Source organism: Pectobacterium sp. HCp5_1 (genome assembly GCF_032905925.1).
Lineage (GTDB): Bacteria > Pseudomonadota > Gammaproteobacteria > Enterobacterales > Enterobacteriaceae > Pectobacterium > Pectobacterium brasiliense_A.
The window spans coordinates 1-98,807 of the sequence record NZ_JAUMIO010000018.1 but is presented as its reverse complement, the minus strand read 5'-3'; the positions used below and the strand labels follow the sequence as shown (position 1 = coordinate 98,807).

Sequence of the window (98,807 nt, the reverse complement as noted above, 5' to 3'; positions counted from 1 at the left end):
ATTGCTGCTATGATCGGCATCGCTCAGTCCGGTTGGTGATTTGTTTGGTTTGGCGATTGATCAGATCGCATAACTCGGACTGAGTTCCCTTCGAGTGATCTACTATTTGGCGAAGCTATTTAGGATGTGTCCCGTAACTGTTTTTTGTACAATCAGGAACATGATTTCACCATAAAAAGTGCTTCAATTTGGCTCGTTACGATTTTCCCGATGATGCATGGGCACTGATTTCTCCTATGCTGCCGCCTGAAAGAGGCTCTTCCCGAGGCGGGCGTCCTTACTTTGCTCACAGGCATGTCATGAATGGCATATTTTGGGTACTTTGCTCCGGCGCGCCGTGGCGGGATTTACCAGAGCGTTATGGTCAATGGAAAACCATTTACAACCGCTTTAACCGGTGGTCTAAAGCCGGAGTAATGAACAGTATTTTCAATAAATTACTCCAACTCTTGGATGAAAAAGCACTGATTGACTGGGATGTTATCGCGCTGGATGGCAGTAACATTCGCGCCCTGAAAGCGACGGCCGGTGCGAAAAAAAACATCCCGATGAACACGAGGACCATGGGCTGGGTCGCTCTCGCGGCGGCTTTGGCACCAAAATCCATCTGGCGACAGATGGCACAGGATTACCGCTGAGTTTTTGCCTGAGCGGTGGACAAGCCCACGAAAGCCGATATGCGGAAACCTTGCTTAACCGGGTCGGGGTTATCCGAAAAAACGGGAACCTGAAATCACGTCCGAAAGCAGTACTGGCGGATAAGGGTTACTCCAGTAGACGTATTCGCATTTATTTGAAAATAAAAGGAATAAAAGCGGTTATTCCGTTTAAATCAAATGAGAAGGCCAGTCAGGACGGACGTCGGCCCCTTAATACGGGTCTGTACAAAAAACGCAATGTCGTGGAGCGTTGCTTTGCGATATTGAAAGAAAATCGTCGTATCGCGACACGCTCGGAAAAAACAGCCAGAAACTACCTGAGTATGCTAAAACTGGGGGCGATCAGGCTATTTTTGAAACGGTTGTTAAGTTAAGGGACACAGCCTAGGTTCAAAATGGCAAATGAAATAGCCCTAATGGGATGGGTTCTTAGTTACGCCCCCACTATTGCTGGGTAAGATCAAAACCAAAATTATCGAATAAACGACATCCGTTTTACAAATAGCCTTATCCTCACGAACCCGATAAAATCATCCCAGTGATAACCGATAACAGTAGATCTTATGTTACAAACTCTCTACACCATCATCCTGTACCTCATCCAGCCGTTGATTTGGCTTCGCCTGTGGCTTCGTGGCCGTAAGGCTCCTGCCTATCGTCGGCGCTGGGGTGAACGTTACGGCTTTTGTGCAGAGAAGGTTAAACCAGACGGTATCATGCTGCATTCGGTGTCGGTGGGGGAAACGCTGGCCGCCATTCCTTTAGTGAGAGCGCTGCGCCATCGTTACCCCAATCTGCCGATCACAGTCACCACCATGACGCCAACCGGTTCGGAGCGCGTGCGTTCAGCGTTTGGCGACACGGTCTATCACGTTTATCTGCCTTATGATTTACCCTGTGCCCTGAAACGTTTTTTTGACCAGGTTCGTCCAAAAATCGTCATTATTATGGAAACCGAGCTGTGGCCAAATCTGATCGCGGAACTGCATAAACGCGACATTCCGTTGGTTATTGCCAATGCCCGACTGTCCGAACGCTCTGCGGCGGGTTACAAAAAGATCGGCAAACTGATGCGCCATATCTTGCAGCGCATTACCCTCGTCGCTGCACAGAATCAGGAAGATGGTAATCGATTTATCGATCTTGGTCTGAAGCGCTCCAGCCTGAAAGTGACTGGCAGCCTTAAATTTGATATTTCCGTGACGCCAGAACTGGCAGCACGAGCCATTACATTGCGTCGACAATGGGCGCCACACCGTCCGGTATGGATAGCCACCAGTACGCACGAAGGTGAAGAAGCGATCGTTCTGGCCGCTCACCGACAGCTGCTTGCCACCTACCCTGACCTACTCCTCATTCTTGTGCCTCGCCATCCAGAACGTTTCTCCACCACGCAGGCGTTAGCAGAAAATTTGGGATTCACCTACACGCTGCGCAGCAGTGGTGAACAGCCTCCTGCAAACACGCAGGTGGTTATCGGGGATACCATGGGCGAGCTGATGCTGTTGTACGGCATTGCCGATTTAGCGTTTGTTGGTGGAAGTTTGGTTGAACGGGGCGGACATAATCCGTTAGAAGCCGCAGCCCACGCGATTCCGGTATTGATGGGACCATATACTTTTAATTTTAAAGACATCTGCAACAAACTCGATCAAGCTGACGGTTTGATTACCGTGACCGATGCAGAGTCACTTGGAAGAGAAGTGGGAAAACTGCTCGCTGACGAAGACTATCGCCTCTACTATGGTCGACACGCCGTGGAAGTGTTACACCAAAATCAGGGTGCACTACAGATGCTGCTTACGCTACTGGAACCTTATTTACCCCAGCGGACACAGTAAAGCAGCCGCTACCGAGACAGTGAATGAAGGGCTGACGTGATGACAACTAAAGCGATTTATCCTGGAACGTTTGATCCACTAACCAATGGTCATTTGGATCTGTTGACGCGTGCATCACGACTGTTCGACCATGTGGTGCTGGCCATCGCTGCCAGCCCGAGCAAACATACACTTTTCACTTTGGATGAGCGCGTGGCGCTGGCAAAGGGTGCGACGCAGCATTTATCCAACGTCGACGTAGTCGGTTTCAGCGATCTTATGGTGCACTTCGCACAACAGCAAAAAGCCAATATTCTTGTGCGGGGTTTGCGAGCCGTTGCCGATTTCGAATATGAACTCCAGCTCGCAAAAATGAATCACCACCTGATGCCTACTCTCGAAAGCGTGTTCCTGATGCCATCAGAAGAGTGGTCGTTTATTTCATCTTCTCTGGTCAAAGAAGTGGCTCGTCACGGCGGTGACGTATCGCATTTTCTTCCAGATGCGATTGGCTCGGCGCTTAAGCAAAAACTGGAGCAGGGTAAGTAATCGATAATCCGGCGGATGGGTAACGTTCCTCCGCCGGAAAAAGCGGTGTGATTAACGCGCTAATGTACCGCATAGATAACGAAACCACCACAGGGGTTTCCACCATGGTTTCAATGGAGGTAATACATTTGGAATCAAATTATTTCGATATTTAATATGCCAAGTAAAATTAAGAAATATACGACTCTGGCCGTATTCACTACCAAATAATTCACATTCCTCTTTCTTCCGTAAATCTATTGGTGTATTTTCAGAAAGATCGCGATTCAAAGAATGGTAACTTCTATTCCGATTGACATTACGCTCATAACACAGAATTTTTTTAGGTAGGTAGTGTTGGCGAGACCCTTGATATTTTTGAAATTTAACAAAACGGAAATCTTCCGCACCATAGTTACCAGAAAATTCTTCATCATAACCAAAAAAACGCATGAATCGTGCTCGAGACATGAAAAATGTATTTGGGTGACCATAGTATCTGTCTCCAACATTACAGACTTTCCCTCGTTTTACGACACCATCTTCACGACTTTCGCGATAAATTTTATAAAAATTACGCCCCGGATTACGACAATTTATCATATAACGAAATGTTTCTTCTGGTAAATCATGATCTAGATCCGTAATAAATATTTTATCTGATTTAGCATATGTAACACCTAAATTACGAGCACCAGATTGATTCCAGCGAATATCTTCATTAATACATAACCAATTGATATTTAAATCATACTCACCGACGTCATAATCAATAGGGGAACCATCATCTACTATAACGAATTCAACGACCGACCTAATATCATCAGGCAATTTCTCATAATTCCGGAGCAATGAAAACACGGAATCCATATCATTTTGGTTACAATAGAAATGCGTAATATACGTTAATTTTATATGTTGCTTATCAAATGGATGTCGTACAGAAGCAGAGTATTTTTGGTTCATTTATTAGTCCTCGATCTCATTAATCTTGTTATGTTCTTAATACATTGCTATAGATAAAGTCATTTTCCAGATGCTATACTTGGCAGCGGCGACAGAAAAATGTGCTGCGCTGTCCATGCTTCGCGGTTTCGATCAATGTTCCGCATGTTCGACAAGGTTCGCCGTTGCGGCCATAGACTCGTAGCTCCTGCGCGAAATAACCGGGTTTGCCATCTGATTGCAAAAAGTCACGCAGCGTTGTGCCCCCCTGCTCAATCGAAAGCTGTAATACCTGTTTAATCACGCGAACCAATACGGCTGCATCGTTTTCATTTAACAATCCAGCGGCTCTATCAGGATGAATGCCAGCAGCAAACAGCGATTCGCTCGCGTAAATATTGCCTACGCCGACGACGACTTTGTTATCCATAATCCACTGTTTGATTGCCGTCTTTTTACCGCGTGAAGTCTGATAAAGATAATCGGCAGAGAATTCCGCCTCTAGTGGTTCCGGCCCGAGATGCGCCAACACCGAGCAGGTTTCTGGATTATCCGTCCACAGCCAGGCACCAAAACGCCGAGGATCGGTGTAACGCAGCACCTTACCGCTGTCCATCACCAAATCAACATGGTCGTGCTTCTCCGGCTCGCTATATTCCGGTAACACCCGCAGGCTGCCAGACATGCCAAGATGCACAATAAGCCAGCCACGCGTGAGTTCAATTAGCAGATATTTTGCCCGCCGACGCACACTGAGCACCGGCTCATCGCTCAGCGAGAGAATCTCAGCCGATACCGGCCAGCGCAGGCGCGTGTTCCTCACTTCAGCATAAAGGATGGTGTGATCGACGAGATACGGTGAAATCCCCCGACGACTGGTTTCAACCTCAGGTAATTCAGGCATATCTTATCTCCTTAGAAAGGACACACATTATTGCAAACGCTGCCAGAATGAATATTTCCGGCCATGTTGCTGCTTGAGCTGTGCCTGATAATCCGTCCACGCCAATAACGGCGCGTAATCCGCAACTTGCGAGTCTAGAGCATCCAATTCGCGATAATAATTTGCAGCATGATCGTAGGCCTTACTCCGGCCAGCAGATAAAATATCGTTGAGTAGCAGACGATAACAAATCACTTCAGCTAAAGGGCATTCCGCATCATGAAATTGATTTGCCCAACCCAACAATACACCGAAGAAGACATTGAGTGACTCCCAATGGGCAAGCAGTTGTGCTGATGCTTGCGCATAATCATTCAGTGCCAACAGCGTATCAATTCTGGACTGAACATCTCCCATCGCCAACGCATGGGTAGCCGCCTGATTCTGTAACGTTTCTCGTTCCGTCTCATCTTGCAAGACGGCAAGCAGTGCTTGTAGCCGAGTATAATCAGGACGTTGCTGATAAGCTTCACGCCGTAACGTCAAGAGCGCGTCTTGATCGCCAAGTTGAACATAGGCTTTATCCAGCAATGCCCTGCGCTTTTCTTCGGCATGCCCCTCAAAAGGCTTTGATAACCATTTCAGTGCCGACTGTGCGTCATTGATCGACAGACAGAACTCCACAATGTGGAGCTTTTGCAATTCATTCGGCTTTGGGGAACCCAAGAGGATAGATCGCTCAAATAGGGCAACATCTTGCAGAGCTTGCGCCACCCCAGAAATACCGAGAGTGGCATGCGCAGCACGAAAGTTATATTCCTTGTGCGGTGCAGAGGCCAAGGCAGCAGCATATTCACGTTCAAAGTCCTGCGCCAGTTGCCGCAACTCTGGCTCGGTAAGTAACGTGCCACTTTGTGCAATCAAATCATCCCATGCGGCATAATCGTTCTCATCATGCCGTTTTTTTACCTCATCAGGCCAATTCCACGTCTTTCCACCTTGTGCTCGCCACTGGCTTGCGGCCTTAACCCATACCGAAAGCGCCGCCACATACGCCTCGCCAATAGCCCCATCAGAATCATCCACGCGCTCATAAACACGAACATGGGTGGACATCAGTGCATCAATCAGTGCAAATGCTTTTTCCGGTGCGTCGTCGATCAGATAGGCGATATCACCCACCAGTGCCTCAAGCTCCATAGCAAAGCCATGACTCTGATAATAATCAATAAATCGTTTACCACGAGCAATAGATGCAATACGTTCTTTCAGCGATTTTCCCTGCTTCACCGTATCCTGCCGATACAACAGCGTTTCAATACGCTGGTCTACCTTTGGATCTAAACCATAAATCGCTTCGATCAAAAGTAAGAGCTGCGTCTGTGGTGTCGCTAACAAAAGCTGGTGTAATGTCGAATCCATATTTTCATTACCGGATGGTTGTAGAAGCCAGAGCCCAGAAAATTGGCATAATGCAAAAAGGGATACAAGGGGAAGAATTAGAAAATAAGCTCGAAAAAAAACCCGACCAAGGCCGGGTTTTTATCAAGAAGCAGAAATTACTTAATTTTAGCTTCTTTGTAGAGAACGTGCTGACGGACAACTGGATCGAATTTCTTCAATTCCAATTTTTCCGGCTTAGTACGTTTGTTCTTCGTAGTGGTATAGAAGTGACCAGTACCAGCAGAAGAAACCAGCTTGATCTTCTCGCGAACACCCTTAGCCATGATTCAGTTCCTTAATACTTTTCACCACGGGCACGCAGATCGGCCAGAACCGTCTCAATACCCTTCTTATCAATAACACGCATACCTTTAGCAGATACACGCAGTGTTACAAAGCGCTTCTCGCCTTCAACCCAAAAACGGTGTGAATGCAGGTTCGGCAGAAAACGGCGTTTGGTCGCATTCAGTGCGTGGGAACGGTTGTTCCCGGCCACCGGACGCTTGCCAGTAACTTGGCAGACTCGGGACATGTCTATTCTCCAAAAATCAAATCAGCTCGAGCTTCGTATAGGGTTTGGCCGCCTCGTCAGGCTTTAGAGCCCATCTCAGCAACTTCACTGAAAAGACTCTGTCATCAGGATAAACCTGCTGAGATAGGCTCTTAACGCCACACCCAAGATTCTCAAAGGTGGCGTAGTATACGCTCTGAAGCGTAAGTGCTCAAGTCCCGAACAGCTAAAGATCCCATTGGATCGCGGAAATATCTGTTAAATCCAGCCACGCTCGGCAAAAGAAACGTATTCGCCGTGCCCAATAACCAAATGATCGAGCACGCGGATCTCCATTAACAGACAGGCTTTAACAATCTGTTCGGTTATCGCACGGTCAGCCTGACTCGGCTCCGCTTTTCCCGACGGATGATTATGCGCCAGTATTAGCGCGGCAGCATTTGCTTTTAGCGCTTCACGCACGATCTCACGCGGGTGGACTTCCACGCTGTTAATCGTACCAACAAACATCTCCTGATGGCGAATAACGTGGTGCTGATTGTCCAAAAATAGAACTAAAAAAACTTCACGCTCACGCCGAGACAACAGCAGCTGCAAATATTGGCCGGTCGCTTCCGGGTTCAGCATAGCGTCCTCTTTCGCCAGGCGAGAGAAAAATAGCCGCCGCGACAGCTCTGCGATCGCCTTGAGCTGCGTATATTTTGATATCCCCACGCCTCTGGCATGATGAAACGCTGACTGGTCGGCCGCCATCAGTTGATAGAGCGAGCCAAACTGCGCCAGTAAATCCTCTGCCAACTGCATCACATGCACGCCCGGCAACCCCGTGCGCAAAAAAATCGCCAGCAATTCGACATCCGTTAGTGATTCCGCCCCTAAACGCACCAGTTTTTCACGCGGTGCCAATCCCTTTTCCCAGCCCATCACCTTCTCCCTATACCGCTCGACGGCATCATGTCACGCCCGTAAAAACCGGACGACACCGGTGATAAAAGGCTGCGAAGCGCTTCGCAATCTTCTTAGGGAAACCACGGTAACCACCTTAAGATTCCTATGTGGTTGCAAGGTTATGGTAAAATGACGCATCTTCTGACTTTCAATCGGACCATGATGATGACGGAATTTTCCAGCCTGAATGCACTCTCCGGCAAACGAATCGTGCTGGGTATCAGCGGCGGCATCGCCGCGTATAAGTGCCCGGAACTGGTGCGACGCCTGCGCGATGGCGGAGCCGACGTACGCGTTGTCATGACCTCTGCGGCTAAAGCGTTCATCACGCCACTAACGCTGCAAGCCGTCTCCGGCTACCCAGTATCAGACGACCTGCTTGACCCCGCGGCGGAAGCCTCAATGGGTCACATCGAGTTGGGAAAATGGGCTGATTTAGTCATTCTCGCCCCAGCGACTGCCGATCTGATCGCACGAGTCGCCGCCGGCATGGCGAATGACCTGCTAACCACCATTTGTCTGGCGACATCCGCCCCTATCGCCGTTGTCCCTGCGATGAATCAGCAGATGTATCGCGCAGAGCCCACGCAGGACAACCTGCGCACGCTGGCCGCGCGTGGTTTACCGATCTGGGGGCCGGACAGCGGCAGTCAGGCGTGTGGCGACGTTGGGCCAGGCCGCATGATCGACCCAATGGAGATTGTCGGGCTGGCGCAGCGTCATTTTTCTGCCATCAACGATCTGCAACATCTGAACATTCTGGTCACCGCCGGGCCGACGAGAGAAGCGCTGGATCCCGTTCGCTTTGTTACCAACCACAGCTCTGGGAAGATGGGCTTTGCTATCGCACAGGCCGCGGTTGCCCGTGGTGCGAATGTCACACTGGTAAGCGGCCCGGTTTCGCTCACCACACCACAGGGCGTCACACGCATTGACGTCGGCAGCGCGTTGGAGATGGAGCACGCGGTGATGGAACACGCGGCCCAGCAGCACATTGTTATTGGCTGTGCGGCGGTTGCCGACTACCGCGCCAAACACATCGCCGATGAGAAGATAAAAAAACAGAATCAGCAGGGCGATGAAATGACTCTCACTCTGGTCAAAAATCCAGATATCATCGCCGGTGTCGCCGCCATGACGAAAAATCGTCCTTATGTTGTCGGGTTTGCTGCCGAAACCCAGAATGTGGAAGAATACGCTCGGCAAAAACTGGCGCGTAAAAAGCTGGATCTGATTTGCGCGAACAACGTCTCTCTTTCCGGGCATGGTTTTAACAGTGAAACCAATGCGTTACACCTTTTTTGGCAAGGTGGAGACACGCCGTTGCCGCAGTGCGACAAGCGTCTTCTTGGCCAAAAATTAATCGACGAGATTATCAGCCGTTATGATGAAAAAAATCGACGTTAAGATTGTTGACCCACGCGTTGGGCAGCAATTCCCGTTACCAACCTATGCCACACCGGGTTCTGCCGGGCTCGATCTGCGTGCCTGTCTGGATCAGGCGATTGAACTCAAAGCAGGGGAAACCACGCTTATTCCAACCGGGCTGGCGATTCACATTGCCGATACCGGGCTGGCGGCGGTTATCCTGCCCCGCTCCGGACTGGGCCACAAGCACGGCGTGGTGCTGGGGAATCTGGTGGGGCTGATTGACTCGGACTACCAAGGACAGCTGATGGTTTCTGTCTGGAACCGTGGTCAACAAACGTTCACGGTTGAACCAGGCGAGCGCATCGCACAGATGGTTTTTGTGCCCGTCGTTCAGGCCGAATTTAATCTGGTCGAAGATTTCGTCGGCAGCGAACGTGGAGAAGGCGGCTTCGGCCACTCCGGCCGTAGCTAACGCGCTCCAGCCACCCATAGTGTAAAAAATTCCTATAAGCCACAGCGCCTATCTATGCAAAAGGAAATGGCTACTGTGGCGCTAACGGGTGCTTGTCAGTCAAATATTTAGCAAGGGTCTTTTCAGACATGGCAGAAAAAGAAAATACGAAAAGGAATCGCCGCGAGGAAATTTTGCAGGCGCTGGCGCAGATGCTGGAATCCAGCGACGGCAGCCAACGCATCACCACAGCAAAACTGGCTGCGAATGTTGGCGTGTCCGAAGCGGCGCTCTACCGGCATTTCCCCAGTAAAACGCGGATGTTTGATAGCCTGATTGAATTTATTGAGGACAGCCTGACCACCCGCATTAACCTGATTCTGCAAGACGAAAAAGAAACGTTTAATCGTCTGCGTCTGATTTTGCTGCTTATTTTAGGGTTTGCGGAACGTAATCCGGGGCTGACCCGCATCATGACCGGCCATGCGCTGATGTTTGAACAGGATCGCTTGCAGGGCCGCATCAACCAGCTGTTTGAGCGTATTGAATCGCAGCTGCGTCAGGTATTGCGCGAACATAAGCTACGTGATGGTAAAGGTTTCCAGCATGATGAAACGCTGCTAGCCAGCCAGCTGTTAGCGTTTTGCGAAGGGATGCTGTCGCGCTTCATTCGCTCTGAATTCCGCTATCGTCCGACGCAGGAATTCGACACCCGCTGGCCGCTGTTGGCCGCACAGTTGAACTAAACACCGCGATTAAAGCCCGCCAGACACCTCTGGCGGGCTCCTGACTCACAACGTTAAATCCCGAACTGCTCACGATAGGCTTTCACCGCATCCAGATGCGCCGCCATCTCTGGTTTTTCCGCCAGATAGGCGATCAAATCCTTCAGTGTAATAATCGAAATCACTTTGCACTGATAGTCGCGTTCCACTTCCTGAATCGCGGACAGGTCGGCGCGGCCGCGTTCCTGACGATCCAGTGCAATCATCACACCCGCCAGCGTCGCCCCATGTGCACCGATGATCTCCATCGATTCGCGAATCGCCGTCCCGGCCGTAATCACGTCATCCACTAGCATCACCCGGCCCTGTAACGGACTACCGACCAGGCTGCCGCCCTCACCGTGATCTTTGGCTTCTTTGCGGTTGAAGCAGTACGGCAGGTCACGATCGTGATGTTCTGCCAGCGCGACAGCAGCGGTAGTTGCAATCGGAATGCCTTTGTAAGCCGGCCCAAACAGCAGATCGAACGCCACGCCAGAATCAACCAAAGCTTCCGCATAAAAACGCCCCAGTAAGGCCAGGTCACGCCCGGTATTAAACAGCCCGGCGTTAAAGAAATAGGGACTTATACGCCCAGATTTCAGGGTAAACTCGCCAAACTTCAATACCTGCTTGCTGAGTGCAAACTCAATAAACTGGCGCTGGTAGGCTTTCATTACGGCATCTCCTCGTCTTCAAATATAAAAAAAGCGACCAATTGGTCGCTTATAAAATCAATCGATTAAGGCCGCTTTCTGCGCCTGAACGATGGTATCAATTCCCCCTCGGGCTAGTGCCAGCAGGGTGAGCAATTCTTCGTGGCTGAACGGCTCGCCTTCGGCCGTCCCTTGCACTTCAATCATGCGACCGTCTTCGGTCATGACCACATTCATGTCGGTTTCCGCAGCAGAATCTTCCACGTATTCCAGATCGCACAGCGCTTCGCCGTTCACGATGCCGACGGACACGGCGGCGATCATGCCTTTCATCGGGTTCTTTTTCAGCTTACCCTTGGCAACCATCTGGTTCAGCGCATCGGCCAGCGCCACGCAGGCACCGGTGATGGACGCCGTACGCGTGCCGCCGTCCGCCTGCAAGACATCACAGTCGAGCGTAATGGTGTATTCGCCGAGCACTTTCAGGTCGATTGCCGCACGCAGGGAACGCGCAATCAGGCGCTGAATCTCCAGCGTCCGGCCGCCCTGCTTACCTTTGGCGGCTTCACGCGAGTTACGGCTGTGCGTCGCACGCGGCAGCATGCCGTACTCGGCGGTGACCCATCCTTGTCCCTGGCCTTTCAGAAAGCGCGGAACACCCTCTTCTACCGTGGCATTGCATAACACTTTGGTATCGCCAAATTCGACTAAAACGGAACCTTCAGCGTGTTTCGTGTAATGACGGGTGAATGTAAGGGGGCGTACTTGCTGTGCACTTCGGCCTGTTGGGCGCATGGCTCATCTCCGGTGGGTCAATGAAAACTGCCGCGCATTATACACGAAATCACTCACGTTGCGGGAAAGCGGCATCAGAAAGCCATACCTTGAACTTATGGTATAACCTGAGGTTATACCCTACTGATGAACAAGTATTCGTCAGTGATGATGCATCATGAAATAGTCCGTTCATCCCCTGAGCGTTGATGAGAAAAAATCATGATGCGGCATATGCAAATTGAAACGGTCAATCTGCCACTAGCCCGTCCTATGGCGGCTGAAAACGGGACACGTCGTGCGGTTACCGTTATCCGCGTCGCGTTGGAAGAAAAAGGATTTATTGGACAAGGCGAATGTACGCCAGTTGCCCATTATGGCGAGTCCGCCGACAGCGTATGTCGCCAGCTCTCTGCGGTCCGTGAGGCAATAGAACACGGCCTGACCATCGAACAGCTTCAGAAAGATTTATCACCGGGTGCAGCCAGAAATGCGCTGGACTGCGCCCTGTGGCGGCTCAACACCGCATTGGAAAAACAGACGCTGTGGCAGCGCATCGGCATTCAACCCCCCACATCCGTGATCTGTGCGCAAACGTTGGCGCTCGACAGCGTGGAGAGAATGGCCGCTGCCGCCTCCAATGCCGTTTCCCACGGCGCTCTGCTGCTGAAAATCAAACTGGATCGCGAGCTGATTCTGGAAAAGGTCGCCGCCATTCGTGCCGCCGCGCCCAACGCCAGACTGATTATCGATGCGAGAGCGAGCTGGAGCGGGCTGGATTTACATAGCCTGTCTACCGCTCTGCTGCCTTATCAGGTCGCCATGATTGAGCAACCGCTTCCCGTCGGTAAGGACGAGGATTTACAGCGGTTCTCTCACCCGATTCCGATCTGCGCGGACGAAAGCTGTCGCCACAGTGGCGACATCGTCGGGCTGCGCCGTCGTTACGACATGATCAACATCAAGCTGGACAAGTGTGGCGGGCTAACCGAAGCGCTGGCGATGGTGCGCGAAGCCCACTTTCACGGCCTGCGCATTATGGTCGGCTGCACGCTGGGCTCGTCAATGGCGATGGAAGCCGCCCTGCCCGTCGCCGCCGATGCCGAGCACGTCGATCTCGACGGCCCTATCTGGCTGGCCGCCGACAGTTCGCCTTATCTGACCTACAACCTTGGCCGAATTTGGCTATGACGCTATTAACCGCAGTAACCCTAAATCATCAACCGGAGTGACCATGACGGATATCATGCACGCGGGTGCCGCCACAGCACCCGGTAACGCCCCCAGGCCTGTACTGGAAATCGACGATCTGAGCGTCAGCTTTAGCGGCCGTTCCGGCACGCATCAGGCGCTAAAAGGCATTTCCTTTACCGTGAATAAAGGGGAAGTGGTCGCCGTGGTCGGCGAAAGTGGTTCAGGCAAGTCCGTAACATCACTCGCCGTGATGGGGCTGCTGGCGGACTCTGCCAACATCGAACGTGGTGCGCTCCGTTTCACCGCACGCGACGGCAAGCAGCATGACCTGCTGAGCATGAAAGCAGAAGCGCGTCGTAAGCTGCGCGGCCGCGATCTCGCCATGATTTTTCAGGAGCCGATGACTTCGCTTAATCCGGTACTGAAAGTCGGCGATCAGCTCACCGAAGCGCTGCTTGACCACAAAATTTGCGATGCCGCGAGTGCGGACAAAAAAGCCCGTGAGCTACTGCACAAGGTGCGCATCGCAGACGTCGATCGCGTGATGAAAAGCTATCCACACTCGCTGTCCGGCGGGATGCGCCAGCGTGTGATGATTGCACAGGCGCTGGCCTGCGATCCGCAGCTGTTGATTGCCGATGAACCGACCACCGCGCTAGACGTCACCGTGCAGGCCCGCATTCTGCAAATCCTGCGTGACCTGCAACAGCAGAGCGACATGGCGGTGCTGTTTATCACCCACGACATGGGCGTGGTGGCGGAAATCGCTGACCGCGTAGTGGTGATGTACCGTGGCGAGATCGTCGAACAAGGCACCGTCGAACAGATTTTTGCCGCACCGCAACATCCTTATACCCAATCGCTGCTGGCTGCGGTACCGAAGCTGGGCGACATGCGCGATAGCCTCTGGCCGAAGCGCTTTCCTTTACTGGGGCAGGCTGCCGATCCGGAAAATAGTGAACAGGTTACCGCCCGTTATGACGCCGAGCCGCTGTTGGATATTCGCGGACTGAGCGTGTATTACCCCATGCGCAGCGGGATTTTATCCACCATCACTCACCACGTTCATGCGGTAGAGCAGATTGATTTCAACGTCTGGCCGGGCGAAACGCTGGCTATCGTCGGGGAAAGCGGCTGTGGCAAATCCACCACCGGACGCGCCCTGCTGCGTCTGGTACAGAGCCAAGCCGAAAGCATTCATTTTCAGGGCAACGAGATTTCCCAGATGAAAGAGCGGGATTTCCAGCCGCTGCGCCGGGAAATGCAGATGGTGTTTCAAGACCCGTACGCCTCGCTCAACCCACGTCTGACAGTTGGCTTCACCATCGCCGAACCGCTGCTGCTGCACGGGCTGGTGAAATCGCTGGAAGAAGCGACACCGCAGGTGCAGGCGCTGTTAAAAAGTGTCGGCCTGCTGCCAGAGCATGCACGTCGTTATCCGCACGAGTTTTCCGGCGGACAGCGTCAGCGTATCGCGATTGCCCGCGCGATGGCGCTACAGCCACAGGTCATCATTGCCGACGAAGCCGTTTCGGCGCTCGATGTGTCGATTCAGGCGCAGGTCGTCAACCTGATGATGGATCTCCAGAAGAAAACCGGCGTGTCGTGGATTTTCATCTCACACGATATGGCCGTCGTCGAGCGCATCGCCAACCGCGTCGCGGTGATGTACCTCGGCCAGATTGTGGAAATCGGCCCGCGCCAGTCGGTGTTTAACGATCCACAGCATCCGTATACCCGCCGCCTGTTGGCTTCGGTTCCGATTGCCGATCCAACCCGTCGCGGCGCACGCCAGTTTGACGACAGCGAAATCCCCTCACCCTTGCGTAAAGCAGGCGAGGCCGTCGCCAAAACGCGCTACCGAGAGGTCGCGCCGCAGCACTGGGTCGCCGACAACGAATCGGCCGCCTAAAACACGATGCCATGACAATAAAACAGTCATAAAAAACAACGTATTAACAAAACACAACACACGTTCATAGCTGACCAGGAGAGAAACCATGAAGCCATTCGTTCGCCGCTCTGCCGTTGCCCTCGGGCTCTCACTGTGTCTGGCGGCTGTCGCCCAGGCGCAAGACCTTCGCATTTCCATCTATGCCGATATCACCGGACTCGACCCGCACGATACCTCGGACACGCTGAGCTACTCCATTCAGAGCGGCATCTTCGAGCGTCTGTTCCAGTTCGATAATAAAATGAAGCTGGTGCCGCGTCTGGCGACGGGCTACACCAGTAACGACACCGCCACCGAGTTCGTCATTACGCTGCGCGAAGGCATCACCTTCCAGGACGGCGCGCCGTTCAACGCCGACGCCGTTAAAGCCAACCTCGACCGTCTGGCAGATCAGAGCAAAGGCTTAAAACGCAACAGCCTGTTTAACATGGTGCAAAGCGTCACCGTGCTGTCGCCGACGCAGGTCAAAATCGAACTGAACAAATCCTTCGGTGCCTTTGTGAACACGCTGGCGCACCCGTCTGCCGTGATGCACAGCCCGGAAGCGCTGAAGAAATACCCAGACGAAGCACAGCTGCGCGTGAACCCAGTCGGTACTGGCCCATTCAAGTTCACCGAATGGCAGCAGGGTAAAGACGTGAAGCTGGTGAAATTCGACAACTACTGGCAGAAAGGCTGGCCAAAAGTCGACAGCGTGACCTTCTACCCAACGCCGGAAGATTCCACCCGCGTGGCATCACTGAAATCCGGCCAGGTGGATGCCGTGTATCCACTGCCTTCCGATCTGATCGGCACCGTACAAAACGACAGCAAGCTGGCGATTCAGCGCGACCCGAGTATTTATCAATTCTGGCTGGCGATGAACAACCTGCGTCCGCCACTGAACGATATCCGCGTGCGTCAGGCACTCAACTACGCCATCAACCGCGACATCTGGCTGAAAGTCGGCTTTGCTGGCATGGGCGTTCCTGCCTCTTCTGCGATGGCACCGGACGTGCAGTTCTTCGCACGCCAAACCTCACCGAACTACACCTATAACCCAGAAAAAGCCAAGGCGCTGCTGAAAGAAGCGGGCTACGCCAACGGCCTGAGCCTGAAACTGTGGACGACGAACCGCACCGACTACATCCGTAGCGCGCAGTTCTTCAAGCAGCAGTTAGAGCAGGTCGGCATCAAGGTCACCGTTACCCCGATGGATTCCGGGATGCGTAACGCCAAGCTGTTTGGTGTTAAAGATCCGAAAGACGCCGAATTTGACCTGTTCTACAACGGCTGGTCTCCGTCTACCGGCGATGCTGACTGGGCGCTGCGTCCACTGTTCGCGACAGAGTCCTGGGTTCCGGTTGCGTATAACGTCTCCTACTACAGCAATTCGGTAACGGATAAAGCGATTACCGCTGGGTTGGCGACGGCTGATGCCGACAAACGTGCCGCCGCTTACGCGGATGCACAGCGTCAGATTTGGCAGGATGCACCAGTGGTCTTCCTGGGCTCGCCGGACAACGTTGTCGGCAAAACCAAGAACCTCAACGGCGTCTACATGCTGGCTGATGGCTCACTGATCTTCGATCAGGCTGAATTTAAGTAATCGGTCAGGGAGAACGCCATGTTTGCTTATATCGTCCGACGTTTGCTGGAAATGATCCCGGTTCTGCTGGTGGTCTCCCTGTTAGTGTTCGGTTTTATAAAACTGCTGCCGGGTGACCCGGCACGTATTTACGCCGGTGCTGACGCGACCATTGAGGCGGTGGAAGCCGCTCGTCAGCAGTTAGGATTGAACGACCCGCTGCCGCAGCAGTATGTCCACTGGCTCGGCGGCCTGTTCAGCGGCGATCTGGGTGTGACATACCGCACCCAGCAGCCGGTTATCGACGTCATCAGCAAGAGTTTTATGCCCACCATGTGGCTGGCGCTGGCGGGCTTTGTCTGGTCGGTGCTGCTCGGCCTGCTGATCGGCGTGGTGTCCGCGCTCAAGCGTGGCAAATGGCAGGACTGGACGTTGATGAGCTTCGCGGTCGGCGGAATTTCCATGCCGCCGTTCTGGCTCGGCCTGTTGCTGATTCAGTTTGTCGCCATGCCGTTCGGCGTCTTTTCCGTCAGCGGCTTTAATCAACCCAGCGACATCATTCTGCCCGCACTGACGCTCGGGGCATCGGTAGCGGCCGTCATGGCACGCTTTACCCGCTCCGCGTTTCTGGAAGTCGCGCAGGAAGACTACGTCCGCACCGCTCGCTCCAAGGGGCTGCGCAATCGGCTGGTCACCTGGAAGCACGTGATGCGTAACGCGCTGATCCCAGTCATCACCATGCTGGGGCTGCAATTCGGCTTCCTGCTCGGTGGCTCCATTGTGGTCGAAAGCGTGTTTAGCTGGCCGGGTCTGGGCTGGCTGCTGATTGAATCAATCAAGACGCAGGATCAGCCGGTTATTCAGGCGCTGGTGATGCTGTTCGTGTTTGAATTTATTGTCATTAACCTGTTGGTCGACCTGCTGTACGCGGTGGTCAATCCGGCGATTCGCCTACGTTAGGAGACACGATGAACCTTCCTCCCGAACCCGTCGTGGCCGTTGCCACGCTTGATGAAGAGACGATACGTTCGCCGTGGCGCGATTTCGTTCAGGTCTTTATCCGTAACCCGATGGCGCTAATTTCCAGCGGCTTCGTCCTGCTGCTGGTAGTGGTCGCTATTTTCGCCCCCTGGCTGGCACCGTGGAACCCAATGGAGCCCGACTGGATGGCGCTGGCTTCACCGCCTTCAGCGGCGCACTGGATGGGCACTGACGATCTCGGGCGCGATGTGATGAGCCGTATCATCTACGGCGCACGCATCTCGCTGTATATCGGTATTTTCTCCGTCACGCTGGGTATGCTGGTCGGCATCGTGCTCGGCCTGCTGGCAGGCTACTACGGCCGCTGGGTCGATACGCTGATCATGCGCGGTTCCGACGTGCTGTTCGCCTTTCCCGGCATGCTGCTGGCGATTGCGGTCGTCGCCATCCTCGGCCCTGGCCTGAATAACGTGATCATCGCCGTCGCCGTCTTCAGCGTACCGGTCTTCGCCCGCATCGTGCGTGCCTCTACGCTGTCGCTGAAACAGGCGGCCTATGTGGAAGCGGTACGCTGCGCCGGTGCGCCGGATCGCATCGTGCTGATGCGCCACATTCTGCCCGGCACGCTGCCTAACGTGATCGTCTATTTCACCATGCGTATCGGCACCAGCATCCTGACCGCGGCAGGCCTGAGCTTCATCGGCCTTGGCCCAGAACCGGACGTACCAGAATGGGGCAATATTCTGGCGATGAGCCGCAGCCTGATGATGGCAGGCGCCTGGCACGTCAGCGTGTTCCCGGGTCTGGCGATCTTCTTCACCGTGCTGGCGTTTAACCTGCTTGGGGATGCGCTGCGTGATACGCTCGATCCCAAACTGAAAAGCTGAGGAAGGCGATGCGCGGCGATCACCCGATGAACGACTATCACCAGCAACAGCAGGCGCTGTTGCTACAGCGCTGGAAAACGACGCGGCAGTTGGGTACGCCGCGTTCGGCTAGCGGACCGCATAACAGCATTAGCGATGTGGCAGGCGTACGCGTCGGCCACTGCACGCTGGCAGCAGGGGAAGTGCAAACCGGCGTCACGGCGATTGTGCCGCCCGGCGAAAACCTGTTTACCCAGCCACTGCCCTGCGGCGCGGCGGTGCTGAACGGTTTCGCTAAACCCGTCGGACTGGTACAGATCGAGGAGCTGGGGGTGCTACAAACGCCTATCCTGCTCAGCAATACGCTGGCAACCGGCACGCTGTTTACCACGCTGGTACGCGACGCCATTTCTCGCAATCCTGAACTGGGCCGCACGCTGCCGACGGTGAACCCGCTGGCGCTGGAGTGCAACGACGGCTGGCTGAACGACATTCAGGCGTTGGCGGTGACGGAACACATGGCGCGACAGGCGCTGGACAGTGCCGCAGATAGCTTCGCACGCGGCAGCGTCGGTGCCGGCCGCGGGATGAGCTGCTTTAGTCTGAAAGGCGGCATCGGCACCGCATCGCGCCTGATTCCCGAATTGAACGCCACGCTCGGCGTGTTGGTGCTGGCAAACTTCGGCACGCTTTCCTCACTGACGCTGGACGGCGTGCAGATGGGCGACGCTATCGCGCCTATCCTGCCCGAGCTCGCACCGCAGCAGGATGCCGGATCGATCATCATTATCATGGCGACGGATGCCCCGCTTGATGCCCGCCAGCTCAAGCGTATCGCCAAGCGTGCCGGTGCAGGATTAGGCCGGCTCGGCAGCTATTGGGGACACGGTTCCGGCGATATCGCCGTCGCATTCTCCACCTGCCCGCAGCCGCAACCGCCGGAGGATGCGCAGCTTGAATCGCTGTTAAGCGCCGCCGCCGACGCCACCGAACACGCTGTACTCGACGCCATGCTTCAGGCAGACGCCGTGACTGGTTTTCGCGGCCATCATCGTCCGACGCTACCACAGGCGTTGGACAGGCTGGCTGCGACTCTTTATCCATAAGCAAATTCTCCCGTAGGAAACTGATGATGAAAGTGTTTATCTCTGCTGATATCGAAGGGATCGCTGGCGTGATGCGCCCAGAACAGTGCAGTCCTGGCACCGCGGAATATCAACTGGCACGTGGCCTGATGGAGCAGGAAGTGAACGCCGCGATTGACGGTGCGTTCGCGGGTGGCGCAACAGAGGTGGTGGTCGCCGACAGCCATGCGGCAATGGTCAATCTGCGTGCGGAGAACATCGACGCTCGCGCCCGACTGGTACAGGGCAAACCGCGCGGCTATTCGATGGTAGAAGGGCTGGAGCAACAGCAGTTCGATGGCCTGATGTTCATCGGCTACCACAGCGCCGCAGGCGAGTTTGGCGTGCTGTCGCATACCATCAACGGTCGTGCGTTCTACCGCGTGCGCATCAACGGTGAAATCATGGGCGAGAGCGACATCTACGCTGCCGCCGGTGTGGAACAGAAGACGCCGCTCTGGCTGGTCAGCGGTGACGACACGCTCCAGAGCTGGATCGCCCGCTACTACCCCGCCACCGACTACGCCTGCGTCAAGCGCGCGATTTCGCAGCACGCGGCCGAATCCCTCAGCACCGAACAGTCGCGTCAGGTGATTCGTGACGCGGCAAAAGTGGCGGTGGAAAAAGCGCACCGGACGCTGAACTCGCGGATTCAGGCACCCTACCGCCTCGAACTGATGGTGGCAAAACCGGTACTGGCCGATCTATTCTGTCTGCTGCCGAATGTGGAACGTTTGGATGCCATAACCGTAGGTTATACGGCGCAAAGCATGCGGGAAATCACCAGCCTGCTAGGTGCCTTCTCCTATCTGGCGACAACGCAAAACTGATTCCAGTTTATCCGCCCCTTATTCTGGGGCGTAAACCGATTGAAAAGAGAATTTATCGCATGACGAAACCCGTGATTGTGATCCACGGTGGCGCAGGTGCGCTGACCCGCTCGGCTATGAGCGCTGAAAAAGAGCAGCGCTACCTGGCCGCATTGTCCGAGATTGTCGCCAGCGGACAGCGCATTCTGGCTGAAAACGGCAGCGCACTGGATGCCGTAACGGAAGCCGTTCGCCTGTTGGAAGAGTGTCCGCTGTTCAATGCCGGACACGGTTCGGTCTTCACCCACGCGGAAACCCACGAACTGGACGCCAGCATTATGGACGGACGCTCGCTGGATGCCGGCGCGGTAAGCTGCGTCAGCCATATCCGTAACCCGATTCTGGCCGCGCGTACCGTACTCGAAGCCAGCCAGCATGTGATGTTTACCGCCGACGGCGCAGAGGCATTTGCACAGCAGCACGGTCTGGAGATGGTTGATCCGGCGTTTTTCTCCACCGACGAACGCCGCCAGCAGCTCTATAACGCGCAGGCAGGTTCAGGCCGCGTCATCCTCGACCATGACGGCCAGAACGACCCTATCGATCCCGACCGTAAATTCGGTACCGTCGGCGCGGTCGCACTCGACAGCGCGGGGAATCTTGCGGCAGCAACCTCAACGGGCGGCATGACCAACAAACAGGCCGGCCGCGTGGGTGACAGCCCGATCATCGGCGCAGGCTGCTACGCCAATAACCAGACGGTAGCCGTTTCCTGCACCGGCACTGGTGAAGTCTTCATGCGTGCCGTCGCCGCCTATGATGTCTCGGCGCTGATGGAATATGCCGGATTCACGCTACAGCAGGCCAGCGATCGCGTCGTCATGGAGAAACTGCTGCAAATGGACGGCAGCGGTGGGCTAATTGCCGTCGATAAAGCGGGCAACATCGCCCTGCCGTTTAACAGCGAAGGGATGTACCGCGGCTACGGTTACGTGGGAGAAGCCCCCGTCGCCGATATCTATCGCTAAATCTGCCGCCCTACCTATCCAGGTCGAATTGCACCATTTTCGACCATTGCGCACAATTATGGAGCATTGTGCACCATAATTGTGCAAGGCTATTATTAAGAAACGCCGCTGGGCGGGCAGGAACGAAATTAGAAACTGGCGTAATAATTGCAGGCATTTTGATTATTACTCATACGACGCTCACCAGAAAGCGTCAGCCGGAGCCTGCACTCATGCGACTACGCCATATTGAAATCTTCCAGGCCATTGTTCAGGCAGGTACCATCAGCGGCGCTGCCCGCTTACTCAACGTCTCGCAGCCGAACGTAAGCCGGGTATTGAATCACGCAGAGCAGCAGCTCGGTTTTTCCCTGTTTGAACGTCGCACACAGGGAATGATCGCCACCGAAGAAGGGCTACGCCTGATACCGAAAGTGCAGGAGCTTTTCAGCCATCTGCAAAGCATCAGCTCACTCACTGAACAAATCAAAACCAGCAAGGCCCACTCCGTACGGCTGGGCGCGGCACATGCGTTCGGACAAATGATCGTGGCGCCAACGCTGGTGGAATTTCATAAGCAGGCAGCCTTGGTTAACGTTGAACTCGTCACCGAGCACTTCAGCACGCTGTGCCAGAACATCCTGCAAAACCAGCTCGATTTCGCGCTGATCTTTGGTCAGCAGGTGCCGTCCGAGCTGCTGGCAGAACCGCTGTTCCAGTCCACGATGGTTGCCCTATTGCCGAAAGACAGCCCGATAAACGGCCCTGTCTCGCTGGAATGGCTGTGCAACAACAATCTGCTGATGATGCAGCATAAGGATCCGCTCGGTCAGGTGCTACACCGTGCGCTGCGCGACAAAGCGCTACAGCCAGCGGCGTCGCTCTACATCAAAACCTACTCGGTGATTGCCGACATGGTGCTGGCGGGCGGCGGAACGGGCATCGTCGATCTCTTTACCGCCTGTCGCTATGCTGACCAGCTCAAGATCGTCCCTATCGATCAGCCGCTGCCTTTTGAAGTCACGCTGATCAGCCGCCGTGACAACCCACAGTCACAGGCGACACTGCAGTTAAAACAGATGATGAAAAACCGCTGTCGCGACATCGCCAGACAGAACGAAGCCTTACTTTACGCCGCCTGATTCCCGATGGGTGGCACCGGGCAGGCGGTTTTTTCTATCCCCTGCGCCGGACTCAACGCTATAATCCTTCTCATCATTTGCTTTACAGGTATGCACCAATGATTCGCAGCATGACCGCTTACGCCCGCCGAGAGATCAAGGGCAACTGGGGAAGCGCAGCCTGGGAACTGCGTTCCGTTAACCAGCGCTATCTGGAAACCTATCTTCGTTTACCAGAACAATTCCGCAGCCTCGAACCTGTCGCACGTGAGCGCATTCGCGCCCGTTTAACCCGTGGCAAAATCGAATGCAACCTGCGTTTTGAGCTCGACCCGAGCGCGCAAAGTGCGCTGATCCTGAACGAAAAACTAGCGAAACAGCTGGTTAATGCCGCCAACTGGGTCAAAATGCAGAGCGACGAAGGGGAAATCAACCCAGTTGATATCCTGCGCTGGCCCGGCGTGATGTCGGCGGAAGAGCAGGATCTGGACGCCATCAGCGCCGAACTGCTGACCGCGCTAGAAGGCGCGTTGGATGATTTCATCGCCGCCCGCGAAAGCGAAGGTGATGCGCTGAAAGGGATGATCGAACAGCGTCTGGCTGGCGTCAGCGCCGAAGTCGTCAAAGTCCGTGCCCAGATGCCGAACATCCTGCTATGGCAGCGTGAACGCCTGCAAAGCAAGCTGGAAGATGCGCAGGTACAGCTGGAAAATAACCGTCTGGAACAGGAACTGGTGCTGATGGCACAGCGCGTCGATGTCGCCGAAGAACTCGACCGCCTCGACGCTCACGTCAAAGAAACCTACAAAATCCTGAAAAAAGAAGAAGCCGTCGGCCGCCGCCTCGACTTCATGATGCAGGAATTCAACCGCGAATCGAACACGCTGGCCTCGAAATCCATCAACGCCGACGTCACCGCGTCAGCCATTGAACTGAAAGTGCTGATCGAGCAAATGCGGGAACAGATTCAGAATATCGAATAAAGATTCACGCGATCTCGCGTTGTCTCACTAAGTCTCGTCAGGATAAAAAGGCCATTGTAAATCATGGCCTTTTTTGTTTTATGACAGTGGAAGAAAAACATGGGTTAACCCATATCAAATGGATTTTTTGGTGTTACGTCATTCAATAACTCAGACGTGATGGCATGTACCTCTCTCTGAACATAATCCCAATATTCGGGATTATCGAGGGTTCTCTCTTTAATTTGCTTAGGGATAAAGCGGCTCATTTCCATATTAAAGTCGTCACGGACTTCATCTTGCAACATTAACTTAGCTAACTGAATAGATAGCGCTTGTCGAAAGTCATCTGTTTGCTTGTGTCTGGCGGTGAGTTTCTTTTCAACCAGTGTTTTGGATAGATCAATGCCGCGCTGCTTAATCCAAACAATATCCCAGATATCACGAGGCTTTATACGTCTTGCCCGATACGCTAACGCGATCAGCTTATCGGCTAGTGTTTCTTGTAACGATTGTACCGGAACCAAGATCCCTTCAGTCGGTACAACAATGTCGTAATGATTGATTAGCGGGCGCTTTTCAATATCAAATGATGGAATAGCACAGACATCAATATGCATTTTTTGCCGTGGCAAATCAGGACGATTCGCTTCTTTTACGATACTAATTTTCCAAGAAACGGTATCCCCTTGCCGCTCGCCAGAAGGTTTGTTTACCCAAACTTCGGTTTCATACTTGTTCTGAATATAGGTTTGGATCTCGGATTCCAGCCCCTCAAATGCTGAGGGCTTGAAATCATGACCACCATTGAAATCAAGATCTTCTGATAGCCTGCTACTGTTGTAACACATTCGTAATGAGGTGCCGCCAATAAACGTTAACCGTTGCATGACACCCTGTTTGATCAGCACATCTATAATGTCATGATGCAAGATCTCTTTTTCTATGACGGGTGTCACTGCGGCATAGTCAGGGTTTGACTGGACGATTTGGCGAATTTGTTGCTTCAGCATACGTTATCTCCCACACTTCCCCATACTTAGCTCTCCAACATATGTAGATTGCGCTGGCAGTGCTTTAGATCTGCAATCGCTTGTTCCTTGTATGCGCGATACATTTTAATATCAGGGTCATAGTACAAATTAGGTGCAACTTGCTCGACTGGCTTTTTAGTATGGGTAAACTCGATCACGCCATAAGGCGTATCAAAACAACCACTTCGACCTTTAGTCACTACCGTGACTCTACCCATCACAACTTGTGAAATATCACCGGTATGACTGAGCTGGCTTTCTAAACTGATGTAGTTCAATACGCCACTGCGCAACTTTTTGATGATTTTATAAATGGCAGTCTCAGGCTCAGGTGGTGTAATAACACTTTCATAGAAGCCTTTCACCACTCGTCTTAGCAATCCCTTCTTTACGCAATCGGCTAGGAACTTTCTAAAGGCTGGGTCACATGGCACACCCTGCATAAAAGCCAGCTCTGTTGCACTGTGAATGCCACCGCCAGCGTTCACCGCTTTGGAAAATACGTTTAGTAGCTCATCAGATTTAGTCATAGGTCTACACTACATCACCAAATAAGTAATGTAGTGTAGACCTGACACTAGACCTGCGCAAGAGAAAGGTCTACAGATTGTTACGTTATAAGTAACTTAGTGTAGACCTATTAAACCTGAGTAACCTTCGCTCTCGACTCTTGTATATCGCCAGCCAGGGACACCAATATGTCCATATTGAGCATTTTTATAGAATTTGGACACGGTGATACCCATTTTGAATGGGCGAGGCATTCTTTTGGATGCTTATTTTGAAGAGCGCAAGGTGCGCTCATACTATGCCTGATAAGTGACCAGTATTAGATACAACGCTCAGAGCGTTTTTGTCGCGTTATTTCCCTTCACCCTCTCCTGAATGCAATACGGTCAATGCTTCCTCATAAACCTCTTTCACCGTATTAAATTGCTGAGCCTCCTCCAGTGCACCCAATGTTGTTAGCTTCATCGAATTACGGATCGGCCGGTGAGGAACGTTTTCAATCGGTGTGCTTAACGTCAGTGGTTTACCTAATTCAAATAAAATGCAGTCATAAGTATCGACACTTAACTTTCCCGTTTGCTCAACGTCTAGTTCATTCCTTTTAACGATTTTTTGGCTTTTAACGGGCCATACTTTCTTAATAGACTTCCAGTGATGATCAACACCACTCGTTGAGGCGATGGCTAAATAACGTATTTCTGCGACTACGTGGTTTTTTGACTTTTTCATCGCCGCATTAAATGTCTCAACTCTTGTGTGATACCACGCTGATTTGCCGTTTTCAAAATTATCAAAATACTTACTGGTTCGTCCCTTCGTGCCACCCAAGGATGCCGTCATCACTAAATCGGGATAAAGCATTTGCCCCATCCCGTAATAAGGGATCCGTGCTGCTTCTTGCAAATATAAGCGTTCTTGTAATTTTTGCGTGCTGTAATAATTTCCCGCAACACCAAGCTGATGCTTTAGAAAATCAACAATCCAGCGGCACCCAACCTGCCCATCGTCATTAGGAAGAAGTGCAAACGCGCCAATTCCCACCTCAGAAATCGCATCAAGATAAGGATTATCTTCCACGTTTTGGTTAAAAAATCCGGGATAGAGGGCATACGCACCAAACACTGGGCGACTTTTCTGGCCCACGGTGGATGATTTGTCTTGCGTAATACGGATCAACGCATCGCGGTAACGGTGCATTTGGTTAATGGCATCGTCCGGCACGAAATCGATGTTATCAATATCGTGTTCATGCACATCACTGCCAGCCACTTGGCTCGGCTTTGTTTTAATACGGTACTTTGCATCAAACAGCCAAATAAATCTTTTATCGCTCGGCGTAGGGAACTCGACCTTCAAGACAATATCGGGACTATGAGAGACAAAATAAGAACGAATATCGTTACTTTTTGGGCTAAAAATAGGTTCATGAGCCAATCTCGCCACTAAACCATCCTCGCGTTCAAAGACAAATGCGCCCGCAAAGCCATTTTTTAACTGATATTCAAAGTCATTTTTTAATACTAAGGCTTGGCGACTAGGGGTGACATCCTTAAATCCAAGATCGTCGACTAAAATATTGCGCAGTGCCAGAAAACACCACACTTCATAAATATCAGCAACGGATTTCATCGAAATACTGGTTTGATTAGCAAAAACATCCAGGTAGCATTTAAGCTCTTGCCAAATACGATATACCGCGCTGTATCCCGTTTTTTGTTGCAGCACAAGCGATGATTTAGCCAAGCCATCAAATACGCCAACGTCACGTAAAAAACTGTGGTTAAGCATTTTGCTTAATGGGTTTTGCCAACTGCCAATTTCAGTGAGGAACGAGTCAGAAAGACGCTGATTTTCAGGTGCCTGATTACTTTTTCGCAGCTTGGTTTCAAACTCGGCTAATCGATTTTTGCACTGAGTTACCACCATCTTGATAAAACGGTTTTCTGGCGTATCCACACTCAAGTGTTTTTTCTCAACGCGATAGCGCTTATCGACCAGGCCCTTTTCAAGGTCTTTAATTACGTTTTCGGCTAAGCGATGAGGTAAGCGGCCTTTTAAACGATCCGCACGCACAAATGAAACGTTGGGCTGTAGACGGCGATGAGGAGCCTGACTGATAATTTTTAAACTTTGTTCTAAACGTTGTCTCAGCGCCGTGAAATTGGCCAACCAAAGTAATGGGAAATCACCACGCTGTTTGCTTTGCTCTGCATCTTGCTCCGTTTTTTCGGCAAGACTAAAACGCCATAGCGGATAATTGCTGTCGAGTACGCGATACATCTCAGACAAATCACGGTGTAAATCCATTTTGGTCGGCAACACTTCAAAAGCGAGAGTAAACCGATAGTCCTGACCTGCAAGGCGATAGCTAAGCGGCAGGCGCATCCAACCGACATCATTACCGGTATTGATAGTGCCCGTTAAGCGAGCGGGAATATCACGTTTCTTTGCTGCAAAGCGAAAACCTTCATTCACCAGCCTTACGCGGTGGGTCAAGCCGGCTTTCTCCACCTCATTGAAAAACACCCACTCAAACTGATATTGCGCATTTTCAAAAAACAAAGGTTCCCGCAGAGTGATCGACTCACTCTGCACACGAGGGGCATTGCCCAACGTTTCAGAGATCAGCGTGTCATCCAGAACTGCCACTTCCTGCAAATCAATCGCAGGGGAAAAACGCACCGCCGAGCCCACCCTATTCCCAACCGAGGGATGAAGAGCATCAGCATGCTGAGCGCGTTTAGCCAGCGTGTTACGGTAAACCTGTTGCCGTTTAGCGATATCATTACACCAAATCGACAGTTCAAAATGCTCAGTTTGTACTCGCAATAATTCGGGCATTTCGTACCGCCTTATGGGTTATGGCCAGAAACTGGTGAAGCCGGATTGCGCAAGCTTATTTTGCATCCACTCAATTTTAGCGCGACTACGGCAGGCAATGATAATCGTTGCGCCACCTTGTTGCTTTTCACGGTAAAAATCGGGTCTGGCGCTAGACAAATCTGTTGGTTCATTCCAAATGTCGTGCAGCGTTGTGCCTAAAATACGAGATAACTTTATGAGCAGTGATTCATCAATATCGTGCTGAGCTAATTTATCACTATCACCTTCAATACGCGGTAATAACTTGCACATTAAAAAATCATCCCAAACAGCTTGTAACTGAATCTCGTCTTCAGGTTGATGACTGATCACACTCAGCAGCAATTCATTTAAGGCACGATAGGCCAATTTAAAGGGCGTATTGTCCAGCACGGTATTAAGCGACTGTAAAAAGGCTATGCTTTTCTTGCCATCTACATCAATTTTTGGCAACCGACTTTGGCTCTTCGCGGCATGTGAATAAATGGGATAGGACAGCTTTTTCGGGATAATGGTGGGTGAAAAATAGTCATCAAAATCGTTAGGGAAGAAATCACCAAAATCAAAACTCAGCGCGCGGTCAATCACCTTACGGGAAAAACCGTGCGTGGTCTCATCCATATTTACCGTACCCGCCACCAGTAAGTTGAATGGAATTCCGATCCCGTGCTGACAGAATTCGAGCCACAGTTCGGAAACCGGATCTAACCCCAGCTCAGCGCACAATTTATTCTGTCTATCAGGAGAAAGTGACGTAATCACCGAGTCTTTTAACAGCGGCTTGCACTCGTAGGTAAATTTATCATCGACCCATTCCCATTCGCGGGTTTCCAGTATGGATAAATAGTCAGCGAAATACTGCTCAACAGGGGCGAGATTCATTTCATCCAGGCATAGCCAATACGGCGGTATTGCCTGCAAATCATCACGGTGGCCTGCCGTTTTGTTCCCTGCGATTTGCACATCGGTCTCTGCGATGGCTTTCCATGCTTTAACAATAAAGCGCAACACATCAGTGGTGACGTACTCGGCATTGTTATTCAAACGGGTGGTATAACCTAATAAATCGCTGGGTTCATGCCAATCCGGCCGGACGGAAACTAAGCAATACGTTTCTTCACGGCTCCCCGTCGCTATCGCCTGTTCACGAACAAAATGTGATTTCCCCGTGCCGGAGATACCGGCGAGTAGAAGGAAAGGTTTGGGGAGGGGAATAGTACTATTATCTGCTACACTCAATTTTTCTTTGGTAGGTATATCTTGCATTTCGAGTTCTATCCCCTCGATTTCTCTATAGAATTTCAGTAATGAATACAAATCATTTTTGAGAATTTCGTCAGACGGAACACTGTCAGTAGAATAATATCTTGCGATAACACTTGGTTTTTCATACGATTTACCAAGAGGTGTGTTTGCTTTTAAATTTATATCCTTAACGCCCCAATATTCTAAGCCAGGAATTTTTTTAATAGCTGTTTTTTTATATATTCAGCGCGTTCTTCGGCGACTTTCTTTCCCCATTTTTTAGCTGGACTTGTTGTGCCTTGGTTTAGAGACAAATAAAACCCTGAACCATCAGATTTAAAAAGGTATACTGGATAGACTCCTTCTTGAGTGGTACTTGTAATTTTTGGGTTAAGAATAGATACCCAAGGAACATTTGCCCAATTTCCTGCTCCAGCACTAGCCTCTACTTCATAATTAGAATCGAACTGACCAACTATATTTTCTATTTCTTTTTTTAACTCTTTCCTCAATAAATTCGCAATTGGGTTATTAGTAAATCCCTCTTGTGTCGCTGCAACCCAACCTTTAGCTATTATCTGAAATTTTTCTTGCAGGCTCATCCTAGCTCCTAAATTAAGACAATAAATCTGTGATATCTTGCCACAAAAGCTATTTATTTTATTGCGTAATACTATTTACATCTACTACACAGAGACTCCAAGTGTTTCAGCAGTCATCATGCCGATGACGCAGCGTTTTCGGCCATCAACCTCTGACATGGTTTTATAAAAACCTATTGCCATTGGTACTTAACCTGTAATCTATAACTATGTATTTATACATGAACATTCATATTATCATCTGATGATACTGAGGCAAGTGTTGTATTCTACCCCCAATTTAATCGAAAGCGATTTAGCCCCTCAATCAGCATCTCAAACACGCAAGCCGTTTCTTTCCTCAAAGTAGGTGCCATCAAATCAATATGTAGCGAGTAAAGAACTGAGTTCATTAAAAGATTATTTGGCTTTCACCGAATGGTCGATTCAACCAAACTCGCCTTCTGAGAAGGCGAGTTTTTATCACCAACCAATAACTACGATATACGTAGTATCTAAGACCTTTCATACCTACGAATATCGTAGTTATGAATACTCGTCAGCAACATCGTGATATTTTCAGTCAACGTCTCAAGGATGCCCGATTGTTAAGGGGGCTGTCTCAGAAAGGGCTGGGTATTGCAGCCGGAATTGATGAATTCGTAGCAAGTGCCCGAATTAACCGTTATGAGAAAGGGGTGCATGAAGCCAATCTCGTCACCGCCAGCCGTTTGTCTGAAGCGCTGGGAGTTCCCCTAGCGTATTTCTATGCCGCTGATGATAATCTGGCAAAAATGATTCTGGCATTCGCAGAGTTATCCACAGCAGAGCAAACGGCACTACTCAACTCGCTGGAAAATAAATAATCTACCAGACGTTCATTACGTCTTATCGCCCCTTATCTTCGACTTTCGATCAAGTAAACTCCCCTCAATGTCATAATAGCGACTCGGCCATATTTCAGCAGGATGCACGCCAAGTGCGGCTGCAACAAGCCATTCTCCTTTAGGCCAAGGTCGCGTTAATACATTTGCCAGCGTTGACGAACTCAAACCTACAGAACGTGAAAGCGCGGCCATTGACGTGCTTTTCTTGTGTAAGGCAGCAATGATATCCGCTTTGTGCCAATCCTTTTTCATCTATCCTCCTAACTGTTCATCATTAACAGGAACATGCACTACAAATACTACGTTATTCGTAGTATCTAGCTCAAGAAAAAACTACGATTCTCGTAGTCATGATGACAAGACAAAATTACCATGACATTTTCTGCCAACGGCTAAAACAGGCTCGCCTGGCAAAAGGCTTATCGCAGAAAAAGCTCGGCATCGCTGCTGGTATCGATGAATTCGTTGCTAGTACACGCATCAATCGCTATGAGAAAGGCGTCCACGAAGCAAGTATTGAAACTGCCCAGCAGTTGGCAGAAGCACTAGACGTACCGCTAGCCTACTTCTATACAGAGAACGATGAGTTAGCCGAAATGATGCTGGCATTTTTGGCGCTATCACCGGAGAAGAGAGCAGAGGTTTTGGCGCTGGTGAAAAATGAGAGAAATGCATGATAAACGGCTGAATTTTATCCTTAATCTTCGCTTTAGATTTCGCCACCATACGGTCAATCTCACAACAAAATAGGACTGTATTCCTACAATCCCATCAAAAATGGGAATATAGTCCCATCATCGCAGTACAAATCGATCCACCAAATCACCAGTATCATCTCAGGAACATCCTCACCCGTAACAAAACAGGGAAAAACAACCGACATGCGTTATCTCGTCCTCCCCTTCATCCTTCTTGCCTTAACCGGCTGTCAGGCGCTCACCACCTTCGATAAATACGCCACAATGCGTCTTTACGAAGTGTATGAAGCCGAGAATCTTTCTGCCTGTGATTACAAACCGCAGTTTCGTGACTGCACCGTGGATAAGCGATCTTTTAACGTCAGAATTACTGACGATAAGAGCAAAATTGCGTTAGTAGTAGGAAAGCGCTATGCCTATTTCGGCTTCACGCGTGATGATTTTTCGCGCCAAACGCAGCCGCTGCGTGATTTCCTGATTTGGGCAGAAGATCCGAACGCACAAGATAAACAGATCAAGCAATTACGTAAGGCCGGAAACGTTGGCGGAAGCCTGTTTTACAACACCGAGGTGGAATATCAGTTCGATTACCTGCACACGCGTGCCGATGTTCCGCTGCTTGTCGTTAAACCTCATGAAAACGCGGATTCTTACGGCCTGACCGTCGAAGAAGTGAAAAACCTGCTGTCGGTGATGGATGAATGGTATGCCGGTACGTTTTCTGGAAAACAGTTAACGTAAGTTCGGTGAGACGGCCAGACAGCGTCACTGTCTGGCCAAGCATTAAAATTTCTGCATTCTGGAAGAGAATTGGCCGCAGTTTTTCAGCATCAAATCTTTGACCGGTCGGCGGTCGTAGTAGCCTTTTTCAGTCTTGAATACTTCATAGACTTCGAGGCGGCGTGGCGAATAAGGTCCGGCAAATGCGCCAGTGACGTAATAGTAATTCCCGACCACAGGTTTAAACGTGACGGTACTAAATCCACCATTGGCAGCAATCATTCTTACCGCAATATTGTGTTGCGCGCTGACCCAAAACTCACGAATCATCGTTGGCGTTTCTGGGATTTCAGGGAAGCCGAGTTCTTTATTATTGAGCTTAGTCTGGAACCCAAACGCATTATTGGTATAGCCATTTTCTGGTGCATCAATATTAATACATCTGTCGGTCGTCGGATAAACGCGAACATAGTCGAGATTGCGGTTATCGAACGTCATACCGACGCGGTCAGCGCCCTGATAATCCTCCAGTTTATGACTATAAGTCGCAACCGAACATCCACTGATGAATACCGCACTTATTCCTATAAGAAGCATTTTCCCAAACATAACCATCCCTTACCTTTATAAAATCAGAACATCCTGATTATTTTACGCCGCTTTTTATTCGAAAATTTACGTTGTATTACTTCACCTTAAAGCATTACCTCACCTTAAACACTAATGATAAACGAGGCAACGTGGCAATTTCTCTCTATTACACCGCACGACGTAAAAAATCCCTGAGCCCAAAAGAGATATCTGCCGTGAAGGAGATTGTCCAACGCCATTCCGTTAATGAACATATTGAGAAATATCTGACGACCGGCGACGGCATAAACTGGGAATCATTTAATTTCACCCTCAACGCGAAAATCGGTAACGTTTTCAGAAAAGGCATCGTGTTCTCAGGCTCGACCAAACTCCCCGATAGCAATGAAGAAGCCACCTGGATTAGCGTACAGCACTGGTGCCAGTGTTTATCCGAAATCCGCGCCGCCCTGACACACTGTGAATGGCACGTCGCGGTTGACGATCGCGGCATACCGTGGGACGCCGAGGCAAAGGCGTATGACCCAACGCGCTGAACCAGCGAGCATGCTGAAGAGAGAAGCGAATATGGACGACAACGACATTTACGATGCTGTTGCGACTAGCGTATACGGGCTGTCTATGGGCGCGATATGGCAACATATCGCGGTGGAGTGTCGGGGTAATCCCAGAACCTACGCCCAGCGTCAGGCGCTGTTTTTTACGTTGCTGGAACGGCTCATCGCGGAAGGCAGAATCAGGCTTGCCAGTCAGGGAGACTATCTGCAAGGCGATCCGAAATATCAGGTCGACCAACTCCGCCATGCCTTTCCATCTGAAATGTCCGATGATGAATTGGATGATGTCGACGAATTTGGCCTGTGGTTCTTCGCCAAAGCGCCCGCAGGCGTCGTGTGGATCACGCCCGAAGGGCAAGAGAGTTGGACGTAAGAGGAATCAGCCAAACCAGTGCCAATTCCTCTCACTCATGATCAGATATCATTACTCGCAGCGAACTTACTCCGTGGTCTTACGTTCAGCCTCCTGACCCTCTAGCGCCTCATCCTGTTCCGACTTCGCCACACTCTGATGCTGGCGACCTTCCTCGATAAAATCTTCGTCGATGCCTTCAATATTCTCCTGATTATCGCGACCAGAGAGGATGTTCCAACAGGCAATGAACAACGCAGCAATCAGCGGGCCAATCACAAAACCATTAATGCCGTAGATTTCCATACCGCCCAGCGTGGCGATCAGAATCAGGTAATCCGGCATTTTTGTGTCTTTCCCCACCAGCAGCGGGCGCAGGATGTTATCCACCAGCCCAATCACCAGCACGAAGAACGCGACAATGAAGATGGCTTGCCAAAGCATATCCGTCGCGAACAGGAAGATAGCGGCAGGCACCCAGATAATTGCCGACCCCACCGCGGGAATAAGCGACAGGAACGCCATCAGCGAGCCCCACAGCAGGCTGCCTTCTATTCCTGCGATGGAGAACGCAATACCGCCCAGCGTACCCTGCACAATCGCCACCACTACGGTGCCTTTCACCGTCGCCCGCGATACCGCGGCAAACTTCACCAGCAGGTGATGCTTAACATGGGTGGAAAGCGGTAGCGATTCCAGAATCAGGTTGACCAGGTAGGCACCGTCCTTCAGGAGGAAGAAAAGCAGGTAGAGCATCACCCCGAAACCGATGAAGAAGGTGAATGTCCCTTTGCCGATCAGCAGCACGCTTCCCGCCAGATATTGCCCACCTTTCAGCACAACCTGAGAAAGCTCTTGCTGTATTTTGGCGGCGTTATCCAGATTGTGTTCCGCGAGGAAATGTCGCGCCCACTTCGGCAGATGCTGAATCAGCTCCGCCAGCACCACTGGGAATTGCGTATTGCTGTCCTGCAATCGGGTGTAAACCCCGTTAATTTCAACCACCAGCGAGGAAACAATGATCCCCAATGGAATGAAGACGAGCAGGAAGATGATCAGGACGGTCAGCAATGAAGCAACGCCGTTGCGATCGTTTAATTTTTGCCGAATTTTGCTTTTCAGCGGATGGAAGATAATGGCCAACACCGCCGCCCATAAGATGGCGGAATAATACGGTGCCAGGATGTCAAAAAACGCCAGCGTGACGATAAATAAGATAAGGATGAAGAATCCCTTCGTAAGCCCTTTAATATTCACAACGATTTCCCCTTCGTTCAATCTGCCCTCGAAATATAGAACGAAGTGGGGCGTTTGCAATACAGGAAAAAGCGCATAGTGCTGAGGAAATGGCTAGGCAAGCGCCTCATGAGTGGCAATAAAGTCATTTTTTAACTGGCTATACACAGCGGCATCGTTGTCACACGCCAGTGCAGCGGCACGTTTTATTGCCGCGTACTCGGCACATACGGCTGGGTTTGCCCGCAGATAATCGCGAAAAGCCAGGTGCCGCTGGATAAGCTCGTCACCCACCACGAAGGCGTGCAGGTGATGCGTACGATCATTGCCGCCCTTAGTATAGTAACGACGCCCCGCGATCCCATTTTCGCCACGAGGGTGATAGCCCAGATCGACCATGACATGATCGAACCTGTCCAAAGCGGATAACGAAACTACTTCCAGCAGCATATCAATCACCGGCTTAGCGGATAGCCCAGACACGGCCGTGCTACCGATGTGATGCACATTTACCGCAACTTCACCGAGCGCCAGCGTGAGTTCCCTTGCCGCCGTTGCATAATTTTCCGCCCACTGTGGATCGTAATCCACCACGGCAATCGTTCGTCCGCCCATTTACTGCCCCCACAACACGGTCTTATCGCGTAAAGGGTATCAACGTTCAGGGGACGATTCAAAAGCCATCGGGAAACGCAGCGAAGAGACGGTAAATGCCTCTCGCCGCATCATCCGTGCTTACAGGCCATCCAATCGCCGCCGGGTCGCCTGCACCAGTGAGTCTGTGGTGATGTCGGCAATGGATTTGGCACCCGTGAGCGTCATCGCCACACGCATCTCTTTTTCGATCAGGTTCAGCAGGTTAACCACGCCCGCTTCGCCCGCCGCTGCTAGCGCGTAGACAAACGCGCGCCCGAGCATCACGCCGTCCGCGCCCAGCGCGATCATCCGCACCACATCCAATCCGGTACGAATACCGGAATCTGCCAGAATGGTGATATCGCCTTTCACTGCATCGGCGATAGCAGGCAGCGCATGTGCCGTCGATAGCACGCCGTCCAGTTGTCGACCACCGTGATTGGAGACCACGATGCCGTCTGCACCGAATTTCACCGCTTCTTTGGCATCTTCCGGGTCGAGGATACCTTTGATGATCATCGGCCCTTTCCACATCTCGCGGATCCACGCCAAATCCTGCCACGAAATAGAGGAATCGAAATTCTCGGCCAGCCAGCCGATATAGTTCTCCAGCGTTGTCGGCGTGCCGCGATAGGCGGAGACATTCCCCAAATCGTGCGGTTTACCGTTCAGGCCGACATCCCATGCCCACTGTGGATGTACCATCGCCTGCAACACACGGCGTATCGCCGCATTCGGGCCGCTCATGCCGGAATGGGCATCGCGATAGCGCGCGCCCGGCGTCGGCATGTCCACGGTAAACACCAGCGTCTTGATCCCTGCCGCCTGCGCGCGTTCCAGCACGTTGCGCATAAAGCCACGGTCTTTTAACACGTAGAGCTGGAACCACAGCGGCCGATCGATAGTCGGTGCGACCTCCTCAATCGGGCAGACGGAGACGGTAGACAGCGTAAAGGGAATGCCCTTCTGTGCCGCCGCACGGGCAGCCTGAACCTCGCCGCGTCGGGCGTACATCCCAGTCAGGCCAACGGGTGCCAGCACCACTGGCATCGCCAGCTTTTCGCCGAACAGCTGCGTTTCCAGGCTCAGGTCGGAGACATTTTTCAGTATGCGCTGACGCAGCGCGATATCCGCCAAATCGGCGGTATTACGCCTGAGCGTGTGCTCGCCATACGCACCGCCATCGGCGTAGTGGAAAAGAAAAGGCGGCAGCTTACGCTGCGCCGCCGCCCGGTAGTCCGTTGAAGCAGAGATGATCATCGTCCTTTCCCATCCTTCTTCTTGTTGGTGTCATTCTTGCGGTCAATAGAATGACCGCGAATGAAATGACCTTTCTAGTGAAGCCACTGTTAGTGAAATTGAAGGTACGCGACGTGCGTTTGCAGATATTCCTGCAAGCCGTGCTTGCCGTCCGCCCCACCCACACCGGATTTACGCCAGCCCGCATGGAAGCCCTGCATCGCCTCAAAGTTTTCACGGTTGATGTAGGTTTCGCCGAACTTCAGCCCTTTCAGCGCCTTCATCGCGGTATTGATGTTTTGCGTATAGATCGACGACGTCAGGCCATATTCGCTGTCGTTCGCCATCGCAATTGCCTCTTCCAGCGTATCGAAGGTCGCGACGGGCAGCACCGGACCAAACACCTCTTCGTGCATGATCGGCATGTCCTGTTTGACGTCCACCAGCAGCGTAGGCGGATAGAAATAGCCCGTACCGCTTTCGCGCTGGCCGCCGAGCAGCACTTTCGCACCCTGCGATACCGCTTTCGCCACTTTGTCTTCCACACGCTGTAACGCCGCCGCGCTGATCAACGGCCCCATATCCAGCGCTTTTTTCTCCGCCGTGTTGCCAAAGGTCACCTGCTCCATCGCGGCTTTAATACGCGCGATAAACGCGTCGTAAATGCCTTTCTGCACATAAACGCGCTCGGCGCAGTTACACACCTGCCCGCTGTTGATGACGCGGGAACTGACAATCGCTTTCACCGCCAGATCGAGATCGGCATCGTCCATTACGATAGCTGGGGCTTTACCGCCCAGTTCCAGCGACACCTTCGTCACGTTCTGCGCCGCCGCCGTCATGGTCGCAATGCCCGCGGCCACACTGCCGGTCAGGCTGACCATGCCGACTTTCGGGTTAGCAGCCAGCTCTTGCCCTACCGTCGGGCCGTAGCCGGTAACAAAATTGATGACGCCTTTCGGCAGGCCAATCTTGTGGATAATTTCGGCGAAAATCACCGCATTATTGGGGGTGATCTCGCTCGGTTTGATGACGATGGTATTGCCGGTGATCAGTGCTGGTGCCGCTTTACGCGCAATCAGGAAGAAGGGGAAGTTCCACGGCAGAATACCGGTCGTGACGCCTATCGCTTTGCGGAAGACGAAGATATTTTCGTTCGGGCGGTCGCTCTGAATGATCTCACCTTCGTAACGGCGCGCCCACTCTGCCATGTAGTCAAGATAGTCGGCGGTAAACAGCACTTCCGTCTGTGCCAGACCGTGCGTTTTCCCACCTTCCGCAATGATGGTGTCGGTCAGTTCGGCTTCGCGCTCGCGGATACCGTCGGCAATTTTGTGTAACCAAACGCCGCGTTCAACCGCAGGCAGCGCTTCCCAGCCCGGCTGTGCGGCTTCTGCGGCATCAATCGCTCTCTTCGCATCGTCAGCGGAGCCTTCCGGAATCTGTGAAATAACCTGCTCTGTGGCCGGGTTCACCACATCAATCCACTTCCCGCTTCTGTTTTCAACAAACTCACCGTTGATGTACATACGTTTCTGGGTGATGCTCATGTCAGGCGTCTCCAAAGTAGGGTAAGGGAATACAACGCATAAACGAGTTGTTAACGAAACACGTTTTTTTTGTGAAGTTTTGCCATGCTGCGCGTTCTGCGCGGCATTTACCTTTTCATGGCTGCCATCTCAGTCTGGCACATGGCAAAAAAGTCATGCTGAGCACGCCTGACGTAACACTTTTGCAAAGTATCGAAGAACGTCGGGGAATAACGGCAAGATGGGAAGGGGTGAAGCGTTGGCAGACGCCGCATTCAGCGACGGCGTCTGCCTGAAGTAGGGAGATCTTACTGTGTGTCGCTTTTCTCTATCTTTTCCTTCACGTTCCATTTGCCGCCCACCAATTCGCGGGTGGTGGCAACCATCGCCTTCTTCTCTTCAGAATACTCTTCCGTCGTTTCGGCAATCAGGACAGGCTTATTGTTAGCGATCTGGTAGGTCGACGATTGGTGCCAACAGCAGCCGCTTTTGGTGGACGTGGTAATGGTTTTACGCTTGCCATCAATCTCGAACAGGCCAAGATTGGAGCTGGCTAACTCAGTCAACGGCGCATTCAGGGTGAACTGCTGCTTTTCTACATCGAACAGATACACATCGTAAGATGGCCCGCCATAAGCGCCGTTATTACCATTACGCAGTATGATATCCGCATGGTGATCGAAGTTAGCGTCATCAATCACCAGCCCGCTGTTGTTCTCTCCATAGACCTCGACCAGATTCACCGTCGTTTCGCCCTTCTTGTTCAGCTCGATGAACATATTTTCCATCGTGATACGCTGGAACAACTCGCCGCTCCCTTTCTTGAAGATATCCAGCGTGCCAGGGCCTTCACAGGTTGAATAAGACGGATCGAGATTGCACTTCGCGACGCCGAGAACGAAGTCCCACTGGTCTGATGCCTGCGTAATCAGCGAGATATTTTCACTGCCGGACAACGTCTGAATACGGGAAACCATCGCATTCCCCAGACACACATCATCCTTACAGCGGTCACGTTCGGCCAGCCACGCGCGCTGTGCCTGAAGCGCCTGCGTTTTGTCTTCCTTTTTCACGTAGCCCTGATAGGCCTTGTTTAATACCGCATCAAGCTGCTGTAACCGGCTGCTGGCACAAATCATTTTCTCGGTGTCTGTGCTGGCCTTGCTGCAATCCATCGCCCAGACGGACGACGTAAACAAGAGCAGCAGGGACGAAACGGTCAGAGATAAATAACGCATAACGTATGACTCCTTAAACATGGATGAAGCCTAACTCGCGGATAAAAATGGATAACAGACTACTTTGCGCTGCCATTTCCCATCTTTTTAAGAAAGCGCTGCTGCTCAACCAAAATCGCTTTCAACGTAATACATTGATAATCAATGCCGTAATGCGGGGCGACGTCCGCAATAATTTTCGACAATGCGGGATAGTGCCGATGATTCCAGTTGGGGAAAATATGGTGAGTCAGGTGCATATTGAGCTGCCCCAACCAATAGCCAAGCCAGGCGGGCCGCGTAGCCCAGTCCACCGTGGTGGCAAAGGTGTGCTGATAGCGCCCATGCCGGAATAAGCCGTCTTCCGGTGCCTGATAGAACGTCCCTTTTGCCCAATGCGACCCCAGAATCAGGACAACAAAAATCAGCGACGACAGCATCTGGCTCAGCAAATAAACCAGCAGCAGCGATCCAACGCTAATAGTGGTCGGCGACAACAGCCAATAGGGGATCGCCAGCGCCAGCAGGGCATGCAGCGCTTTTGATAACAGGAACACGCCCCAGCCCTTCACGCCCTGAAATGCCATATTGCGCGTCACCTGCGTTTTCCCCGCCCGATCGCTCCAGTCAAAGAACCAGATAATGCAGGGGAAGGTCAGCGACGCCACTATAGGCCAGTAGTAGCGCTGAGCGCACATAAAAAAGCGAAACCGATGGTAAGGCGATTGCCGCAGGACGCCGTTCTCTTCGATATCCAAATCGTAGTGCTGCACGTTGACGTGCGCATGATGAAAAATCACATGCCGCACCCGCCAGCAGTCGGAATCCATGCCGAGCGGAATGCTGACGACGATATTGAGCAGGCGATTCGCCCACGGCCGCCGGAAAAAAACGTTGTGCGAGGCGTCATGCACCACGTTCACCGCCAGAAACATGGCGGTAAAAATAAAGCCAAAGTAGCAACTCGCAAAACCCCACAGCGTCGTCTGCCGGAGGCTGAAACCATAAAACGTCAGACACAGCGCCACCAGCAACAGCATCTTGCCGATAAACCCGGCATTGGCGAAACGGTGGTCACCCGTTTCTGCCAGATAGTCATTCGCGGCCTTCATCAACGCCCGATGCAACGCCAGATCGCGGCTTTGTTCATAGCGGAGCGGCTTTAGCGGTGCGGGCATCATCCTTCCTCCCGTCCCTGTTCCACGGCACGTTGCACAGTACGCCGATCGTTACCTTCGCCCATCAATTTTAAAAACCGGCGCTGACTGGCCAGTAGCTCACGATAGGTAATGCAGCGATAGTTCATGCCATGCTCGGCGGCCACGCGCCGTAAGATATCGGCTAACGCAGGATAATGACGATGATGCCACCCCGGAAAAAGATGATGCGTCAGATGTAAGTGCAGCCCTCCCGTCCAGCGCTCAAGCCAGCGCGGCGTCGGCAGCCAGTCACAGGCGGTTGCAAAGTTGTGCTGATACCAGCCCTGAGGCATCGTTTCCGTATCGGTAACGGCATAGAATTCAGCCTCCGCCCAGTGCGTGCCCAGCAGCAAAAAGACCACCAGCAACGAGGCCAACATCTGCCCCAACAAATAGCTTAATAGCACGATGCCCGGGCTAATGCCGTGTGCCGTGCCCACCATGATGGGAATCACCAGTAACAGCAGGACATGGCCGATTTTACTGCCGATAAAAATCATCCATCCGCGGTAGCCTAACTGTACTGAACGGGCATTGACGGGGGTTTTACCCAAGCGATCGGCCCAGTCAAAAATCCAGGCGATATAAGGGAGCGAGAACGCGGCCACCAGCGGCCAGTAAAGATGCTGATAACGCATGTAGGGACGGTGGCGCTGAAAAGGCGTTTGGCGGAAAACCCCATTCTCTTCCGTATCCAGATCGTAATGTTCCACATTCGGATAGATGTGGTGGAAGTCCACATGACGCAAGCGCCAGTAGTCAGGATCGATGCCTAACGGCAGCGTCACGATGCGCCCGACTATGCGGTTGAGTGTTCGATTGCGGAAAAAGGTATTATGGGAGGCGTCATGATTCACGATGATATTCAATAACATCGACAACATGATGAAAGCAAAATAGCTCAGGAAGAACGCCCATGCCGTCTGCTGCACTAAGCAAAAAGCATAACAGGCGATGCAGCATAAAAAGAGTAATCCGGCCTTCACAAACTGCCCGCTATCGGCAAAGCGATGATCGTGATTAGCGCGGAGATAGGCCGACGTTTCCCGCTGTAATGCCCGATGGAAAGCCTGTTCGCCCTTGGCAGGATACGGTTTGGTGGGAAGTACACTAGACATTTTCAGGCTCCTCGGTCAGAGGGCGTCGGCCCCAGCCAACTGCCATCGCCAGCCCGTGCAGCGCCAGCATCAGCATCGCAATCTTCCAGTAAAGCGCTTCCCAGCCCAGATAGACAAGAAACACGGCAGGGAATAGCAGCACCACCGCTAGCCAAACATAAATACCCCAGCGCCGCCCTTCGGAAATCCCGCCCAGCGCAACCGCCCCCGCCACCAGCAGCAGGAAGAGCGCCGCCTGCGACAGATCGGCGGCGTCATAGCCGTAGCCATACAGGTAGACATAGCCCACCACCAGCGCAAACAGCAGCATCGCCCCAGCAATCAACGCCATCGGCGTACAGTGAAACGTCGCCTGACGCGTACGACGCACCGACAGTTTCAGGTACGACAGAAAAGGCAGGTTGCTGGCCCAAAACGGATTGTTCGATGGCATTTCTCTGCCTGCACCGTAGCGGAAAGGCGTGTCGGGCAGTTGCGGACAAAAGCTGCCAAACAGCTTGTCCCAAAAAATGAAGGTGCCGCCGAAATTCTTATCGGCGTACGCACGGTCGTTTACGTGATGTACGCGATGGTGTGCGGGCGTCACCAGCACCTTTTCCAGCCAGCCCAGTTTGGGCGTCATCGCATTATGGTTAAAGAGCTGAACACTGTAATGCAGGATGGAAACGGTGATAAATACGTAGAGCGGAACGCCGAGCAGCGCCAGAATCAGGAAGAACGGAATCGAGGTCAGCGAGGAATACCAGGAGTTACGCACGCCCAGCGACAGATTAAAATGTTCACCCTGATGGTGAACCACATGCACCGCCCACAGCACGCCGAAGGTATGGTGCAGACGGTGTAGCCAATAGAACCCGAAATCCCAGGCGAGTAGTGCGAACAGCCACATCAGCACCGGCGGCCAGGTTTCCACCCAGCCAAAACTGAAATGCGCCGCGACATAGCCATAGCAAAAAATTTCCACGCTGCGAAAAAGCCACAGCATGATATGCCCTGAGTTCAGGTTGAACACCACATCATGCCAGTTCACTTTCTCGCGCTGCATCCACTGTAAAACCAGCGCTTCGCCAATCACCACAACCAGCATGAAGACAATGGGTAATGCTAAATCGATCATAATGTCATTCCTGCTGGCGCTTATCGTTAGGCAACGGAGTCGGTGGCAACATGGCCTTTCCTACCTCCCGGCTGCGCAGAAAAATCCACCCAGCGATCCCCGCCAGCATCGCGCCCGTCACCAGATCGATGAACAGATGGCGGCGCAATTGCAGGATAGACAGGGCAATCGCCGCACCCCACAGCAGGTACAAGCCCGTTTTCACCTTCTGTTGGCTATCGCTCATCGCCCATACCGCCAGCACCGTTAGTGCAATATGCAGCGACGGCAGGCAATTCTGCGGCGAGTCGATACGCAGCAAAAGCTGTAGCACACGCGTGGAGAGATCGTCACCGACGACCTGCGGATATACCATCGTGGTCGGAAAAATCAGATACACCGCGCCCGCGATCAGCGCAGTAAGCTGCGTTGCCCGGCGTAGCCCCGCCAGACGCGTAATCGGACAGGATAAATAAGACAGCGGCACGATGATGAAAAACGAGAGATACAGCCAGATAGCCGAGGCGCTAAAAGAAATCCACTCATCAACGAACGACGTCGGCAGCACCGTTCCCTGCCCCTGAAACTGCGCGCTCAGTTGATACACCACCCCGACCGTTCCCCAGCCGAAGAGCAGCGCTTTCAGCCGCAACAGCATCGTTTTTTGCGGAAATAGCCTCATGCACTCTCCTTCAGGCGGGTAATCCGTCTGCGCTTTTGCGTAAACTCCGGCGCAATCTCACCGGCGCTTAACTGCCACCGTAGCCGCGACACGTCAATCCCCTGTAACGCAAACTGCTGTAACAGGCTGTCCCGACAGGCCTCCAGCTCCGGCAGGCTGCACGCGGCGGATAAATGCAGCGTCGCGTCTCCCTGCTGCACCAGCCGATAATCGGCATGCAGCGGCAGCGCATTGGCGATAATCCGGCTACAGAGATCCGCAAACACGGTCTGAGGCTCGCCATTACTATCCAGCAATCGCAGGCTGTCATCGCTGCGCCCTTCGATGCGGGCAATCGCCATCGTCACCCGACCACACGCGCAGGGCGTTTTTTGCTTCACCAACACATCGTCCAGCCGATAACGCACAATCGGCTGAGTGCTGCGGGTGAAATCGGTAATGATGGGCGTAAAGCGCTCGTCATCCAGCCACTGCGGTTCGATGTGAATAAACTCTTCGTTGAGATGCAGCGTACCGTGCTCGCAGGTCGATGCCAGAAAGCCTTCCGTCGCCTGATACACTTCCCCAAGCTGCCCGAAAACCTGCTGGAGCAATTGTTTATCCTGCGGTTCCAGCACCTCGGCCACGGAAATCACCTTTTTGACCGTCAGCCGCAACTCACCGCGCTGTACCGCCAGCGCCAGTTCGCGCAACACCTGCGCGGGAGCGACGATAATCGACGGCGACCACGCTTCCAGTCGCGAAACATGCTCGGAAAACGGCGCAAAGAGATCGTAAAACGACAGGCTGAGCCAGCGGTTATCCACGCTGTGGTACAGATTGTTATCCGCCCGCAGGAACAGCGCCACCCGCTCACCGGCTCGTAGCCCGTCCGGCAGCATTTTCGCCAGCATGCCTCCCGCCCACACCTGCTGTTCGCGTGGGCTGACGACAAATAACCCGCGCTGCCCAGAGGTGCCGGACGATAGCCCGACGCTGAATCCACTCACATCCGGCGTGAAGTCACGATCTTCCTCACTGCGGCGCGCGCAGGCGAGCAGTTCATCCCGCTTAAGCCCAGCGGTGTTCATCCGATCGAATTCGGCCATCATCACGGCTTTATCCATCATCGGCCAGGATGTCATGGGTAGCTGGCAGTAAGGCCGAAAATAGGGGCTGCGTGCCAGCACCCGTCGAGCAAAACGAGAAAGCTGGCGCTGCTGATGGCACTCAAGCGCCTGAGGAGTGGCAAAGGTGAGGCGTCTGGCACGGAAATAGTGCCAGAGCGTCATCAGCGGAATCATAGGTCGCCCTCGTGACACAGCCGAATCTCGACTTGCCCGTTCAGGTGTAACTGGTGCAGTTGATTCAGCGTGTGGTAATAGGCTTTTGGATCGTCCATCACCAGATTCGCCAGCCGCGACGGCCCACGACCTTCGCGATAGCTGTGCGGCGACCAGGCGGCATCGCTTGCCAGCAGCACCCAGCCGTTTTCCGTCAGCACAAACGCGCCGAGGTGTCCGGCGGCATGGCCGGGCAACGGCACCAGTACGATCTCTTTATCGCTACCCGGCAGCGCATAGCCTTGCGTAAACGGCGCCAGCTCGGCTGGCAGATCGGTAAGCGGGAAGTTTTCGACAAACTGAAGCGCCTGCTCGAAATGCTCAGGGATCAGGGCAGGCACAAACGCCCGTTTCAGAGCGGCAAAACCGCGCAGATTCCGCGTCTGCTGCCATCCCAGCGCCGAACAGATAAACGGCACGTCAGGGAAATCCCGCAGCCCCGCGATATGGTCGCCGTGAAAATGGGAAATAATCAGGCCGTCGATGTCCGCCGGTTGAATCCCCTGCCCGTGCAGTTGGTGAATCAGCGCGTCTTTCGTCTCGAAATGCACCGGCGTCATTCTGCGGTATAGCTGAAACAGGCCGGATCGCGTGGCATCGGTAAAATGCTGGGCATAGCCGGTGTCCCACAGCCAGCGCTTGCCCTGACTTTCCAGCATCCAGACGCGTGCCGGAAAACGGCACACTTTCCACCCCGCACCACGCAGCGCCATGCAGCCGGGATGCAGACAGTACCCGACTTCAAACGTTGAAATAGTAGCCATGCCCGCCATTCCTCTGCTGCGCAAGGTGCGCGTTGAACCAGTTACCCGTTAGCTCGATGCCCTGCTGAAGGGAGAAACGCGGCTGATACCCCAACTCCTGCTTAGCTTTCTCCGCGCTGAGCGTCATATCGAAATTCACCGCGCCCGCACTGTAGCGCGTCAGCAGCGGCTCTTTCCGACTAAACCACGAGAACAGCTCCATGCCACCCGCCACCGCGTGCAGCAGCGGATACGGCACCGCCCTGACGCGATAGTTCATCCCCAGTTGCCCGGCCAGCAGTTGCTCAAGCATATCTGCAAGGCGTGCGGGTTCATGATTGGTGATGTTATACGCCGAGCCAGGCACTAACCCCGTGCGCTGGCTGGCAAGCGCCATCGCTTCTACCACGTTGCCGACAAACGTGAGATCCAGCAGCGCCTCACCGCCGCGCGGGAGCCGCAATACACCGCCGCCCACCGCGATCTGTTCCAGCACTCGCGGCAGAATCACGCGGTCATGCGGGCCAAACAGGCCGCGCGGGCGCAGAATCACGTAGGTGGTTTGCGGGTAGAGCGATGTCAGCGCCTGAAGGCGCTCTTCCGCCAAAAATTTGGTCTGCGCATAGTGATTGGCAAAACGCGCTGCGCGGTAACTTTCATCGATATTCAGGTGGTGCTGATAGTCGAAGTAAATCGCGGGCGTGGAGATATGAACAAAGCGCGGGATACCCAACTGTCCAGCGGCGTCGGCCAGCCGCACTGACACCTCAGTATTATTCTGATAAAAATCATTATATTGGCCCCACGGTGATGATTTAGCCGCACAGTGCCAGACCACGTCGCAGCCCGCCATCAGCGTTCGAAACTGGTCTACCGAGGTGTCCACCAAATCGATACCGACAAACTGCGCGCCCAGCGCTTCAAGCTGTTGCCCCACCGAGCGATCGCGCCCGCAGGCCAGCACCTGATGCCCAGTCTGAAGCAGCCATTCCACCGCGTTACGCCCCAGTCCACTGGTCGCGCCCGTGACGAAGACTCTCATGGGATCAATACCATGCCGCCCAGCGTCAACCCGGCGGCCGTACCGACCAGCATCGCGGGTTCCCCTTCGGGCAGACGCTGCGTCACGATGGCATGATGCAGCGCCGTCGGAATCGAGGCCGCCACCTGATTACCGTGATAGCGATAAATATCAATCAGCCTTTCGGTCGGGATCGCCAGTCGCTTACGCATGTGTTCCAGCGACAGGTGGCTGGCCTGATGCGGAACGACCGCCGCCATCTGATCCAGCGAATAACCGCTGGCCTCCAGCAGCCGTTGCAGATAGCCTTCAATCAGGGCAGAAGCCTGCCTGAACAGCCGTTTTCCCTGCATATGGAACAGAAAATCATGCAGCTCCATCCCCGCACGCGGGTTACGCAAGGTGCCGCCAGCGCGGATCTGGCACAGCTCGTTGCCCTTCGGATAGGTTTCCAGCAGACACGCCGCAATACCGCTGCGCCCATCGCCACGTTCGACAATGGCACACGCGGCACCATCACCAAAAATCAGCGACGACTCTTCGTCATCCCAATCGATACCGCGCGAAGCCAGTTCGGTAGAGACGATGGCAATGCGTCGATAAGCGCCGGTATTTAACAACCCAGCCGCCACCTGAAGCGCGGAAATAAAGCTGACGCAGCTACTGTTAATATCGAAACTGGCCGTCCCTTTTGGCAGGGACGACGCTTTTAATAAGTGACTGGCGCTATAAGGCAGCGCCTGAATCGGAATCGCGGAAGCAAACAGCAGCAGATCGATGGACGCTGGCGGAATAACACCCCGCGCCAGCGCGTCATTTAACGCCGCCACACCGAGTTCCGCCTGACTGGCATGATTATCCGCATGGTGGCGATAAATAATGCCTGAACGGCTTTCGACATACCCGGCGGGCTTATTGAGCCGCGCATCTAATTCAGCCGAGGTCACCCGCTGCGCAGGAAGCGCGCTGCCGGTAGAAATAATCTTGAGTGGAACCAATCCCTGAGTGACTGCATGACTTTGCGTCTTCAACTTCAATCCTTTCCAGATTCATTATCGTTTTAGCTGTACCGAGCAGGTTATCACGTACAGTATTTATTCATTCTGTTGCTAAGAATAACGAAATCACCGCGAATTGAAATCTTAAGCTGTGCGGTCGCCCTATTCCATCCCGATACTTTTTCGCTATTCTCTGTGCATTCGCGATGATTAATTCAGCCAGAAGTTATACTTATGTCATTGTTTATCAAATCGGTTATTGGCGCGCTGATCGTATTGCTCATCAGCGTACTGGCGAAAAGTCGAAACTATTATATTGCCGGGCTGGTGCCGCTATTTCCCACGTTCGCGCTGATCGCCCATTATATCGTTGGCACCGAACGTGGATTGGAAGCGCTACGCGCCACCATCCTGTTTGGCATCTGGTCCGTTATTCCTTATCTGGTTTATCTCATCTCACTTTATTACTTTACCGCGTGGATGAAATTGCCACAGGCGCTGCTCGCGGCAGTCGTGTGTTGGAGTGTATCAGCGGCACTGCTGGTCAAAATCTGGACGTGGTATCAGGGGAATTAGGGGTTGGCAGAAGGGATGGGCCCCTCTGCCATAGGCAGGGGATATCAGGCGAAGGCAAAGCCCTCATCTTCCCATCCCGCTATTCCCCCTATCATAATTTTTACCGGGCGACCGAGTTGTGCCAACTTTAATGCCGCCTGATCTGCGCCATTGCAGTGTGGTCCCGCGCAATAGACGACAAACCGCGTGTCATCAGGCCACTCGGCCATACGCTCAGGTGTGATTTCACGGTGCGGCAGATGAATCGCCCCCGGTATATGGCGCGCGCTAAAGTGCTTCGTCGACCCCACCACATGCAATAACACGAAGTCCTGCTGAGTGTCAGAGAGCGAGCCCGCCACATCCGCGCAGTCTGTTTCAACGGACAGACGGCGTGAAAAATGGGATTGGGCGATATCAGAAGCAGCAAAGGGATAGTCAGTCACGTAACTCATCGATTTTTCTCACTGATTGGAATGAGACTCGACTATAAAACGGATACATAAAGGCTGGCAGATGGCATTATTGCCATATATCGTCAATATCATGACAAGTTATTGAGGTGAGGAAATCGATGTTCAATCCGCTTGTTGTCGTACTCGCTTATGATGGCTTGTGTACCTTCGAATTTGGTATCGCTGTTGAAGTCTTTGGCCTTCCTCGCCCCGAAATGGGTGAAAATTGGTATCAGTTTGCCGTTGCGGGTTTAGACAGTGGTGCGATGCGGGCAACGGGTGGTATCCACGTGGTTGCCGATGGTGGCCTTGAGCTGTTAACACAGGCAGGGACGATTATCATTCCCGGCTGGAAAGGCAGTGATGTCCCCGTCCCCGCCCATCTGGTCGATGCATTACGTCAAGCACATCAACAGGGTGCCAGACTGCTCTCTATCTGCTCTGGCGTTTTTGTCCTCGCGGCGACAGGCCTGCTTTCCGGGCGACGCGCCACGACGCATTGGCGCTACAGCGACACGTTAAAAATGCAATATCCTGATATCAACATCGAGCCAGACGTTCTTTATATTGATGAAGGAACAATGCTTACGTCAGCCGGGAGTGCTGCGGGTATCGATCTTGGGCTGCATCTCATTCGTCGGGATTACGGCAGCAAAGCGGCCAATCAAGTGGCTCGCCGATTGGTAGTCGCACCGCATCGGGATGGTGGGCAAGCACAGTATATTGAAAAAGCGGTACCGGTCGACTACGAACGCTCGCGCCTCGGGCCGCTTATCGATCATGTCCGAGCCAACCTCACGGAAGAGTATTCCGTTACGAAACTGGCGGCAATTTCCTGTATGAGTCCACGCACGTTCCTTCGCCGTTTTTCTGCCGCTACGGGTACGACGCCTGCGCGCTGGTTACTGGCCGAACGGCTGAATACCGCACGCGATTTACTGGAAAACACGCGCTTATCGATCGAGAAAATCGCCGAAACGGTGGGGTTTGGTACCGCAGCCTCGTTACGCCATCATTTTCGCCAGCAGCTACAGCTCACTCCCTCAACTTATCGGTTGCGTTTCGGGCAGAGAACCAATCATATCCCAGATAATCTTGCCGCTAAGAGAGGATAAAATCATGACAAAAACGACGTACCCCGGCACAGTTTATCGCCCCATTCTCTCCGCGCAGGAAGCCGAACGCTTCACGCTCCCACACTATTTCACGCTGCGTGGGCACGATGATCAGACAGAAGCTGACGTTTGGCAGCCCGCACCGATTGAGGTCGATCCGGCGACGCCCTGGGTTGTCGGGCCGCACGTGGGGGTGGATGGCGCAACGCACACGCATGTTCAACAGGCGGTGAACGCCGCGCTGCGGGCGCAACAAGGTCGGGCCCGGATTGAGATTAAACTGCTGCCGGGCACCTATACCGGCACGGTCTACATCCCCGCTGATGCCCCACCGCTCACGCTATGTGGGGCGGGAGATCAACCGGATGACGTAGTGATTCAACTCGCGCTGGATTCGATGTTCTCACCGGCAACCTACCGAGAAACGGTAAATTCGCACGGTGAATATCAGCCCGGCGATCCCGCCTGGTATATGTACGATCTCTGTGCATCAAAACAAAACGCCACGATTGATACCATCTGTGCTGCCGTGGTTTGGTCGCAAAGCGACAATTTCCAGATGAAGAACCTGACAGTGGTGAATACCTTGCTGGATTCCGTAGATAATCGCGCACATCAGGCCGTGGCGCTACGCACCGACGGCGACAAGGTTCAGCTTGAAAAGATCCGCCTCATCGGTCGTCAGGATACGTTTTTCGTCAATACCAGCAACCTGCAGAATGAGTACGTCACGGACCGCTACAGCCGGGTCTACATTACAGACAGCTACATTGAGGGTGATGTCGATTACGTATTTGGGCGCGCGACCGCGGTATTCGAACGCGTCCACTTTCATACGGTTTCCAGCCGTGGAGCGAAAGATATTCACGTCTTCGCACCTGACAGCATGCCGTGGGTGCAATACGGCTTTCTGGCAGTGGCGTGTCGTTTCACGGGAGACGAAGGCTTCAGCGGAGGAAGAAAGGCCAAACTGGGGCGTGCCTGGGATCAGGGAGCAAGGCAGACGGGATATCAGCCAGGCAAGACGGCAAACGGCCAGTTAGTGATTCGCAACAGCACGATTGACGCCAGCTATGACAGAGAACGGCCGTGGGGAGCTGCGGCAACCACCGCACGGCCCTTTGCGGGTAACGCGGATTCAGCACGCCATCTCGACGATGTGCATTTCAATCGGCTGTGGGAATACCATAATATCGACGAGGCGTGAGGTACAACGAAAGGGATAACAATATAAAGGCGAGTGTTATTCGAGAAAGCGTCTCACTGGTGGAATTAATTAAGCTGAACTGCTGGCGGCCTGTAAACAATACAGGCCATAGAAAAGTAAAATAATTTTATTATATTACTGATAAATCTCGCTTAATTCGCATTCCCTGATGTTAGCCAGTCATCACGCTTATCCAGAGCGTTATTTATTTCTTTTGCTTCACGCCCTTAGCATTGTCGTTTGATTGTATGTTTTTTCACTCCCCCATAACAATTAGACTTAGGTACAGGTGTAGGTATATACTTTTCCGTTACACGGATGTTGATTCTTCAGACTGAGGTCATGAGATGTCGCCATTATTCTCCAGTAGCGAAATAATAAGCAGGGTAATCAAAGGTCATTTTAATGAAAACCTGGATCACTACGATGGCGTCAAATTCTCATTTATGGTTCTGAATAAGAAAAATCCCTCTGAAATGATCATTATCTCCAGCTATCCCGATGAATGGGTTAATCTCTACAAAGAAAATAAATACCAGCACATTGATCCCGTTGTTCTTGCTTCATTTAATAAAATATCGCCTTTCTCTTGGGAGAAAAGTCTGGTGATTAACACACGGCTACAGCTTGCCAAGATATTCGACCTCTCTAAAAAATATAATATTATCAACGGATATACTTTTGTCCTTCACGATCATGGCGACAATCTGGCTATGCTATCGATTATCGTGGACAGCTCATATCCAGATGATGTTGATACATTCATTGAAGAGAAAAAAGACACCTTTCAGATGCTATTAATTGATGCATATGAAAAAATCATCTCCCTTTGCAGAGAGATGATTGAAAATAAAAAACCATTAAATAATAAAGAAATATTCTCTCAACGAGAAAATGAAATCCTTTACTGGGCCAGTATGGGTAAAACCTATCTGGAAGTCGCTATTATTCTCGGTATCAAAACCAGTACGGTAAAATTTCATATCGGCAACGTTGTGAAAAAACTTGGCGTCCTGAATGCCAAGCATGCCATCCGACTCGGCGTTGAGTTACAGCTCATCAAGCCTGTGCAATAGCAGCAGGAACCCGTAGAGGCCACTGCTTCAACTCATTGCTCATAAACGTCCCGCTGCGGTTAATACGACGAGCCAACGCTTCCTGATTCTCATCATCAACCGGAAGAAAAACTAAATAGACTCTTTCTTCCTTTTCTGACAAACCTTGTTCGACCACGCGAATTCCCCAGCCAGATCGTTTTAATATCGTCAGCATAGGGTGACTCACTATCGTATATATTCCATCATAGCCTTTGTCCTTTGAGTAATTAATCATCGAAAGAAACAACATCGAACTAATTGGGTATTCATTGCCGAGAATATCTTTCGCTCGCGATTTATCGACAAAAAACCGACTAGACTCCAGGTAATTCCCTTCAGGGATATTGATCTCCTTGAAGTAAGGAAAAAATGTCCCGGTAATCATGTTAGGGTATTTTGTTTCAATAAATCTCAAACTACAGATAACGGTGTTATCTTTGATGCCAAAAAGATAAGTCGTGTTATTATTATCATACTGATCAAATTCCATGCCATCAGTACATTGCACGGCCCAATTCAGTCGATCTTTAAACGTCTCTTTTCTGAGGGTAAATAGCTCTTCTGATTTCGTTTCTGACAACAAGGTGTGATTTACATCAAATATCTCTAACATTTTTCCTCCATTGAAAAGTTAATACATAACCTCAAAAAACGATACGCCATCCCACAGATCCTTCGCCTTCAGATTATTATCTTGGCTGGTTATTTATAGGTATTCTGTCCCTTTCCACGGCGGTTGTACAGATGCAACCTGCATTGTCAGCAAGAGTTCATACACAAAAAGACAACGCGAGAAGAACCAATATAAACATATGATAAACGGATAAAAAAAATCCGGAAGCGCGAGACGATTCCGGATTTTTATATTATTCAATCTGGGCGTTATTTCTCTGTTTTATCCTGCAGTTGGCCTACCTGCGGCAGACCCGTGCTGGCGGAAGAAGAGAGCAAGCCTGTTTCAGCATAATTAAACAGTTTTTCACGCGTGTCGGTGATATCCAGATTGCGCATGGTCAGCTGGCCGATACGGTCATCTGGCGAGAAGACCGAGTCGCCTTTCTCCATGGTCAGACGCTCTGGCTTATAGGTCAGATTGTCAGACACGGTGTTCATGATGGAGTAATCATTACCACGACGCAGCTCCAGCGTCACTTCGCCGGTGATGGCGCTGGCGATCCAACGCTGAGAAGCATCACGCAGCATCAGTGCCTGAGAATCGAACCAGCGCCCCTGATACAGGAAACGACCCAGCTGACGGCCATTGGCGTGGTATTGCTCGATAGTGTCTTCGTTGTGGATACCGGTAACCAGACGCTCATAGGCAATGTGCAGCAGTGCCATGCCCGGCGCTTCATAGATGCCGCGGCTTTTCGCTTCAATGATGCGGTTTTCGATCTGATCGCTCATGCCCAGACCGTGACGACCGCCGATGCGGTTCGCTTCCAGCATCAGTTCAACGTCATCGGCAAAGGTCTTGCCGTTCAACGCAACCGGGTGACCGCGTTCAAAACGGATGGTCACTTCTTCTGCTGGCACTTTGACGTTCTCGTCCCAGAACTTCACGCCCATAATCGGGTTAACGATTTTGACGCTGGAATTCAGGAATTCCAGATCCTTCGCTTCATGCGTCGCACCCAGAATGTTGGAATCAGTGGAATAGGCTTTCTCGGCCGACATTTTATAGCCGAACCCTGCCTGTGACATAAACTCGGACATCTCCTGACGGCCGCCCAGCTCATCAATGAAATCGGTATCCAGCCACGGCTTGTAAATCTTCAGTTCAGCATTGGTCAGCAGGCCGTAACGATAGAAACGCTCAATATCGTTGCCTTTATAGGTGCTGCCGTCGCCCCAAATGTTTACGCCGTCTTCTTTCATTGCAGCAACCAGCATCGTACCGGTAACCGCGCGGCCCAGCGGCGTGGTGTTGAAATAGGTCACGCCCGCCGTCGTGTTGTGGAATGCGCCACACTGAATCGCAGCGATACCTTCAGCAACCAGTTGCTTACGGCAATCGATCAGGCGGGCATTTTCTGCACCGTATTCCATAGCCCGACGTGGGATTTCCTCGTAGTCATCCTCGTCTGGCTGCCCCAGGTTCGCGGTATACGCATAAGGAACCGCGCCTTTTTGACGCATCCAAAGCAGTGCAGCGCTGGTATCCAGACCACCCGAGAACGCAATACCAATACGCTGACCAACCGGAAGATGCTTGAGAATCGTTGTCATATATATAATCCCTGCTCGAAAGATCTCTGGAGATAAGCTGAGTCGCCCACACCATTATGTTACGCCATACACTCATGAGCGCTCGGGCCCTGTGCACATCCTGCATCAAACGGGCCGGTCGATGACCAACATCGACACACTCACAAATGCATATTTATGCAAAATAAGTGAGTGATAATTTAAACATCTTTTTGGCGGGACAGGAAGAGAAGAGTCATACTTTCGTGCAAAAAAATTCGTGGCCAATTCACGACCAAGTTAGCAAGTATAGCGCTATCTTCTCTTCAAGCTAAGCAGGAAAAATCGTTTACGAGACCCACTCGACATTAATAAAACATCGTTTCATTTTGTCGATATTTCTTTGCTATTCTCTTGCGGTTAACACCTTCCCTTGCATATTGCTGGAGATGCTATGTCTAAGAAAGTCGCCGTTCTGCTGGCTCCTGGGTTTGAAGAAGCAGAAGCGATTATGGTGATTGATGTACTGCACCGTATGAAGATAGAAGTCACCATGCTGTCATGCTATGACAGACTGGAGCTGCACAGTTATCACAATATTCGCATGTTTGCCGATGCTCTGCTGGAAAGAAATCAGGACACGCTGTTTGATGCCGTAGTCATTCCTGGCGGCCCACAGGGAACGGTAAATCTGGCCGCAAACCCGATGGTCGTCGAGTTTATCCGTCGCCACGACGACGCGGGAAAACTGATTTGCCCACTGTGCTCCGCAGCCGCCCGCGTGCTGGGTGGTAACAAACTGCTGAAAGGCCGCCGCTACGTTTGCTCCGGGAATTTATGGCAGGACGTGACCGATGGCGTTTATGTTGACGAGAAAGTCGTGGAAGACGGCAATCTGATCAGCGGCAAAGGGCTGGGAGTCACATTCGATTTTGCCTTTACCCTCGCCAGCCGTCTGACCGGTGACAAAGAAAACGCCAACTTCCAGGTTGAGCACATCGATTACGATTACTGGCGCGTGCCAGCGTAACCGTTCACCAACCTAATGATAAGGCGCGCACCCTCGCGCCTTCCTGCGTGACCTTCTTTTATGGATAGCCTTAATAACCTTCCCCATAACGCTCGCGGTACTCTTTCGGCGTGATGTCATACCCTTTCTTAAAGACGGCATAGAAATAGGGCAGCGAAGGATAGCCACACATCAACGAGATCTCACCAATCGAGAGCGAGGTCGATATCAGCAAGTTACGCGCCCGATCCAGCTTCTCCTCATGAATCATGCCGTGAATGGTCTGGCCGACTTCGTCTTTGAAGCGTTTTTCCAGATTCGAACGGGAAATCCCTACCGCATCCAGCACCTGCTCAACCTTAATCCCTTTGCAAGCGTGGTAGCGGATAAAGTGCATCGCCTGAATAACGGCAGGATCGTGCACAGAGCGATAATCCGTTGAGCGACGTCCAACCACCCGAACCGGCGGCACTAAAATACGTTGCAGCGGCACATCGGCCTGATTCAACAGCAGTTGGTGCAGCAGTTTCGCTGCGCGATACCCCATTTGGCGCGTACCCTGTGCCACTGACGAGAGCGCAACGCGTGAAAGGTAACGAATCAGATCTTCGTTATCGATCCCGATGACGCACAGCTTTTCCGGTACGGCAATATTCAGGTGTTCGCAGACCTGCAACAGATGGCGCGCGCGCGAATCCGTCACCGCGATGATCCCCGTCTGCGGCGGCAGCCCCTGCACCCAGTCAGCCAGCCGATTTTGCGCGTATTGCCAGTTATCCGGCGAGGTTTCCATTCCCTGATACACCACTCCCTGATATTTTTCTGCCGCAACCAACTGCCGGAAAGCGTGCTCCCGTTCCTGCGCCCAGCCTTTCCCGCCCGATACCGGCAGGCCATAAAAAGCAAAGCGGTTCAGCCCTTTCTCTTTGAGGTGCATAAACGCGCTTTCCACCAGTGCATAATTATCTGTCGCGATATAATGCACAGGCGGATAATCCTCGGGCTGATGGTAGGAACCGCCCACACCTACCAGCGGAACATTCACATCCTGTAGCAACCGCTTGATCTCGCCATCGTCAAAATCGGCAATCACGCCGTCGCCCAGCCACTCTTTGATGTTATCAATGCGGCAGCGGAAATCCTCTTCAATGAAGATGTCCCAGTCACACTGGGAAGCCTGTAAATACTCGCCAACGCCTTCAACCACCTGACGGTCATACACTTTATTGGCATTGAACAGCAGCGTGATGCGATAGCGTTTTTCAAACATGGCAGTTGGCGCTCATTAATCACAAGTTCCTTGAATAAAGTCCTCTTCCTTGAATAGCACAGCGTCCCAAGAGGCCAAAATAATTTGCTGATTATTGCGAGCCGCCACGTATTTCCTTCGCAGACTCGACGTCGCGTTATACGCGTCGCTTTGTTGCGGTATCCATCCACACCGCCAACAGCAGGATTCCGCCTTTTACGACGTATTGCCAGAACGTCGGCACATCGAGCATGCTCATCCCGTTATCCAGCGACGCCATGATAAATGCCCCCATCACCGCACCCGCGACGCTACCAATGCCACCCGCCAGACTGGTGCCACCAATCACGCAGGCAGCAATCGCATCCAGCTCGGCAATGTTCCCGGCGGATGGCGACCCCGCCCCCAGTCGTGAACTGAGAATCAGCCCAGCAACCGCGACCATCAGGCCGTTAATCGCGAACACCGCCATTTTGGTGCGCTCGACATTCACGCCCGATAGGCGGGCAGCATCGATATTCCCGCCCACAGCATAGATGCGGCGGCCAAATGCAGTTCGCGTCGCCAGAAAAATACCGCCCAGCATCAACAGCGTCAGCACCAGAACCGGCGTTGGCACACCGCGATAGTCATTCAGCAGATAAATCGCGCCCAGCACCACCAGTGCCGTAAATGTCTGACGGCCAATATCGCCTGCGGGTGGGTTTACCGGTAACCCTAATCGGGCGCGGCTGCTACGCCGACGCCACTGCCAGGCAATAAACACCATTAGTCCGATGGCACCGAACATAAAACCCATGCCGGAAGGCAGATAGCTTTGCCCAATCTGCGACATCGCCTCGCTTGTCGGGGAAACCGTGGTCCCGTTAGTGATGCCGATCAGAATGCCGCGAAAAGCCAGCATCCCCGCCAGCGTCACGATAAAAGAAGGGACTTTCCGGTAGGCGACCCACCAGCCATTCCACGCGCCCAGCAATAATCCCAGCGCAAGCGTCACAACGATGGTCAACGGCAAGGGCCAGCCAAACCAGACATCAAAAATCGCCGCCGCACCGCCCAATAGCCCCATCATCGAACCGACCGACAGATCGATTTCGGCGGAGATAATGACAAACACCATACCGACCGCCAGAATGCCAGTGATCGCCGTTTGCCTCAGCAGGTTGGAGAGGTTACGCGCGCTGAGATACGCCCCGTCGGTCATGTAGGTGAAAAAGAGCATGATGGCGATGATGGCGGCAATCATCACGTAGACCTGAAGATTGATGCTTTTCAACCGTTGCAGCATCGAGGCAGAGCCCGCGACATGTTGTTGTTCAGACTGCGATGTTTTCAGCACGATGTTCACTCCTCAATGCAGCTTCCATAACCTGTTCCTGGGTTAAATCACGATTGACCAAATCCGCTTTGATCCGCCCCTGATGCATCACCAATACCCGATCGCTCAATCCCAACACTTCGGGCAATTCAGAAGAAATGACAATGACGGCAATGTGCTGTTTTACCAGCGCATTAATGAGCTTATAAATTTCGTATTTAGCACCGATGTCGATGCCGCGCGTGGGTTCATCGAGAATCAGAATGCGGGGATTCAACAGCAGACATTTCGCCAGCACCGCTTTTTGCTGGTTGCCGCCGCTTAACCGGGCAATCGCCAGCTCTGGGCTGGAGGTTTTCACTTTCAGATTCGCGAGCGACTGCCGGATGATGTCCTGCTCACGGGCATCATCCAGCATGGAAAACGCCCCTGTGAATTGGTCGAGTGCCGCCAGCGTCATGTTCTGCGCCACGCTCATCACCGGGACGATGCCGTCCTTCTTACGGTCCTCCGGCACCATCGCAATGCCTTGCGCCATCGCCTGTTGGCAATTGCTGATGGTCACTGGCTTACCGTCAATAAAGATGTCGCCCTGCCAATGGCCGTGATAGGCACCAAACAGGCACTGCACCGTCTCAGTACGCCCTGATCCAACCAGCCCGGCAATCCCGAGAATTTCGCCTCGGTGTAGAGCAAACGAGGCATCATCCACCCGACGAATGTGGCGATTCACGGGGTGCCAGGCGGTCAGGTGTTCTACGCGCAGCACTTCTTCACCAATGACATGCGGTTCATTGGGATAAAGCTCCGTCAGTTCACGCCCCACCATCATGGCAATGATCTGGTCCTCGCTCAGCTCGGCAGCCGGATTCGTACCAATCGGCTTCCCGTCGCGAATCACACAAATCACATCGGAAATGGCTTTAACTTCGTTAAGCTTGTGCGAGATATAGATACAGGCGATACCGTGATCGCGCAGATCCTGAATGATCTCCAGCAAGATTGCGGTCTCCCGCTCGGTCAATGAGGCCGTTGGCTCATCCAACACCAGCAGACGCACCTGCTTGTTCAGCGCTTTGGCGATTTCCACCAGTTGCTGCTGACCTAATCCAAGCTCACCCACTTTGGTATTCGGGTCGACAGCCAGCTTGACCTGCTCCAGCATGCGCTGGCAGCGGAGATACATATTGTCGTAATCCATCACGCCAAAACGCGTCCACTCGTTGCCCAAAAAGAGGTTCTCCAGCACCGTCATCTCTTTCACTAGCGCCAGTTCCTGATGAATGATCGCGATGCCCTTTTGTTCCGTATCGCGAATATGGTTGGCGCGTAGCTCATCACCAGAGAACACGATCTGCCCGTCATAGCTGCCATACGGGTAAATGCCACACAGCACCTTCATTAAGGTGGATTTCCCTGAGCCATTCTCGCCACACAGCGACAAGACCTGACCCGCGTCCAGCATCAGGCTAACGTTGTCTACGGCTTTCACCGCGCCAAACGCCTTGGTGATGTTTTTCATTTCCAACAGATGCGGCATCATTGGCCTCCGTGATTCAGGTGTCTCAGGCCTCGCCTGCGGCAGTGGCGAGCCACAACGTTATGTCGTGGCCCGTAAACTTCTTTCCTACATCCTGAAATCTATTGGCGGTGGAGTGCGTTAATACACATCCGCTTTTTTGTGGAAGCCATCGGCAATAACGGTGGAATCGATATTGGATTTATCGACGGGAATCGGAGTCAGTAAGAAGGAAGGAATGTCTTTCAACCCATTGTTTAATTTAGCGTTGGATTCCGGCGCTTTATCGGAACCTAGCGCCACGGCGATATCTGCGGCGTCTTTCGCCAGCTTGCTGATCGGTTTATAGACCGTCATGGTTTGCGTGCCTGCCACAATCCGTTTGATTGCTGCCAGATCGGCATCCTGACCGGAAATCGCCACTTTCCCTGCCAATCCCTGTGCGGCAAGCGCCTGAATCGCCCCGCCCGCCGTAGCATCGTTCGATGCCACAACCGCATCAATCTTATTGCTGTTCGCCGTTAGCGCATTTTCCATAATTTTCAGCGCATTCTCGGGTAGCCAGGCATCAACCCACTGATCACCGACCACTTTTATTTTCCCACTTTCGATCAACGGCGTGAGCACTTTCATTTGCCCCTGACGAAACAGCTTCGCATTATTATCGACCGGTGAGCCTCCCATTAAGAAATAGTTCCCGCCAGGCACCTTATCGACGAGATATTTCGCCTGTAGTTCTCCAACCTTCTCATTATCAAATGAAATATAAAAATCCACGTCCGCATTATTAATCATGCGATCGTAAGCAAGCACTTTTATTCCCTCACGTTTTGCTTCCGCAATAACATTACCAAGTACCTGACCGTTATAAGGAATAATCACTAATACATCGACACCGCGATTGATCATGTTTTCTATTTGAGAAATTTGCGTCGCTTCATTGCCGTTTGCTGATTGAACAAAAACATCAGCACCCTGCTTTTTGGCTTGCTCAACAAAAAGATCGCGATCTTTCTGCCAACGTTCGAGACGCAAGTCATCAATCGCCATACCTATTTTAACGTCCTTCGCGAATCCGGGCTGACAAGCAAGAATGAATACGGCACAAGCTGAGAGTAAAAAATGGTTAACTTTCATCATAGAGTACCTTTTTTATTTAAGATGCAGGGCCTAAGACTCCAATCGCCAGCAAAGTATTGTCGCTAAACATCCCTCCATCAATTACAGATTTTTATCCTCCAATTATGTTTTTTGGTTTAATTTCCGTTTTTTGATACGGGTCATATTTTATTGTCGAGTCACATTTTCATTTTGTTACCTATTGCGAAGCGTATTCAGAGTAAAAGCCCCTTATTTTTGCGACACAGCGCACATTTAATAATTCTCTGAATTTCAGTGTGAAATAACGTAATTGAGGAAACCTTCATCCACTCCGAAAATTAATCCCATTCCCGTCTCTTCCGTCTGGGTGGTTTCTAAGGAGTTAACGATGCAAGCCTATTTTGAACAGATCGAAAAAGTCCGTTATGAAGGTAGCCAAAGCAACAATTCCTTCGCTTTTCGTCACTACAACCCCGATCAGGAAATACTCGGTAAACGTATGGCGGACCACTTGCGTTTTGCCGTCGCGTATTGGCACACGTTCTGCTGGAACGGCGCGGATATGTTCGGCGTCGGATCTTTTGCCCGGCCGTGGCAGCAGTCAGGCGATGCGCTGGAGCTGGCGAAGCGCAAGGCGGATATCGCATTCGAATTTTTTCAAAAGCTCAGCGTGCCTTACTACTGCTTTCATGACGTCGATGTGGCACCGGAAGGGAACTCACTGAAAGAGTATCTGCATAACTTTGCGGTCATTACTGATGTCCTGGCGGAAAAACAACAGGATAGCGGTGTGAAGCTGCTGTGGGGCACTGCCAACTGCTTCACCCATCCCCGCTACGGCGCAGGCGCGGCCACCAATCCTGACCCAGACGTCTTTGCCTGGGCCGCCACGCAGGTGTTCACCGCCATGAACGCGACCCAAAAACTGGGTGGTGAAAACTATGTACTGTGGGGCGGGCGTGAGGGATATGAAACCCTGCTCAATACCGACCTGCGTCAGGAACGTGAACAGATCGGCCGCTTCATGCAGATGGTCGTCGAGCATAAACACAAAATCGGCTTTCAGGGCACGCTGCTCATCGAACCGAAGCCGCAGGAACCGACCAAACATCAATACGATTATGATGTCGCCACCGTTTATGGCTTCCTGAAGCAGTTTGGGCTGGAAAAAGAGATTAAAGTCAACGTGGAAGCCAACCACGCTACGCTGGCAGGCCATTCCTTCCATCATGAAATCGCCACCGCGGTCGCGCTGGGCATTTTCGGATCTGTCGATGCGAACCGCGGCGATCCGCAGCTCGGCTGGGACACCGATCAGTTCCCTAACAGCGTGGAAGAGAACGCGCTGATCATGTACGAAATTCTCAAAGCGGGTGGCTTCACAACGGGTGGCCTGAACTTTGATGCCAAAGTTCGCCGCCAGAGTACCGATCGCTATGACCTTTTCCATGCGCATATCGGCGCGATGGATACGATGGCACTCGCGCTCAAGGCTGCCGCCAGAATGATTGAAGATGATAAGCTCAATCAGCTAGTCGCTAAACGCTATGCAGGCTGGAACGGGGAACTGGGTCAGCAAATCCTGCAAGGTAAGGCCTCGCTGGAATCGCTTGCTCGGTATGCGGAAAGCCATCAACTGGCACCGCAGCACCAGAGTGGCCAGCAGGAATTGCTGGAAAATCTGGTTAACCGCCACCTATTTGGCTAAAACGGTACGCTCACTACGCCACACCTCCTGCGACAGACTAAACCCTGTCGCAGAGGCTTATCAGGAGCCACTATGTATATCGGTATTGATCTGGGTACTTCCGGTGTGAAAGCCATCCTGCTGGATGAAGCGGGCAAGGTGGTTGCCAGCCATAGCGCCGCGCTGAGCATTTCCCGTCCGCATCCGCTCTGGTCGGAGCAAGCGCCTGAAGACTGGTGGCAGGCAACCGATCAGGCATTACACGGGTTGGCGGCAGCACATAGCCTTCGTGCCGTGAAAGCACTGGGGCTGACCGGGCAAATGCACGGGGCAACCTTGCTGGATGCACGCCAGAATGTGCTGCGACCCGCGATCCTCTGGAATGACGGACGCAGCGCAGCCCAATGCCGAACGCTGGAACAACAGGTACCAACATCGCGTCAGATTACCGGCAACCTGATGATGCCGGGCTTTACCGCGCCCAAGCTGAAATGGGTGCAAGAAAACGAAAGCGAGATCTTCCGCCAAATCGATAAAGTTCTGCTACCGAAAGACTATCTCCGCTGGCGTCTGACAGGGGAATTTGCCAGCGATATGTCCGATGCGGCTGGAACGCTTTGGCTAGACGTTGCCAAACGAGACTGGAGCGATACCCTGCTGGAAGCCTGCGCGCTGAGCCGCAAGCATATGCCCACGCTGTATGAAGGCAGCCAGATTACCGGCTATCTGCGAGCTGACATCGCCAGCCGCTGGGGCATGGATCCCGTCCCCGTCATTGCTGGCGGTGGAGATAACGCAGCAGGCGCGATTGGCGTCGGGCTGTATCAAACGGGTCAGGCGATGCTGTCTCTCGGCACATCCGGCGTTTACTTCGCCGTCAGCGATGGCTTTCTTAGCAATCCGCAGCATGCCGTCCACAGTTTCTGCCACGCGCTGCCGAATACCTGGCACCTGATGTCCGTGATGTTAAGCGCCGCATCCTGCCTCGACTGGGTCGCCCGTCTGACGCACGCGGAGAGCGTTCCCGCGCTGCTGCAGGAAATCGCCTCGACACCAGCCGATGACACGATAACGCCAGTGTGGTTCTTGCCTTATCTTTCCGGCGAACGCACGCCACACAACAATCCCGATGCCAAAGGCGCATTCTGGGGGCTCACCCACCAGCACGGACGCCCGGAACTGGCAAAAGCGGTACTGGAAGGTGTGGGCTTTGCGCTTGCCGACGGCATAGAGGCACTGCATATGACGGGGCTCAAGCCCGATAGTATTACGCTGATTGGCGGCGGCGCACGCAGCGCCTACTGGCGGCAAATGCTGGCGGATATCAGCGGTCAAACGCTGGAATACCGCACAGGAGGGGATGTCGGCCCTGCGCTGGGTGCCGCACGTCTGGCGCAAATCGCCATGCATCCGCATACGCCACTGGCAGAACTCCTGCCGCCGCTACCGCTGGAACAGATTCATCAACCGGATCCACAGCGCCACGCCGACTATGCCGAACGGAGACGTACATTTACGGCACTCTACCAGCAGCTTAGTCCGCTGATGTAGCCCCCCGTTCATCCGATGTGCCGGACGAATCGTCAGCTCACCCAGCGCCGCACATCGATTTTCTGTAGCGCCATCGACAGCAACAGGCTGACCCCTAGCGCGATGGCGAAAACATACAAAATGTCGAGAACCGGGTGGGATGGCAACACCACGTCATGCGTTCGCAGATAATGAATGATCAACGCGTGGAAGCCGTAAATCGCCAGCGAATGGCGCGAAATAGTGGCAAATCCCGGTAAAATCCGCTGGCTACCGTAATGTTTAAACACCACGAGAAGGCTGACGGCAGCCAGAAACACCAGCGGGCCACAGTAAATGTAAAACGTCTGGGTGAACGTATCGTTCAGTAATGTGTGGTGCTTCGTTCCCATGGCGACCAGCGCGACACAGGCAATAAAGAAGGGGATAGCGGCCAGTACGACTTTCTTTGGCACATCCAACATCCCTAACGCACGTCCCAGCGCGGCATACAACACATAGTAAAACGTATCGCCGTAAATATAGAGATTCACGGGCAGTAACTTAACCCCTTCAAATTCCACCCGCCCCGTATTGGGGTTAGCGACAACGGCCAGCAAGATAATCAAGACGGCTAAATATTTACCCGATACTGGCTTGATAGTAATAAGTGGAGAAAGTAGATAAATCACGATAATCGCGTAGAAAAACCATAAGTGATAAAAGATCGGTTTTTGCAGTGCATGATGCAATGAATTCAGGCCATTAATCGGCGTGAGCGTCGCAATATAGATCAGCGCGACCGTACTGTAGAAAAGCAGACATAAGCCGATACGCAAAAAATGTTTCTTCCCCGCGCGACGTTCACCAAAGAATAAATAGCCCGAGATCATGAAAAACAACGGAACGCAGACGCGCGAGGCAGAATTCAGGATATTCGCCACATCCCAGTGCCCGTCGCCCGGCGTGCCACCCGCCGTAATATAGTACGTTGTGCTATGAATCAGAACGACCATCATGCAGGCCAACGCCCGCAGGTTATCAATCCAGCCGATCTTATCCGTCATGCACAACCTCTTGAAAGCAAAGCGCTATTCAAAACAGCGTAGCCGTTGTTAAGCGCTGGCACAATCGATTATTAACAACCAGCAACTATCAATGATCGGCTATCAACAATCGGGTAAATCTGAGTGATAAGGACGGATTAATGCAGGCAAACCATATGGGTTAACGCCATGCGTACTCACCAGAAAAGGCAAGAACAGCACGGCGTTCGTGAATCAGAACAGCCCCATCGGCTTATCAGAGTAGCTCACCAACAGGCACTTGGTTTGCTGATAGTGTTCCAGCATCATTTTATGGTTTTCACGCCCGATACCAGACTGCTTATAACCCCCAAATGCCGCATGCGCCGGATAGGCGTGATAACAGTTGGTCCAGACACGTCCGGCCTGAATACCGCGCCCCATCCGGTAAGCAATATTGCCGTTACGGCTCCACACGCCAGCCCCCAGACCGTATTCCGTATCGTTGGCGATCTCCAGTGCGTCATCCATCGTTTTGAAGGTCGTGACCGCCAGCACCGGTCCAAAAATTTCCTCCTGGAAGACGCGCATACTATTTTTACCGAACAAGATCGTCGGCTCCAGATAGTATCCTTCCGCCAGCCCACTCGGCATCGCCTTGCGCTGACCGCCCGTGAGCACGCGTGCGCCCTCTTTCTTACCGATATCAATATAGTTAAGGATGGTGTCAAGCTGACCTGCGGATACCTGCGCGCCCATCATGGTTTTGCTATCCAGCGGGTTACCGATGCGGATAGCCTCAACGCGCTTGATTGCCCGTTCCATAAAGCGATCGTAGATAGATTCCTGCACCAGCGCGCGGCTCGGACAGGTGCAGACCTCGCCCTGATTGAAGGCAAACAGCGTGAAGCCCTCGAGCACTTTGTCAAAGAAGCTGTCTTCCTTGTCCATCACATCGGCAAAGAAGATGTTCGGCGATTTACCGCCCAGCTCCAGCGTTACCGGCGTCACGTTCTGCGCTGCATAGCTCATGATCTGCTGGCCCACCTCGGTCGACCCGGTGAATGCCACTTTCGCAACGCGTTTCGACGTCGCCAGATATTCACCAATTTCGCTGCCCGACCCATTAACGACATTAATAACGCCTGGCGGCAGCAGATCCTGAATCAGTTCCATCAAAATCAACACCGACATCGGCGTCAGTTTGGCGGGTTTCAGCACAATACAGTTGCCGGCGGCCAGCGCGGGTGCCATCTTCCAACAGGCCATTAGCAGCGGGAAATTCCAGGGAATAATTTGCCCGACAACGCCGAGAGGCTCATGAAAATGATAGGCCACGGTATCGCCGTCAATTTCGCTAATCCCTCCCTCTTGCGCGCGGATACAGGCCGCGAAATAGCGGAAGTGGTCAATCGCCAGCGGCACATCCGCCCCACTGGTTTCGCGTATCGGTTTACCGTTATCCCAGGTTTCCACCTGCGCCAGCAGCTCAAGATTTTGCTCCATCCGGTCGGCGATTCGGTTAAGCACCAACGCGCGCTCCTGCACCGACAGGCCACCCCATTCCGCTTTTGCCTTGTGAGCAGCATCCAGCGCGTGGTCAATATCTCGCGTTGACGAACTCGCCACTTCACACAGCGGTTGGCCAGTTACTGGCGTCAAATTGACAAAATACTGACCAGCATCAGGTGGAACCCAGGCTCCGCCGATAAAATTGTCATAGCGTTTTTTCAGATTGAGAGAGCCATATTCGCCAGATGCGGATCGGCCTTCGAGATTATCGTGCGCCATTTCAGTCTCCTTTCATTTCCGGGTGAGCGGCTATGCCGCAGTGAAAAAAGAGGCAAACAGTAAGCAGTTAAATTAAGCCTATACGGGGTATGGGGTTAGCGACAGGATTCGGCCAGAGAAGAAGGCAACTCTTCGAGTTGACGCACAGTTTCTTGCGAGAAAAAGTCGCATCCCTTCAGGCGCGGTGAAATAATACTTTTAATTTCCAGGGTTACTAACATGCAGGTATTTCAGGTGGAAGGGGTTCATTTACCAGCGGATGCCGCCCTTGAAGGCGCAACGCAACATTCAGTCTATCATCCCGATTCGCTGCAGCAGCCACAGTCTGACTGGCTGGCGGAAGAGGTGCCCGTTGCGTTGGTTTATAACGGCATATCGCATGTCGTTATGATGGCCTCACCGAAGGAACTGGAACAGTTCGCTCTCGGGTTTTCCTTATCTGAAGGCATTATTCAATCACCGGCTGATATCTACGGCATTGATGTACAAGCCGCCTGTAATGGTATCGAAGTACAGATTGAGCTTTCGAGCCGACGCTTCGCAGGGCTAAAAGAACGCCGCCGGGCGATGGATGGCCGCACAGGCTGCGGCGTATGTGGCGTAGAGCAGCTCGCGGAAATCGGCAAACCGCTCGCACCTCTGCCCTTCACGCAGACATTTTCCCTTAGCAAACTTGAAAACGCGCTGGTGCGGCTGCGCGATGTGCAGAAGATCGGCCAAGTGACAGGCTGTACTCACGCCGCAAGCTGGGTCGCGCCAGACGGCACGCTGTCCGGGGGAAGCGAAGACGTCGGCCGCCATGTCGCGCTGGATAAACTACTGGGTACCCGAGCGAAACAGGGGTGGCAGCAAGGCGCAGCGCTGGTTTCCAGCCGGGCCAGCTATGAAATGGTCCAAAAATCCGCCATGTGCGGTGTGGAAATCCTGTTTGCTGTCTCTGCGGCGACCTCACTGGCTGTGGAGGTCGCACAGCGCTGCAACCTGACGCTGGTCGGTTTTTGTCGGCCGGGACATGCGACTATCTACACACATCCGCAGCGTCTGAGCGCGTAAGAGACACCGCCAGAGTCGCGGCGTTTTGCAGGCGATGGGCATAGATTAATTTGTTTTTACATAGTGCAATAACGACATAAGCGTTTGTTATCATGAAGTAAAGCAATCTGGTTCATACTACCCATTCGAGAATAATCATTTTCAATATCATTTAATTAACTATAATGAAGGTATTGCTTACGCGGCACTAACAACACAGTGCCGTAACATTTTTTTTACCATGGAGATGCTAAACATGAGTTATTCACTGCCATCGCTGCCTTATGCTTATGACGCACTGGAACCGCATTTCGACAAAGAAACGATGGAAATTCACCATTCCAAACACCATCAGGCTTACGTCAATAATGCTAATGCCGCGCTGGAATCTCTGCCTGAACTGGCTACATTGTCTGCTGAAGAGCTGATCGCTCAACTGGATAAAGTTCCTGCGGAAAAAAGAACGGCACTGCGTAACAACGCAGGTGGCCACGTTAACCACAGCCTGTTCTGGAAAGGCCTGAAAGTAGGCACGACGCTGACTGGCGATCTGAAAGCCGCCATCGAGCGTGATTTCGGTAGCGTTGACGCGTTTAAAGAGAAATTTGAGCAAGCAGCAGCAACCCGCTTTGGTTCTGGCTGGGCGTGGCTGGTACTGAAAGACGACGGCAAACTGGCCGTTGTGTCTACTGCAAACCAAGACAGCCCGCTGATGGGTGAAGCTGTTTCTGGCGCATCTGGCTACCCAATCGTCGGTCTGGACGTATGGGAACACGCTTACTACCTGAAATATCAGAACCTTCGTCCAGCTTATGCTAAAGCATTCTGGAACGTCTTGAACTGGGACGAAGCCGCTGCCCGTTTCGCTAGCGCGAAAAAATAAAACCACTGAGTGCCTGATACCATCAGGCCTCTTCTGCGTTTGAATATAAACTGGAATAACAGTCTGTTATTCCAGTTTTTTATTATCCCTCCCTGAACATCGAGCCACATGTTCGCTGGCTATCCTCGCTCACTGCCGCATAAAGTTTCAGAGTAAAGTGCCGATATCTACTGCGGGTTTTTATCAGGTTGTTTTGCAGGGATAAGCTCGGTAAGCGGTAATCCGAGATGCTAACACCGCTAAGCAAGTGTGCATCAGGATAGTGAATTCGACTCAATACGATATAGTGGTGGGATGTGATGGCTATGAATTTTGACAATCTAAAAGTCGGTAAAAAATTAGGCTTAGGCTTTTTCCTGATTCTGCTGATGACCATGGTGATTGCCGGTGCGGGTATTATGCATATTGGCTCGCTGAAAGACAGTATTAACAAAGTTAATTTAAGCAACGATATTAATGATGAAATTAACCAGGCTAAATATTACCGCGCATTATACGGCACCACCTATAATCCTGATGATATAAAAAAGAACGTTGAGCACATTGCCAATGTTAGTAAACTCGCTGAAAAAGCAAAAGAATTTCACTGGCCAGAAAGTGATGCCAAGAAAATAGCCAGCATCCCAGCATTAATTACCAGTTATCAAGAGAAACAAAGTAATTATATTAATGCAGTGGGAAAAAAGGATGCCGTCAGAAAAGGCTGGAATATCTCGACAACAGAAAAACCGCTAGAACAGCTCAACGATCAATTAAAGACGGACAATAACAGCGCTACTCTTCAATTATTACTTTCTGATCTGAACCAAAAGCTCATTTCCGTCCGCTACCACGTTCGTGGGTTATTACTGTCTACCAATAAAGAATCTGAAGAAAAGCTGACAGACGCCATCAACGCAGCACAAACGTCATTGACCTTCCTGTATCAAAGCCTGTCTGCCGAACAGCGTGAAACGCTGGCTCCCGTTCTGACAATAATGAACAATTATGAAGAGCAGGTTCTGGCCTATATGCCGGCCTATGAAGAGGAAATGGCACAGGCGAGGCAAATGCGTGGGGTTGCCGATCAGTTGAATAGCGTTGTCACATCATTGCTCAACGATCAGTTGGCAGCATCGCAGGAAGACATTCATAATGCCACGCTGCAAATGAGTATCGCCGCGCTGATTACACTACTACTTGGTCTGCTGATTTCCTGGTTCATTTCACGCCAAATCACCACTCCGCTTGGCAACACATTGAATATGGCTGAGAAAATTGCGACAGGCGATCTCACCATGTCCATCAACACGACGCGTAAGGATGAGCTGGGTCAGTTGATGAGTGCGATGTCGAAAATGAATGACAACCTGCACAATATGATCGATGACATTCGCGTCGGCGTCAGCCAGATTTCTAACGCGTCCAGCGAGATCGTCGCGGGTAACATAGACCTGTCATCGCGTACCGAGCAGCAGGCCGCTGCCGTTGAGCAAACCGCTGCCAGCATGGAGCAGCTCACTGCGACGGTTAAGCAAAACGCGGATAACGCACACCACGCGAACAAGTTGGCAATCAGCGCATCTCAAACCGCGAAACAAGGCGGTGAGCAGGTGAATAACGTGGTGCAAACCATGACCGCGATTGAGAACAGTTCTAAGCGTATCGCGGAAATCACGTCCGTCATCAACAGCATCGCCTTCCAAACCAACATTCTGGCATTAAACGCCGCCGTGGAAGCCGCTCGTGCTGGTGAACAAGGCCGCGGCTTTGCCGTGGTTGCCAGCGAAGTCCGTAGCCTTGCCCAGCGCAGTTCTCAGGCCGCGAAGGAAATCGAAGGCCTGATCTCTGAATCGGTTACTCAGGTATCACGCGGAGCGACGCTGGTTGGCAATGCTGGTAAAACGATGAATGATATCGTCACCTCTATCACGCAGGTGCATGACATCATGGGTGAAATTGCTACCGCATCGGATGAGCAAAGCCGCGGAATCAGCCAGGTTAGCCAGGCGATTGTTGAGATGGACAGCACCACGCAGCAGAACGCCGCACTGGTTCAACAATCCTCTGCCGCTGCCGACTCGCTGGAAGAGCAGGCAAGACTGCTGAAGCAGGCGGTTTCTGTCTTCCGTCTGGCAAACTCACAGCATGATGACACCCCAGCGGGTATCGCGTTTGCCGACCAAACGCATCGTCTGCGCGCGCCGCGCTAATATCAACAACCGTACCAAAAACGACAAAGCCCCTGTTAAACAGGGGCTTCATCAACGAATCCATCACCAGCATCGGCCTGCGCAGAGAAGAAACCTCAGAACGGTTTCGGCGAGAAGCCTGTCATCTCTTTTAAACCCATCTCGCGCCCCAGTGCCGTCATCGGGTGCACCACCACCAAACCGCGAACGCTTTTCTTCAACGTCCCCATATCAGCTTGCTCTTTTTTAGTAATCGCACGTTTGAAAGGCAGGCTTGCCAGCTTCTGTGCTTCTTTGCTGAGCTTCTGTTCTCTCACGTTACGCAGGCGCTCGATTTCAGCCGTTAGCTTCTCGCAGGCCTCCAGATTGAGGGCGATTGCTTCAGCATCACCTTGTTCCAGCAGCGTGGTCTGCTTACGCGTCAGCTTATCCAGTTGGTCGCTAAGGCGCTTGATCTCTGCTTTTTCCTGCTCTTTCATAAAAGATAACCTATATAACGGGAGAATAATGCGGGGCACAGCATACACTATACGCTAAATAATTCGAGTTGCGTGAAGGCGGGAACCGCATGACATGACGCAGTGACATAATATAGCGGAATGGGATTAAAACGCCTTTTTCAGACTGATTTGCGCAATCAATGTGGTCAGGGATAGCACCAGCGTGGAGCGCACCATCTGCTGATAACGCTGCCGCTGCATACTCACCAAAAGCGGATCGGCGTCGTCTGCCCCCGGCGGCAAAGCGGGTTCTGTAGGCAACGCCACAACACAGTGCAGCTCGCCGATAGGCCCCAGAATTTCATCATCGGTAAAACGGTAATGCCGATCGTCATGTGCCAGTTCTTCGCCCAACGCCATTAACAGTTCCGCATCTTCGTACTCTTTACGGCTGATCATTCCCAGGCCATAAATCAGTTTCAGGCGCACGGAAAGGTCGCCCAGCGGGCCCGTTCCCGTCATCAGGGGTTCAACGGCATATTTCACCGCATAGTCATCTTTACGGAACACCTGCAACATCAGGATACTGACCGCTTCAGCTAACAGCTCAACAGCGCAGAGCATAAAGTCGCGCACGGTCTTCCCTGAGTTCAGCGCTTCCAGAACCCGGTTTTCAAACGCCTGTGTTTCTTCCATCGTCACTTCTCGACCCTTTAACCCCGCCCACAGCATCCCCATCTCGGCAGCATGCTTACCGGCAGGTGTGGCGACATCCTATCCCCGACGTCGCCCGCATACCTTACAGAGTGTCGAAAAGACCACACCTGCCTGATGACGAGACACGCCGATTACTGCATGGCGTTATACACATTCACTGCTTGCGCGACAACCTCGCTGTCAGCATCCAGACCAGAAATCTGTACCAGCGCCGCTTGCGGCCCCTGAGTACGGATTAACTCAGCCAGTTCCAGCGCCTGCGGATCCTGTTCACTGCGATAATGCATCGCAGCAGCAACGCCGGTAATTAGGTTGTCATGCGGCAAATGGTATTCCAGCGTGCCGAGCAGCGGCTTGATCAAACGGTCGCCGGCACTCAGCTTGCGCAGCGGCTGACGGCCAACGCGCTCTACGTCATCGTGCAGATGCGGGTTTTCAAAGCGGCTGAGAATCTTGTTGATATAGGCCGCGTGCTTCTCCGCATCAAAACCGTAGCGTTTGATGAGCACCGCGCCGCTCTCTTCCATTGCGCCTTTGACCACTGCCCTGACTTTCGGGTCGAGAATCGCATCGCGGATCGTCTGGTGACGCGCCTGCTGGCCGAGGTAGGCCGTAATCGCATGACCAGTGTTCAGCGTGAAGAGCTTACGCTCGACAAATGCCATCAGGTTGTCGGTCAGTTCCATGCCGGGAATCGCTGGCGGCTCACCGCAGAACTGGGTTTTATCGACAATCCATTCGCTGAAGGTTTCTACCGTCACCGCCAGCACATCGTCGCTGCCGGCTTCGGAAGGAGGAACAATGCGATCCACAGCGGAATCCACAAATCCCACGTGCTCAACCACCCACTCCTGATGGCCTTCCGGCAGCAGTTTCAACACATGCTGTTTTAACTGGCTGGTGCCGCGCACCATATTTTCACAGGCAATAATATTCAACGGCCGGGTATTGCCGTCGTTATGACGCTTAACCAGCCCCTGAGCGATAGTTCCGGCGATTTTTTCCAGAATCTGCGGCCCCACAGCGGTCGTCACCAGATCGGCCACGGCAATCAGCGCGACGGCATCCTGGCTGCCGCTGTGAACGGCGCTAACGTTGCTCACGGTATCAACCTGCGTGTTATCGCCGACTATCCGCACCGTATAGCTTGTACGGCTGTTCAGGGCATCCAACAGCGGCTGATTGACGTCAGCGAATGTCAGTTCGACGTTGGCATCGGCCAACAATTTCCCAATAAACCCACGGCCAATATTACCCGCGCCAAAGTGTAATGCTTTCATGAGACATAACCTTAAAAAAACATAAAAAGAGGCCGCCCGCAGGCGGCCCTAGCCACATCAATTAGGCACTCTTTTTACCGGAGAGTAAGTCGAGTACTTCCTGAACATCTTGGGTCTGTGCCAGACGTTCAATGACGGCATCATCATCCAGCGCGTTGGTCAGACTGGTGATAACCTGAATATGTTCGTTGTTGCGCGCGGCAATACCGATAACCAAACGCGCAACCTCATCTTCTTCATCGCCAAAGCGAACGCCTTCAGGATATTGGCAGAAAACAACGCCCGTTTTCAGCACGCGGTCTTTCGCTTCAATCGTACCGTGCGGCACGGCAATCGATTCGCCCAGATAGGTGGAAGTCAGCTTTTCACGTTCCAGCATCGCTTCAACATACGCAGGCTCGACATAGCCGCCTTTCACCAGTTGCTCACCGGCGAAACGAATTGCCTGCTCTTTGTCTGTCGCATGCTGATTCAGGAACACATTGCCTGCACCCAGTTGGAACAGGTTAGTCTGTGCATCGGCTACCGCAGATGCTGGTGTCGCGACAGCTTCAGACTTCACGGCACCCTGTGCTGCGGTAAGACGCGCCACCAGATCGCTATACAGACCGCTATCAAGGAAGTTGGTCAGCGAAATGTGCTGTGCCTGCGGCGCATGACGCATCGCACGTTCGGTCAGGTCGCGGTGCGTAATCACCAGATCGACATCGTCCGGCAGACTATTGATCGCGCTGTTAGTCACCGAAATGTTGGTCAGCCCGGCATCCTGAACTTTCTTGCGCAGCACCCCAGCACCCATCGCGCTGGAACCCATACCGGCGTCACACGCTACGATGATTTTACGCACGGTGCTCATATCACCGCTGATACCCGCGTTAGTCGCCGTACCTTTAGAAGACGCTTTCATTTCCTGCATGCGGCGCGTTGCGTCGCTCAGGTCTTCTTCTTTTTGCTTGGTGCTTTTCAGCAGAATCGCCGACACGATAAAGGACACCGCGAAAGCCGCTGCAATAGCCGCAAGGTTAGCGAAGTAAGCGCCTTTTGGCGTCATCGCCAGTACCGCCAGAATGGAGCCCGGAGACGCAGGAGAAACCAAACCTCCGCCCAGCACGCTCAGCGTAAACACGCCGGTCATCCCGCCCAGAATCACCGCAATAATCAGACGCGGATTCATCAGCACATAAGGGAAGTAGATTTCGTGAATCCCGCCCAGGAAGTGGATAATCGCCGCACCCGGTGCTGATTCTTTCGCGTTACCACGACCGAAGAACATGTACGCCATCAGCACGCCCATACCCGGGCCTGGGTTCGCTTCGATCAGGAAGAAAATAGATTTGCCAGTTTCCGTCGCCTGCTGAATGCCCAGCGGTGAGAAGATACCGTGGTTAATGGCGTTGTTCAGGAACAGAATTTTCGCCGGTTCAACAAAGATAGACGTAAACGGCAGCAGGTTGTTCTGTACCATCAGGTTAACGCCGGAAGCCAGCACCTGAGAGAAGACTTCAACCAGCGGACCAATTGCCAAAAACGACAGGATTGCCAACAACATACCGATGATACCGGCAGAGAAGTTGTTGACCAGCATTTCAAAGCCGCTCTTGATTTTACCGTCGACCATGCGGTCAAAACGTTTGATCGCCCAGCCGCCCAACGGGCCCACAATCATAGCGCCGAGGAACATCGGGATATCGGTCCCGACGATCACACCCATCGTCGTAATCGCACCCACCACACCGCCACGCTCACCGAATACCAGACGTCCGCCGGTATAACCAATCAGCAATGGCAGCAAATAGGTAATCATCGGACCGACGAGCTTCGCCAATGTTGCATTGGGGAACCAGCCAGTAGGGATAAACAGCGCGGTAATAATACCCCAGGCGATAAATGCGCCAATGTTGGGCATCACCATATTACTGAGGAAGCGACCAAAGTTTTGCACCTTGATCTTAATATCTGGTGAAAGCATAAAAACACACCCCTATTGAAACGCGCTGACAATAAGAGCGCGTGGTAATTATCGTGAGACGGCGTGGCAATAAAACACCGATTACCACAAGAAGACTTCCGTCATTATTACTGTATGCAGCGCGGACTCTAACACGCTGTTTTCATACCGCAACTCCATGGCGGTAACGTGACAAAAATCACACAACCACCCTACATCAACGATACAAATAGGTGATTTACTTCACAAAAAACCGTTAAAAATGAAAAACTAAACAGATTTTTAGACAAACACCGCACCTTATATGTGATTTGAATCACACTTTTAATGCCTGTATTTGTTTTATTTATGTGATGTTAATCACAATTTATTTTTACCCTCTCACCAGCCACACGCATCTTATCCAGAATACCTCTCTGCCATATCACATCGCTAAAGCGTCGGAGCACGACGCGGTTAGGGATAATTCACTCCAGTTATTCCTCTGAGCGCATTCATTAAATTCTGCTGCTGTAGAGGTAACGCTGCCACCATACTGTTATATTGCGTCACCTGTTGCGGCGTACGGAATTGCACAGACGCGCCATTAAACACCGCCTGATCGCCCTGAGCCTGAAGGAAATCGCCGATCTGGATCAGGCTCTGTGCGAAGGCAATCGCATTCGGAATGGCGGGTAGCAGCGCATTGGTAGGTTGTATTACCGTGCGTGCATACAACCGCTCATAGGGTATTTGCACTTCTTCGGGCTGTTTTAGCAGCCGATGGGCGTTGTCCGCCTGCACTTTCGCCGCCTGCACATGCTGGCTCAACAGGTTCATTGCCCCGATGGATTGGCGAAGATCATCACGCTGCGTCAGATAGTCTTTAGGAACACGAATACGGGAAATTTGTCCCAGCATCGGTGTTAAACTGCCAGACACGGCCTGATTAAACTGCTGAGAAAAGGTGGTTAAGATCGCGTAATCGTTGGTGAAATTGCCAAAATTCTTCTTCTGCTCTTCCGTCAGTGTCGGCAATTTCCCATCCTGCTGCGACTGCACGCTTTGCAGGAACGCAACGAATGCCTTCCGCTGATCGGCTTCGCTGTCACCACAGGCAGCCAGCTGCAATGCCGCCAGAATAACCAGAACTGGCAGCAGCCAGCGTGAACGGTACGTCATCAGCCTTCTCATTCCCTACTCCTGTTACGCTTACTGCCCCGCCAGCCGTGCTTTATTCAAACAAAAACACGCTGACGACGGATTTTCCATGACAAGATTTTCTACGACATAAGCATAGTCGAATCAGGCTGGCTGTGCAGAAAAAGGCCAGGTCTGACAACGAATACCGATTGTTTAAGCATCGGGATACACGGAGCGACGATAAGATTTTACCAACGGAGCCGTCAGTCGATACGGATCGATACCGCGGGGTGAGGCGGGACGCTTTGCGGCGCGGAAAAAAATAACCCCCGAACAGGCGAACCGGCTCGGGGGTTGGGATTACGTAACGCTATTGTCGTTATTGCAGAACGGAAATATCCGCAACCTGCAAGAACAGCTCACGCAGTTGGCTCAGCAGCGTCAGGCGGTTCACTCGAACCTGCTCATCTTCCGCCATGACCATCACCTGATCGAAGAACGCATCGACAGGCTCACGCAGTGAGGCCAGCTCAACCAGCGCTTCCTGATAGCGACCTTCAGCGAACAGCGGCGTCAGTTTGTCGCGCAGCACGACAAGGTGCGTGGCCAGCGTAATTTCCGCCGCGTCTTTCAATACGGCAGCGTTGACGCTCTCGTTCAGCGTATCGGTAGACTTCGCCAGAATGTTGGAAACGCGCTTGTTAGCCGCTGCCAGCGCCGCGGCGGCATCCAACGAACGGAAGTGGCTGACGGCTTTCACGCGGGCATCGAAATCAGCCGGACGGGTCGGACGACGCGCTAATACCGCCTGAATGGTATCCACGCTATGGCCTTCTTCCTGATACCAGGCACGGAAACGACCGAGCATAAACTCAATCACGTCATCCACAACCTTGGCATTAGACAGCTTATCGCCATACAAACGCACCGCTTCTTCGGTCAGCGTCTGCAAATCCAGCGGCAAACGTTTTTCGACGATGATGCGCAGCACACCGAGGGCGGCACGACGCAGCGCAAACGGGTCTTTGTCGCCTTTCGGGTGTTGGCCGATGCCAAAAATCCCTGCCAGCGAATCCATTTTGTCGGCAATCGCCAGCGCACAGGCCACCGCAGAAGACGGCAGTTCGTCACCCGCAAAGCGCGGCTGATACTGCTCATTCAACGCCACGGCAACATCTTCCGCTTCGCCATCATGACGCGCATAGTGCATCCCCATCACGCCCTGCGTGTCGGTGAATTCGAACACCATGTTGGTCATCAGGTCACACTTGGACAGCAGACCCGCGCGCGTCGCGTGATTCACATCAGCGCCAATCTGACCAGCAACCCAGCCAGCCAGCGCCTGAATACGGTCAGTTTTGTCGCGCAATGAACCTAACTGCTGCTGGAACAAGACGGTTTCCAGACGCGGCAGGTGATCTTCCAAACGCTTCTTACGGTCGGTATTGAAGAAGAATTCGGCGTCAGCCAGACGCGGGCGCACCACTTTTTCGTTACCGGAAATAATCTGCTGTGGATCTTTGGATTCGATATTGGCAACAAAGATGAAGTTTGGCAGCAGATTGCCGCTGTTGTCGTAAACCGGGAAATACTTCTGGTCACCTTTCATGGTGTAAACCAGCGCTTCGGACGGCACAGCGAGGAATTTTTCTTCAAATTTCGCGGTCAGCACCACTGGCCATTCCACCAGCGAAGTGACTTCTTCCAGCAGGCTGTCGCTCAGATCGGCATTACCGCCAATCTTGCGTGCGGCTTCTTCTGCATCGGCTTTGATTTTGGCTTTACGTGCATCGTAGTCGGCGACGACTTTACCGCGCTCCAGCAGAATCTGCGGATACTGTTCGGCGTTATCGATCGTAAATTCAGCTTCACCCATAAAGCGGTGGCCGCGAAGAGTACGAGCGGAATCGATACCCAATACCTGACCGGGGATTAGTTCTTCACCCAGCAGCATGGTTACCGTGTGCACCGGACGCACAAACTGCGTTTCTTTGTCGCTCCAGCGCATCAATTTTGGAATCGGCAACTTCGATAATGCAGTGCTTACCATGCCAGCCAGCAGTGTCTGCGCCTGTTCGCCTTTAGCGTGGGCACGATACAGCAGCCACTCGCCTTTGTCGGTCGTCAAACGTTCAGCTTGCTCAACGGTGATGCCACAGCCACGCGCCCAGCCTTCTGCCGCTTTGGTCGGTTTGCCTTCCACATCAAACGCTTGTGAGATCGCCGGACCACGTTTTTCTACTTCGCGATCGGGCTGAGAAGCGCTTAAGCGTGCCACTTTCAGCGCCAGACGACGCGGCGCGGCAAACCAGCTTACGTCACCGTGTGCCAGATTGGCGGCATCCAGCTCCGCCGTGAAATTCGCGGCAAAGGATTCTGCCAGATTACGGAGAGCCTTCGGAGGCAGCTCTTCCGTGCCAATTTCCACCAGAAAAGTCTTGTCAGTCATCGCTGCCTCTTAGCTCTCTTTCTTATTACACATCGGGAAACCCAGCGCCTCACGCGAGGCATAGTAGGCTTCCGCAACCGCTTTGGTCAGGGTACGAATACGCAGAATGTAGCGCTGGCGTTCGGTAACCGAGATCGCTTTACGCGCATCCAGCAGGTTAAAGCTGTGCGCCGCTTTCAGAATGCGTTCGTAAGCCGGTAAAGGCAGCGGTTTTTCCAGCGCCAGCAGGTGCTGCGCTTCTTTCTCATATTGCTCGAAGCAGCTGAACAGGAAATCGACATCAGCGTGTTCAAAGTTGTAGGTCGATTGCTCGACTTCGTTTTGATGGAACACGTCGCCGTAGGTGGTTTTCCCTAACGGGCCATCGCTCCAGACCAGATCGTAAACGCTATCAACGCCCTGAATGTACATCGCCAGACGTTCCAGACCGTAGGTGATCTCGCCCGTCACCGGTTTACATTCCAAACCGCCAACCTGCTGGAAGTAGGTAAACTGCGTGACTTCCATACCGTTCAACCAGACTTCCCAGCCTAGGCCCCATGCGCCCAGCGTTGGGTTTTCCCAGTTGTCTTCCACGAAGCGGATATCGTGAATGGTCGGATCCATACCCAGCTCTTTCAGAGAACCAAGATACAGCTCCTGAATATTGTCCGGTGATGGCTTAATGACGACCTGAAACTGGTAATAGTGCTGTAAGCGGTTCGGGTTTTCACCGTAGCGCCCATCGGTCGGACGACGAGAAGGCTGCACATAGGCGGCAGCCATCGGCTCCGGTCCCAGTGCCCGCAGGCAGGTCATAGGGTGTGAAGTGCCTGCGCCGACTTCCATGTCCAATGGTTGAACAATGGTGCAGCCCTGGCGAGCCCAATAATCCTGTAACGTCAGGATCAGGCCCTGGAAGGTCTTGGTATCAAACTTTTGCATGTTGGATTCGCGCGCGATACAAGTGGATTTATAAGGAATGCGCCAGTATACCCTCTGACCGCAAGATATACAGCCAGAATGCGGCAACAAGTGCAAATCCCCCGTCATCATCTTTCAAATTTCAGGATCAGCCTGAAAAAACGGTCTGCAACATCTTCAGGCTCAACAGCAGCAACAGCGCGGCAAAGGCCTTTTTCAGCGTCGCCACGGGCAGACGGTGCGCCAGACGAGCCCCAACGGGCGCGGTGAAGAAACTGACGGCAGAAATCAGGAGAACGGCAGGCAGAGAGACATAGCCGACGCTGTAATCAGGTAACCCCGTCGTCGACCAGCCGTTAATCATGTAGCCCAGCGCGCCGGACAGGGCGATCGGTAACCCCACCGCCGCCGATGTACCAATCGCCTGCTGAATGCGGACGTTACACCACGTCAGGAACGGCACGGTGAGCGACCCGCCGCCGATAGCCACCAGCGCCGAAATGCTGCCAATCACCAGTCCCGCCAGCGACACACCTGCCGTACCGGGCAACTGGCGCTGCGGTTTCGGCTTGATATTCAGCACCATTTGCAGCGAAACGTAGGCCATAAAACAGGAGAAAAAGATCGCCAGCGCCCGCGTCGGTAACAGCGTCGCCAGCCAGGTGGCCGCGAATGTCCCAATCAGGATGGCAGGCGTAATCCGCATCACCACAGGCCAAAGCACCGCCTGATGTTGATGATGGGTACGCAGGCTGGAAATTGCCGTGACAACGATGGCCGCCATTGACGTACCCAACGCCAGATGCACCAGATGCGTATTCTCCACGCCCTGTGCAGCAAACAGCGCCGTTAGCACTGGCACCATAATACCGCCACCGCCAATACCCAATAACCCCGCCATAAAACCAACTACCGCGCCTAATGCCAGATAGGCTGCTACCCACTCTACTGCCATTCCCTGTACCCCTGTCTCTGTCTATGCTTTTCTTATGATCGATTGAACAGCCTTGAGCGAATAAAGCGAATAAATAGCCCTAAGCTGTTGGCGAAACATTATTCATGATTCCGCGACGACTTTCTGCCCCATCCGCAAACGACCTTTCATATCTGCGAGCACGCCCGCAAAACACTGGTTGCATATACAGCAACATAAGTGCCATGATCGAATCCTACTTGCGACAGACGCCTTACAATGAACGGCTCGCCATAATCAGGAGAAAGGTATGCAACGCTGCGGCTGGGTTACACAAGACACCTTATATCAGGATTACCACGATAACGAGTGGGGGAAACCCTGCACCGACAGCCAGAAGCTGTTTGAGTTACTGTGTCTGGAGGGCCAGCAGGCAGGTCTTTCCTGGATTACCGTCCTGAAAAAACGCGAACACTATCGCCGTTGCTTCCACCAGTTCGATCCTGAGCAGGTGGCACAGATGACGCAGGATGACGTCGAGCGACTGGTGCAGGACAGCAGCATTATTCGCCATCGCGGAAAAATCGAGGCGATCATCACCAATGCAAAAGCGTGGGTGGCGATGGAAAGTCAGGGAGAGAGTTTCTCGCACTTCATTTGGTCTTTCGTCGAACACCAACCGCGTCTCAATCACCCCGCGTCGCTCGCCGAGGTGCCAGCCAAAACCGACGTTTCGGATGCCATGTCCAAGGCCCTGAAGAAACGTGGCTTCAAATTTATCGGCTCAACCATCTGTTACGCCTTCATGCAGGCGGGTGGATTGGTCAATGACCATGTCACCGACTGCTTTTGTCATCAGGAAAGCACCTCATGATTCGACCTTACCGCGACCCCGATCTCGAACCGCTGATGCAGCTGTGGCTGAAGAGCACCACTCTGGCGCATCCGTTTATTCGTGAAGGTTACTGGCGAGAAAGTGCCAGCGCGGTACGTGAGATCTATATTCCCCAGTCGCAAACCTGGGTTTATGAGGAACAAGGGAGCCTCATCGGCTTTATCAGCGTGCTGGAGGCACGGTTCATCGGCGCGCTGTTTGTGGAACAAGCCTATTATGGCAAGCAGATTGGTACAGCGCTGATCCAGCATGTTCAGGCACAGTATCCCTTACTCAGCCTGGAAGTGTATCAGCAGAATACGCGCGCCTGCCGGTTCTACCATAAGCAGGGATTTGTCATCGTGGAGGAAAACGTCAATCAGGATACACAGGCCACCGCACTCATCATGCAGTGGGCGAACGAGGGAGCAGCCAATGCCACTCCCTCCGGTTCAATCGATCATTTCTGAGTCATCGACTCAACGGGATATCAGAACGTTGTCCAGTTATCGTTCCCGTTGTCCCGCGACGCGAGCGTCGGCAGGCGAGGCGCTGCCTTGTTGCCCAAATTCCCGTTGCCGGTGCTCGCCCCTTGCAATCTTGGCAGACCGGCAACATCCGAATCAGATATGCGGAAAACCGACATCAGTTTTGCCAGCTTCGAGGCCTGTTCCTGCAACGAATTCGCCGCGGCAGAGGATTCGCTCACCATAGAGGCATTCTGCTGGATAGTGGTATCCATTTCGGCCACCGCGCTGCCGATTTGTGCAATACCACGGCTCTGCTCATCCGATGCGGAGGAAATTTCCCCCATGATGTCATTCACGCGGCTCACGGAAGCCACAATGTCATCCATCGTCGTTCCTGCCTGAGAAACCAGCTCAGTTCCGGTATCCACGCGAGCAACCGATTCTGAGATCAGGCTTTCAATCTCTTTTGCTGCCTGTGAACTACGCTGAGCAAGGCTACGAACTTCACTGGCGACTACCGCGAAGCCTCGCCCTTGTTCACCGGCTCGGGCTGCTTCCACCGCCGCGTTCAACGCCAGAATATTGGTCTGGAATGCGATGCTATTAATCACCGTCGTGATATCAGCGATCTTCTTCGAGCTCCCTGAAATATCGCTCATGGTATTAATCACGCGGTTAATAATATCCCCGCCGCGATTGGCGTTGGTTGAGGCTTCTCCGGCAATCTGGCTGGCATGCCGGGCATTATCGGCGTTGTTTTTCACGGTGGCCGTTAACTCTTCCATGCTGGCTGCGGTTTCTACAATCGCCGCCGATTGCTGCTCGGTACGCGATGACAAATCATTATTGCCCGATGCGATGTCAGAAGAAGCGCTCTCAACGCTGTACACGCTCTGACGAATATCAGTCATTAAATGACGTAATTTCTCCGTCATCACCATCATGGCTGTCGTTAATTGTCCCAGCTCATCATGCCGTACCGCCGTGACATTCGCTGAAAGATCGCCACCCGCAATCCGTTCCGCCAGCTTCAGGTTGGTGATAATAGGTCGGGTAATTTGTCGAGTAACAGACCAGGCGATCAATAAACCGAATACGATGGCAATCGCCCCTAAAATCAGCGTTTGCAGCACGGAGCTATTGATAATGTCATCATTCTTCGCGCCGAGCTTTTGCAGAATACTGCCGATATCGCTCGTCATTCTGTCTCCGGTTGCCCGGAATTTAACATCTGTAGTTTTTAACTGCCCCAGTCGCGCGTAGTACTGTTCTGCCGTTTGATGATAATTTTCAAATGCTTGCCAAAATGAATCCACTACGCGACGGCGATCGCCGCTGACCGACGATGCCAGCGCATCGTAGGATGCCTTAGATTCGGCATAGACCTGCTTCTGTGCGTTAAACGCCGCTTCACTATTCTCTCTTTGTAAGGTGTAAGTGCTGTTGACCAGTTTCAGGAACAGCAGTGAGAGGGCTTCCTTCTGCATAGACAACGCATTTTCATCCGCGCCGACAGAGAAATTGGTCATAAATGCCGTTAACGCATCGGAGGCATTCATCTGGCTGATTTTCTTTGCCGTCTCGACCACCGCGTTTGCGGCAGTTTTCATGGTATTCAGATCGGTATCATAATCTGCGAAATCTTGATCAAGTTTATTAAAATCAGATAGATATTCTGTTTCCCACGTGAGTGCTTTCGCTTTTTCTTTTTGCTGGCTTGCCTGACTAATGTAGGTATTGAGATTCTTGATATTGTCATCCGCAAAAGTGAATGAATATTTTACTCTCGCCATTTTTGACTGATCGAGGTAGTGATTCATTTCATTCAAAATTGTCGTTTTAACATACAGATCGTGGATGATAAAAAATCGTACAGCGCCAACGCCAGACGCGATCATGACCAACAACAGGACAATCCCGAAACCGCCATACAGCTTATGAGAAACCTTGAGGTTACTCATAATCCTGGTAAAAAAATGCATTTCCGCCCCCATTAAAAAACCCTGTCTAAAACATCCCCGTAGATAGGGTTATCGGTTTTTCACGGTAATGCTTTATCTGTAATTGAGTGATAGCAATCACAAAGGAAATATATTAATCAAATAGCAATAAAGAGACCTCGTGCCGTTCGTGGGGCATTCCACATGCGGAAGTGGCGCGTCTGTATGCGATCGTTCATCATCCCAATCGTGCAAATCCCCCATTAATCACGGTTAACCTTGGGCAGATGCGGGGGCGGTATCGCTTGCAGTCTCTCGCCAGCTACGCGATTATTCGATGAGCTATTTCTACGTTAACTTCCTTAATCTGCTGGAGTTTGTGATGAAACCTAGCGTTATCCTGTATAAAAAAATTTCTGACGACCTGCGCGCTCGTTTAGATCAACACTTCACCGTCACTGAACTTGACGCCTTTCCCTCCCTCGACCACCCCGCTCTGGCAACGGCCGAAGGCATCATTGGTTCCGGCGGTAAAGTCGATAAATATTTCCTGCAACACGCACCGCGTTTACGCGCGGCTTCCACCATTTCAGTCGGTTATGACACCTTTAACGTCGACGCGCTGAATGAAAAAGGGGTGATTCTCATGCACACCCCGACCGTACTGACGGAAACGGTAGCAGATACGGTTCTGGCACTGATGCTCGCCAGCGCGCGCCGGGTCGTGGAAGTGGCCGAGCGGGTCAAGGCGGGCGAATGGAAAGAAGGGGTCGGCAGCGACTGGTTTGGTACCGACGTTCACCATAAAACCATCGGTATTCTGGGGATGGGCCGCATTGGTCTGGCCGTCGCGCAACGCGCCCACTTTGGTTTCAGCATGCCGGTTCTGTACAACGCACGCCGCCATCACGCCGAAGCCGAGCAGCGTTTTAATGCCCGCCACTGTGATCTCGATACGCTCTTGGCTGAATCTGATTTCCTCTGTATCACGCTACCGCTCACGGCGGAAACGCATCATCTGATTGGCCGCGAGCAGTTGGCAAAAATGAAGCCCAGCGCCATTTTGATTAATATCGGTCGTGGTGCTGTTGTGGATGAAGACGCGCTGACGGAAGCCCTGGTGAAAGGGACAATTCAGGGCGCAGGTCTGGATGTGTTTGTCAAAGAACCGCTGCCCGTCGATTCTCCACTGCTGGATTTACCTAATGTCGTTGCACTGCCGCACATCGGTTCTGCCACGCATGAAACCCGCTACGGCATGGCGGCCTGCGCCGTTGACAACCTGATTGCGGCCCTGAGCGGCCAGGTAAAAGAAAACTGCGTAAATCCGCAGGTTTTGAAATAGCCTTAAGTCGACCTTAGCGCTGCGACGACGCTTTCGCAGCGCTGCTTTTCCCCACGAACCAACCCCATCATCACACGCGAAACGCGGCGATTTCTCGCAAAAACCATGCTTTTTCCTAACTAAAAACTGGATAACCAATACCGGTATTGTTCTTTGCTGTTTCCTACCTCCTATGGAAGTATCGGCTGTAACGAGCGGTTAACGTCTTCTGCTGTATTCCCCGTTTCAGGACGTAATCGATACGCGTATTTACCTGATAAAAAACAAATTTAATAAAAACCATTACCTGTAGGGAAAACCATCGTGGCGACTTTTTTGCATCCTCATCAGAAACTCACTATTTTTGCCTCATTGCTCCTTATGGGCGGTGCGTTAAGTGCACAGGCAGCGAACGACGCACCGAAAATCGGCGGCACGCTGATTTATCTGGAACAGCAGGCGCACACCAACCTCTATACGCCCGCAGGTGGGTTTTACCCGAACGGCGGCATTCTCAACCAGATTACCGATAAACTGACGTATCAGAACCCCGAAACGCTGGAGGTCGAGCCGTGGATTGCGGAATCCTGGACCGTCAACGCGGATAACACCGAATACACGTTCAAGATTCGTCCCGGTGTTAGCTTCTCTGACGGCACACCGCTGGATGCCAACGCGGTAGCGAAAAACTTCGATACCTATGGTTTAGGAAATACTGCGCTCAACCAGCCGGTTTCCGAGGTCATCAATAACTACCTGCGCAGTGAAGTCATCGATCCGCTCACGGTGAAGTTTTACTTTAAGAAGCCGTCTCCGGGCTTTCTGCAAGGGACTGCAACCATCGGTTCCGGTCTGGTTTCTCTCAGTACGCTGGAGCGCAATTTCAATCAGTTAGGCAATGCTAAAAACATTATTGGCTCCGGTCCGTTCGTGGTGAGCAGCGAGAAACTGGGACGCGAACTGAAACTGACCGCCCGTAAGGATTACAACTGGGCACCGGTTAAATCGAAGCATCAGGGGCGCGCCTATCTGGACGGTATTACCTATCTGGTCACCCCGGAAGACAGCGTGCGTATTGGCGCGTTGGTCTCTGGTCAGGCTGACTTCATTCGTCAGATTCAGGCCTATGATGAGAAGCGGGTGCAGAGTCAGGGCTTCAATCTTTATGCTCCGCCGACGCGCGGCGTCAATAACAGCGTGGTTTTCCGCCCGGATAACCCGCTGGTCGCCGATATCCGCGTGCGTAAAGCACTGCTGCACGCCACCAACACCAAAGAGATCATCGATACGCTGTTCTCAGACAACTACCCACAGGCCACGTCACCGCTGGCTAAAACCGCCGCTGGCTATGTCGATCTCTCCAGCAAGCTCACGTTCGATCCCGCACAGACCAACAAACTGCTAGATGACGCGGGCTGGAAAACCGGCTCACAGGGATTGCGGCAAAAGGATGGCAAAACGCTGGAGCTGACCGCCTATGAATCCCTGCCGCAACCGCAGAACAAGGAAACCTTACAGCTGGTTTCTCAACAGTGGGCAAAAGTCGGCGTGAAGCTGAATGTGCTGGCGGGCGATGCAGGCAGCAAAACCGTCGATAGCCTGGATCCGCTGAAAACCGGCGTGGCTCCGGCGATGGTAGGCCGTGCCGACCCGGATGTGCTGAAAAGCCAGTATTACCCGACGGTACGTAACGTCCTGCTGCAAAAAGGCGGTTCCAGCGACAAGGTGAAGGACTTTGTTGATCCGCATCTGAATACGCTGCTGGATGGCATCGCGGCGGAAACCGACCGCAGCAAGCGGCTGGCGCTGGTTGGAGAGGTACAGAGTTACCTGATCGATCAGGCCTATGTCATTCCTATTTTTGAAGAACCGCAGGTGTTTGCGGGCGCACCCACCACAAAAGGCATCGCGTTTGAAGCCGTCGGTCGCCCCAGTTTCTACAACACCTGGCTGGATAAGTAACACAGAAGAAAGAAGGAGGAGGTCATCATGAACCGATATCTGGCATTGCGCATCGGTCAGGCACTGCTCGTCCTGTGGGCGGCATTTACTCTGTCTTTTATCCTGCTTCAGGCGATGCCGGGTGATGCGGTACTGATCAAGTTCCAAAACCCGGAGCTCGGCCTGAGCGCCGAGCAGATCGCGCAGCTACGGTTGTCCTACGGTGCCGATACGCCGGTACTCACGCAATATTTTCATGCGATAGCCCAAATCCTGCGTGGCGATCTCGGCCTCTCTCTTCAGGCGGGCGTGCCGGTCACCGAGCTGATTGCCGCGAATCTGCCGCCTACGCTGCTGCTCGCGGTGCTGGGTTTCATCGCCGCTGGGCTGCTGGCGTTTACCCTCGCGTTCTTATCGACGTTAACGCCGTTCCAATGGCTGCGAACCGCACTGCAATCGCTGCCGTCACTGTTTATTTCCGTGCCGACCTTCTGGCTCGGCATCGTACTGATTCAGATTTTCTCTTTCCGCTTGGGGCTGATTCCAGTGATTAACCCCGGCGAATGGGAAGGGCTGATTTTGCCCGTTCTCACGCTGGCGCTGCCGATTTCCGCCCCGCTTGCTCAGGTGCTGATGCGCAGCATCGATCAGGTGCAAACCCAGCCGTTTGTTGCCGTCGCCCGCGCCAAAGGCGCCAGCCGCAGCGGCGTACTCTGGCGACACATCGCCCGCAACGCGATGCTACCCACTCTGACTATCGCCGGCCTGCTGTTGGGCGAACTGATTGCGGGGGCGCTGATTACCGAAACCGTATTTGGCCGTAACGGGCTCGGCCAGTTGACGCAGGAAGCCGTGAACTATCAGGACAGCAGCGTATTACAGGCCATCGTGCTGATTTCCGCCGCCGCCTTTGTTGTCGTCAATCTGGCCGTCGACCTGCTCTATCCCCTTCTCGATCCGCGCCTGAAAAAAACGCCAGGAGCCACGTTATGACTACCGTACAGCTGGAAAAAATTACGTTTCCTCTTCTGCGCAAGCGGCCTCTGCTGCGCCGCTACGCCTTTCAGCCGGGGCTGGTGCTAGCCTGGCTGGTGATGCTGACCGTCGCACTTTGGGCACTGTTCCCCGGCTGGTTTACCGGCTATAGCCCGACGGAAGGCATCGCGGGCGCACAGCGGCTGGCACCTGACGCCGACTACTGGCTCGGTACCGACCAGTTGGGGCGCGATCTCTATGCACGCATCGTTTATGGCGCGGTGCACTCGCTTTCGGGCGCGGTTATCGCCGTCGGGCTGGGTCTGGTGCTCGGCAGCCTGTTCGGCCTGCTGGCGGGTGCCGTTGGCGGCTGGCTGGATAGCGTCGTGATGCGCAGCATTGATGTATTACTGGCTATCCCCGGCCTGCTGCTGGCGCTGAGCGTCATCATCCTGTTGGGTTTCGGCACGGTTAACGCCGCGATTGCCGTGGGCGTCACCTCCGTCGCCAGTTTCACCCGACTGGTGCGTTCAGAAGTGCTGCGCGTGCGCCACAGCGACTACGTCGAAGCCGCCTATGGCAGCGGCGGCACCTTTTTCAGCGTGCTGTGGCGGCACATCCTGCCGAACTCACTGACTACCGTTTTCGCCTTTGCTGCATTGCAATTCGGCAGCGCGATTCTGGCTATCTCCACGCTGAGCTTCCTCGGCTACGGCGCACCGCCGCCCACGCCGGAATGGGGTCTGCTGATCGCCGAAGGCCGCAACTACATCGCAACCGCCTGGTGGCTAACCACCTTCCCCGGCCTGATTGTCGTACTCGTTGTGCTGTCCGCTAACCGTATCAGCCAGTCGATCAGGAGGGCGGAACGATGAGCCTGTCAGCCAGCTTACAAACCAGCGCGGCCGTACCCGTACTGGCTCTGGAGAATGTCACGATTGCCTATCGCAGTGACGATCGCGAGCAGACCGTGGTGGAAGGCGTCTCTTTCCATATTCAGCCCGGTGAAGTGGTGGCGCTGGTGGGAGAGTCAGGTTCAGGGAAGACGACCACTGCGCAGGCCGTCATCGGTTTACTCGCCGAGAACGGTAGGCTCACGCGCGGTGCTATTCGGCTCAACGGCGTGGATATCAGCGGCTGGTCGCAGAAGCGATTGGATAGCGTGCGCGGTGCACAGATCAGCCTGATCCCGCAAGATCCCACCAGCTCCCTGAACCCGGTGCAGACCATCGGCGAGCAGGTGGACGAGATTCTGCGCATTCATCAGCGGGAAAATCGCCAGACGACCCGCAAGAAAACGCTGGCGCTGCTGGAGCGCGTGGGGCTAAACCAACCAGAGCTGCGGGCAAAGCAGTATCCGCACGAGCTATCCGGCGGCATGAAACAGCGCGTCCTGATCGCCATTGCCATTGCGCTAAAACCCGCGCTGATTATTGCCGATGAGCCCACCAGCGCGCTGGATGTCACGGTACAGAAACATATTCTCGATCTGCTCGATGAACTGCGGCGCGAAAATGGGACGGCGGTGCTGTTCGTCACGCACGATCTGGGGGTGGCGGCCGAGCGCGCCGATCGGCTGCTGGTCTTCCAGAACGGCTACATTCAGGAACAGGGGCCAACGCTTGAGGTGCTCAGCGCGCCCTCAAGCCACTATGCCCGCACGCTGCTGGCGAACGTGCCGTCGCTTAATCCCACTCCGCGCCTACCACGCGACAATGCATCTGATCCTGACATTATTGTCTCGGTTGAAAATCTGGTGCAGACCTTTCCCCTGTCGGGTCGTAAAGGGGAACATTTTCGGGCAGTGGATGACGTTTCTTTCAGCGTAGCTCGCGGCACAACGCACGCCATTGTTGGCGAGTCTGGTTCCGGCAAAACCACCACGGCACGCAGTCTGCTCGGGTTCCATCACCCCAGCGCGGGGCGCATTCTGATCGACGGTACCGACATCACGCATCTGAAAGGTGAAGCGCTGCGGCAGTTCCGGCAGAAAATCCAGTTGGTCTATCAAAACCCTTTTAGCTCGCTCGATCCGTCGCAGCGTCTATACGACATCGTCGAAGAACCGCTGCGCAATTTTAATCGCCATACCGCCGCGCAGCGGGAGCGAAAAATTCATGAGATGTTCGAGCGCGTTGCCCTGCCGGTTGCGCTTCTGTCACGCAAACCGCGTGAGCTGTCCGGCGGCCAACGCCAGCGTGTCGCCATCGCCCGAGCGCTGGTGCTGGAACCTCAGGTGCTGGTGCTGGACGAGGCCGTTTCCGCACTGGATGTCACCGTGCAGGCGCAAATTCTGCGTTTGCTGGCCGAGCTACAGGAATCCCTCGGGCTGACGTACCTGTTCATTTCGCACGATTTAGCGGTGGTACGCCAAATCGCCGACACCGTTTCCGTGCTGTACCACGGCAAACAGCTTGAATCCGGCCCGGTGGAGCAGATCTTCGCCCAGCCCGAACATCGCTACACCCGTGAACTCATCGAGGCCATCCCCGGGCAGCAACACCCGGTTTTTGCCCGCTCGCACCACGCTCAAATTCACCATTCGCACTAAACTAAGGACTGTAGAATGACAACGAAACGGCTGGGATTTTTCACGCGATTGCTGGATGACGTCTCCGCCCAGCAGCGCTATCGGCTGGCGACGGAACAGATCGTCAAAGCCGAACAATTAGGATTCGATAGCGCCTGGGTCGCACAGCACCACTTTCACGCTGATGAAGGCGGGCTGCCTTCACCGCTGGTGTTTCTGGCTCTGGTTGCTGCCCGCACTCAGCGCATCCAACTCGGTACCGGTGTGATTACGCTGCCGATGGAGGAGCCGCTGCGTGTGGCAGAAGATACCGCCGTGCTCGATTTACTCAGCAACGGCAGGCTGGAAGTCGGTGTAGGTTCTGGCGGCACGCCGTCCTCATTTGCCGCATTCGGTCACGACAGCGCACAGCGCGGGCAGATCCTCGGGCGCTATCTGGAAAAACTGCGCGCCGCATGGCGGGGAGAAGCCTTGAGCGAAGACGGTAATCAGCTCTACCCTGCCGCGCCGCATTTGGATAAGCGCGTCTGGCAGGCCACGTTTTCTATTGAAGGCGCGGAGCGAGCCGGTAAAGCAGGCGATGGCCTGATGCTCTCTCGCACCCAGCCACGCCCGGAACACTTCCCTGATGCCACGCTCGCCGATCTGCAAAATCCGATGATCGACGCCTATCTTGATGCACTGCCTGCGGGCGTCGCACCGCGCATCCTCAGCTCGCGCAGCGTTTTCGTGGCTGACGATCGTCAATTAGCGCTGAGTCTGGCAGAAAAAGGGCTTAATCGCTCCGCCGCCCGTTCGGGCACGTTCCGCCCGATACCTCACGACTCGGTTGAAGCGCTGATCGCCTCCTTCGATAGCCATGTCGGCACCGCGCAGGATGTCATCGCGTCACTGCGGGCAGACAGTTCGCTGGAGCGTGCGACCGATGTGACATTCCAGGTGCATTCCATCGATCCGCCGCATGCGCTGATTCTGCGCTCGCTTGAACTGATTGCCACTCAGGTGGCCCCGGCATTGGGCTGGAGACCCGCCGTCAAACAGAAAAGCCCGCTCGGGCAGGAGATTGCATGACGCACGCTAACACGTTACACACTCAGGACGTACTGGATGCGCTGGCTGAAATCAACCCGGATTCCGCCCTCGCCGCCGCCAGAAAAACCCGTGATGCGGCAACCCGCCACACTCAGGGCAGCTACGACGCGCTGTTTAACGCCGACGCCGCAGACGATGCGACATTACCGCTATCGCTGCGCTTCTGGTTTGCGACCAAAATCAGCGGCTGGCAGCAGGACGATCAGCTACAGCATTTTTATGCCGAGCGGCTGGCGGACTTCCCGGAACCCGCGCTGACACCGACGCTACAGCTGGCGCTGGATCATGCCGAGCGTCTGACGAAAACGCCCGTACAAGCCTCGGCGTCCCACGTCAACGCGCTGGAGCAGGCGGGCTGGTCGGTAGACGACATCGTGACGCTGTCGCAGCTCATCGCGTTTGTGAATTTTCAAAGCCGATTGCTGCGCGGCTATCGCCTGATTGCCGGTCATCGCGTCAGCCAACCGCATTCTCAGGCCGCTGTCGCAGGTCAGTGGCATACCCAACCGCAGACGCACAGCGGTAAGTCTGCACCGCAGGCGTTTACTCAGGCAGAACTGGGCTGGGAACCGTGGATCTCCCCCAAACCGCTGGCCAAGTTCAATGCCGATGAGCAGGCGATTCTGGCGCGCTTCGGCCACACCGATTCCGACTATTTCCGTCTGCTAGGCCGCAATCTTCCGGTGCTGGAACAGCGCACGCTGACGGATAAAGGGATTTTCTATACCACTGGCGGCCTGCCGCGCAAGGAGCGCGAACTGATCGCCGCCGTCACCAGCAAGGTCAACGGCTGCATCTACTGCGCCTCGGTACACGCGCGTAAAGCCAGCCAGCTCTCCAAGCAGGACGGCGATGTGCAGCGGCTGCTGGACGTCGTCCCCGGCGGGGATTTAAGCATCGGCCAAAGCCCGCGCTGGCAGGCGATTATCGATTTCTCGGCACGCCTTTCCGCCACGCCCGCGCAGGTCAATGCAAACGACCTGAAACAGCTACAAGAACAGGGATTGGATACGCTAGAGATTGTCGATGTGGTGCAGTCGGCCGCCTTCTTCTCATGGGCCAATCGACTGATGCTCACGCTAGGCGAACCGTTCTGGCCGGAGCATTAAATCAGCGTTGTGCGATAGCCAATCAGGCGGCACGGCTGCGTGTCGCCTTTCGGTCTTTATTTTTTCAGGTAGGCAGGGAAATCCGCAGGCAATTCGCTGGCAGGACAGTTGATGACCTCGTTGTTGTTCTCACCACAGTCGTGGATGAACGTAATAGTGGCGAATTCATCGATGACTTCGGTAGGGTACGCAGGGCCCGCATCGCGATAGGCTTCCATTTCAGCAATGTGTTCGTTCTGGAAGCATACCGTTTTTTCAGGATTATTGATGATCCAACGCGGGAAGAAGATGGTGCCGTGGAAAATCTTATCAGCAATATTCACGATCAGGCTGACATCTGTTCCCGTCGGTTCTGTCCATGAAATCTTATACGCCTCGCGGGCGACCTGCACGATATACACCTGCTGATCCTTAACCCAACGGTTACCCACGATACCGCTATGAATGCGGTAGTCTATGGTGTTGGCATTTTTGACATACAGCTCGTAATTCCAGCCATTATCATAGGTATATACCAGGTGTTTCCCTACAAAATGGCTCAGATCGTGTTGATTGAATGAAGGCATGATCGTTCTCCTGAAGTGTGTGAATTCACTTTAGAGCTTTATTAATTCGATGAATAACGCTATTTTTCAGGGAAAATCATTCAATATTTAGATGTATCAAAGATGCTGGCAAAGACGACGCTGGAACAGTGGGAAATCCTTCAGTCAGTTATTGATTTGGGCGGCTATACACAGGCGGCAAATGCGCTTCATCGCAGTCAGTCTTCAGTCAGCTACCAGCTTGCTCTGCTGCAAGAGCGATTGGGCATCGCGCTACTCACGATCCACGGACGCAAAGCCGAGCTCACGCCAGAGGGCGAAAATCTACTCGCGCAGGTACGGCCCGTAATACGTTCGTTTCATGCGTTGGAGGCCCGCGCCCATTCACTGAAAATGGGTGAACAGTCCAGCATCAACCTGGTTGTTGACAGCACCTTCCCCAAAGATCGCCTATTTCACCTGCTCAGCACTTTTCAAAAACAGCACCCGGCCACACGTATCCACCTGACCGAAGTACTGCGCAATGAAACGCCGGAACAGTTGAAGGCACGCGATGCGGACATTTACGTCATTACACAACGTGAGCTTGACGACCTCGCTGGGCAATGGCTGATGAACGTTGATTTTGTCGCTGTTGCGCACTGCCACCATCCGCTTTTCGCACTCCCCACGCCGTTAAGCCACGAGGCACTGTCTCACTACCCTTGCGTAGAGATCGTGACGCGCACAGCGCCGCATACGCAGCCTTCCTCCGCCGAGAGTTGGACATTCACCACGTTTGAAGCCGCTACGCAGGCCGTTTTGCATCAGGTGGGCTACGGCTGGCTGCCGGAAGCACGAATTGCAGAACACATTACGCGCGGCGACTTGCAAATATTACCGTTGCAACAGGGGGAAAGGCGCACCACCCCACTCTATCTGTTAGCAGAAGAGAAAGGACAGCCGCTCAGTAAAGCGATCCTCACGCTCATCGCGCTACTGTTCGGCAGGCTCTGAGGTATGAGGGGCGTTTATCGATAATATCGATGCTAAAGCCGTCCTACCGCCGGGAAAAAGCCAGACGCGCGGCGAATGCCAGAAAGAGAACGCCTGTCGTTCGGTCCATCCACTTCACTACGGAACCACGACGTAAAAAACGCGACAGCGGGCGCGTAGCGGCAATCAGCGTGGACGACCACAGCGTGCCGATAAAGACGTGAATAAGAACAAGCAGGTAAGTCCACAGCACGACCGAATGGCCGGCAGGGATAAACTGCGGCAGGAATGAAACATAGAACACGCCGATTTTCGGATTGAGTACGTTACCCAACATGCCACGGAGAAACCAGTTCTGCTGCTTCGGTGCGTCTTGTGACGCCGCCATCACCAACTCGGTTCTGGGTTTCAGGATCATTTGCAAACCCAGCCAGCAGAGATACGCCGCACCGCACCATTTCAGGATGTTATAGGCCAGTTCCGACGCCGCAATCAGCGTTCCCAGACCAAACGCCACCATCGCGCCCCAAATCAGGCAGCCGACTTGAATACCAAACGCCGCATGGAAGGCCTTCTTACTGCCTTCAACGGTCGCGGTGCGTAGAATCAATGCCGTGTCCAAACCCGGCGTCAGGGTTAATAGCGTCGCGGCAAACGTAAAAGCAATCAGCGATTCGGTCAACGTCACGGTAATTCATCACTCCAGCAGGGAAAACCACAAAACGCATCCTTCTCTGCGAGAAGAATGGTGCAAGACAACCGACAAGCAATCCTAATTAAGCTCCACGTAATATACGACAGAGCCTGACCCTACCCAACACATCTCTTCAGCCAAGATCGCATAACGACAGCTCACATCAGGCCCAGATTCAAAAAGCGTAAATAAGCTCCCCCAGCCGGTTGCCTTCCGCTACGCTATCCGGCAGGCAATGACTCACAATACAGGTGCAACACCATGATAAAACGCGTCTTCCTCACGCTCGCTTTATTGACGCTTTCCGCGCCTTCTCTGGCGCAAGATGCTCTGCCAGATGCGGTGAAGAGCATCGAAAAACAAGGTATTACGATCATCAAACCGTTCACTGCCCCCGGCGGCGTACAAGGCTGGCTGGGTAGTTATCAGGGCGTGGGGGTGACTATCTACTTAACGCCGGACGGTAAGCATGCCATTTCGGGCTATATGTATGACGAACACGGCAACAACCTGAGTGAAGCGCTAATTCAGCAGGAAGTGTATGTGCCTGCCGGTCGGGAGATGTGGCAGAAATTACAGCAGGCGTCGTTTATTACCGAAGGGGCGAAGGATGCACCGCGTAAAATCATCGTCTTTGCCGATCCGTTCTGCCCGTACTGCAAACAGTTCTGGCAGCAGGCACAGCCGTGGGTAAAAGCGGGGAAAGTCCAGTTGCAAACCCTGCTGGTCGGCGTCATCAAACCGGAAAGCGGGCGTTATGCCGCCGCGATTCTTGCCGCCAGCGATCCGGCTAAAGCCTGGCATGAATATGAGCTCTCGAACGGCAAAACGGTGCCCCCGTTCCCCAAGGCCTCATCACGCGATATCTGGAATAACATTCAGCATAATCAGCGACTAATGGATGAACTGGGTGCAAACGTCACGCCCGCCATCTATTACCTGAATGATAAGAATGAGCTACAGCAGGTCGTCGGGCTGCCGGATGCACAGCAGCTGGCGGAGATGATGGGGAAATAGACACAGGAGGGAATCTCCCTCCTGACGTTTCTCTTAGCGATGAGACCAGTACGCCATAAAGTTGATCGTCTCTTTATCGAGGTGCCGCTCGTCGAGCAGATAGCGGCGCAGCCGTTTGATGGCGGAAGATTCTCCCGCCGCCCACGCGTAAAACGGGCGATGTGCCGTTGCCCGTTCCCACAGTAGCTCGTCTTCTGGCGTTTCCTGTGCGATTTCATCACGGTTAGTACAGGCACTGGCGGGAATCTTCACGTCCTGTTGCACCGCAGCCAGCAGGCGTTCGCCCCATACTGTGCTGCCCGTTTCCTCACGCGGCAGCCAGTGAATCTGCGCAAACGGGAAGTCGCCTGATGTCACGCAGTCAGCCGCTTTCGGCACTTCAAAAAAAGCCTGCACCGACGGCGGAGAAGGCTGGGTAGCCAGCTGTTCAAGAATTCCCATTGCCGCAGGCAGCGCCGTTTCATCCGCAATCAGCAGCACCTGCTCAACGCCCTCGTGCGGTGCCCATTCATAGCCGCCGCTGTCGCCATCGGCCTCCGCATTGGGCGCGACAATCTGTAGCGCATCGCCCGGCTTAGCGTGATTCGCCCAGCTTGAGGCAGGCCCGGTATCGCCGTGCAGCACAAAATCGATCGTTGCCTGCTGTGACTCGCGTGAAACGGAACGCAGCGTATAGGTACGCAAAATGGGGCGACGCTCACGCGGAAGCGCCAGATAATCCTGATACCAGATATCGCTCACGGCCATCGGCGTCAGTTCCCCGCTTTCACTGGCGAACAGCAGCTTGATGCGCTGATCCGGCGCGTCCAGTTTCATCTGGCGCACTTCTGGGCCGGTGAACACGCAGCGAGCTAATGAAGGTGAGAGTAACGTCTTACTCTCTAAGCGTAAGTTGAACAGCCGATAGGCGGAAGACGTTGTACGGGTAGCTAAAGACATAGTGAGAAAACCGTATGTTTTGTAAGGAAAATCAGTCAGTGGGATCAAACCCATCACCGCAACTTACCATAAACAAAACACTAACGATAATCATTATCACCATTCAGATGAATGATTATCCGACATGCTGTCGTAATGCTCCACCTAGAGCCCAATTAGGACGCCATCCATTCCTCAAAAGCCATTTTCCATTCTGGATGCCAACGGGATAGCGCAGGACGATTGTTGAGAATATCCTGAGAAGCCCAAGCAATACGTTTTTTATCCATCGCCGTTGTGACTTCATTATCTGGGCAAATGATATAAAAATCCCCTTGACGAAAATGCTCGATAAAATAATCGATGACCTGATGCGCACTCCAGGCAGCAGAGGGTTGAGAATCCGTGGTTTCATCCATGCCAGGGAAATTCATCGGCGTCCACGTATATCCCGGCACCAGCAAGTGAGCCGTCACTTTTCCACCGATATGATTACGCAGTTCATGCGCTAATTGTTCAGTCAAGACTTTAACTCCGGCTTTAGCAACGCTGTAGGCGGCGTTACCCGGTGGGGTGGTAATTCCTTCTTTTGATCCTAGGTTCACAATCGCACTCCTTCCCTCTTGCGCCATCATGTTAGGTACGAAGAGATGCTGCATCGTGATGATAGAAAAAAGATTCGCATTAAGTTGAAGCAACCAATCACAAGGCTTGCCCCATGGGCTCGCCCCCTCTTTGATCGCCGCGTTATTCATCAAAAGCGCCACCTCACCGAATTGGGCAAAGGTGCGTTCCTGTAAGCGTTTTAGATCGTTTTCAACCGTAACATCACCCAACACGCAAATAGCGTCAACGTCAGACCCCAGAGAAGTAGCTAGTGTTTTCAGCCCTTCTGCATCACGATCAAACAAGCTCAGCCGCATACCTTCAGCCGCTAAGCGGCGCGCCGCCGCGGCTCCCAAGCCTTTAGCCGCGCCGGTAATCACAGCGGTACGCCCCTTTGCAATAATCGTGTCGTTCATATCCATTCCTCTTTAATACAGAACAAGCCGTACTGCTTATCCTTTGTTTAAGACGATATGCGTGATCTCGGCAGGCCGACCTAATCGAACGGGAAACCCATTCCATAAACCCGCCCCGTTACTGACGTAAAGATTCATCTCCCCCACTCGGTATAGGCCAGAGATAAAACCGTCATTAGCAGGCTTGATTGCAATATCCAGCCCCCGAATCATCCCACCATGCGTATGCCCCGATAGTTGAAGACTAACGCCATAATGTGAATTAACCCGCGCATTGCCAGGCCGATGGTCAAGAAGAATAATCGTGTCACTGCCCTTAGATCCCTCCAATGCTCGCGCGATATCCGGCCCCATTTCACCCTCTTTTATCGCGGCTTCATCGGTCACACCCGCTAACACCAACGACTGACCGTCTTTTTCAATACGCACATGTGTATTCAGCAAAAATGGGATGTTCAGTGACTCCCAGGCACGCAACCACGACCGGTAATCAAAATAGTATTCATGGTTTCCTGTAATCGCATAGATGCCGTAACGCGCGCGGAGCTCGCGTAAAGGTTTTACATCGGCATAACGTTGAGAAACATGCCCATCGAACATATCCCCAGTGAGTACCATCAGGTCTGGCTGAAGCGCATTCGCCTTGTTAACAACTTGCTCAACCCACTCTCTGGGGTGAAGTCGACTGGAGTGAAGATCCGCTAGTTGGACGATACGAATGCCATCGAATGCTGATGGTAAATTGGGTATGGCGATCGTTACCGTACGGACAGTAGGCACCCTGATTGCCTGCATCACGCCAAAGGCCGACACGCCAAGAGCCAATATCAGAAGAGGCATTACTGAGAGAAGAAAGGGAATTTGACAACGAAAAAGCAATCTGGCGAGTAATGCCGCAACATCCCGCAATAGCAAAAGACAGGCAAAGAGCACGGCAGAGACAAATAACCATCCTTGCACAATCATGAGAGGATGCGACCACTCAGGAGAAAACATATTTCCGTAGGCTAGGCGGCTAACTAGGTGAAATTCACAAGCAAGGATAATTAAAGTAACGAATCCCATTTTACACGCAAAGGAAAGCGTTAACCGTCGAATGAAAAAGAGTGAGACATAAAGCGCAGGTGCAAGCGTCCACAGATGAAACATACTTCTGCTCCAAAAAGACCCTGTAAATCATTCTGTGTAACTGCCACCCCTATTAATTAAAGGTGACCTTCAATGCGGTCGCCGAACTCGATAATAAAACGGCTCATCGCCAGCCGCCAGTTCTGGATCGGCATGCTCC

The 98,807-nt window shown here is 53.0% G+C and carries 94 protein-coding genes and 1 pseudogene; 43 read left to right on the top strand and 52 right to left on the bottom strand.

Annotation, left to right across the window (positions count from 1 at the left end; all coding sequences use genetic code 11):
* The first annotated feature begins 188 nt into the window (after window positions 1-188).
* The 3 genes from Q3A88_RS13835 to coaD all read left to right on the top strand — a co-directional run bounded on the left by Q3A88_RS13835 (window position 189) and on the right by coaD (window position 3,028).
* Window positions 189-1,033 (top strand): IS5 family transposase gene (locus tag Q3A88_RS13835; RefSeq protein ID WP_317178106.1). Its coding sequence is split into 2 segments (ribosomal slippage): window positions 189-534 and window positions 534-1,033, totalling 846 coding nucleotides; the frame shifts between segments, so codons are not numbered across the junction.
* A 189-nt stretch (window positions 1,034-1,222) separates the two neighbouring features.
* Entirely contained in the window at window positions 1,223-2,500 is a 1,278-nt protein-coding gene (waaA, locus tag Q3A88_RS13830; protein ID WP_317178105.1) for a lipid IV(A) 3-deoxy-D-manno-octulosonic acid transferase, read from the top strand.
* A 39-nt stretch (window positions 2,501-2,539) separates the two neighbouring features.
* Window positions 2,540-3,028: a pantetheine-phosphate adenylyltransferase gene (gene coaD / locus Q3A88_RS13825; protein ID WP_317178113.1), complete on the top strand. Its 489-nt coding sequence runs from the start codon at window positions 2,540-2,542 to the stop codon at window positions 3,026-3,028.
* A 51-nt stretch (window positions 3,029-3,079) separates the two neighbouring features.
* Here coaD and Q3A88_RS13820 read toward each other — a convergent pair whose 3' ends face one another.
* From Q3A88_RS13820 to radC, 6 genes are all read right to left on the bottom strand, one after another.
* Window positions 3,080-3,973: a glycosyltransferase family A protein gene (locus Q3A88_RS13820; protein WP_205558890.1), complete on the bottom strand. Its 894-nt coding sequence runs from the start codon at window positions 3,971-3,973 to the stop codon at window positions 3,080-3,082.
* Window positions 3,974-4,046: 73 nt separating this feature from the next.
* Window positions 4,047-4,856 carry a bifunctional DNA-formamidopyrimidine glycosylase/DNA-(apurinic or apyrimidinic site) lyase gene (mutM, locus tag Q3A88_RS13815; RefSeq protein WP_317178104.1) on the bottom strand — a complete coding sequence of 270 codons (810 nt, stop codon included), beginning with the start codon at window positions 4,854-4,856 and terminating at the stop codon, window positions 4,047-4,049.
* Window positions 4,857-4,883: 27 nt separating this feature from the next.
* Entirely contained in the window at window positions 4,884-6,257 is a 1,374-nt protein-coding gene (locus Q3A88_RS13810) for a DUF6880 family protein (RefSeq protein ID WP_317178103.1), read from the bottom strand.
* A gap of 137 nt (window positions 6,258-6,394) precedes the next feature.
* Window positions 6,395-6,562, bottom strand: coding sequence for a 50S ribosomal protein L33 (rpmG, locus tag Q3A88_RS13805; protein ID WP_002208990.1), 168 nt, complete (start codon window positions 6,560-6,562; stop codon window positions 6,395-6,397).
* 11 nt (window positions 6,563-6,573) lie between these two features.
* Window positions 6,574-6,810 (bottom strand): 50S ribosomal protein L28, encoded by a 237-nt coding sequence (gene rpmB / locus Q3A88_RS13800; protein ID WP_005967968.1) that lies wholly within the window; start codon window positions 6,808-6,810, stop codon window positions 6,574-6,576.
* Window positions 6,811-7,047: 237 nt separating this feature from the next.
* Window positions 7,048-7,713: a RadC family protein gene (gene radC / locus Q3A88_RS13795; RefSeq protein WP_110163112.1), complete on the bottom strand. Its 666-nt coding sequence runs from the start codon at window positions 7,711-7,713 to the stop codon at window positions 7,048-7,050.
* 153 nt (window positions 7,714-7,866) lie between these two features.
* On the opposite strand from radC, the gene coaBC reads away from it, so the two are divergent.
* The 3 genes from coaBC to slmA all read left to right on the top strand — a co-directional run bounded on the left by coaBC (window position 7,867) and on the right by slmA (window position 10,305).
* Window positions 7,867-9,144: a bifunctional phosphopantothenoylcysteine decarboxylase/phosphopantothenate--cysteine ligase CoaBC gene (coaBC, locus tag Q3A88_RS13790; protein ID WP_410522765.1), complete on the top strand. Its 1,278-nt coding sequence runs from the start codon at window positions 7,867-7,869 to the stop codon at window positions 9,142-9,144.
* Complete coding sequence (dut, locus tag Q3A88_RS13785; protein WP_010285710.1) at window positions 9,122-9,580, top strand: dUTP diphosphatase; 459 nt, start codon at window positions 9,122-9,124, stop codon at window positions 9,578-9,580. Before coaBC ends, dut begins: the two co-directional genes overlap by 23 nt.
* Before the next feature lie 128 nt (window positions 9,581-9,708).
* Window positions 9,709-10,305 carry a nucleoid occlusion factor SlmA gene (gene slmA / locus Q3A88_RS13780; protein ID WP_005967978.1) on the top strand — a complete coding sequence of 199 codons (597 nt, stop codon included), beginning with the start codon at window positions 9,709-9,711 and terminating at the stop codon, window positions 10,303-10,305.
* 53 nt (window positions 10,306-10,358) lie between these two features.
* On the opposite strand, the gene pyrE is transcribed toward slmA, so the two are convergent.
* Both pyrE and rph read right to left on the bottom strand, forming a co-directional pair.
* The gene (gene pyrE / locus Q3A88_RS13775; RefSeq protein WP_110163114.1) at window positions 10,359-11,000 is read right to left on the bottom strand and encodes an orotate phosphoribosyltransferase; all 642 of its coding nucleotides are present in this window, start codon (window positions 10,998-11,000) and stop codon (window positions 10,359-10,361) included.
* 57 nt (window positions 11,001-11,057) lie between these two features.
* Window positions 11,058-11,774, bottom strand: a complete 717-nt coding sequence (gene rph, locus Q3A88_RS13770; protein ID WP_014913743.1) for a ribonuclease PH — start codon at window positions 11,772-11,774, stop codon at window positions 11,058-11,060.
* A gap of 204 nt (window positions 11,775-11,978) precedes the next feature.
* On the opposite strand from rph, the gene ycjG reads away from it, so the two are divergent.
* The 10 genes from ycjG to Q3A88_RS13720 all read left to right on the top strand — a co-directional run bounded on the left by ycjG (window position 11,979) and on the right by Q3A88_RS13720 (window position 23,359).
* Window positions 11,979-12,944: an L-Ala-D/L-Glu epimerase gene (gene ycjG, locus Q3A88_RS13765; RefSeq protein WP_181393571.1), complete on the top strand. Its 966-nt coding sequence runs from the start codon at window positions 11,979-11,981 to the stop codon at window positions 12,942-12,944.
* 43 nt (window positions 12,945-12,987) lie between these two features.
* Window positions 12,988-14,859, top strand: a complete 1,872-nt coding sequence (locus Q3A88_RS13760; protein ID WP_039316748.1) for an ABC transporter ATP-binding protein — start codon at window positions 12,988-12,990, stop codon at window positions 14,857-14,859.
* Window positions 14,860-14,947: 88 nt separating this feature from the next.
* Entirely contained in the window at window positions 14,948-16,489 is a 1,542-nt protein-coding gene (locus Q3A88_RS13755; protein ID WP_100017798.1) for a glutathione ABC transporter substrate-binding protein, read from the top strand.
* Between the two features lie 18 nt (window positions 16,490-16,507).
* On the top strand, window positions 16,508-17,428 hold the full coding sequence (locus Q3A88_RS13750) for an ABC transporter permease (RefSeq protein ID WP_014913740.1): 921 nt from the start codon (window positions 16,508-16,510) through the stop codon (window positions 17,426-17,428).
* A gap of 8 nt (window positions 17,429-17,436) precedes the next feature.
* Window positions 17,437-18,336 carry an ABC transporter permease subunit gene (locus Q3A88_RS13745; RefSeq protein WP_014913739.1) on the top strand — a complete coding sequence of 300 codons (900 nt, stop codon included), beginning with the start codon at window positions 17,437-17,439 and terminating at the stop codon, window positions 18,334-18,336.
* 8 nt (window positions 18,337-18,344) lie between these two features.
* Entirely contained in the window at window positions 18,345-19,421 is a 1,077-nt protein-coding gene (locus Q3A88_RS13740; protein WP_410522764.1) for a P1 family peptidase, read from the top strand.
* Window positions 19,422-19,447: 26 nt separating this feature from the next.
* Window positions 19,448-20,269 (top strand): M55 family metallopeptidase, encoded by an 822-nt coding sequence (locus Q3A88_RS13735; RefSeq protein WP_317178111.1) that lies wholly within the window; start codon window positions 19,448-19,450, stop codon window positions 20,267-20,269.
* A gap of 59 nt (window positions 20,270-20,328) precedes the next feature.
* Window positions 20,329-21,276, top strand: coding sequence for an isoaspartyl peptidase/L-asparaginase family protein (locus tag Q3A88_RS13730; RefSeq protein ID WP_233989356.1), 948 nt, complete (start codon window positions 20,329-20,331; stop codon window positions 21,274-21,276).
* A 212-nt stretch (window positions 21,277-21,488) separates the two neighbouring features.
* Entirely contained in the window at window positions 21,489-22,397 is a 909-nt protein-coding gene (locus tag Q3A88_RS13725; protein WP_110163120.1) for a LysR family transcriptional regulator, read from the top strand.
* A gap of 98 nt (window positions 22,398-22,495) precedes the next feature.
* Window positions 22,496-23,359 (top strand): YicC/YloC family endoribonuclease, encoded by an 864-nt coding sequence (locus Q3A88_RS13720; RefSeq protein WP_010300687.1) that lies wholly within the window; start codon window positions 22,496-22,498, stop codon window positions 23,357-23,359.
* A gap of 104 nt (window positions 23,360-23,463) precedes the next feature.
* Here Q3A88_RS13720 and Q3A88_RS13715 read toward each other — a convergent pair whose 3' ends face one another.
* The 6 genes and pseudogenes from Q3A88_RS13715 to Q3A88_RS13695 form a co-directional block, all read right to left on the bottom strand.
* A complete protein-coding gene (locus Q3A88_RS13715) occupies window positions 23,464-24,351 on the bottom strand; it encodes a nucleotidyl transferase AbiEii/AbiGii toxin family protein (protein WP_039498425.1) in 888 nt (295 codons plus the stop codon).
* 26 nt (window positions 24,352-24,377) lie between these two features.
* Entirely contained in the window at window positions 24,378-24,902 is a 525-nt protein-coding gene (abiEi, locus tag Q3A88_RS13710) for a type IV toxin-antitoxin system AbiEi family antitoxin (RefSeq protein ID WP_075278489.1), read from the bottom strand.
* 331 nt (window positions 24,903-25,233) lie between these two features.
* Window positions 25,234-27,723, bottom strand: a complete 2,490-nt coding sequence (locus tag Q3A88_RS13705) for a restriction endonuclease-like protein (protein WP_317178102.1) — start codon at window positions 27,721-27,723, stop codon at window positions 25,234-25,236.
* Between the two features lie 18 nt (window positions 27,724-27,741).
* A complete protein-coding gene (locus Q3A88_RS13700) occupies window positions 27,742-29,010 on the bottom strand; it encodes an McrB family protein (protein WP_258307589.1) in 1,269 nt (422 codons plus the stop codon).
* Between the two features lie 75 nt (window positions 29,011-29,085).
* Window positions 29,086-29,172, bottom strand: a pseudogene (locus Q3A88_RS21915) (hypothetical protein); the annotation flags it as partial.
* Between the two features lie 20 nt (window positions 29,173-29,192).
* A complete protein-coding gene (locus Q3A88_RS13695; RefSeq protein ID WP_040038272.1) occupies window positions 29,193-29,591 on the bottom strand; it encodes an MrcB family domain-containing protein in 399 nt (132 codons plus the stop codon).
* A gap of 527 nt (window positions 29,592-30,118) precedes the next feature.
* Here Q3A88_RS13695 and Q3A88_RS13690 point away from each other — a divergent pair.
* Window positions 30,119-30,436, top strand: a complete 318-nt coding sequence (locus tag Q3A88_RS13690; RefSeq protein WP_110163123.1) for a helix-turn-helix domain-containing protein — start codon at window positions 30,119-30,121, stop codon at window positions 30,434-30,436.
* A gap of 15 nt (window positions 30,437-30,451) precedes the next feature.
* On the opposite strand, the gene Q3A88_RS13685 is transcribed toward Q3A88_RS13690, so the two are convergent.
* Window positions 30,452-30,709, bottom strand: a complete 258-nt coding sequence (locus Q3A88_RS13685; RefSeq protein ID WP_039521878.1) for a helix-turn-helix domain-containing protein — start codon at window positions 30,707-30,709, stop codon at window positions 30,452-30,454.
* 98 nt (window positions 30,710-30,807) lie between these two features.
* On the opposite strand from Q3A88_RS13685, the gene Q3A88_RS13680 reads away from it, so the two are divergent.
* Both Q3A88_RS13680 and Q3A88_RS13675 read left to right on the top strand, forming a co-directional pair.
* A complete protein-coding gene (locus Q3A88_RS13680) occupies window positions 30,808-31,134 on the top strand; it encodes a helix-turn-helix domain-containing protein (protein WP_039498420.1) in 327 nt (108 codons plus the stop codon).
* A 204-nt stretch (window positions 31,135-31,338) separates the two neighbouring features.
* On the top strand, window positions 31,339-31,896 hold the full coding sequence (locus Q3A88_RS13675) for a hypothetical protein (protein ID WP_317178101.1): 558 nt from the start codon (window positions 31,339-31,341) through the stop codon (window positions 31,894-31,896).
* Between the two features lie 42 nt (window positions 31,897-31,938).
* Here Q3A88_RS13675 and Q3A88_RS13670 read toward each other — a convergent pair whose 3' ends face one another.
* Window positions 31,939-32,484, bottom strand: coding sequence for a hypothetical protein (locus Q3A88_RS13670; protein WP_317178100.1), 546 nt, complete (start codon window positions 32,482-32,484; stop codon window positions 31,939-31,941).
* A gap of 131 nt (window positions 32,485-32,615) precedes the next feature.
* Between Q3A88_RS13670 and Q3A88_RS13665 the strand changes: the two genes are divergently transcribed.
* Window positions 32,616-33,002: a hypothetical protein gene (locus tag Q3A88_RS13665; protein ID WP_317178099.1), complete on the top strand. Its 387-nt coding sequence runs from the start codon at window positions 32,616-32,618 to the stop codon at window positions 33,000-33,002.
* Window positions 32,986-33,396 carry a DUF596 domain-containing protein gene (locus Q3A88_RS13660; RefSeq protein WP_317178098.1) on the top strand — a complete coding sequence of 137 codons (411 nt, stop codon included), beginning with the start codon at window positions 32,986-32,988 and terminating at the stop codon, window positions 33,394-33,396. The genes Q3A88_RS13665 and Q3A88_RS13660 overlap by 17 nt, the downstream gene beginning before the upstream one ends.
* 66 nt (window positions 33,397-33,462) lie before the next feature.
* Here the strand turns inward: Q3A88_RS13660 and Q3A88_RS13655 are convergent, their stop codons facing one another.
* The 4 genes from Q3A88_RS13655 to aldA form a co-directional block, all read right to left on the bottom strand.
* Window positions 33,463-34,632, bottom strand: coding sequence for an AI-2E family transporter (locus tag Q3A88_RS13655; RefSeq protein WP_317178097.1), 1,170 nt, complete (start codon window positions 34,630-34,632; stop codon window positions 33,463-33,465).
* 93 nt (window positions 34,633-34,725) lie between these two features.
* Window positions 34,726-35,226 carry a GrpB family protein gene (locus tag Q3A88_RS13650; protein WP_317178096.1) on the bottom strand — a complete coding sequence of 167 codons (501 nt, stop codon included), beginning with the start codon at window positions 35,224-35,226 and terminating at the stop codon, window positions 34,726-34,728.
* Between the two features lie 120 nt (window positions 35,227-35,346).
* Window positions 35,347-36,507: an FMN-dependent L-lactate dehydrogenase LldD gene (gene lldD, locus Q3A88_RS13645; RefSeq protein WP_104213002.1), complete on the bottom strand. Its 1,161-nt coding sequence runs from the start codon at window positions 36,505-36,507 to the stop codon at window positions 35,347-35,349.
* Between the two features lie 89 nt (window positions 36,508-36,596).
* On the bottom strand, window positions 36,597-38,036 hold the full coding sequence (gene aldA, locus Q3A88_RS13640; RefSeq protein WP_205569318.1) for an aldehyde dehydrogenase: 1,440 nt from the start codon (window positions 38,034-38,036) through the stop codon (window positions 36,597-36,599).
* A gap of 71 nt (window positions 38,037-38,107) precedes the next feature.
* Here aldA and Q3A88_RS13635 point away from each other — a divergent pair, with 71 nt between their 5' ends.
* Window positions 38,108-38,311, top strand: a complete 204-nt coding sequence (locus Q3A88_RS13635; RefSeq protein WP_317178095.1) for a hypothetical protein — start codon at window positions 38,108-38,110, stop codon at window positions 38,309-38,311.
* A gap of 12 nt (window positions 38,312-38,323) precedes the next feature.
* On the opposite strand, the gene Q3A88_RS13630 is transcribed toward Q3A88_RS13635, so the two are convergent.
* The 9 genes from Q3A88_RS13630 to Q3A88_RS13590 are packed head-to-tail and all read right to left on the bottom strand — an operon-like array spanning window position 38,324 to window position 47,444.
* Window positions 38,324-39,253 carry a lysozyme inhibitor LprI family protein gene (locus Q3A88_RS13630; RefSeq protein ID WP_317178094.1) on the bottom strand — a complete coding sequence of 310 codons (930 nt, stop codon included), beginning with the start codon at window positions 39,251-39,253 and terminating at the stop codon, window positions 38,324-38,326.
* 59 nt (window positions 39,254-39,312) lie between these two features.
* The gene (locus tag Q3A88_RS13625; RefSeq protein ID WP_317178110.1) at window positions 39,313-40,410 is read right to left on the bottom strand and encodes an acyl-CoA desaturase; all 1,098 of its coding nucleotides are present in this window, start codon (window positions 40,408-40,410) and stop codon (window positions 39,313-39,315) included.
* Window positions 40,410-41,549: an acyl-CoA desaturase gene (locus Q3A88_RS13620; RefSeq protein ID WP_317178093.1), complete on the bottom strand. Its 1,140-nt coding sequence runs from the start codon at window positions 41,547-41,549 to the stop codon at window positions 40,410-40,412. The genes Q3A88_RS13625 and Q3A88_RS13620 overlap by 1 nt, the downstream gene beginning before the upstream one ends.
* Window positions 41,542-42,666 carry a sterol desaturase family protein gene (locus tag Q3A88_RS13615; RefSeq protein ID WP_233989362.1) on the bottom strand — a complete coding sequence of 375 codons (1,125 nt, stop codon included), beginning with the start codon at window positions 42,664-42,666 and terminating at the stop codon, window positions 41,542-41,544. The genes Q3A88_RS13620 and Q3A88_RS13615 overlap by 8 nt, the downstream gene beginning before the upstream one ends.
* A 4-nt stretch (window positions 42,667-42,670) precedes the next feature.
* Window positions 42,671-43,327, bottom strand: coding sequence for a phosphatase PAP2 family protein (locus Q3A88_RS13610; protein WP_317178092.1), 657 nt, complete (start codon window positions 43,325-43,327; stop codon window positions 42,671-42,673).
* Window positions 43,324-44,610 carry a F390 synthetase-related protein gene (locus Q3A88_RS13605; protein ID WP_317178091.1) on the bottom strand — a complete coding sequence of 429 codons (1,287 nt, stop codon included), beginning with the start codon at window positions 44,608-44,610 and terminating at the stop codon, window positions 43,324-43,326. Before Q3A88_RS13605 ends, Q3A88_RS13610 begins: the two co-directional genes overlap by 4 nt.
* Window positions 44,607-45,413, bottom strand: a complete 807-nt coding sequence (locus Q3A88_RS13600; protein ID WP_317178090.1) for an MBL fold metallo-hydrolase — start codon at window positions 45,411-45,413, stop codon at window positions 44,607-44,609. Before Q3A88_RS13600 ends, Q3A88_RS13605 begins: the two co-directional genes overlap by 4 nt.
* The gene (locus Q3A88_RS13595) at window positions 45,391-46,434 is read right to left on the bottom strand and encodes an NAD(P)-dependent oxidoreductase (RefSeq protein ID WP_317178089.1); all 1,044 of its coding nucleotides are present in this window, start codon (window positions 46,432-46,434) and stop codon (window positions 45,391-45,393) included. Before Q3A88_RS13595 ends, Q3A88_RS13600 begins: the two co-directional genes overlap by 23 nt.
* Entirely contained in the window at window positions 46,431-47,444 is a 1,014-nt protein-coding gene (locus tag Q3A88_RS13590; RefSeq protein WP_040043963.1) for a ketoacyl-ACP synthase III, read from the bottom strand. The genes Q3A88_RS13595 and Q3A88_RS13590 overlap by 4 nt, the downstream gene beginning before the upstream one ends.
* Before the next feature lie 201 nt (window positions 47,445-47,645).
* Here Q3A88_RS13590 and Q3A88_RS13585 point away from each other — a divergent pair, with 201 nt between their 5' ends.
* Window positions 47,646-47,987, top strand: a complete 342-nt coding sequence (locus Q3A88_RS13585; protein WP_010284221.1) for a GlpM family protein — start codon at window positions 47,646-47,648, stop codon at window positions 47,985-47,987.
* Between the two features lie 44 nt (window positions 47,988-48,031).
* On the opposite strand, the gene Q3A88_RS13580 is transcribed toward Q3A88_RS13585, so the two are convergent.
* Window positions 48,032-48,421 (bottom strand): rhodanese-like domain-containing protein, encoded by a 390-nt coding sequence (locus Q3A88_RS13580; RefSeq protein ID WP_205565158.1) that lies wholly within the window; start codon window positions 48,419-48,421, stop codon window positions 48,032-48,034.
* Between the two features lie 119 nt (window positions 48,422-48,540).
* Between Q3A88_RS13580 and ftrA the strand changes: the two genes are divergently transcribed.
* The 3 genes from ftrA to Q3A88_RS13565 all read left to right on the top strand — a co-directional run bounded on the left by ftrA (window position 48,541) and on the right by Q3A88_RS13565 (window position 51,819).
* Window positions 48,541-49,536, top strand: coding sequence for a transcriptional regulator FtrA (gene ftrA, locus Q3A88_RS13575; protein WP_317178088.1), 996 nt, complete (start codon window positions 48,541-48,543; stop codon window positions 49,534-49,536).
* 4 nt (window positions 49,537-49,540) lie between these two features.
* Window positions 49,541-50,743: a pectinesterase PemB gene (gene pemB / locus Q3A88_RS13570; RefSeq protein ID WP_317178087.1), complete on the top strand. Its 1,203-nt coding sequence runs from the start codon at window positions 49,541-49,543 to the stop codon at window positions 50,741-50,743.
* A 347-nt stretch (window positions 50,744-51,090) separates the two neighbouring features.
* Window positions 51,091-51,819: a helix-turn-helix transcriptional regulator gene (locus tag Q3A88_RS13565; RefSeq protein ID WP_100017824.1), complete on the top strand. Its 729-nt coding sequence runs from the start codon at window positions 51,091-51,093 to the stop codon at window positions 51,817-51,819.
* Here Q3A88_RS13565 and carI read toward each other — a convergent pair.
* Complete coding sequence (gene carI, locus Q3A88_RS13560; RefSeq protein WP_014913704.1) at window positions 51,803-52,453, bottom strand: acyl-homoserine-lactone synthase CarI; 651 nt, start codon at window positions 52,451-52,453, stop codon at window positions 51,803-51,805. The genes Q3A88_RS13565 and carI overlap by 17 nt on opposite strands.
* 269 nt (window positions 52,454-52,722) lie before the next feature.
* Window positions 52,723-54,069, bottom strand: a complete 1,347-nt coding sequence (gene argG / locus Q3A88_RS13555) for an argininosuccinate synthase (protein WP_014913703.1) — start codon at window positions 54,067-54,069, stop codon at window positions 52,723-52,725.
* A 412-nt stretch (window positions 54,070-54,481) separates the two neighbouring features.
* Between argG and Q3A88_RS13550 the strand changes: the two genes are divergently transcribed.
* Entirely contained in the window at window positions 54,482-55,057 is a 576-nt protein-coding gene (locus tag Q3A88_RS13550) for a DJ-1/PfpI family protein (protein ID WP_010284196.1), read from the top strand.
* 70 nt (window positions 55,058-55,127) lie between these two features.
* Here the strand turns inward: Q3A88_RS13550 and xylR are convergent, their stop codons facing one another.
* From xylR to xylF, 4 genes are all read right to left on the bottom strand, one after another.
* Complete coding sequence (gene xylR, locus Q3A88_RS13545) at window positions 55,128-56,306, bottom strand: D-xylose utilization transcriptional activator XylR (protein ID WP_110163136.1); 1,179 nt, start codon at window positions 56,304-56,306, stop codon at window positions 55,128-55,130.
* 136 nt (window positions 56,307-56,442) lie between these two features.
* The gene (gene xylH / locus Q3A88_RS13540; RefSeq protein WP_219606105.1) at window positions 56,443-57,573 is read right to left on the bottom strand and encodes a xylose ABC transporter permease XylH; all 1,131 of its coding nucleotides are present in this window, start codon (window positions 57,571-57,573) and stop codon (window positions 56,443-56,445) included.
* A 28-nt stretch (window positions 57,574-57,601) separates the two neighbouring features.
* Entirely contained in the window at window positions 57,602-59,143 is a 1,542-nt protein-coding gene (locus tag Q3A88_RS13535; protein ID WP_317178109.1) for a xylose ABC transporter ATP-binding protein, read from the bottom strand.
* A 120-nt stretch (window positions 59,144-59,263) separates the two neighbouring features.
* A complete protein-coding gene (xylF, locus tag Q3A88_RS13530; RefSeq protein WP_039483224.1) occupies window positions 59,264-60,259 on the bottom strand; it encodes a D-xylose ABC transporter substrate-binding protein in 996 nt (331 codons plus the stop codon).
* 352 nt (window positions 60,260-60,611) lie between these two features.
* On the opposite strand from xylF, the gene xylA reads away from it, so the two are divergent.
* Window positions 60,612-61,931 carry a xylose isomerase gene (gene xylA, locus Q3A88_RS13525; RefSeq protein ID WP_039284980.1) on the top strand — a complete coding sequence of 440 codons (1,320 nt, stop codon included), beginning with the start codon at window positions 60,612-60,614 and terminating at the stop codon, window positions 61,929-61,931.
* Window positions 61,932-62,003: 72 nt separating this feature from the next.
* On the top strand, window positions 62,004-63,461 hold the full coding sequence (gene xylB, locus Q3A88_RS13520; RefSeq protein ID WP_317178086.1) for a xylulokinase: 1,458 nt from the start codon (window positions 62,004-62,006) through the stop codon (window positions 63,459-63,461).
* A gap of 32 nt (window positions 63,462-63,493) precedes the next feature.
* On the opposite strand, the gene Q3A88_RS13515 is transcribed toward xylB, so the two are convergent.
* Complete coding sequence (locus tag Q3A88_RS13515) at window positions 63,494-64,486, bottom strand: acyltransferase (protein ID WP_317178085.1); 993 nt, start codon at window positions 64,484-64,486, stop codon at window positions 63,494-63,496.
* 213 nt (window positions 64,487-64,699) lie between these two features.
* Window positions 64,700-66,235 (bottom strand): aldehyde dehydrogenase family protein, encoded by a 1,536-nt coding sequence (locus tag Q3A88_RS13510; RefSeq protein WP_039501784.1) that lies wholly within the window; start codon window positions 66,233-66,235, stop codon window positions 64,700-64,702.
* 219 nt (window positions 66,236-66,454) lie between these two features.
* On the opposite strand from Q3A88_RS13510, the gene fdhD reads away from it, so the two are divergent.
* The 3 genes from fdhD to Q3A88_RS13495 all read left to right on the top strand — a co-directional run bounded on the left by fdhD (window position 66,455) and on the right by Q3A88_RS13495 (window position 70,342).
* The gene (gene fdhD, locus Q3A88_RS13505) at window positions 66,455-67,288 is read left to right on the top strand and encodes a formate dehydrogenase accessory sulfurtransferase FdhD (RefSeq protein ID WP_039284971.1); all 834 of its coding nucleotides are present in this window, start codon (window positions 66,455-66,457) and stop codon (window positions 67,286-67,288) included.
* A gap of 235 nt (window positions 67,289-67,523) precedes the next feature.
* Window positions 67,524-68,150: a superoxide dismutase [Mn] gene (sodA, locus tag Q3A88_RS13500; RefSeq protein ID WP_102118757.1), complete on the top strand. Its 627-nt coding sequence runs from the start codon at window positions 67,524-67,526 to the stop codon at window positions 68,148-68,150.
* Between the two features lie 299 nt (window positions 68,151-68,449).
* Window positions 68,450-70,342, top strand: coding sequence for a methyl-accepting chemotaxis protein (locus tag Q3A88_RS13495; RefSeq protein ID WP_110163140.1), 1,893 nt, complete (start codon window positions 68,450-68,452; stop codon window positions 70,340-70,342).
* 95 nt (window positions 70,343-70,437) lie between these two features.
* Here Q3A88_RS13495 and Q3A88_RS13490 read toward each other — a convergent pair whose 3' ends face one another.
* From Q3A88_RS13490 to Q3A88_RS13455, 8 genes are all read right to left on the bottom strand, one after another.
* Entirely contained in the window at window positions 70,438-70,800 is a 363-nt protein-coding gene (locus Q3A88_RS13490) for a YibL family ribosome-associated protein (protein ID WP_110163141.1), read from the bottom strand.
* Between the two features lie 126 nt (window positions 70,801-70,926).
* On the bottom strand, window positions 70,927-71,493 hold the full coding sequence (locus tag Q3A88_RS13485; RefSeq protein ID WP_146207455.1) for an MltR family transcriptional regulator: 567 nt from the start codon (window positions 71,491-71,493) through the stop codon (window positions 70,927-70,929).
* 116 nt (window positions 71,494-71,609) lie between these two features.
* Window positions 71,610-72,758: a mannitol-1-phosphate 5-dehydrogenase gene (locus tag Q3A88_RS13480; protein WP_317178084.1), complete on the bottom strand. Its 1,149-nt coding sequence runs from the start codon at window positions 72,756-72,758 to the stop codon at window positions 71,610-71,612.
* Between the two features lie 61 nt (window positions 72,759-72,819).
* Window positions 72,820-74,727, bottom strand: coding sequence for a PTS mannitol transporter subunit IICBA (locus Q3A88_RS13475; protein WP_317178083.1), 1,908 nt, complete (start codon window positions 74,725-74,727; stop codon window positions 72,820-72,822).
* Between the two features lie 435 nt (window positions 74,728-75,162).
* Window positions 75,163-75,867 carry a DUF3053 domain-containing protein gene (locus Q3A88_RS13470; protein ID WP_317178082.1) on the bottom strand — a complete coding sequence of 235 codons (705 nt, stop codon included), beginning with the start codon at window positions 75,865-75,867 and terminating at the stop codon, window positions 75,163-75,165.
* A 340-nt stretch (window positions 75,868-76,207) separates the two neighbouring features.
* Complete coding sequence (gene glyS, locus Q3A88_RS13465; RefSeq protein ID WP_317178081.1) at window positions 76,208-78,277, bottom strand: glycine--tRNA ligase subunit beta; 2,070 nt, start codon at window positions 78,275-78,277, stop codon at window positions 76,208-76,210.
* Window positions 78,278-78,286: 9 nt separating this feature from the next.
* The gene (gene glyQ / locus Q3A88_RS13460; protein ID WP_010286428.1) at window positions 78,287-79,201 is read right to left on the bottom strand and encodes a glycine--tRNA ligase subunit alpha; all 915 of its coding nucleotides are present in this window, start codon (window positions 79,199-79,201) and stop codon (window positions 78,287-78,289) included.
* 127 nt (window positions 79,202-79,328) lie between these two features.
* Window positions 79,329-80,135, bottom strand: coding sequence for a sulfite exporter TauE/SafE family protein (locus tag Q3A88_RS13455; protein WP_039284960.1), 807 nt, complete (start codon window positions 80,133-80,135; stop codon window positions 79,329-79,331).
* Between the two features lie 268 nt (window positions 80,136-80,403).
* On the opposite strand from Q3A88_RS13455, the gene Q3A88_RS13450 reads away from it, so the two are divergent.
* Both Q3A88_RS13450 and Q3A88_RS13445 read left to right on the top strand, forming a co-directional pair.
* A complete protein-coding gene (locus Q3A88_RS13450; RefSeq protein WP_014913686.1) occupies window positions 80,404-80,967 on the top strand; it encodes a DNA-3-methyladenine glycosylase I in 564 nt (187 codons plus the stop codon).
* Window positions 80,964-81,437 carry an N-acetyltransferase gene (locus Q3A88_RS13445; RefSeq protein ID WP_039284958.1) on the top strand — a complete coding sequence of 158 codons (474 nt, stop codon included), beginning with the start codon at window positions 80,964-80,966 and terminating at the stop codon, window positions 81,435-81,437. Before Q3A88_RS13450 ends, Q3A88_RS13445 begins: the two co-directional genes overlap by 4 nt.
* A gap of 20 nt (window positions 81,438-81,457) precedes the next feature.
* Here the strand turns inward: Q3A88_RS13445 and Q3A88_RS13440 are convergent, their stop codons facing one another.
* Window positions 81,458-83,419, bottom strand: coding sequence for a methyl-accepting chemotaxis protein (locus Q3A88_RS13440; RefSeq protein ID WP_317178080.1), 1,962 nt, complete (start codon window positions 83,417-83,419; stop codon window positions 81,458-81,460).
* 340 nt (window positions 83,420-83,759) lie between these two features.
* Between Q3A88_RS13440 and ghrB the strand changes: the two genes are divergently transcribed.
* From ghrB to Q3A88_RS13405, 7 genes are all read left to right on the top strand, one after another.
* Complete coding sequence (gene ghrB / locus Q3A88_RS13435) at window positions 83,760-84,722, top strand: glyoxylate/hydroxypyruvate reductase GhrB (RefSeq protein WP_110163194.1); 963 nt, start codon at window positions 83,760-83,762, stop codon at window positions 84,720-84,722.
* Between the two features lie 360 nt (window positions 84,723-85,082).
* Window positions 85,083-86,663, top strand: a complete 1,581-nt coding sequence (locus Q3A88_RS13430) for a TIGR04028 family ABC transporter substrate-binding protein (RefSeq protein ID WP_317178108.1) — start codon at window positions 85,083-85,085, stop codon at window positions 86,661-86,663.
* Between the two features lie 27 nt (window positions 86,664-86,690).
* On the top strand, window positions 86,691-87,635 hold the full coding sequence (locus tag Q3A88_RS13425) for an ABC transporter permease (RefSeq protein ID WP_317178079.1): 945 nt from the start codon (window positions 86,691-86,693) through the stop codon (window positions 87,633-87,635).
* Window positions 87,632-88,492, top strand: coding sequence for an ABC transporter permease (locus Q3A88_RS13420; RefSeq protein ID WP_317178078.1), 861 nt, complete (start codon window positions 87,632-87,634; stop codon window positions 88,490-88,492). The genes Q3A88_RS13425 and Q3A88_RS13420 overlap by 4 nt, the downstream gene beginning before the upstream one ends.
* Window positions 88,489-90,168 carry an ABC transporter ATP-binding protein gene (locus tag Q3A88_RS13415; protein WP_317178077.1) on the top strand — a complete coding sequence of 560 codons (1,680 nt, stop codon included), beginning with the start codon at window positions 88,489-88,491 and terminating at the stop codon, window positions 90,166-90,168. Before Q3A88_RS13420 ends, Q3A88_RS13415 begins: the two co-directional genes overlap by 4 nt.
* A gap of 15 nt (window positions 90,169-90,183) precedes the next feature.
* Window positions 90,184-91,218 carry a putative FMN-dependent luciferase-like monooxygenase gene (locus Q3A88_RS13410; RefSeq protein WP_110163151.1) on the top strand — a complete coding sequence of 345 codons (1,035 nt, stop codon included), beginning with the start codon at window positions 90,184-90,186 and terminating at the stop codon, window positions 91,216-91,218.
* Window positions 91,215-92,348, top strand: a complete 1,134-nt coding sequence (locus tag Q3A88_RS13405; RefSeq protein ID WP_110163152.1) for an alkylhydroperoxidase domain protein — start codon at window positions 91,215-91,217, stop codon at window positions 92,346-92,348. Before Q3A88_RS13410 ends, Q3A88_RS13405 begins: the two co-directional genes overlap by 4 nt.
* Before the next feature lie 56 nt (window positions 92,349-92,404).
* On the opposite strand, the gene Q3A88_RS13400 is transcribed toward Q3A88_RS13405, so the two are convergent.
* Window positions 92,405-92,914: a phenolic acid decarboxylase gene (locus tag Q3A88_RS13400; RefSeq protein WP_410522763.1), complete on the bottom strand. Its 510-nt coding sequence runs from the start codon at window positions 92,912-92,914 to the stop codon at window positions 92,405-92,407.
* 102 nt (window positions 92,915-93,016) lie between these two features.
* Between Q3A88_RS13400 and Q3A88_RS13395 the strand changes: the two genes are divergently transcribed.
* Window positions 93,017-93,889, top strand: a complete 873-nt coding sequence (locus tag Q3A88_RS13395) for a LysR family transcriptional regulator (RefSeq protein ID WP_317178076.1) — start codon at window positions 93,017-93,019, stop codon at window positions 93,887-93,889.
* A 43-nt stretch (window positions 93,890-93,932) separates the two neighbouring features.
* Here Q3A88_RS13395 and Q3A88_RS13390 read toward each other — a convergent pair whose 3' ends face one another.
* Complete coding sequence (locus tag Q3A88_RS13390) at window positions 93,933-94,556, bottom strand: LysE family translocator (RefSeq protein WP_039463518.1); 624 nt, start codon at window positions 94,554-94,556, stop codon at window positions 93,933-93,935.
* Between the two features lie 267 nt (window positions 94,557-94,823).
* On the opposite strand from Q3A88_RS13390, the gene dsbG reads away from it, so the two are divergent.
* Window positions 94,824-95,579, top strand: coding sequence for a thiol:disulfide interchange protein DsbG (dsbG, locus tag Q3A88_RS13385; RefSeq protein WP_110163156.1), 756 nt, complete (start codon window positions 94,824-94,826; stop codon window positions 95,577-95,579).
* A 33-nt stretch (window positions 95,580-95,612) separates the two neighbouring features.
* Here dsbG and Q3A88_RS13380 read toward each other — a convergent pair whose 3' ends face one another.
* From Q3A88_RS13380 to Q3A88_RS13370, 3 genes are all read right to left on the bottom strand, one after another.
* Window positions 95,613-96,518: a siderophore-interacting protein gene (locus Q3A88_RS13380; RefSeq protein ID WP_110163195.1), complete on the bottom strand. Its 906-nt coding sequence runs from the start codon at window positions 96,516-96,518 to the stop codon at window positions 95,613-95,615.
* A 155-nt stretch (window positions 96,519-96,673) separates the two neighbouring features.
* Window positions 96,674-97,519: an SDR family NAD(P)-dependent oxidoreductase gene (locus Q3A88_RS13375; RefSeq protein WP_110163157.1), complete on the bottom strand. Its 846-nt coding sequence runs from the start codon at window positions 97,517-97,519 to the stop codon at window positions 96,674-96,676.
* A gap of 36 nt (window positions 97,520-97,555) precedes the next feature.
* Complete coding sequence (locus Q3A88_RS13370; protein WP_317178075.1) at window positions 97,556-98,668, bottom strand: metallophosphoesterase; 1,113 nt, start codon at window positions 98,666-98,668, stop codon at window positions 97,556-97,558.
* Window positions 98,669-98,807: the final 139 nt, after the last annotated feature.

Excerpts from the sequence above, each read along its gene's own strand:
- waaA (WP_317178105.1), top strand. The coding sequence starts at position 1,223 with ATGTTACAAACTCTCTACACCATCATCCTGTACCTCATCCAGCCGTTG.
- coaD (WP_317178113.1), top strand. The coding sequence starts at position 2,540 with ATGACAACTAAAGCGATTTATCCTGGAACGTTTGATCCACTAACCAAT.
- Q3A88_RS13820 (WP_205558890.1), bottom strand. The coding sequence starts at position 3,973 with ATGAACCAAAAATACTCTGCTTCTGTACGACATCCATTTGATAAGCAA.
- mutM (WP_317178104.1), bottom strand. The coding sequence starts at position 4,856 with ATGCCTGAATTACCTGAGGTTGAAACCAGTCGTCGGGGGATTTCACCG.
- Q3A88_RS13810 (WP_317178103.1), bottom strand. The coding sequence starts at position 6,257 with ATGGATTCGACATTACACCAGCTTTTGTTAGCGACACCACAGACGCAG.
- rpmG (WP_002208990.1), bottom strand. The coding sequence starts at position 6,562 with ATGGCTAAGGGTGTTCGCGAGAAGATCAAGCTGGTTTCTTCTGCTGGT.
- rpmB (WP_005967968.1), bottom strand. The coding sequence starts at position 6,810 with ATGTCCCGAGTCTGCCAAGTTACTGGCAAGCGTCCGGTGGCCGGGAAC.
- radC (WP_110163112.1), bottom strand. The coding sequence starts at position 7,713 with ATGGGCTGGGAAAAGGGATTGGCACCGCGTGAAAAACTGGTGCGTTTA.
- coaBC (WP_410522765.1), top strand. The coding sequence starts at position 7,867 with ATGACGCATCTTCTGACTTTCAATCGGACCATGATGATGACGGAATTT.
- dut (WP_010285710.1), top strand. The coding sequence starts at position 9,122 with ATGATGAAAAAAATCGACGTTAAGATTGTTGACCCACGCGTTGGGCAG.
- slmA (WP_005967978.1), top strand. The coding sequence starts at position 9,709 with ATGGCAGAAAAAGAAAATACGAAAAGGAATCGCCGCGAGGAAATTTTG.
- pyrE (WP_110163114.1), bottom strand. The coding sequence starts at position 11,000 with ATGAAAGCCTACCAGCGCCAGTTTATTGAGTTTGCACTCAGCAAGCAG.
- rph (WP_014913743.1), bottom strand. The coding sequence starts at position 11,774 with ATGCGCCCAACAGGCCGAAGTGCACAGCAAGTACGCCCCCTTACATTC.
- ycjG (WP_181393571.1), top strand. The coding sequence starts at position 11,979 with ATGCGGCATATGCAAATTGAAACGGTCAATCTGCCACTAGCCCGTCCT.
- Q3A88_RS13760 (WP_039316748.1), top strand. The coding sequence starts at position 12,988 with ATGACGGATATCATGCACGCGGGTGCCGCCACAGCACCCGGTAACGCC.
- Q3A88_RS13755 (WP_100017798.1), top strand. The coding sequence starts at position 14,948 with ATGAAGCCATTCGTTCGCCGCTCTGCCGTTGCCCTCGGGCTCTCACTG.
- Q3A88_RS13750 (WP_014913740.1), top strand. The coding sequence starts at position 16,508 with ATGTTTGCTTATATCGTCCGACGTTTGCTGGAAATGATCCCGGTTCTG.
- Q3A88_RS13745 (WP_014913739.1), top strand. The coding sequence starts at position 17,437 with ATGAACCTTCCTCCCGAACCCGTCGTGGCCGTTGCCACGCTTGATGAA.
- Q3A88_RS13740 (WP_410522764.1), top strand. The coding sequence starts at position 18,345 with ATGCGCGGCGATCACCCGATGAACGACTATCACCAGCAACAGCAGGCG.
- Q3A88_RS13735 (WP_317178111.1), top strand. The coding sequence starts at position 19,448 with ATGAAAGTGTTTATCTCTGCTGATATCGAAGGGATCGCTGGCGTGATG.
- Q3A88_RS13730 (WP_233989356.1), top strand. The coding sequence starts at position 20,329 with ATGACGAAACCCGTGATTGTGATCCACGGTGGCGCAGGTGCGCTGACC.
- Q3A88_RS13725 (WP_110163120.1), top strand. The coding sequence starts at position 21,489 with ATGCGACTACGCCATATTGAAATCTTCCAGGCCATTGTTCAGGCAGGT.
- Q3A88_RS13720 (WP_010300687.1), top strand. The coding sequence starts at position 22,496 with ATGATTCGCAGCATGACCGCTTACGCCCGCCGAGAGATCAAGGGCAAC.
- Q3A88_RS13715 (WP_039498425.1), bottom strand. The coding sequence starts at position 24,351 with ATGCTGAAGCAACAAATTCGCCAAATCGTCCAGTCAAACCCTGACTAT.
- abiEi (WP_075278489.1), bottom strand. The coding sequence starts at position 24,902 with ATGACTAAATCTGATGAGCTACTAAACGTATTTTCCAAAGCGGTGAAC.
- Q3A88_RS13705 (WP_317178102.1), bottom strand. The coding sequence starts at position 27,723 with ATGCCCGAATTATTGCGAGTACAAACTGAGCATTTTGAACTGTCGATT.
- Q3A88_RS13700 (WP_258307589.1), bottom strand. The coding sequence starts at position 29,010 with ATGCAAGATATACCTACCAAAGAAAAATTGAGTGTAGCAGATAATAGT.
- Q3A88_RS13695 (WP_040038272.1), bottom strand. The coding sequence starts at position 29,591 with ATGAGCCTGCAAGAAAAATTTCAGATAATAGCTAAAGGTTGGGTTGCA.
- Q3A88_RS13690 (WP_110163123.1), top strand. The coding sequence starts at position 30,119 with ATGAATACTCGTCAGCAACATCGTGATATTTTCAGTCAACGTCTCAAG.
- Q3A88_RS13685 (WP_039521878.1), bottom strand. The coding sequence starts at position 30,709 with ATGAAAAAGGATTGGCACAAAGCGGATATCATTGCTGCCTTACACAAG.
- Q3A88_RS13680 (WP_039498420.1), top strand. The coding sequence starts at position 30,808 with ATGATGACAAGACAAAATTACCATGACATTTTCTGCCAACGGCTAAAA.
- Q3A88_RS13675 (WP_317178101.1), top strand. The coding sequence starts at position 31,339 with ATGCGTTATCTCGTCCTCCCCTTCATCCTTCTTGCCTTAACCGGCTGT.
- Q3A88_RS13670 (WP_317178100.1), bottom strand. The coding sequence starts at position 32,484 with ATGTTTGGGAAAATGCTTCTTATAGGAATAAGTGCGGTATTCATCAGT.
- Q3A88_RS13660 (WP_317178098.1), top strand. The coding sequence starts at position 32,986 with ATGACCCAACGCGCTGAACCAGCGAGCATGCTGAAGAGAGAAGCGAAT.
- Q3A88_RS13650 (WP_317178096.1), bottom strand. The coding sequence starts at position 35,226 with ATGGGCGGACGAACGATTGCCGTGGTGGATTACGATCCACAGTGGGCG.
- lldD (WP_104213002.1), bottom strand. The coding sequence starts at position 36,507 with ATGATCATCTCTGCTTCAACGGACTACCGGGCGGCGGCGCAGCGTAAG.
- aldA (WP_205569318.1), bottom strand. The coding sequence starts at position 38,036 with ATGAGCATCACCCAGAAACGTATGTACATCAACGGTGAGTTTGTTGAA.
- Q3A88_RS13630 (WP_317178094.1), bottom strand. The coding sequence starts at position 39,253 with ATGCGTTATTTATCTCTGACCGTTTCGTCCCTGCTGCTCTTGTTTACG.
- Q3A88_RS13625 (WP_317178110.1), bottom strand. The coding sequence starts at position 40,410 with ATGCCCGCACCGCTAAAGCCGCTCCGCTATGAACAAAGCCGCGATCTG.
- Q3A88_RS13620 (WP_317178093.1), bottom strand. The coding sequence starts at position 41,549 with ATGTCTAGTGTACTTCCCACCAAACCGTATCCTGCCAAGGGCGAACAG.
- Q3A88_RS13615 (WP_233989362.1), bottom strand. The coding sequence starts at position 42,666 with ATGATCGATTTAGCATTACCCATTGTCTTCATGCTGGTTGTGGTGATT.
- Q3A88_RS13610 (WP_317178092.1), bottom strand. The coding sequence starts at position 43,327 with ATGAGGCTATTTCCGCAAAAAACGATGCTGTTGCGGCTGAAAGCGCTG.
- Q3A88_RS13605 (WP_317178091.1), bottom strand. The coding sequence starts at position 44,610 with ATGATTCCGCTGATGACGCTCTGGCACTATTTCCGTGCCAGACGCCTC.
- Q3A88_RS13600 (WP_317178090.1), bottom strand. The coding sequence starts at position 45,413 with ATGGCTACTATTTCAACGTTTGAAGTCGGGTACTGTCTGCATCCCGGC.
- Q3A88_RS13595 (WP_317178089.1), bottom strand. The coding sequence starts at position 46,434 with ATGAGAGTCTTCGTCACGGGCGCGACCAGTGGACTGGGGCGTAACGCG.
- Q3A88_RS13585 (WP_010284221.1), top strand. The coding sequence starts at position 47,646 with ATGTCATTGTTTATCAAATCGGTTATTGGCGCGCTGATCGTATTGCTC.
- Q3A88_RS13580 (WP_205565158.1), bottom strand. The coding sequence starts at position 48,421 with ATGAGTTACGTGACTGACTATCCCTTTGCTGCTTCTGATATCGCCCAA.
- ftrA (WP_317178088.1), top strand. The coding sequence starts at position 48,541 with ATGTTCAATCCGCTTGTTGTCGTACTCGCTTATGATGGCTTGTGTACC.
- pemB (WP_317178087.1), top strand. The coding sequence starts at position 49,541 with ATGACAAAAACGACGTACCCCGGCACAGTTTATCGCCCCATTCTCTCC.
- Q3A88_RS13565 (WP_100017824.1), top strand. The coding sequence starts at position 51,091 with ATGTCGCCATTATTCTCCAGTAGCGAAATAATAAGCAGGGTAATCAAA.
- carI (WP_014913704.1), bottom strand. The coding sequence starts at position 52,453 with ATGTTAGAGATATTTGATGTAAATCACACCTTGTTGTCAGAAACGAAA.
- argG (WP_014913703.1), bottom strand. The coding sequence starts at position 54,069 with ATGACAACGATTCTCAAGCATCTTCCGGTTGGTCAGCGTATTGGTATT.
- Q3A88_RS13550 (WP_010284196.1), top strand. The coding sequence starts at position 54,482 with ATGTCTAAGAAAGTCGCCGTTCTGCTGGCTCCTGGGTTTGAAGAAGCA.
- xylR (WP_110163136.1), bottom strand. The coding sequence starts at position 56,306 with ATGTTTGAAAAACGCTATCGCATCACGCTGCTGTTCAATGCCAATAAA.
- xylH (WP_219606105.1), bottom strand. The coding sequence starts at position 57,573 with ATGCTGCAACGGTTGAAAAGCATCAATCTTCAGGTCTACGTGATGATT.
- Q3A88_RS13535 (WP_317178109.1), bottom strand. The coding sequence starts at position 59,143 with ATGCCGCATCTGTTGGAAATGAAAAACATCACCAAGGCGTTTGGCGCG.
- xylF (WP_039483224.1), bottom strand. The coding sequence starts at position 60,259 with ATGAAAGTTAACCATTTTTTACTCTCAGCTTGTGCCGTATTCATTCTT.
- xylA (WP_039284980.1), top strand. The coding sequence starts at position 60,612 with ATGCAAGCCTATTTTGAACAGATCGAAAAAGTCCGTTATGAAGGTAGC.
- xylB (WP_317178086.1), top strand. The coding sequence starts at position 62,004 with ATGTATATCGGTATTGATCTGGGTACTTCCGGTGTGAAAGCCATCCTG.
- Q3A88_RS13515 (WP_317178085.1), bottom strand. The coding sequence starts at position 64,486 with ATGACGGATAAGATCGGCTGGATTGATAACCTGCGGGCGTTGGCCTGC.
- Q3A88_RS13510 (WP_039501784.1), bottom strand. The coding sequence starts at position 66,235 with ATGGCGCACGATAATCTCGAAGGCCGATCCGCATCTGGCGAATATGGC.
- fdhD (WP_039284971.1), top strand. The coding sequence starts at position 66,455 with ATGCAGGTATTTCAGGTGGAAGGGGTTCATTTACCAGCGGATGCCGCC.
- sodA (WP_102118757.1), top strand. The coding sequence starts at position 67,524 with ATGAGTTATTCACTGCCATCGCTGCCTTATGCTTATGACGCACTGGAA.
- Q3A88_RS13495 (WP_110163140.1), top strand. The coding sequence starts at position 68,450 with ATGGCTATGAATTTTGACAATCTAAAAGTCGGTAAAAAATTAGGCTTA.
- Q3A88_RS13490 (WP_110163141.1), bottom strand. The coding sequence starts at position 70,800 with ATGAAAGAGCAGGAAAAAGCAGAGATCAAGCGCCTTAGCGACCAACTG.
- Q3A88_RS13485 (WP_146207455.1), bottom strand. The coding sequence starts at position 71,493 with ATGCTGTGGGCGGGGTTAAAGGGTCGAGAAGTGACGATGGAAGAAACA.
- Q3A88_RS13480 (WP_317178084.1), bottom strand. The coding sequence starts at position 72,758 with ATGAAAGCATTACACTTTGGCGCGGGTAATATTGGCCGTGGGTTTATT.
- Q3A88_RS13475 (WP_317178083.1), bottom strand. The coding sequence starts at position 74,727 with ATGCTTTCACCAGATATTAAGATCAAGGTGCAAAACTTTGGTCGCTTC.
- Q3A88_RS13470 (WP_317178082.1), bottom strand. The coding sequence starts at position 75,867 with ATGACGTACCGTTCACGCTGGCTGCTGCCAGTTCTGGTTATTCTGGCG.
- glyS (WP_317178081.1), bottom strand. The coding sequence starts at position 78,277 with ATGACTGACAAGACTTTTCTGGTGGAAATTGGCACGGAAGAGCTGCCT.
- glyQ (WP_010286428.1), bottom strand. The coding sequence starts at position 79,201 with ATGCAAAAGTTTGATACCAAGACCTTCCAGGGCCTGATCCTGACGTTA.
- Q3A88_RS13455 (WP_039284960.1), bottom strand. The coding sequence starts at position 80,135 with ATGGCAGTAGAGTGGGTAGCAGCCTATCTGGCATTAGGCGCGGTAGTT.
- Q3A88_RS13450 (WP_014913686.1), top strand. The coding sequence starts at position 80,404 with ATGCAACGCTGCGGCTGGGTTACACAAGACACCTTATATCAGGATTAC.
- Q3A88_RS13445 (WP_039284958.1), top strand. The coding sequence starts at position 80,964 with ATGATTCGACCTTACCGCGACCCCGATCTCGAACCGCTGATGCAGCTG.
- Q3A88_RS13440 (WP_317178080.1), bottom strand. The coding sequence starts at position 83,419 with ATGCATTTTTTTACCAGGATTATGAGTAACCTCAAGGTTTCTCATAAG.
- ghrB (WP_110163194.1), top strand. The coding sequence starts at position 83,760 with ATGAAACCTAGCGTTATCCTGTATAAAAAAATTTCTGACGACCTGCGC.
- Q3A88_RS13430 (WP_317178108.1), top strand. The coding sequence starts at position 85,083 with ATGGGCGGTGCGTTAAGTGCACAGGCAGCGAACGACGCACCGAAAATC.
- Q3A88_RS13425 (WP_317178079.1), top strand. The coding sequence starts at position 86,691 with ATGAACCGATATCTGGCATTGCGCATCGGTCAGGCACTGCTCGTCCTG.
- Q3A88_RS13420 (WP_317178078.1), top strand. The coding sequence starts at position 87,632 with ATGACTACCGTACAGCTGGAAAAAATTACGTTTCCTCTTCTGCGCAAG.
- Q3A88_RS13415 (WP_317178077.1), top strand. The coding sequence starts at position 88,489 with ATGAGCCTGTCAGCCAGCTTACAAACCAGCGCGGCCGTACCCGTACTG.
- Q3A88_RS13410 (WP_110163151.1), top strand. The coding sequence starts at position 90,184 with ATGACAACGAAACGGCTGGGATTTTTCACGCGATTGCTGGATGACGTC.
- Q3A88_RS13405 (WP_110163152.1), top strand. The coding sequence starts at position 91,215 with ATGACGCACGCTAACACGTTACACACTCAGGACGTACTGGATGCGCTG.
- Q3A88_RS13400 (WP_410522763.1), bottom strand. The coding sequence starts at position 92,914 with ATGCCTTCATTCAATCAACACGATCTGAGCCATTTTGTAGGGAAACAC.
- Q3A88_RS13395 (WP_317178076.1), top strand. The coding sequence starts at position 93,017 with ATGCTGGCAAAGACGACGCTGGAACAGTGGGAAATCCTTCAGTCAGTT.
- dsbG (WP_110163156.1), top strand. The coding sequence starts at position 94,824 with ATGATAAAACGCGTCTTCCTCACGCTCGCTTTATTGACGCTTTCCGCG.
- Q3A88_RS13380 (WP_110163195.1), bottom strand. The coding sequence starts at position 96,518 with ATGTCTTTAGCTACCCGTACAACGTCTTCCGCCTATCGGCTGTTCAAC.
- Q3A88_RS13375 (WP_110163157.1), bottom strand. The coding sequence starts at position 97,519 with ATGAACGACACGATTATTGCAAAGGGGCGTACCGCTGTGATTACCGGC.
- Q3A88_RS13370 (WP_317178075.1), bottom strand. The coding sequence starts at position 98,668 with ATGTTTCATCTGTGGACGCTTGCACCTGCGCTTTATGTCTCACTCTTT.